The organism is Agrobacterium sp. Azo12 (genome assembly GCF_029193765.2).
In the GTDB taxonomy this organism is placed as follows: domain Bacteria; phylum Pseudomonadota; class Alphaproteobacteria; order Rhizobiales; family Rhizobiaceae; genus Agrobacterium.
In genome coordinates this window covers 57,672-173,014 of the sequence record NZ_JARFYO020000001.1, presented here as the reverse complement: position 1 = coordinate 173,014, position 115,343 = coordinate 57,672, and the positions used below count along the sequence as shown (strand labels likewise).

Annotated in this window: 105 protein-coding genes (1 of these 105 only partly in view); 61 read left to right on the top strand and 44 right to left on the bottom strand. The window is 55.0% G+C overall.

Annotation, left to right across the window (positions count from 1 at the left end; genetic code table 11):
• Positions 1-43 precede the first annotated feature (43 nt).
• Together PYL13_RS00745 and PYL13_RS00740 are read right to left on the bottom strand one after the other, a co-directional pair.
• Positions 44-1,363: an MFS transporter gene (locus PYL13_RS00745; RefSeq protein ID WP_275643467.1), complete on the bottom strand. Its 1,320-nt coding sequence runs from the start codon at positions 1,361-1,363 to the stop codon at positions 44-46.
• 158 nt (positions 1,364-1,521) lie between these two features.
• Positions 1,522-6,279 carry an NAD-glutamate dehydrogenase gene (locus PYL13_RS00740; RefSeq protein WP_275643368.1) on the bottom strand — a complete coding sequence of 1,586 codons (4,758 nt, stop codon included), beginning with the start codon at positions 6,277-6,279 and terminating at the stop codon, positions 1,522-1,524.
• Between the two features lie 546 nt (positions 6,280-6,825).
• Here PYL13_RS00740 and PYL13_RS00735 point away from each other — a divergent pair.
• A complete protein-coding gene (locus tag PYL13_RS00735; protein WP_192490477.1) occupies positions 6,826-7,410 on the top strand; it encodes a CarD family transcriptional regulator in 585 nt (194 codons plus the stop codon).
• Between the two features lie 71 nt (positions 7,411-7,481).
• On the opposite strand, the gene PYL13_RS00730 is transcribed toward PYL13_RS00735, so the two are convergent.
• Complete coding sequence (locus tag PYL13_RS00730) at positions 7,482-8,030, bottom strand: L,D-transpeptidase family protein (protein ID WP_275643367.1); 549 nt, start codon at positions 8,028-8,030, stop codon at positions 7,482-7,484.
• Positions 8,031-8,197: 167 nt separating this feature from the next.
• Between PYL13_RS00730 and PYL13_RS00725 the strand changes: the two genes are divergently transcribed.
• The 3 genes from PYL13_RS00725 (at position 8,198) to PYL13_RS00715 (ending at position 12,648) form a co-directional block, all read left to right on the top strand.
• Entirely contained in the window at positions 8,198-10,927 is a 2,730-nt protein-coding gene (locus PYL13_RS00725; RefSeq protein WP_250984235.1) for an FtsK/SpoIIIE family DNA translocase, read from the top strand.
• A 101-nt stretch (positions 10,928-11,028) separates the two neighbouring features.
• Positions 11,029-11,709 carry an outer membrane lipoprotein carrier protein LolA gene (locus PYL13_RS00720; protein ID WP_275643366.1) on the top strand — a complete coding sequence of 227 codons (681 nt, stop codon included), beginning with the start codon at positions 11,029-11,031 and terminating at the stop codon, positions 11,707-11,709.
• Positions 11,710-11,844: 135 nt separating this feature from the next.
• The gene (locus PYL13_RS00715; RefSeq protein WP_275643365.1) at positions 11,845-12,648 is read left to right on the top strand and encodes an exodeoxyribonuclease III; all 804 of its coding nucleotides are present in this window, start codon (positions 11,845-11,847) and stop codon (positions 12,646-12,648) included.
• An 18-nt stretch (positions 12,649-12,666) separates the two neighbouring features.
• On the opposite strand, the gene PYL13_RS00710 is transcribed toward PYL13_RS00715, so the two are convergent.
• The 3 genes from PYL13_RS00710 to rplS all read right to left on the bottom strand — a co-directional run bounded on the left by PYL13_RS00710 (position 12,667) and on the right by rplS (position 14,746).
• Entirely contained in the window at positions 12,667-13,122 is a 456-nt protein-coding gene (locus PYL13_RS00710; RefSeq protein ID WP_259149048.1) for a cyclic nucleotide-binding domain-containing protein, read from the bottom strand.
• Between the two features lie 167 nt (positions 13,123-13,289).
• Positions 13,290-13,973 (bottom strand): response regulator transcription factor, encoded by a 684-nt coding sequence (locus tag PYL13_RS00705; protein WP_192490472.1) that lies wholly within the window; start codon positions 13,971-13,973, stop codon positions 13,290-13,292.
• A 233-nt stretch (positions 13,974-14,206) separates the two neighbouring features.
• Positions 14,207-14,746 carry a 50S ribosomal protein L19 gene (gene rplS, locus PYL13_RS00700; RefSeq protein ID WP_259149051.1) on the bottom strand — a complete coding sequence of 180 codons (540 nt, stop codon included), beginning with the start codon at positions 14,744-14,746 and terminating at the stop codon, positions 14,207-14,209.
• 269 nt (positions 14,747-15,015) lie between these two features.
• On the opposite strand from rplS, the gene PYL13_RS00695 reads away from it, so the two are divergent.
• Entirely contained in the window at positions 15,016-15,762 is a 747-nt protein-coding gene (locus PYL13_RS00695) for a sulfite exporter TauE/SafE family protein (RefSeq protein ID WP_275643364.1), read from the top strand.
• Here PYL13_RS00695 and trmD read toward each other — a convergent pair.
• The 5 genes from trmD to ffh form a co-directional block, all read right to left on the bottom strand.
• Positions 15,744-16,445 (bottom strand): tRNA (guanosine(37)-N1)-methyltransferase TrmD, encoded by a 702-nt coding sequence (gene trmD / locus PYL13_RS00690; protein WP_275643363.1) that lies wholly within the window; start codon positions 16,443-16,445, stop codon positions 15,744-15,746. The two genes, PYL13_RS00695 and trmD, sit on opposite strands and share 19 nt — an antisense overlap.
• 1 nt (position 16,446) lies before the next feature.
• Positions 16,447-17,019, bottom strand: a complete 573-nt coding sequence (gene rimM / locus PYL13_RS00685) for a ribosome maturation factor RimM (protein ID WP_192490468.1) — start codon at positions 17,017-17,019, stop codon at positions 16,447-16,449.
• A 181-nt stretch (positions 17,020-17,200) separates the two neighbouring features.
• Positions 17,201-17,578: a 30S ribosomal protein S16 gene (rpsP, locus tag PYL13_RS00680; RefSeq protein ID WP_192490467.1), complete on the bottom strand. Its 378-nt coding sequence runs from the start codon at positions 17,576-17,578 to the stop codon at positions 17,201-17,203.
• A gap of 33 nt (positions 17,579-17,611) precedes the next feature.
• On the bottom strand, positions 17,612-17,929 hold the full coding sequence (locus PYL13_RS00675) for a chorismate mutase (protein ID WP_192490466.1): 318 nt from the start codon (positions 17,927-17,929) through the stop codon (positions 17,612-17,614).
• A gap of 8 nt (positions 17,930-17,937) precedes the next feature.
• Positions 17,938-19,512 carry a signal recognition particle protein gene (gene ffh / locus PYL13_RS00670; RefSeq protein WP_192490465.1) on the bottom strand — a complete coding sequence of 525 codons (1,575 nt, stop codon included), beginning with the start codon at positions 19,510-19,512 and terminating at the stop codon, positions 17,938-17,940.
• A 323-nt stretch (positions 19,513-19,835) separates the two neighbouring features.
• Between ffh and PYL13_RS00665 the strand changes: the two genes are divergently transcribed.
• The 7 genes from PYL13_RS00665 to PYL13_RS00635 all read left to right on the top strand — a co-directional run bounded on the left by PYL13_RS00665 (position 19,836) and on the right by PYL13_RS00635 (position 27,378).
• On the top strand, positions 19,836-20,903 hold the full coding sequence (locus PYL13_RS00665) for an MBL fold metallo-hydrolase (RefSeq protein ID WP_275643362.1): 1,068 nt from the start codon (positions 19,836-19,838) through the stop codon (positions 20,901-20,903).
• Between the two features lie 170 nt (positions 20,904-21,073).
• The gene (gene dapF, locus PYL13_RS00660) at positions 21,074-21,991 is read left to right on the top strand and encodes a diaminopimelate epimerase (protein WP_275643361.1); all 918 of its coding nucleotides are present in this window, start codon (positions 21,074-21,076) and stop codon (positions 21,989-21,991) included.
• Complete coding sequence (mtaB, locus tag PYL13_RS00655; RefSeq protein WP_275643360.1) at positions 21,988-23,262, top strand: tRNA (N(6)-L-threonylcarbamoyladenosine(37)-C(2))-methylthiotransferase MtaB; 1,275 nt, start codon at positions 21,988-21,990, stop codon at positions 23,260-23,262. Before dapF ends, mtaB begins: the two co-directional genes overlap by 4 nt.
• 20 nt (positions 23,263-23,282) lie before the next feature.
• Positions 23,283-24,740, top strand: a complete 1,458-nt coding sequence (gene ftsY / locus PYL13_RS00650; protein ID WP_275643359.1) for a signal recognition particle-docking protein FtsY — start codon at positions 23,283-23,285, stop codon at positions 24,738-24,740.
• A 2-nt stretch (positions 24,741-24,742) separates the two neighbouring features.
• Positions 24,743-25,393 carry a septation protein A gene (locus PYL13_RS00645; RefSeq protein WP_275643466.1) on the top strand — a complete coding sequence of 217 codons (651 nt, stop codon included), beginning with the start codon at positions 24,743-24,745 and terminating at the stop codon, positions 25,391-25,393.
• Complete coding sequence (locus PYL13_RS00640) at positions 25,390-25,980, top strand: DUF2585 domain-containing protein (RefSeq protein WP_250984247.1); 591 nt, start codon at positions 25,390-25,392, stop codon at positions 25,978-25,980. Before PYL13_RS00645 ends, PYL13_RS00640 begins: the two co-directional genes overlap by 4 nt.
• A gap of 207 nt (positions 25,981-26,187) precedes the next feature.
• Positions 26,188-27,378, top strand: a complete 1,191-nt coding sequence (locus tag PYL13_RS00635; protein ID WP_275643358.1) for a GGDEF domain-containing protein — start codon at positions 26,188-26,190, stop codon at positions 27,376-27,378.
• A gap of 26 nt (positions 27,379-27,404) precedes the next feature.
• Here PYL13_RS00635 and PYL13_RS00630 read toward each other — a convergent pair whose 3' ends face one another.
• From PYL13_RS00630 to ccmA, 5 genes are read right to left on the bottom strand one after another with little or no spacing between them, the layout of a single operon-like run.
• Complete coding sequence (locus PYL13_RS00630) at positions 27,405-28,007, bottom strand: DsbE family thiol:disulfide interchange protein (protein WP_275643357.1); 603 nt, start codon at positions 28,005-28,007, stop codon at positions 27,405-27,407.
• The gene (ccmD, locus tag PYL13_RS00625; RefSeq protein WP_275643356.1) at positions 28,004-28,180 is read right to left on the bottom strand and encodes a heme exporter protein CcmD; all 177 of its coding nucleotides are present in this window, start codon (positions 28,178-28,180) and stop codon (positions 28,004-28,006) included. Before ccmD ends, PYL13_RS00630 begins: the two co-directional genes overlap by 4 nt.
• 3 nt (positions 28,181-28,183) lie before the next feature.
• A complete protein-coding gene (locus tag PYL13_RS00620; RefSeq protein ID WP_250984251.1) occupies positions 28,184-28,945 on the bottom strand; it encodes a heme ABC transporter permease in 762 nt (253 codons plus the stop codon).
• A gap of 45 nt (positions 28,946-28,990) precedes the next feature.
• Positions 28,991-29,650, bottom strand: coding sequence for a heme exporter protein CcmB (ccmB, locus tag PYL13_RS00615; RefSeq protein WP_275643355.1), 660 nt, complete (start codon positions 29,648-29,650; stop codon positions 28,991-28,993).
• 43 nt (positions 29,651-29,693) lie between these two features.
• Positions 29,694-30,335: a heme ABC exporter ATP-binding protein CcmA gene (gene ccmA, locus PYL13_RS00610; RefSeq protein ID WP_192490454.1), complete on the bottom strand. Its 642-nt coding sequence runs from the start codon at positions 30,333-30,335 to the stop codon at positions 29,694-29,696.
• Between the two features lie 269 nt (positions 30,336-30,604).
• On the opposite strand from ccmA, the gene acnA reads away from it, so the two are divergent.
• The 3 genes from acnA to PYL13_RS00595 all read left to right on the top strand — a co-directional run bounded on the left by acnA (position 30,605) and on the right by PYL13_RS00595 (position 34,925).
• Complete coding sequence (gene acnA, locus PYL13_RS00605) at positions 30,605-33,298, top strand: aconitate hydratase AcnA (protein ID WP_303298594.1); 2,694 nt, start codon at positions 30,605-30,607, stop codon at positions 33,296-33,298.
• A gap of 237 nt (positions 33,299-33,535) precedes the next feature.
• Entirely contained in the window at positions 33,536-34,282 is a 747-nt protein-coding gene (locus tag PYL13_RS00600; protein ID WP_275643643.1) for a DUF1223 domain-containing protein, read from the top strand.
• 250 nt (positions 34,283-34,532) lie between these two features.
• On the top strand, positions 34,533-34,925 hold the full coding sequence (locus PYL13_RS00595; RefSeq protein ID WP_192490451.1) for a DUF2794 domain-containing protein: 393 nt from the start codon (positions 34,533-34,535) through the stop codon (positions 34,923-34,925).
• A gap of 208 nt (positions 34,926-35,133) precedes the next feature.
• On the opposite strand, the gene PYL13_RS00590 is transcribed toward PYL13_RS00595, so the two are convergent.
• The 3 genes from PYL13_RS00590 to PYL13_RS00580 all read right to left on the bottom strand — a co-directional run bounded on the left by PYL13_RS00590 (position 35,134) and on the right by PYL13_RS00580 (position 39,472).
• Positions 35,134-35,916 carry a Bax inhibitor-1/YccA family protein gene (locus PYL13_RS00590; RefSeq protein WP_250984256.1) on the bottom strand — a complete coding sequence of 261 codons (783 nt, stop codon included), beginning with the start codon at positions 35,914-35,916 and terminating at the stop codon, positions 35,134-35,136.
• Positions 35,917-36,212: 296 nt separating this feature from the next.
• Positions 36,213-38,762: an ABC transporter permease gene (locus tag PYL13_RS00585; RefSeq protein ID WP_275643644.1), complete on the bottom strand. Its 2,550-nt coding sequence runs from the start codon at positions 38,760-38,762 to the stop codon at positions 36,213-36,215.
• Positions 38,759-39,472: an ABC transporter ATP-binding protein gene (locus PYL13_RS00580; protein WP_275643645.1), complete on the bottom strand. Its 714-nt coding sequence runs from the start codon at positions 39,470-39,472 to the stop codon at positions 38,759-38,761. The genes PYL13_RS00585 and PYL13_RS00580 overlap by 4 nt, the downstream gene beginning before the upstream one ends.
• Positions 39,473-39,544: 72 nt before the next feature.
• Here PYL13_RS00580 and PYL13_RS00575 point away from each other — a divergent pair, with 72 nt between their 5' ends.
• Positions 39,545-40,189, top strand: coding sequence for an arylesterase (locus tag PYL13_RS00575; RefSeq protein WP_275643702.1), 645 nt, complete (start codon positions 39,545-39,547; stop codon positions 40,187-40,189).
• 72 nt (positions 40,190-40,261) lie between these two features.
• Positions 40,262-40,858, top strand: a complete 597-nt coding sequence (thpR, locus tag PYL13_RS00570; RefSeq protein ID WP_192490446.1) for an RNA 2',3'-cyclic phosphodiesterase — start codon at positions 40,262-40,264, stop codon at positions 40,856-40,858.
• Here the strand turns inward: thpR and PYL13_RS00565 are convergent.
• On the bottom strand, positions 40,789-41,271 hold the full coding sequence (locus tag PYL13_RS00565) for a low molecular weight protein-tyrosine-phosphatase (protein WP_275643646.1): 483 nt from the start codon (positions 41,269-41,271) through the stop codon (positions 40,789-40,791). The two genes, thpR and PYL13_RS00565, sit on opposite strands and share 70 nt — an antisense overlap.
• A 46-nt stretch (positions 41,272-41,317) precedes the next feature.
• Between PYL13_RS00565 and PYL13_RS00560 the strand changes: the two genes are divergently transcribed.
• From PYL13_RS00560 to PYL13_RS00530, 7 genes are all read left to right on the top strand, one after another.
• Positions 41,318-41,626: a 4a-hydroxytetrahydrobiopterin dehydratase gene (locus PYL13_RS00560; protein ID WP_250984261.1), complete on the top strand. Its 309-nt coding sequence runs from the start codon at positions 41,318-41,320 to the stop codon at positions 41,624-41,626.
• A 51-nt stretch (positions 41,627-41,677) separates the two neighbouring features.
• The gene (locus tag PYL13_RS00555; protein WP_259149526.1) at positions 41,678-42,055 is read left to right on the top strand and encodes a YkvA family protein; all 378 of its coding nucleotides are present in this window, start codon (positions 41,678-41,680) and stop codon (positions 42,053-42,055) included.
• 378 nt (positions 42,056-42,433) lie between these two features.
• Complete coding sequence (locus PYL13_RS00550; RefSeq protein WP_192490442.1) at positions 42,434-42,937, top strand: invasion associated locus B family protein; 504 nt, start codon at positions 42,434-42,436, stop codon at positions 42,935-42,937.
• A gap of 201 nt (positions 42,938-43,138) precedes the next feature.
• Positions 43,139-44,374, top strand: coding sequence for a 23S rRNA (adenine(2503)-C(2))-methyltransferase RlmN (gene rlmN, locus PYL13_RS00545; protein WP_192490441.1), 1,236 nt, complete (start codon positions 43,139-43,141; stop codon positions 44,372-44,374).
• A 171-nt stretch (positions 44,375-44,545) separates the two neighbouring features.
• Entirely contained in the window at positions 44,546-45,499 is a 954-nt protein-coding gene (locus PYL13_RS00540; protein ID WP_275643647.1) for an ABC transporter substrate-binding protein, read from the top strand.
• A 224-nt stretch (positions 45,500-45,723) separates the two neighbouring features.
• Positions 45,724-46,605 (top strand): ABC transporter permease, encoded by an 882-nt coding sequence (locus PYL13_RS00535; RefSeq protein WP_192490439.1) that lies wholly within the window; start codon positions 45,724-45,726, stop codon positions 46,603-46,605.
• Positions 46,602-47,396 carry an ABC transporter ATP-binding protein gene (locus tag PYL13_RS00530; RefSeq protein ID WP_275643648.1) on the top strand — a complete coding sequence of 265 codons (795 nt, stop codon included), beginning with the start codon at positions 46,602-46,604 and terminating at the stop codon, positions 47,394-47,396. Before PYL13_RS00535 ends, PYL13_RS00530 begins: the two co-directional genes overlap by 4 nt.
• A 142-nt stretch (positions 47,397-47,538) precedes the next feature.
• Here PYL13_RS00530 and PYL13_RS00525 read toward each other — a convergent pair whose 3' ends face one another.
• The 6 genes from PYL13_RS00525 to PYL13_RS00500 all read right to left on the bottom strand — a co-directional run bounded on the left by PYL13_RS00525 (position 47,539) and on the right by PYL13_RS00500 (position 52,669).
• Positions 47,539-48,096: a fasciclin domain-containing protein gene (locus PYL13_RS00525; RefSeq protein ID WP_275643649.1), complete on the bottom strand. Its 558-nt coding sequence runs from the start codon at positions 48,094-48,096 to the stop codon at positions 47,539-47,541.
• A gap of 137 nt (positions 48,097-48,233) precedes the next feature.
• The gene (locus PYL13_RS00520) at positions 48,234-48,956 is read right to left on the bottom strand and encodes an anti-sigma factor (RefSeq protein WP_303298592.1); all 723 of its coding nucleotides are present in this window, start codon (positions 48,954-48,956) and stop codon (positions 48,234-48,236) included.
• Positions 48,953-49,492: a sigma-70 family RNA polymerase sigma factor gene (locus PYL13_RS00515; RefSeq protein ID WP_275643651.1), complete on the bottom strand. Its 540-nt coding sequence runs from the start codon at positions 49,490-49,492 to the stop codon at positions 48,953-48,955. Before PYL13_RS00515 ends, PYL13_RS00520 begins: the two co-directional genes overlap by 4 nt.
• Before the next feature lie 122 nt (positions 49,493-49,614).
• On the bottom strand, positions 49,615-50,262 hold the full coding sequence (locus PYL13_RS00510; RefSeq protein WP_259149536.1) for a LysE family translocator: 648 nt from the start codon (positions 50,260-50,262) through the stop codon (positions 49,615-49,617).
• A gap of 71 nt (positions 50,263-50,333) precedes the next feature.
• A complete protein-coding gene (locus PYL13_RS00505; protein ID WP_275643652.1) occupies positions 50,334-51,410 on the bottom strand; it encodes a LacI family DNA-binding transcriptional regulator in 1,077 nt (358 codons plus the stop codon).
• A 398-nt stretch (positions 51,411-51,808) separates the two neighbouring features.
• On the bottom strand, positions 51,809-52,669 hold the full coding sequence (locus tag PYL13_RS00500) for an SDR family NAD(P)-dependent oxidoreductase (protein WP_192490432.1): 861 nt from the start codon (positions 52,667-52,669) through the stop codon (positions 51,809-51,811).
• A 208-nt stretch (positions 52,670-52,877) separates the two neighbouring features.
• On the opposite strand from PYL13_RS00500, the gene PYL13_RS00495 reads away from it, so the two are divergent.
• Entirely contained in the window at positions 52,878-54,101 is a 1,224-nt protein-coding gene (locus tag PYL13_RS00495; RefSeq protein WP_192490431.1) for an argininosuccinate synthase, read from the top strand.
• Positions 54,102-54,150: 49 nt separating this feature from the next.
• Here the strand turns inward: PYL13_RS00495 and PYL13_RS00490 are convergent, their stop codons facing one another.
• From PYL13_RS00490 to PYL13_RS00480, 3 genes are all read right to left on the bottom strand, one after another.
• Positions 54,151-55,329: a multidrug effflux MFS transporter gene (locus PYL13_RS00490; protein WP_275643703.1), complete on the bottom strand. Its 1,179-nt coding sequence runs from the start codon at positions 55,327-55,329 to the stop codon at positions 54,151-54,153.
• A gap of 60 nt (positions 55,330-55,389) precedes the next feature.
• Positions 55,390-55,842: a MarR family winged helix-turn-helix transcriptional regulator gene (locus tag PYL13_RS00485; protein ID WP_275643653.1), complete on the bottom strand. Its 453-nt coding sequence runs from the start codon at positions 55,840-55,842 to the stop codon at positions 55,390-55,392.
• A 100-nt stretch (positions 55,843-55,942) separates the two neighbouring features.
• Positions 55,943-56,374, bottom strand: coding sequence for a hypothetical protein (locus tag PYL13_RS00480; protein WP_275643654.1), 432 nt, complete (start codon positions 56,372-56,374; stop codon positions 55,943-55,945).
• 309 nt (positions 56,375-56,683) lie between these two features.
• Here PYL13_RS00480 and PYL13_RS00475 point away from each other — a divergent pair, with 309 nt between their 5' ends.
• The 4 genes from PYL13_RS00475 (at position 56,684) to ppa (ending at position 62,217) form a co-directional block, all read left to right on the top strand.
• Positions 56,684-58,744 carry a M3 family metallopeptidase gene (locus PYL13_RS00475; protein WP_275643655.1) on the top strand — a complete coding sequence of 687 codons (2,061 nt, stop codon included), beginning with the start codon at positions 56,684-56,686 and terminating at the stop codon, positions 58,742-58,744.
• Between the two features lie 245 nt (positions 58,745-58,989).
• Positions 58,990-60,810 carry a translational GTPase TypA gene (gene typA / locus PYL13_RS00470; RefSeq protein ID WP_192490427.1) on the top strand — a complete coding sequence of 607 codons (1,821 nt, stop codon included), beginning with the start codon at positions 58,990-58,992 and terminating at the stop codon, positions 60,808-60,810.
• Between the two features lie 200 nt (positions 60,811-61,010).
• Positions 61,011-61,517 carry a GNAT family N-acetyltransferase gene (locus tag PYL13_RS00465; protein WP_192490426.1) on the top strand — a complete coding sequence of 169 codons (507 nt, stop codon included), beginning with the start codon at positions 61,011-61,013 and terminating at the stop codon, positions 61,515-61,517.
• A 166-nt stretch (positions 61,518-61,683) separates the two neighbouring features.
• On the top strand, positions 61,684-62,217 hold the full coding sequence (gene ppa / locus PYL13_RS00460) for an inorganic diphosphatase (RefSeq protein ID WP_192490425.1): 534 nt from the start codon (positions 61,684-61,686) through the stop codon (positions 62,215-62,217).
• Here ppa and PYL13_RS00455 read toward each other — a convergent pair.
• Together PYL13_RS00455 and PYL13_RS00450 are read right to left on the bottom strand one after the other, a co-directional pair.
• A complete protein-coding gene (locus PYL13_RS00455) occupies positions 62,208-62,528 on the bottom strand; it encodes a DUF167 domain-containing protein (RefSeq protein WP_275643656.1) in 321 nt (106 codons plus the stop codon). The two genes, ppa and PYL13_RS00455, sit on opposite strands and share 10 nt — an antisense overlap.
• Positions 62,529-62,606: 78 nt before the next feature.
• On the bottom strand, positions 62,607-62,921 hold the full coding sequence (locus PYL13_RS00450; RefSeq protein ID WP_192490423.1) for a YggT family protein: 315 nt from the start codon (positions 62,919-62,921) through the stop codon (positions 62,607-62,609).
• A 185-nt stretch (positions 62,922-63,106) separates the two neighbouring features.
• Here PYL13_RS00450 and PYL13_RS00445 point away from each other — a divergent pair, with 185 nt between their 5' ends.
• On the top strand, positions 63,107-64,345 hold the full coding sequence (locus tag PYL13_RS00445; RefSeq protein ID WP_275643657.1) for an MFS transporter: 1,239 nt from the start codon (positions 63,107-63,109) through the stop codon (positions 64,343-64,345).
• Between the two features lie 43 nt (positions 64,346-64,388).
• Here PYL13_RS00445 and PYL13_RS00440 read toward each other — a convergent pair whose 3' ends face one another.
• From PYL13_RS00440 to hemC, 6 genes are all read right to left on the bottom strand, one after another.
• A complete protein-coding gene (locus PYL13_RS00440; RefSeq protein ID WP_275643704.1) occupies positions 64,389-65,132 on the bottom strand; it encodes a glutamine amidotransferase in 744 nt (247 codons plus the stop codon).
• Positions 65,122-65,613, bottom strand: coding sequence for a TerB family tellurite resistance protein (locus tag PYL13_RS00435; protein ID WP_250984276.1), 492 nt, complete (start codon positions 65,611-65,613; stop codon positions 65,122-65,124). Before PYL13_RS00435 ends, PYL13_RS00440 begins: the two co-directional genes overlap by 11 nt.
• 40 nt (positions 65,614-65,653) lie before the next feature.
• Positions 65,654-67,303, bottom strand: coding sequence for a heme biosynthesis protein HemY (locus tag PYL13_RS00430; protein WP_275643658.1), 1,650 nt, complete (start codon positions 67,301-67,303; stop codon positions 65,654-65,656).
• A 5-nt stretch (positions 67,304-67,308) separates the two neighbouring features.
• Positions 67,309-68,649 (bottom strand): COG4223 family protein, encoded by a 1,341-nt coding sequence (locus PYL13_RS00425; RefSeq protein WP_275643659.1) that lies wholly within the window; start codon positions 68,647-68,649, stop codon positions 67,309-67,311.
• Positions 68,650-68,730: 81 nt separating this feature from the next.
• Positions 68,731-69,465 carry a uroporphyrinogen-III synthase gene (locus tag PYL13_RS00420; RefSeq protein WP_275643660.1) on the bottom strand — a complete coding sequence of 245 codons (735 nt, stop codon included), beginning with the start codon at positions 69,463-69,465 and terminating at the stop codon, positions 68,731-68,733.
• Positions 69,466-69,467: 2 nt separating this feature from the next.
• Positions 69,468-70,397, bottom strand: a complete 930-nt coding sequence (gene hemC / locus PYL13_RS00415; protein WP_275643661.1) for a hydroxymethylbilane synthase — start codon at positions 70,395-70,397, stop codon at positions 69,468-69,470.
• 72 nt (positions 70,398-70,469) lie between these two features.
• Here hemC and tsaD point away from each other — a divergent pair, with 72 nt between their 5' ends.
• The 5 genes from tsaD to PYL13_RS00390 are packed head-to-tail and all read left to right on the top strand — an operon-like array spanning position 70,470 to position 73,974.
• Positions 70,470-71,567: a tRNA (adenosine(37)-N6)-threonylcarbamoyltransferase complex transferase subunit TsaD gene (gene tsaD / locus PYL13_RS00410; protein ID WP_275643662.1), complete on the top strand. Its 1,098-nt coding sequence runs from the start codon at positions 70,470-70,472 to the stop codon at positions 71,565-71,567.
• On the top strand, positions 71,564-72,553 hold the full coding sequence (locus tag PYL13_RS00405; protein ID WP_275643663.1) for an NAD(P)H-dependent glycerol-3-phosphate dehydrogenase: 990 nt from the start codon (positions 71,564-71,566) through the stop codon (positions 72,551-72,553). Before tsaD ends, PYL13_RS00405 begins: the two co-directional genes overlap by 4 nt.
• A 24-nt stretch (positions 72,554-72,577) precedes the next feature.
• On the top strand, positions 72,578-72,871 hold the full coding sequence (locus tag PYL13_RS00400) for a YciI-like protein (protein ID WP_192490414.1): 294 nt from the start codon (positions 72,578-72,580) through the stop codon (positions 72,869-72,871).
• 6 nt (positions 72,872-72,877) lie between these two features.
• Positions 72,878-73,321, top strand: a complete 444-nt coding sequence (locus tag PYL13_RS00395; protein WP_192490413.1) for an EVE domain-containing protein — start codon at positions 72,878-72,880, stop codon at positions 73,319-73,321.
• Positions 73,322-73,329: 8 nt separating this feature from the next.
• Entirely contained in the window at positions 73,330-73,974 is a 645-nt protein-coding gene (locus tag PYL13_RS00390; protein WP_275643664.1) for a class I SAM-dependent methyltransferase, read from the top strand.
• A 15-nt stretch (positions 73,975-73,989) separates the two neighbouring features.
• On the opposite strand, the gene PYL13_RS00385 is transcribed toward PYL13_RS00390, so the two are convergent.
• Positions 73,990-74,364 (bottom strand): hypothetical protein, encoded by a 375-nt coding sequence (locus PYL13_RS00385; protein WP_250984284.1) that lies wholly within the window; start codon positions 74,362-74,364, stop codon positions 73,990-73,992.
• A 305-nt stretch (positions 74,365-74,669) separates the two neighbouring features.
• On the opposite strand from PYL13_RS00385, the gene sdhC reads away from it, so the two are divergent.
• From sdhC to PYL13_RS00310, 15 genes are all read left to right on the top strand, one after another.
• The gene (sdhC, locus tag PYL13_RS00380; protein ID WP_250984285.1) at positions 74,670-75,062 is read left to right on the top strand and encodes a succinate dehydrogenase, cytochrome b556 subunit; all 393 of its coding nucleotides are present in this window, start codon (positions 74,670-74,672) and stop codon (positions 75,060-75,062) included.
• Between the two features lie 12 nt (positions 75,063-75,074).
• Complete coding sequence (gene sdhD, locus PYL13_RS00375) at positions 75,075-75,455, top strand: succinate dehydrogenase, hydrophobic membrane anchor protein (RefSeq protein WP_192490409.1); 381 nt, start codon at positions 75,075-75,077, stop codon at positions 75,453-75,455.
• Between the two features lie 7 nt (positions 75,456-75,462).
• Complete coding sequence (gene sdhA / locus PYL13_RS00370) at positions 75,463-77,307, top strand: succinate dehydrogenase flavoprotein subunit (protein ID WP_275643665.1); 1,845 nt, start codon at positions 75,463-75,465, stop codon at positions 77,305-77,307.
• Between the two features lie 15 nt (positions 77,308-77,322).
• Positions 77,323-78,102 carry a succinate dehydrogenase iron-sulfur subunit gene (locus PYL13_RS00365; protein WP_192490407.1) on the top strand — a complete coding sequence of 260 codons (780 nt, stop codon included), beginning with the start codon at positions 77,323-77,325 and terminating at the stop codon, positions 78,100-78,102.
• A 246-nt stretch (positions 78,103-78,348) separates the two neighbouring features.
• Positions 78,349-78,882 carry a protease inhibitor Inh/omp19 family protein gene (locus PYL13_RS00360; RefSeq protein WP_275643666.1) on the top strand — a complete coding sequence of 178 codons (534 nt, stop codon included), beginning with the start codon at positions 78,349-78,351 and terminating at the stop codon, positions 78,880-78,882.
• 65 nt (positions 78,883-78,947) lie between these two features.
• Positions 78,948-80,111, top strand: coding sequence for a cell division protein ZapE (zapE, locus tag PYL13_RS00355; protein ID WP_275643667.1), 1,164 nt, complete (start codon positions 78,948-78,950; stop codon positions 80,109-80,111).
• Positions 80,112-80,285: 174 nt separating this feature from the next.
• Positions 80,286-81,248 carry a malate dehydrogenase gene (gene mdh, locus PYL13_RS00350; RefSeq protein ID WP_192490404.1) on the top strand — a complete coding sequence of 321 codons (963 nt, stop codon included), beginning with the start codon at positions 80,286-80,288 and terminating at the stop codon, positions 81,246-81,248.
• A 131-nt stretch (positions 81,249-81,379) separates the two neighbouring features.
• Positions 81,380-82,573: an ADP-forming succinate--CoA ligase subunit beta gene (gene sucC, locus PYL13_RS00345; RefSeq protein WP_250984289.1), complete on the top strand. Its 1,194-nt coding sequence runs from the start codon at positions 81,380-81,382 to the stop codon at positions 82,571-82,573.
• Between the two features lie 18 nt (positions 82,574-82,591).
• Complete coding sequence (gene sucD / locus PYL13_RS00340) at positions 82,592-83,494, top strand: succinate--CoA ligase subunit alpha (RefSeq protein WP_192490402.1); 903 nt, start codon at positions 82,592-82,594, stop codon at positions 83,492-83,494.
• 171 nt (positions 83,495-83,665) lie between these two features.
• On the top strand, positions 83,666-86,662 hold the full coding sequence (locus PYL13_RS00335; protein WP_275643668.1) for a 2-oxoglutarate dehydrogenase E1 component: 2,997 nt from the start codon (positions 83,666-83,668) through the stop codon (positions 86,660-86,662).
• 54 nt (positions 86,663-86,716) lie between these two features.
• The gene (odhB, locus tag PYL13_RS00330) at positions 86,717-87,949 is read left to right on the top strand and encodes a 2-oxoglutarate dehydrogenase complex dihydrolipoyllysine-residue succinyltransferase (RefSeq protein WP_275643669.1); all 1,233 of its coding nucleotides are present in this window, start codon (positions 86,717-86,719) and stop codon (positions 87,947-87,949) included.
• Positions 87,950-87,967: 18 nt separating this feature from the next.
• Positions 87,968-88,378 (top strand): MAPEG family protein, encoded by a 411-nt coding sequence (locus PYL13_RS00325; RefSeq protein ID WP_275643670.1) that lies wholly within the window; start codon positions 87,968-87,970, stop codon positions 88,376-88,378.
• Between the two features lie 12 nt (positions 88,379-88,390).
• The gene (locus PYL13_RS00320) at positions 88,391-89,035 is read left to right on the top strand and encodes a LysE family translocator (protein WP_275643671.1); all 645 of its coding nucleotides are present in this window, start codon (positions 88,391-88,393) and stop codon (positions 89,033-89,035) included.
• A gap of 58 nt (positions 89,036-89,093) precedes the next feature.
• The gene (gene lpdA / locus PYL13_RS00315) at positions 89,094-90,500 is read left to right on the top strand and encodes a dihydrolipoyl dehydrogenase (RefSeq protein ID WP_275643672.1); all 1,407 of its coding nucleotides are present in this window, start codon (positions 89,094-89,096) and stop codon (positions 90,498-90,500) included.
• Between the two features lie 104 nt (positions 90,501-90,604).
• On the top strand, positions 90,605-91,075 hold the full coding sequence (locus PYL13_RS00310; RefSeq protein ID WP_275643673.1) for a DUF2867 domain-containing protein: 471 nt from the start codon (positions 90,605-90,607) through the stop codon (positions 91,073-91,075).
• A gap of 3 nt (positions 91,076-91,078) precedes the next feature.
• Here the strand turns inward: PYL13_RS00310 and PYL13_RS00305 are convergent, their stop codons facing one another.
• Together PYL13_RS00305 and PYL13_RS00300 are read right to left on the bottom strand one after the other, a co-directional pair.
• Positions 91,079-92,170, bottom strand: coding sequence for a TraB/GumN family protein (locus tag PYL13_RS00305; RefSeq protein ID WP_441296612.1), 1,092 nt, complete (start codon positions 92,168-92,170; stop codon positions 91,079-91,081).
• A 100-nt stretch (positions 92,171-92,270) separates the two neighbouring features.
• Positions 92,271-93,206 carry a tyrosine recombinase XerC gene (locus PYL13_RS00300; RefSeq protein ID WP_275643674.1) on the bottom strand — a complete coding sequence of 312 codons (936 nt, stop codon included), beginning with the start codon at positions 93,204-93,206 and terminating at the stop codon, positions 92,271-92,273.
• Between the two features lie 142 nt (positions 93,207-93,348).
• On the opposite strand from PYL13_RS00300, the gene PYL13_RS00295 reads away from it, so the two are divergent.
• The 11 genes from PYL13_RS00295 to PYL13_RS00245 all read left to right on the top strand — a co-directional run bounded on the left by PYL13_RS00295 (position 93,349) and on the right by PYL13_RS00245 (position 107,846).
• A complete protein-coding gene (locus PYL13_RS00295) occupies positions 93,349-95,577 on the top strand; it encodes a primosomal protein N' (protein WP_275643675.1) in 2,229 nt (742 codons plus the stop codon).
• A gap of 92 nt (positions 95,578-95,669) precedes the next feature.
• Entirely contained in the window at positions 95,670-96,056 is a 387-nt protein-coding gene (locus PYL13_RS00290; protein WP_275643676.1) for an AGROH133_08824 family phage infection protein, read from the top strand.
• A gap of 261 nt (positions 96,057-96,317) precedes the next feature.
• The gene (locus PYL13_RS00285; protein WP_192490391.1) at positions 96,318-96,884 is read left to right on the top strand and encodes a F0F1 ATP synthase subunit delta; all 567 of its coding nucleotides are present in this window, start codon (positions 96,318-96,320) and stop codon (positions 96,882-96,884) included.
• Positions 96,884-98,413, top strand: coding sequence for a F0F1 ATP synthase subunit alpha (gene atpA, locus PYL13_RS00280; protein WP_192490390.1), 1,530 nt, complete (start codon positions 96,884-96,886; stop codon positions 98,411-98,413). Before PYL13_RS00285 ends, atpA begins: the two co-directional genes overlap by 1 nt.
• Positions 98,414-98,441: 28 nt before the next feature.
• Positions 98,442-99,320, top strand: a complete 879-nt coding sequence (locus tag PYL13_RS00275; protein ID WP_192490389.1) for a F0F1 ATP synthase subunit gamma — start codon at positions 98,442-98,444, stop codon at positions 99,318-99,320.
• A 24-nt stretch (positions 99,321-99,344) separates the two neighbouring features.
• A complete protein-coding gene (gene atpD / locus PYL13_RS00270; RefSeq protein ID WP_192490388.1) occupies positions 99,345-100,802 on the top strand; it encodes a F0F1 ATP synthase subunit beta in 1,458 nt (485 codons plus the stop codon).
• 75 nt (positions 100,803-100,877) lie between these two features.
• Positions 100,878-101,288 carry a F0F1 ATP synthase subunit epsilon gene (locus PYL13_RS00265; protein WP_250984301.1) on the top strand — a complete coding sequence of 137 codons (411 nt, stop codon included), beginning with the start codon at positions 100,878-100,880 and terminating at the stop codon, positions 101,286-101,288.
• A gap of 254 nt (positions 101,289-101,542) precedes the next feature.
• Positions 101,543-102,367, top strand: coding sequence for a formate dehydrogenase accessory sulfurtransferase FdhD (gene fdhD, locus PYL13_RS00260; RefSeq protein ID WP_275643677.1), 825 nt, complete (start codon positions 101,543-101,545; stop codon positions 102,365-102,367).
• Positions 102,368-102,436: 69 nt separating this feature from the next.
• Positions 102,437-103,822 carry a sigma-54-dependent transcriptional regulator gene (locus PYL13_RS00255; protein ID WP_441296611.1) on the top strand — a complete coding sequence of 462 codons (1,386 nt, stop codon included), beginning with the start codon at positions 102,437-102,439 and terminating at the stop codon, positions 103,820-103,822.
• Positions 103,815-105,836: a sensor histidine kinase gene (locus PYL13_RS00250; protein ID WP_275643679.1), complete on the top strand. Its 2,022-nt coding sequence runs from the start codon at positions 103,815-103,817 to the stop codon at positions 105,834-105,836. Before PYL13_RS00255 ends, PYL13_RS00250 begins: the two co-directional genes overlap by 8 nt.
• Positions 105,837-106,190: 354 nt before the next feature.
• Positions 106,191-107,846 carry an OFA family MFS transporter gene (locus PYL13_RS00245; protein ID WP_275643680.1) on the top strand — a complete coding sequence of 552 codons (1,656 nt, stop codon included), beginning with the start codon at positions 106,191-106,193 and terminating at the stop codon, positions 107,844-107,846.
• 57 nt (positions 107,847-107,903) lie between these two features.
• Here PYL13_RS00245 and PYL13_RS00240 read toward each other — a convergent pair whose 3' ends face one another.
• The 4 genes from PYL13_RS00240 to PYL13_RS00225 form a co-directional block, all read right to left on the bottom strand.
• A complete protein-coding gene (locus PYL13_RS00240) occupies positions 107,904-109,697 on the bottom strand; it encodes a methyl-accepting chemotaxis protein (RefSeq protein ID WP_275643681.1) in 1,794 nt (597 codons plus the stop codon).
• Between the two features lie 304 nt (positions 109,698-110,001).
• Positions 110,002-110,478 carry a chemotaxis protein CheW gene (locus PYL13_RS00235; protein WP_192490381.1) on the bottom strand — a complete coding sequence of 159 codons (477 nt, stop codon included), beginning with the start codon at positions 110,476-110,478 and terminating at the stop codon, positions 110,002-110,004.
• Positions 110,478-112,265, bottom strand: coding sequence for a methyl-accepting chemotaxis protein (locus PYL13_RS00230; protein WP_259149573.1), 1,788 nt, complete (start codon positions 112,263-112,265; stop codon positions 110,478-110,480). Before PYL13_RS00230 ends, PYL13_RS00235 begins: the two co-directional genes overlap by 1 nt.
• A gap of 242 nt (positions 112,266-112,507) precedes the next feature.
• Positions 112,508-115,343: the 3' portion of a translocation/assembly module TamB domain-containing protein gene (locus PYL13_RS00225; RefSeq protein WP_275643682.1), read on the bottom strand. 1,322 nt of this gene lie beyond the right edge of the window; the window shows 2,836 of its 4,158 coding nt (coding positions 1,323-4,158); the start codon falls outside the window, past its right edge; the stop codon is at positions 112,508-112,510.

Below are 115,343 nucleotides of genomic sequence, written 5' to 3'. Positions count from 1 at the left end.
AGGCATTGGGAGGTGCCTCATATTCCTCGTTAGTAGTTTCGTCTTAGTTGGCTGTTTTGATTGTGTCGGGAACGCGCAACATCAGCAGCAGCCCCGCTACCAGAAAGATAAGCAACGTTGCCATGCCAAGGTGTGCAGAGCCCGTGGCATAGGTCACGATTGAGAAAAACAGTGTGGCCATGAAACTTGTGGCACGGCCGGTCAGCGCATAGATGCCGAAATATCGGCCAGCTTCCGACAGAGCGACATTCCTTGCCAGATAGGAACGTGACGAAGCTTGTACTGGACCAAAGGCAAAACCGATCAGAATGCCAAACAGCAGATACGCCTTTTCGGCCCCGGTGGCAAAAATCCCGCCATTGTCGTCCTGCGATAATTGCAGCAGTCCAAATAAGGTCGAACCTCTTTCCGTTGAAACGATGCCCAACGTCGCCACAAGCAGTAATATGAGGCTGATCAGGATGGTTGTTCGGGAGCCAATACGGCTATCGAGCGAGCTGGCAATCATGCATCCAAAAATCGCGACGACATTGAGGATGATGCCGTAAATGCCGATTTCCATGGTTGCCCAGCCGAACATGCCGGCCGCGAAAACCCCACCCAAGATCAGCAGTCCGTTTACGCCGTCCTGATAGATCATCCGTGCCATCAGAAAGCGGGTCAGGGAAGGTCTGTTGCGCAGTTCCTGCAAGGTGCCACGCAATTCGTGAATGCCTTGGCGGATCGCTGTTTTAAATGCCAGGCCTTTGGGAGCGTCTGGCGTAAACAGAAACATCGGTATCACGAAAATCAGATACCAGACGGCCGAGATGGGACCTGTTATCCGGGCGTCTTCGCCTTGTTGCGGATCAAGCCCGAAGAGTGGCTGCACACCAATGATCGTGGTGCCTTTTTGTGGGTCGGCGGCCAGCAAAGCCACCACGCCGATCAGAACGATCATGCCGCCGAGATAACCCAGCCCCCAGGCGATATTCGAAAGCCTGCCGATCTCGCGTGAGGGTACCAGCCTCGGCATCATCGAATCGTTAAAGACGATTGAAAACTCTGCGGCAATCGAGGCGAGAATCATAAACAGTACCGGCCACAGGATGGGCGATCCGGGGGCGGCAAACCACAGCATGAACAGGCTGGCGATCTTGATAGTCGCAAAAAAGGCGATCCACGGCTTTCGCGCGCCAGACTGGTCGGCAATTGAACCGAGAACCGGCGACAGGATGGCAATAATGATAGACGAGATGGTCGCCGTATTGCTCCACATGGCCTGCGCGGAAACCGGGTCGCTTGTCAGGCGCGATACGAAATAGGGTCCGAAGATGAAGGTGGTGACAACCGTAAAAAAGGGCTGGGCTGCCCAGTCAAACATAATCCATCCGCGAATGCCGCGTTTGCTGACGGCTGTCTCAATCGAAGTCTCGGTCAAAGGCAGCCCCGTTTTGGCAAGGGATCAGATAATAGTACGTCTCTTCAATAGTGAAAGATGCCCGGCTCCGCCATGGTGACGGAGCCGGGCATGGTTGTTTTTTAGACCTTGTCCTGCGCGATATCGGACAGCAGGCTGGCTGCTACCGTCAACCGTGCCAGATTAAGTTCACTGGTATCCGTCAGGCTGGAAAGCTCCGAGGCAATACGGTTCACGCGTACGCGGTCAGCCGCGTACCATGCCTGCACCGGATCTTTTTCCTTGGGATATGCAGTCAGCGCCGAGATGACGATGCGGCGGCGTGAGGAGGCAATCAGGTCCTGTCCACGTGACAGGGCGAGGCTCTCGTAGTGGTCGCCGGTGATGATACGGCTGCCTGCTTCCAACAGTCTGGTCACGCGGAAGGTGGTCGACACGGAAGCGTAGCTTTCTGCCGCACGCGTCAGCGTGGTGCCAGCACGTTCCGTGATCTGCATGATTTCCGGTGTGAAGACCAGATGTGCGAGGACGGAGAGTTCTTTCTCCAGTTCTGTTGGCACACCGTTTTCTTCCAGAACATCCGCCGATGGCAAACGCTTGACGAGCAGCGGCTGCAGGCTCTTGATCGCATCTTTGAGACGGGCAATGCCATCGCCCATCGAGCGGTCATCCATTGTTTGGGTCTGCAGGAACAGCCGTGTCGCATCCAGGAAAATCTGCGAGACACGAGCATAGAGACCGTTCTGGATGTCGCCCGGCAGAGCATTGTCGAGCTTGTCGATTGCGTCCCACAACCGGTCAAGACCAAAACCGTCCTGCACGATGATTGCGGCTTTCACCACGTCAGCAGCAAGCAAACCGCTGGCATCGCACAGTTTCTGCACAAAGCCCGGGCCGCCACGATTGACAACATCGTTGGCAAGCACCGTTGCGATGATTTCACGGCGCAGACGATGGGCTTCGATGTCGCCAGCATAGTTCTTCTGCATTTTTGCCGGGAAGTAGGAAACCAGCAGATGCTGCAGATAGGCGTCGTCAGGCAGATTGCTGGCCACCAGCGTATCGAACAGTGTCAACTTGGCATAGGACAGCAGGACGCCGATTTCCGGACGGGTCAGCAGTTTTCCGGCGGTGTAACGCTCGGTGAACTCCGCGTCATTCGGCAGGGTTTCCACCTTGCGGTTCAGTTTGCCGGCCGCTTCCAGTGCGCTCATCAGGCGCCCCAGTTCTTCACGGTTTTCCAGCCCCTTGCGCTCGGCAAGCGAGATGGCCAGTGATTGCAGGTAGTTGTTGCGCAGCACAAGTGAAGCCACTTCACTGGTCATCGAAGACAGCAGCTGGTTGCGCTTGTTGATCGGCAGTCTGCCGTCCTTGACCGCCGGTGACAGGGCGATCTTGATGTTCACCTCAACGTCAGAGGAGTTAACGCCAGCCGAGTTGTCGATGGCGTCAGAGTTGCATCGGCCACCGGTCAATGCATAGGCGATACGGCCCTTCTGGGTGACGCCAAGGTTGGCGCCTTCACCGATTACTTTGGCAAGAACCTCGCCGGCATTGATGCGGATGGCATCATTGCTGCGGTCACCGACTTCAGTATTGGTTTCCGCTGCCGCCTTGATGTAGGTGCCGATACCGCCAAACCACATCAGGTCCACAGGCGATTTCAAGATCGCGGTCATGATTTCAGCCGGTGTTGCCACGGCCTTGTCGATGCCGATTGCCGCGACAGCTTCGGGTGTCAGCGTTACAGATTTTTCCGCACGCGAGATAATCATCGCACCCTTGGACAACGTGGCGCGATTGTAATCCTGCCAGCTGGAGCGCGGCAGATCGAACAGGCGCTTTCTTTCGGCGAAGGAAACATCGGTGTCCGGATTCGGATCGATAATGATGTCACGATGGTCGAATGCCGCGATCAAGCGGATTTTCTCCGACAGCAGCATGCCGTTGCCGAACACGTCACCGGACATGTCACCCACACCGGCAACGGTGAATGGGGTTGTCTGGATATCGATATTCATTTCACGGAAGTGGCGTTTCACCGTTTCCCATGCGCCGCGTGCGGTAATACCCATTTTCTTATGGTCGTAACCGGCGGAACCACCCGAGGCAAAGGCGTCATCCAGCCAGAAACCGGCGTCCTGGGCCAGACCGTTTGCCGTATCGGAGAAGGTGGCAGTGCCCTTGTCGGCTGCCACCACAAAATACGGATCGTCACCATCAAGACGCAGCGTATCGGCCGGTGCAATAATGTCGTCGCCGACAATATTGTCGGTGATGGACAGAAGCGTGCGGATATAGGTCTTGTAAGCTTCACGACCAGCGTTGAAGATTTCATCACGGCTGCCACCAACTGGCAGGGTCTTCGGGAAGAAACCGCCCTTGGCACCAACCGGAACGATCACGGCATTCTTGACCTGCTGAGCCTTGACCAGACCGAGAACTTCGGTGCGGTAATCCTGGCCGCGATCCGACCAGCGCAGACCACCGCGTGCGACTTTACCGAACCGCAGGTGAACACCCTCGACTTCCGTGCCGTATACGAAGATTTCGCGGAACGGACGCGGGTCTGGCAGACCATCCAGCAATTGCGGATCGAACTTGAAGGCCAGCATTGCCTTTGGCGTGCCGTCTTCATTCTTCTGGAAATAGTTGGTGCGCAGTGTGGAATCGATGGCATTGACGTAGCGGCGCAATGTGCGGTCTTCATCAATGCTTGGCACCTGTGCCAAGCCGGTTTCGATGGCCTTGTGCAGTTCAGACAGTTTGCGCGGGCGGTTCTTTTCCGACAGCTTCGGATCGAAACCGTGGCGGAACAGTTCAAAGATATCGCGGGCGATATGGGGGTATTTGAACAGCGTCTCAGAAATGTGCTCCTGAGCGTAGACAATGCCGGTTTGGCGCAGGTAACGCGCATAGGCACGCAGTACAGACACTTCACGCACTGTCAGGCCGGTTGCCAGCACAAGGCGGTTGAAGTTGTCGTTGTCGACCTGGCCGCTGAAAGCAGCGAGAAATGCGTCTTCAAGCTGCTGGCCGTGCTTGGCGAGGTCAATCGTCATGCCGTTCTGAATGGAAAGCTCCATGTCATGCAGCACGATATGGCGGTTTTCGTCATCCTTGACGACGCCGATGTCGAATGTGCGTTCGCTGATGACGCTGAAGCCAAGGTTTTCCAGCAAAGGCACGCGGCGTGACAGCGGCAGGTGGCCGTCGCGATGGAAGATCTTGAGGGACAGATGTTCCTGCCGTTCACCGGCCGCACGATAGAACTCGATACGTATTGCATCACCGGCCGCGCAGGCGATGATATCGGTCATATCACCAAAGGCTTCCTCCGGTGTGAAGGCTTCCTTATAAGCCTGATCGACATCCAGTGTCGGTGCACCGGCTTCACCCAGCGCGTCGAAATGGTCGATCCAGCGGGCTGCGATATCGCTGACGGCCTCTTCCAGCTTGTCCTGGGCAATGCGTGGGGTCTTGCCGTCGGTGCGACCAATAATAAAGTGAACGCGTGCCACCGCACCTTCCGGGAAGGCCGGATAATAAGCGGAAACGTGGCCTTCATAGACCTGGCTGAGATAGGCGCCGATCTTTTCGCGAACCAGCGAGTTGTATTCCTCACGTGGTACGAACACGATGACCGATACAAAACGGTCGAAACGGTCAATACGCGGCAGGACACGCACGCGCGGTCTGTCGATGAGATCCATGATCTGTTCGCTGAAGCGAACCATCACATCATTTTCGATCTGGAACAGATCGTCACGTGGGTAGGATTCCAGCGTGTTCTGCAGAATGCGGCCCGAGTGGCTGTTCTGGTCGAAACCGAAATGCCGCTCGACCGCTGCCGCCTTGGCGCGCAGAAGCGGAATGTGTTTGACCTGACGGGTGTAGGCGGTTGCGGTAAACAGGCCGACGATGCGTAGTTCACCAATGACATTGCCGTCAACATCGAAACGCTTCACGCCGATATAGTCCATATAGGCGCGGCGGTGCACAACGGACTTCACGTTGGCTTTGGTGATGATCAGGAAATCAGGGCCATCAAGGAACGCCAGAATTTCTGGTGTCGTTGTAACGGCATCTTTGCCGAGGCGCAGTACGCGCACATCCGGATTGGTCAGAATGCCGAGCCCGGTTTCATCGCCGCGTTCAACCTTGGCATGTTTGCCCTTGCCGGAATAGCTATAGTCGCGCATGCCAAGGAAAGTGAAGTTGTTGTCACGCAGCCATTCGAGAAAAGCAACAGCCTCTGTGCGCTCGGCCTTGCGACGGTCCGAACCGCGCTCTGCCAACTCGCTGATGGCCGTGTCGAGTTTGGCCAGCATTGGCTTCCAGTCGTTGGAAGCGGAATGAACCTGTTCAAGGATGGTCTGCAGCCGTTCAATGAGATTGGCTGCCGCATGAGCGGCGATCGGTGCGATATGCAGTTGAATTAGACTGATACTGTCTGCAGGGTCGCTATCGCCTGCCGCCAGATGATAATTGTCGCTGGCCTTCTTGTCGGCCACGAGAATAGGGTGAACCGCCAGATAGAGATCGCGGTGGTTGCTGGTGACCTCCCCCATGATGGAATCATAAAGGAACGGCATGTTGCGATCGATCACCGTCAGAATGCAGACTGGAACGCCCTTTGGCGAAACGCCATCAATCTGGCTGATGTCGACATGCGGTTTCTTGCCGTTCCATTTGGCTAACTCATTATGGGTATGGGCTGCGGTTGCTGCCAGCATGGCGGCAGAATAGTTTTCAAGGTCGTCTGCACTTGCACGCCCATAAAGAAGCGCGGTGTCGAGGAATGGCTTTTTCAGTGATTTCGCAACCTCACTGGCCTGAGAGAGCTGTTTTTCTTTCTTGGGATTATTCCTGTAGACCATGTGTTCCCCCGTGCGGACGACGAATCCAATACAGTTTTGCGATTTTTTGGGCCTCTTGCCCTTCGAATCGCGATCATGGACGCTAAATATGAATAGTTTTGAGGCGGAATCTCGCAAAAATGTCCAAAAACTGAAAATTTGTTTGTAAGGGCGTCCGAATCTCTTTAGGCCGGAAAAATCATCACTGTGGACAGTGTGAAATTAACGGCCAAGCCACCTTATTGCCACCAAAAGCGTGGCCGCTTCGCCACGATTGAAGCAAATTATTGATTTCCACGTATTTTTGTGATACACCAAAAGAACTGATCCACTTAGTGGCATTTTGCGTGCCCGAAACCGCCACGAAAGCAAATATCATTTTGCACGTTGTCTCCGTGACATAGTCTAGTTTTATGTTATCGAATCTACGATTGCGATGGTGTTTTTTTATGCGTGCTGGATTGGATCAGTATGGAGTCACCTGACGGTTTCCCCCGTCTCATACGGGCCTGACCGACCCGAACCCGGAGAAAACTCCGGGTGTGTAACAGGGAGTTTTTAGAACGAATGACGACCCAGCAGAAGAAATCTCCGGCGCGCCACGGATTCAAGACCGGCGAAGCGATTGTATATCCCGCTCATGGAGTCGGCACCATTTCCGCTATTGAAGAGCAGGAAGTGGCTGGCATGAAGCTTGAGCTTTTTGTCATCGACTTCGAAAAGGATAAGATGCGCCTCAAGGTTCCTGTTGCCAAAGCGGTAAGCATTGGCATGCGCAAACTTTCCGAGACTGATTTCGTTGAGCGTGCGCTGAAGGTTGTTCAAGGCAAGGCGAAGGTAAAGCGGACCATGTGGTCCCGCCGTGCCCAGGAATACGATGCCAAGATCAACTCGGGCGATCTGATCGCTATCGCAGAAGTGGTTCGCGATCTGTACCGCGCTGAAAACCAGCCGGAACAGTCCTATTCCGAGCGCCAGCTTTATGAAGCCGCACTTGACCGCATGGCACGCGAAATCGCTGCCGTTAACAAGATGTCGGAAACAGAAGCTGTCCGTCTGGTTGAAACCAACCTCAACAAGGGACCAAAACGCGGCAAAGTCGTTGAAGAAGACGAAAGTGACGCGGATGATTCCCAGGAAGAAGCTGCATAATCCCAGCTTTTTCAGTCTTTAAAAAAAGCCCGTCAGTGATGGCGGGTTTTTTTTACGTCTATATTCCAGGCCTAGATAACCTTGAGCGTCATGCCTTTGCGCAGATGTGGCAACAACCGTTGCATGTCACGCAGGCTAAGCCCGACGCAACCAGCCGTCGGCTGATATCCGGGCCGGATCAGGTGGAAAAATATCGCCGATCCACGATTGCGACTGCGTGTCGAAATATTCCAGTCCAGAACGATGCAGATATCGTAGAGACCATCCTGTCGCATCAATTCTTCATGGCTGGCCTTGAAGGGCGCAGAAACCGGCCGGTTATAAGAGGCATGGTCGGGTGCGTCACACCACAGCATGGTTTTGTGGACCCGTTTCAGGTTCAAAGGCGAGCGCACATTTTTAAGACGGTCGCCGCGGATGAAGCCGTCCAGAATGCGCATGCTGGCAATAGGTGTTTTGCCGTCGCCTTCTTTTTTCAGGACTGTGCGACCGTTACGGCCAATGGCGGCCTGAAATGTCAGCCCACAATATTGCAAAAGTGCCCGGCTTTTTTGACCGGGAGCTGGTCGCACGACTAGACAGTTGGAGTAGTTGCGCATTTCGCCGCGTGGTTTTGCCATGGATTTCCTGATTTACCCCACTTCCAGAGATCGCTGTCATATCAAATATTCGATGGTTAATGCGACGTTAACCCTCCTTCGGATATTTTGACCTGTCATCTGGAATTGTGTCTATGGGCGTCCTTGCCTGTGGGACTGCGAATTTACGGGTTCAGGACATGGGAAAAATGAATTCTCCGGCTTGGGACGACGGTCCGCATCGCTTTGCGCTGAGCGCATTTCTGATGCGTCAGATCATTGCGCTTGCTGGTTTCACTGTTTTTATCGCGCTTGCGCTGGCTGTTGCCGCTCTGGCGACGTGGAACGTTTCTGATCCGAGCTTGTCATACGCAACATCGAATCAACCGACTAACATTCTCGGTTATAGCGGTGCGGCCTTTGCCGATCTTCTGATGCAGTTCTTCGGCCTGTCGGCAATCGTCAGTTTGCTGCCGATATTGGCGTGGTCATTCTGCATGATCTCGGGTCGACGGCTGCGGCGTATTCCGGCGCGGGTTGCCGCCTGGCTTGGTGGTGCATTCGTGTCTGCCGCTGCGATTGGCTGTTTTACCGCACCCGCCACCTGGCCGCTGCCGAATGGCATTGGCGGAGTGATCGGTGACATGATCCTGCGTTTTCCAGCCCTGTTCATCGGTGCGTATCCTACCGGTACCTTCGCCATGATCATCGGCTGCATTTTTGCTGTACCGGCGACCTGGATGCTGTTGTTTGCCTCTGGCATCATTACCGGTGCGCAGGCCGATGAAGATGAAGAAGACGACAAGCCTGCCGTAGTCTCGACCAGCAAGGCGCGCAGCTTGCGTGACATGGAAGAAGATGATGAGGATGATAGCGAAAGTTTCCTCTACCGTATTCTGCCAATCGGCGCTGCTGCCCACTACTGGTACATTACGCAGGCGCGGGCACGCCGCATTTTCGGCATCAAACCACGTGCGTCTTTCCGCAATGATTTCGAGCAGCCTTATGACTTCAACGACGAAGACGATGATTTTGTCGCGGATGAAGCACCCGCCCGTCATACCCCAGCGCAACCAGCCCGCATAACACAGCGCACCGAACCCTCGTTCGAGCAGCGTGCAGAAGCGCGTGCACAGTCCGAACGTCGCGTCGTTGCGCCGCCGCCAATCTCGATTGGTGATGAAGAGGATGACGAGCCACCATTTGATGTCGATGAACGCCGTCTTCCTGCAGGTATCCTGTCTGCGGATGACGATGATGATGATCTCGACATGCAGGCAGAGAACTTCGTGGCAGGCACACCACGCCCGGCCAATGGTCAGAAAAACCCGCTGCGTGTAACGCCGCAGGTTACGCGTCCGCAGCCAAGTGCGCGGGTCATGCGTGAGGCACAGGCATCCTTTATCGATCCTGATGGCTTCCAGCTTCCTTCGGTTCATCTTCTGGCAGAGCCAAAGGGTGTGGTGCGTGACCATACGCTGAGCGAAGAAATGCTCGAGCAGAATGCCCGCATGCTGGAAGGTGTTCTGGAAGACTTTGGCGTTAAGGGTGAAATCATTCATGTCCGCCCGGGTCCTGTTGTTACGCTTTATGAACTGGAGCCTGCGCCAGGTATCAAATCGTCGCGTGTTATCGGCCTTGCCGATGATATTGCCCGCTCAATGAGTGCGATTGCAGCGCGTGTTGCCGTGGTCCCCGGCCGTAATGCCATCGGTATCGAATTGCCGAACCACAGCCGTGAAACGGTTTATCTGCGCGAACTGATCGGCAGCCGTGATTTCGAGGGCAGCAAGGCAAAGCTCGCCATGTCGCTCGGCAAGACCATTGGCGGTGAACCTGTTATCGCCGACCTTGCCAAGATGCCTCACCTGCTGGTGGCTGGTACGACCGGTTCGGGTAAGTCTGTTGCCATCAACACGATGATCCTGTCCTTGCTCTACCGTTTGTCCCCAGAGCAGTGCCGCCTGATTATGATTGATCCGAAGATGTTGGAATTGTCTGTCTATGACGGTATTCCGCACCTGTTGTCGCCAGTGGTGACCGATCCGAAGAAGGCTGTTGTCGCGCTCAAGTGGACCGTGCGCGAGATGGAAGAACGTTACAAAAAGATGTCGAAGATCGGTGTGCGTAACATCGATGGGTTCAACTCGCGTGTTCAGCAGGCGCTGGACAAGGGTGAAGTGCTGACACGTACCGTTCAGACTGGCTTTGACCGCCAGACCGGCGAAGCAATCTATGAGACGGAGGAGTTCGATCTCAAGCCGATCCCCTATATCGTTGTGATCATCGACGAAATGGCCGACCTGATGATGGTCGCCGGCAAGGACATTGAAGGTGCCGTACAGCGTCTGGCACAGATGGCCCGTGCTGCCGGTATCCACGTTATCATGGCAACGCAGCGCCCATCGGTTGACGTTATTACCGGTACGATCAAGGCCAACTTCCCAACCCGTATCTCCTTCCAGGTAACGTCGAAGATCGACAGCCGCACGATCCTTGGAGAGCAGGGCGCCGAGCAGCTTCTTGGCATGGGTGACATGCTTTACATGGCGGGCGGCGGACGTATCCAGCGTGTTCACGGTCCTTTCGTATCGGATAATGAAGTCGAGGAAATCGTTGCCTATCTGAAGACACAGGGTGCACCGGAATATCTCGAAGCCATCACCATCGATGAAGATGAAGACGGTGGTGCCGGTGGTGGACCTGCCGGAACCAGCAACCTTGCGGATTCGGAAGATCCTTACGATCAGGCCGTTGCCGTGGTTCTGCGGGATGGCAAGGCATCGACGTCCTACATCCAGCGACGTCTTGGCATTGGTTACAACCGTGCCGCTTCACTGATCGAACGTATGGAAAAGGAAGGCGTCATCGGTCCGGCGAACCATGCCGGCAAGCGCGAAATTCTCGTGCCGACGGAAGCCGACATCATCGAGCGATAAATCTGCGCAACCCCTTGGGCAGCATGAACGTTTGTTAACCTGAAACGTCATGAAGCTGCCGCCTTTTCAAGGCATTTGGGTGAGCGATGAAGGAGAATAGTATGAACGAAATCACACCGGTCCGTGACACGAATGAAGGCTTGGAACAACCGGGCGTTACACGTCGCGGATTGTTGTCGGCCGTTTCCATGGCGGGTGTGTTTGCCGCAGTTGGGCTTTCGCCGGTTGCTGCTTTGGCGCAGGCCCCGGCCAACGCAACCGCCCAGAAGATTGCCAATCACTTTTCGTCCGTCAAAACCATGATGGGTGAATTTGTGCAGTTTGGCCCACGTGGCGAACAGACCGGTGGCAAGTTTTACATCGAGCGGCCCGGCAAATTGCGCTTCAATTATGAAGACCCATCGCCAATGCGTGTTATCTCTGATGGCAACAACGTCGTCATCGGCAATATGAAGCTGAAGACCTGGGATATTTACCCGCTGTCCAAGACACCACTCAGCCTACTTTTGTCCAACAAGATCGACCTGTCCAACGACAAGGTTAAGAACGTCAAGGAAGAGCCAGACCTCACCACCATCGTGCTTGGTGACAAGAGCATTTTTGGTGAAGCCACAATTACATTGATGTTTGACCCTAAAACCTTTGATCTGCGCCAGTGGACGACCACTGACACCCAGAACAAGGACACCACCGTGATGATCTTTAATGTTCAGACCGGTGTCGACTTTGACAAGCGTGTGTTCAATATCAATTATGATGAAGTGCGTCGCCGCGGCAAATAAGCTGCTGGCGGTTTTGCACTGTTCCACGGAAAGGCGGCTTTAGGCCGCCTTTTTTGTTCAGGTTTCCGGTTCGATAGTGTAAGCCTGCCGCAAGGGTTACCGGCCTTGCCGGTACATGGGAACGCGGAGCAATTCATGACATTTTCGATAACCACCTGGAACATCAATTCCGTGCGGTTGCGCATGCCGATCGTTGAACAGTTTCTTGTCCGTTACCAGCCCGACGTACTGTGCCTTCAGGAAACGAAATGTCCCAATGGTGAGTTTCCTCTGAAGCCGCTCAAGGCGCTGGGATATGAACATGTGATGATCCACGGCCAAAAGGGCTACCACGGCGTGGCGATTGCCTCCAAGCTGCCGCTGAGCGAAGATCACCGTCAGGACTATTGTGGCGTGGGTGATGCCCGTCATGTTTCGGCAATCGTGGAAGCCGGTTCACGTCGGATTCGCGTTCATAATTTTTATGTGCCGGCTGGTGGCGATGAGCCGGATCGCAGCATCAACCCGAAATTCGGTCACAAGCTGGATTTTATCGAGGAGATGAAGGTGCTGAAGTCCAATGCCGGTCCGGGGCTTTCCTCCATTCTGGTCGGTGATCTGAACATCGCGCCACTGGAGAATGACGTCTGGTCACACAAGCAGCTTTTGAAGATCGTCAGCCATACACCTGTCGAAACCGAAGGTTTGCTGGATGTGATGAAGAAAGGCGACTGGCTGGACCTGATGCGCCTTAACGTACCGGACAGCGAAAAGATTTACACGTGGTGGAGCTACCGCGCCAAGGAATGGGATGTGGCCAACCGTGGCCGTCGTCTGGACCATATCTGGTCATCGCCGGATCTTGGCCCATCGCTGGACAAGATCGAGATCCTGCGCGAAGCACGCGGCTGGAACCGGCCATCCGACCACGTTCCGGTGACTGCCCATTTCAAGTTTTGAACTCGGTTTCGGGAATTTTTAGTTGAAACGGTGCTGCATGGCCGCAGCCCCAGATGCCAGTGATGCGAGGTTATCGCGAATACGTGCGATAACCATGTCGGCCACATCAGGATATTCTTCGACCAGACGGTGGAAGAGGGTGCGGGTTATCCTGATAACCTCTGAATCTTCGGCTGCTACGGCCGTGAATTTACGTTCACACAGCGTAAAAAGTGCGAGTTCCGACAGAAGCGTGCCTTCACCCGACCGTGTGGCCAGAACAGGCTTTCCGCCACGCCCCATGTTGGACAGTTCAAACAATCCCTTGATCACCAGAAAAGCGCATTCGGCCGGTGAGTTTTCGCGAAACAGCAACTGACCCGTCGACACCCGGCGACGCTCGGCACCAAAGGCGATCAGACGCAACTGATCTTCGCTGAGGCCCGCAAACAGCGGAACCTGCGAAAGCAGCCGAATGTCGTCCATCAATGCCATAACATGCTCCGCAATGCGTTGCGTTTTTTAAAGAAATATTGCGCGCATCAAAACACCAAAACGCAGTGCATTTCCAGCCCGAGCAAGGTATGGAAACGCACTGTCATATCGTTTTCCTGCGCTTGTAGTGCGATCTGACGTGTCGGTCACACTTACGAACGCAAAATTCACGGAACGATCTTGTAGCCGCCGTTTTCAGTAATAAGGATTTCGGCGTTGGAAGGATCGCGTTCAATCTTCTGGCGCAGGCGGTAGACGTGTGTTTCCAAAGTATGAGTGGTTACACCAGAGTTATAGCCCCAGACCTCTTCCAGCAGAACGTCGCGGGTGACAACCGCATTTCCGGCTCTGTAAAGATAACGGATGATCGCTGCTTCTTTTTCCGTCAGGCGGATCTTCTTGTTGTCTTCCGTCGTCAGAAGCTTCTGGCTCGGCTTGAACTGGTACGGACCAACCGTAAAGACGGCGTCTTCACTCTGCTCGTACTGGCGCAACTGTGCGCGGATGCGCGCCAGCAGCACCGCAAAGCGGAACGGTTTGGTGACGTAGTCGTTAGCGCCAGCCTCGAGACCGAGGATTGTATCGGAATCGGTGTCATGGCCTGTCAGCATGATGATTGGTGCCTTGAAGCCGCCCTTGCGCATCAATTTGACCGCTTCACGCCCATCCATGTCAGGCAGGCCAACATCCATGATCAGCAAGTCAACCTGCGCGTCCTTGACCGTCTGGATGGCCTTGGCAGCGTTTGCGCCTGTCAGCAGCGAGAACTCCTCATAGGGCGACAACTGCTCGCTCAGCGTCTCACGCAGGTCATCATCGTCGTCAACAAGAAGGATTGTTCGAGCCGTCATGCGTTGCTTGCCTTTTGTTTCAATAACTTGTTTGCGGTTCGAACTCATATTTAGTGCTCAGAACGCAGGATAAAAGGCAAAAAAGCGTGATAATGGGCGATTAGTGCCTCCTGCCATGATTTTCGGGTTGTTTTTCGCGCTCAAAGCACCTCGTCAGCGCAAATAAAAAGGCCGCCCCGTTTCCGGTGCGGCCTTCCGATATCCAGAACGAGGCCGAGGCCTCATTCGAAATCTTATTCAGCAGCTGCTTCTGCTGCCTTTGCTGCTTCTTCAGCAGCCTTTGCTTCAGCGGCTTCTGCTGCTGCCTTTTCGGCGGCCAGAGCCTGTGCTGCTGCAACCTTTTCAGCTTCCAGACGTGCCTTTTCTTCGGCAATTGCCTGACGCTCAGCATCGTTCAGCTTGCGAGCGCGTGTACCAGTGTTTTCAATGATACGTGCAGACTTACCGCGACGGTCGCGCAGGTAGTACAGCTTCGCGCGACGAACCTTACCGCGACGAACAACTTCAACGCCTTCAACCAGCGGAGAGTACATCGGGAATACGCGCTCAACGCCTTCGCCGTAGGAGATTTTGCGAACTGTGAAGCTCTCGTTGATGCCGCCGCCGGAACGGGCGATAACGACACCTTCGTAAGCCTGTACGCGTGTACGGGTACCTTCCGTAACGCGTACGTTAACGCGAACGGTGTCACCTGGGGAGAACTCAGGCAGGGTGCGCTTGGCAGCAATCTTGGCGGCCTGTTCGGCTTCCAGCTGTTCGATAATGTTAGTCATATTAACCTCTGATTTCTTCTGAAACAGCCAGAGCGCTCAACATGGTCCTCTTGGATCAAAGCCTCGAGGGTTTGCCTTGCGGCAGGAGCGAATTCACCATTCTTTGCTTGCGGTTAAGGGATATTTCCCATTTCCACGGGCGCAAATACAGCAAAGTGGCGCATTTGTCATCCCATTAAACGCAATATTTATCACCAAAAGCCGGTTCAGCATGGATTGCGAGGCTCAAAAGCACGCTATATGGCATGCCCATTCCCGGGAGAGGTTCCATGTCGATCTTTATGGCAGTTCTTTTATTTGCGACAGGGCTTTTTGCCGGAGTAGCCAATGCCATTGCCGGTGGTGGCACGTTTTTGACATTTGGTGCCATGACACTGGCTGGCATCACACCGATCTCGGCCAATGCGACATCCGCGATCGTGCAGTTTCCGGGCTATGTAACCTCGGCCATCGCCTACCTACCGGAAATCAGGCGCCATTGGCGCGAGGCCGTTGTGTTATGCATCGTTTCAGTGATTGGCGCATTGATGGGTGCGCTTCTCTTGCTGTCGTTGGACAACAGTTCCTTCCGGCAACTGGTGCCTTGGCTGTTGCTTGCTGCAACCGTGCTTTTTGCCGCCGGTCCGTGGCTGAGGCCCAAATCCAGCACTGAAAGTTCGGCGGGTAACCTGTCCAGTGTGCTGTGCCAGGGATTGGTGTCCATCTACGGCGGCTTTTTCAGCGCCGGTCTTGGCATCATGATGTTGGCCGTCCTCGGCCTGACGACGGGTGGCAGCTATCACTACATGAACGCGTTGAAAAACCTGCTGTCGGTCGTCGTTGCCTTTATCGCCATTGTTGTTTTTGTCAGTGGAGGCGTTGTCTCATGGATGGCGGCGCTGGTGATGATCCCAGGTGCTGCGATCGGCGGATATGTTGGGGTTCATATCGCAAGACGTGTGCCGCAGTGGCTGGTGCGTCTGCTTGTCGTTGCCGTCGGAACCATGCTGACAGGGTATTATTTCTTCACGCTCTGACTGTCTTTTGGCAGAAGATCAGGCCGACGTTCGCGTGTCAGGGCGAGTGCCTGTTCGCGTCGCCATTTTTCAATGGCAGCGTGGTTTCCAGAGGTCAGAACAGCGGGAATATCGCGCTCTTCCCACACTTGAGGACGGGTATAGTGCGGGTGTTCCAACAGGCCGCCCTCGAAACTCTCATGCACGCCAGAGAGGTCGTTGCCCATCACGCCTGGCAGAATACGCACCACCGCATCCAGAAGCGTCAGCGCTGCCGGTTCACCGCCGGACAAAATGTAATCGCCAATGCAGACCTCTTCGAGATTGCGGGCATCAATCACCCGCTGGTCGATGCCTTCAAAGCGACCGCAAACGATAATGGCGCCTTCTGCCTCGGCCAGTTGGCGCACGCGCTCCTGTGTCAAAGGCTTTCCGCGTGGGCTCATCAACAGACGTGGTCTGTTATCACCCTGCGAAACGTGATCAATGGCCCGTGCCAGAACGTCCGGTTTCAACACCATTCCGGCACCACCGCCTGCGGGCGTGTCGTCTACGCTGCGATGTTTGTCTGTTGCAAATTCGCGGATCTGCACCGTTTCCAACGACCACTGTTCACGCTCAAGCGCCTTGCCAGCGAGTGAGTAGCCCAAATGTCCCGGAAACATTTCCGGGTATAGTGTGAGTACGGTGGCCTTGAAGGTCATGTTATTTCTTCTTGCCGAAAACCGGATGGTCAGGATCGTCCTTGCCATCATCGGGATTATCGATCAGTCCGGCGGCCATCGGGTCAATGAGGATCTTGCCAGCTTCGAGATCGATTTCCAGAACCGCCGCTTCCGAGAAAGGAATAAGGGCAGGACGTCTTCCCGCACCTTTCAGCTCCAACAGGTCGCCAGCGCCAAAGTCATGAACGGCGGTGACCGAACCATAGCTCTTGCCATCGGCGTCAACGGCTTCAAGCCCTTCCAGATCGGTGTAGAAAAACTCGTCATCATCAAGTTCGTCGTCGGGCAGATTTTCCCGATCGATGAAAAGCTCAAGACCGTTCAGGGCTTCTGCCGCATTGCGATCGTTGATGCCACGGAACCTGACGATCACCACCGTCTTGTTCTCGCGCATTTCGAGAATTTCGAAAACACGTCCGTCAGCCGCTACAAGGTTGCCGTAATCGCCGAGCGCCATAGCGTCGTCTGTATAGGAGCTGACGCGCACTTCACCGCGCAGGCCTTGCGCCGCGCCGATTTTGGCCATCAGAATCGGGTTTTCCAGCTTTGCCATGGGCTCGTCCGTTGGAGAATGTTGATGAAGATGCTTGTAAAAGCATGCATTCGAAATTGAAACAAAAAATGCCTGAAACCCGGCCAGTTGCGCTTTTAAAACGTCGATGGCTCAAGTGTTTCAAAACAAAAACGGGCAGCATGAACCATGCCACCCGCTTCTTGATGCATAAATGCCGGACTTATTCGGCAGCAGAAGCTTCTGCAGCAGCAGCAGCGGCGTCTTCAGCCTTCTGCTTCTTCTCAGCAATACGCTCCAGCGCCTTCTTGCCTGGCTTTGCCTTGTCTGGGTTGCTGCGTGTTGCACGCTCAGCAATACCAGCTTCGTTCAGGAAGCGCAGAACGCGGTCGGTTGGCTGTGCGCCCTTTTCAAGCCAGGTCTTCACCAGGTCAGCGTTCAGTTCGATGCGCAGTGGGTTGTCCTTGGCCAGCATTGGGTTCCAGGAACCAACCTTTTCGAGGAAACGGCCGTCGCGTGGCGAACGGGCGTCAGCAACTACGATCTGGTAGTAAGGGCGCTTCTTGGAACCACCGCGTGCGAGACGAATTTTAAGTGTCATGTCATTTACTCCTTGAGATGTCGTGTCCGCCTATCAGGCGGTCTTTTCGTTGCTGCCATGTTCGGCAGCGATTGCTTCATGATGCCGGATGACTTCCTTGATGATGAAGTTCAAGAACTTCTCGGCGAAATCCGGATCCAGATTGGCATCCTTTGCCAGACGGCGAAGGCGTTCGATCTGGTATTCTTCGCGCGCCGGATCTGCCGGCGGCAATTCGTACTTGGCTTTCAGGACACCGACTGCCTTGGTGCAGCGGAACCGTTCAGCCAGAACATGGACCAGTGCTGCATCGATGTTGTCGATGGACTGGCGGTATTCTGCGAGCTGGGCTTTCACTTCAGAATTGGTCATGATCGCACTCACTTCTTCTTCGGAAAGCCGGGTAGGCCGGGAATTCCACCAAGGCCGGGCAATCCGCCGCCGCCCAGACCGGGAAGTCCGCCTGGCAGGCCACCGAGGCCTGGCATTGCGCCTGGTTTGGTCAGTCCTGCGGCTTCGGCCTGCTTCTGCAAGGCTTCAAGCTGCTTGGGGTCCATGTTGGCGAGATCAGGCATGCCGCCCATTCCACCCATGCCGCCAAGGCCCATCTTACCTGCCAGGCCGCCCATCATCTGCTTCATGATGCCGCCCTTGCCTTTACCGCCCATGGCTTTCATCATATCGGCCATGCCGCGATGCATCTTGAGCAGCTTGTTGATTTCGGCGGCATCGGTGCCGGAACCGGCAGCGATACGCTTTTTGCGGCTATGCTTGAGCATATCAGGATTGGCACGCTCAGCCTTGGTCATCGACGAGATGATGGCGATCTGGCGGTCGAACATCTTGTCGTTCAGACCGGCCGAAGCCATCTTGTCCTTCATGCCTGCCATGCCGGGCATCAGACCCATGATGCCGCCCATGCCGCCCATCTTTTTCATCTGGGCAAGTTGGTCAGCAAGATCATTGAGGTCGAATTTGCCCTTGGCCATTTTTTCGGCCATGGCGCGGGCTTTTTCGGCGTCGATGTTTTCAGCGGCTTTTTCAACCAGCGAAACAATGTCGCCCATGCCGAGAATACGGTCTGCGATACGGCGTGGATGGAATTCATCCAGTTCGCCCATACGCTCGCCCGTACCAATCAGCTTGATCGGCTTGCCGGTAACAGCGCGCATCGAAAGGGCGGCACCGCCGCGGCCATCACCGTCCATACGGGTCAGGACAAGGCCGGTGATGCCAACGCGCTCATCGAAATTGCGGGCGAGATTGACGGCGTCCTGACCGGTCAAGCTGTCGGCAACCAGCAGGATTTCATGCGGGTTGGACTTCTTCTTGATATCGGCCATTTCCAGCATCAACGGTTCGTCGATGTGGGTACGGCCAGCCGTATCGAGGATGACGACGTCATGGCCGCCGAGTTTCGCAGCCTGAACGGCGCGTGCGGCGATATCTGTCGGGGACTGTCCGGCGATAACAGGCAGGGTGTCGATGCCGGTCTGTACGCCAAGCTGGCGCAGCTGTTCCTGGGCGGCTGGACGACGCGTGTCGAGAGATGCCATCAGCACCTTCTTCTTCTCGCGGTCGGTCAGGCGCTTGGCGATTTTGCCGGTGGTGGTTGTCTTACCAGAACCCTGCAGACCCACCATCATGATAACAACAGGGGCCGGTGCATGAAGGTCGATTGAAACGCCTTCAGAACCCAGCATTTCAACCAGCTCGTCGTGAACGATCTTCACAACCATCTGGCCAGGCTTGATGGACTTTAGAACGGAAGCGCCAACTGCCTTTTCACGCACCTTGTCCGTGAAGGAACGTACAACTTCCAGCGCCACGTCGGCTTCCAAAAGCGCGCGGCGAACCTCGCGCAGGGCTGCCGATACATCGGCTTCCGACAGCGCGCCACGGCCGGTCAGTCCATTTAGAATGGAACCAAGGCGGTCCTGGAGGTTTTCAAACATCGTTTCTTCCTTCTTCGTTCCGGGGTTTCCGAAACGTCGGTGCTTTTGCTGGCAAAAACAAGACGCAAAGCCAAAAAGCACCCGAGGGCGCGACGCGCTGTCGGGTGTTGACCTCCGGGATCTCTTTATACCTTTTCGGGTCCCGGTCGGTGGCTTGGAGTCTTGAAACTGCCAGCTAATCGGTGCGGATAAACAGGAAAGTGATGGGAAAGTCAAGGCTCTCAGGTGTTTTAGAGGCCTTGGGCAATAACTCCCGGCAATGTGATGGCAAAGCAAGGTCCTGTCACATTGAATATAGCCGGTGCCGTGGCTATATCATCGCGATGAAACGTCGCAACCTTTTTCGATTGTCAGCTCTGGCCGCGCTTGCTGCGGGTGGTGTTTTTGCCGCCACCAAGTCGAAGGCGGCTGGCTATTATCACGGCCCGGTTTCCGATCACTTTGACGGGACACGTTTTTTTAACCCCGGTGGTGAACCTCCGGGGAATTTTTTTGATCTTTTGAAATGGCGCACCAACGGTGCAAAGGCCACTTGGCCGCAGGATTATCCCAGTCCTTATCCGACCGCAAAACCGGACCAGCGGGTCAATGGCGCCGATTTGCGCATTACTTTTGTCGGTCACGCGTCTTTCCTGATCCAGACGGCCGGCCTGAACATCCTGGCTGATCCGGTTTGGTCGCAGCGGACGAGCCCTTTTTCCTTCGCCGGCCCGAAGCGGGTCAATCCGCCCGGTATCGTGTTCGAGGATCTTCCGCCAATCGACATCGTTCTGGTGACACATAATCATTACGACCATCTCGATATCGAGACCTTGAAGCGATTGCAGGCTGCCCATAAACCAACATTCATTACGCCACTGGGCAATGACAGCATTATCCTGTCCGATGTGCCTGATGCGAAGATAGAGGTCGGTGATTGGGGCGATGTGATCACCGCTGGTAACGGCGTGAAAATTCACGTGGAGCCCTGCCATCATTGGTCTGCGCGTGGTTTGAATGATCGGCGTATGGCGCTCTGGGCGGCGTTTGTCATCGAGACACCGGGTGGTAAAATATACCACATTGGCGATACCGGTTTCTTTCAGGGCAACAACTATCGGGCTGTGAAGGAAAAACATGGCGCGTTTCGCCTGGCAAACCTGCCGTTTGGTGCCTACGAACCACGCTGGTTTATGAAGGGGCAACACCAGAACCCGGCCGAGGCGGTGGAGGGCATGGTACTATGTGATGCGCGGCATGTCTGCGGTCATCACTGGGGTACCGTTCAGCTGACTGATGAGGCGATTGATGCACCGGTGTTTGCGCTTCAACTGGCGCTCAATGAAAAAGGGCTGGAGCACAGCCGTTTCCGACCGATGCGTCCCGGTGAGGTTTTTGACGTTCCTGTGTGAGTGGCCTTTTCAGGATTAGGGCCAACCACTGTTCGCAGCCATGGTCATACGCGGCTGACGCATGCCATGCATGTTGGCTCAAGGCTGGTAATTTGCTGCACTTTCCGCCATATAGGGCAAAATAAGCCTGCTCTCTGTGACGGGCATTTTCTCTATCAGGTACACGAGCTATGGCGAACACGGTCGAATTTGCGAAGATGAATGGACTTGGAAACAAGATCCTGGTTGTCGATATGCGCGGCCGCACTGACAATGTCACGCCGGAAGCTGCGATTGCGCTGAATGCGGATACAGCCACGCAGTTCGATCAGATCATGGCGATCCATGACCCCAAACTTGCCGGTACCGACGCTTATATCGATATTCTCAACTGTGATGGCACCAAGGCGCAGGCGTGTGGCAATGGTACGCGCTGTGTGGTGCAGGCGCTGTCGTCCGAAACAGGCAAAAAGACCTTCACCTTCCAGACTGTTGCCGGCATTCTGAATGCTGTCGAACACGAGGATGGCATGATTTCGGTCGACATGGGCAAGCCCCGGTTTGGCTGGCAGGAAATTCCTCTGTCTGAGGAGTTCCATGATACCAGCCGCATCGAATTGCAGATCGGGCCGATCGATAATCCCATTCTGCATTCGCCGGCTGTGATGTCGATGGGCAATCCACATGCGATCTTCTGGGTTAATCGTGATCCGATGGATTTTGATCTGGAACGTTTCGGCCCACTGCTTGAGAACCATCCGATGTTTCCGGAAAAGGCCAATATAACGTTGGCGCAGGTCACGTCAGACGCATCACTGCGCACCCGCACATGGGAGCGTGGTGCGGGTCTGACGCTTGCCTGCGGTTCTGCCGCCTGTGCAGCCGGCGTCAGCGCGGCGCGCACGGGAAAAACTGGGCGTACCGTGACCATCGATGTTGCCTCAAGCCCGATCCGTGTGCCGCTGACCATCGAATGGCGCGATGATGATCATGTCATCATGACTGGTCCTGCCGAATGGGAATGGTCCGGTGCCGTTGATCCTCAGAATGGCACTTGGCAGCGCGATGAAGCCGGTGAGACATCGTCCAGTGAGGCTTCAGTAAAATGAGCGGCGTCGAGGTCATTACCTTCGGCTGTCGTCTGAATACCTATGAATCGGAAGTGATGAAGGCCGAGGCGGAAAAAGCCGGGCTCAACAATGCTGTTCTGGTCAATACCTGTGCTGTGACGGGCGAGGCTGTGCGTCAGGCGCGCCAGGCCATTCGGCGTGCGCGCCGCGACAATCCGCACGCTCGCATCATTGTCACAGGTTGTGCTGCACAGACTGAGAAGCTGACCTTTGCTGACATGCCGGAGGTGGATGCCGTACTTGGTAATGAGGAGAAACTGAAAAGCGCTTCCTACCGCGCCCTTCCGGATTTTGGTGTGTCAGCGGAAGAAAAATTGCGCGTCAACGATATCATGAGCATCAAGGCGACAGCGCCGCAGATGGTCAAACATATTGACGGGCACGTTCGCGCGTTTATTCAGGTACAGAATGGCTGTGACCATCGTTGCACCTTTTGTATCATTCCCTATGGTCGCGGTAATTCTCGCTCGGTGCCGATGGGAGCGGTTGTCGAACAGGCCCGCAAGCTGACCGAAAGTGGTTACCGCGAAATCGTGCTGACCGGGGTGGATGCGACCAGTTATGGTGCTGATCTGCCGGGTGAACCTTCGCTTGGTTATCTCGCCAAGACCTTGCTGAAACAGGTGCCGGATATCCTGCGTCTGCGCCTGTCTTCTATCGACAGCATAGAAGCAGACAAACATTTGATGGATCTGATCGCCGATGAGCCACGGTTCATGCCGCATCTGCATCTCTCGCTGCAGCATGGCGACGACATGATCCTGAAACGTATGAAGCGCCGTCATCTGCGCGATGATGCCATTCGTTTCTGCAACGAGGTAAGGGCTCTGCGGCCTGATATTGCGTTTGGCGCTGACATGATCGTCGGTTTCCCCACGGAAACCGAAAACATGTTCGAAAATGCTGCCACACTTGCGGAAGAGTGCGGCATTTCCAATCTGCATGTTTTTCCCTACAGTCCGCGTGCTGGAACACCGGCAGCGCGCATGCCGCAGCTTGACCGTGGTCTGGTGAAAGAGCGTGCGGCAAGGCTGCGTGAGCGGGGTGAGGTGCTAAAACTTCGTCATCTGCAAAATATGGTTGGCAGCGAGCAGACTATTCTGGTTGAAAACAACGGTTTTTCGCATACCGATAATTTTACGCTGGTTGCAGCCCCATCGCTTGAGCCGCGCACTCTTGCGCGTGTTGCGATTACCGGTCACAACGGCAAGCACCTTACAATGGAACTTCTGGCTGCAAACGCGGCCTGAGAAAAAGATACGGAACTATCATGGCCCTTGGCTTCATCAAAAAGGTCTTTTCATTCGGCAAGGACAAAGCCGAAGACGACAAGGCTGAACCAAATGGCCTGAAGGAACAGTCCTCTGAAGCTGCCTTTGAACAGGCTTTGGCCGAAGCGCAGCAACATTCTCCTGTCGATGACCCGGTGCTTGAAGTCGAGGTCGAAACTGCTGGTGGCCCTGCTCCCGATGAAGTGATGCAGTCTGATGCGGTCGAGCCGCAGACGGAACCGGATGATGCGCCACTGCTTCCTGCTGCATTGGAAGCGAGCGATATTGGTGTCGTACCTCTTTCGCTGCTCGAGGTTGAAGCGGAAGCCGAAGCGGCAGAGGATGAAACGTCGTTTGCCATCGCTGATGAACCGGTCGTTGAAGACGAGCCGATAACAACGGCTGATAAGACCGAGGCCGTTGTTGAGGCCGAAGAACAAGTTATTTCATCTGCGATTGTGGAAACGGCTGCGACTGTGCTGCCGAAAGGATTTTCGACAGCCAGCGAGCTTGTTGTGCCGGTTGAAGAAACACCACAGCAGAAGCTGACATGGTTTCAACGTCTTCGTGCCGGGTTGGCGCGGACTTCTTCGCAACTGACTAGCCAGATCTCGGCGTTGTTCACCAAGCGCAAGCTGGACGAAGACACGCTGGACGAGCTGGAAGATTTGCTGATCCAGTCAGACCTTGGCGTCGAAACTGCAATGCGCATCACCGGTGCATTGTCGTCCGAGCGTTATGGCAAGGATGTCAGCGGCGAAGATGTGGCGCGCATCATGGCCGGTGAAATCACCAAGGTTTTAACCCCGGTCGCCAAACCGCTGCAGCTTGATCTCAATCACAAACCACATGTCATTCTGGTGGTGGGTGTCAATGGTACCGGCAAAACCACGACCATTGGCAAGCTTGCGGCCAAACTGTCCGGTTCCGGGCTCAAGGTTATGCTTGCAGCGGGCGACACGTTCCGTGCCGCGGCGATTGAACAGTTGAAAATCTGGGCGGATCGTACCGGTTCTGAGTTCATCGGGACGAAGCTGGGCGCTGATGCTGCTGGCCTTGCCTATGACGCCTATGAGCAGGCGCGGGCCAAAAAAAGCGACGTTCTGATTATCGATACGGCCGGCCGTTTGCAGAACAAGACAGAGTTGATGGCCGAGCTTGAAAAGATCGTGCGTGTGCTTGGCAAGCTTGATCCAGATGCGCCTCACACTGTCTTGCAAACACTTGATGCAACGACAGGCCAGAACGCCATGAACCAGGTGGAGATTTTCCGCAACGTGGCGGGTGTGAATGGCCTGATTATGACAAAATTGGATGGCACGGCTCGCGGCGGTATCCTCGTTGCCATTGCTGCGAAGCACAAGCTGCCGGTTTATTTCATCGGCGTGGGCGAAGGCGTGGACGATCTGGAACCGTTTGAGGCAGAAGATTTCGCGAAGGCGATTGCGGGAGTTTGATGATGGACGTGGAAAGCAATCAGCGCGAAAGCGAAAATATGGTCAAGGAGACCAGCCCTCTGTTGAAGATGGTGCTGGAACTTGGCCCGTTGATGGTTTTCTTCTTTGCCAATTCGCGTGGTGACTGGCTTGCTGAAAAGTTTCCGGTGCTGACCGAATTCGGTGGCCCGATCTTTATCGCGACTGGTCTGTTCATGATTGCCACCGCCGCTTCGCTGATCGTGTCGTGGATCATGACCCGAAAACTGCCGATGATGCCGCTGATCTCCGGCATCGTGGTGTTTGTGTTTGGCGCGCTGACATTGTGGCTGCAGAACGACACTTTCATCAAGATGAAGCCGACCATCGTCAACACTCTGTTTGGTGCGATCCTGCTGGTTGGTTTGCTGTTTGGACAGTCGTTGCTGGGTTACGTCTTCAATTCCGCTTTCAAACTGACTGACGAAGGCTGGCGCAAGCTGACCCTTCGCTGGGGCATTTTTTTCCTGTTTCTCGCGGTGTTGAATGAAGTCGTTTGGCGGAACTCCTCGACCGATTTCTGGGTCGCTTTCAAGGTCTGGGGCACCATGCCGGTCACCGTTTTGTTCACCATGGCACAGATGCCGCTGATCATGCGTCACTCGGTTGAACCGCTGGTGAAAGACGAAAAATGACCGTTGCGGATCTCACTGTCAGCCGTAGCTCATCGCTGAAATGGTTTGGCGTCGCCGCAGCACTTCTGCTGCTGCAGATCGTCATTCTTTATTTCATGGGCCGTATTCCGATCTGCGAATGCGGCTACGTCAAGCTGTTCGAGCCGGGCGTCAACACACCGGGCAACTCGCAGCATTTGTCCGACTGGTACACGCCGTCGCATATCATTCACGGCTTCCTGTTCTTCGGCCTTGCATGGCTGCTGTTTCGCAAACAACCGATTGCTATGCGCCTGTCATTTGCGGTGCTGATCGAGGCAGCCTGGGAACTGCTTGAAAACTCACCGCTGATTATCGACCGCTATCGCAGTGCCACAATGGCGCTTGGTTACTCCGGTGACAGTATTCTCAATTCGGCCATGGACACTGTTTTCATGGCGCTTGGTTTCTTCTTCGCCGCGCGCATGCCTGTCTGGGTGACGGTGGCGGTGGCTGTTGTCTTTGAGCTGTTCACCGGGTGGCTGATCCGAGACAATCTGACGCTCAATGTCATCATGCTGCTGTGGCCGATCGATGCCATCAAGGAATGGCAGAACGCGATTTCCTGATCCGTGTAATAGTCGTCAATCGTTATGAAACAATACATAACTGATGTCACATCGTGCTGACTTCACATGGATTCTTAACGGAAAGCATCTAGATGTCCATGCTCGCTGGGGATCACGCATTGAACCGGATGCACGGCCATGCCGTGACGCCGGTAGCACCAAGCATCGCATTCAACAAAAACTGTTTCTGATCAAGGCTTCGTCATCGTGCAGGATAATTTCGCCTATCTGCTTCCGTTTATCATGCTTACATTTGGCCTGGTATTTCTCGGTTTGCAGACCATGGGTTTCAAGCCTGCGCGTTTCTGGGGCATTGGTTACATCTGTGCGGCCCTGGGCTTTTCAAGCCCGATGTTTTTTGCCGATGATGCCTTTCTGGCGCATGCCCTGATTTCCAACATCCTGTTTTTTTCCGCGTTCTTTTTTTACGGCCATGCGTTGCTGGTGCAATTTGAGGTCAAGACGCTACTTGGTTGGCGCATCGGATTTCTGGCCGCAGCCTATGCGGTTGTGTCGTATTTTATTGTCTTCCAGATCGATTTGCGCGCTGAACTTGCGCTGAGTGATTTGATGTGCGCTGCGCTGCTTGCGCCGTGCATCCTGTTGGTCGCAAATAAGACCCGGCATGTAATGGACAAGGTGCTACTGGCGGCGACCTCGGCCGTGGTATTGGAAACTATTATTCGCGTGAGCGTGCTTCTGGTGATGACACCGGGCGGTTCGCCTCGTGACATTGATGCCTTCATGGCGTCGGACTATGCATTCCTGATGCAGATGACTGCCAGTATCTTCGGTTTCCTGATGGCGCTTGCCGTGCTGGCCAGTGTGGTTGCCAATGTTCTTTTGCAGCATCGCCATGCCGCTGATCATGATCCGCTCACTGGTCTGTTGAACCGACGTGGTTTTGATGACCGTTCTCCGGATTTCCGCGGACAGGAACAGCCGGAAGGCACCGTTTTGATGTGCGATATCGACCACTTCAAACATGTCAACGACCAGTTCGGACATGCGGCCGGTGATCGTGTTATCATCGGTTTTGCCGAATTGTTGAAGGAACGCCTGCCGCCACAAGCGCGTATCGCTCGCTTTGGCGGCGAGGAATTCGTGGTCTATCTGCCAGACACAAAGGCGACGGAAATTGCCGTGCTTGCCAATATGTTGCGCGTCAGTTTCGCGGCCCGTGAATGGACCGCCCTTGGAATTGACCGGCAGATCAGCGCGAGTTTCGGCATTTCATCAATTGCCAGAGGTGACCACTCCATTCACGACGCAATCGCCAGAGCCGACAGCTTTCTTTACAAAGCGAAATCCAATGGCCGCAATCAGGTGGTTCAGGAAGGCATGTCCGTGCTGACGACGCAGTCTGCGCCGCCGCTAAAGATCATTTCCATTCTTTGATTGGGCATACTACGGTCAAACCGTGCTCAGCTTCCGGATACAGCCTTTTCAATGGCTGGCAGCAGGCCCTTTTCCAGCGTTGCCGGATCGATAGGGCCAACCTTCTTGTAAACAATCGTGCCATTCTTATCGACGAGGTAGGTTTCCGGAATTCCGTAAACGCCCCAATCTATGGCCGCTTTGCCGTTGGGATCGACGCCGATTGCCTTGTAGGGATTACCCAGCTCGCCCAGGAAACGCAGCGCGTTGTCGTTCTTGTCCTTGTAGTTGATGCCAACCACATTGATGCGGCTGTCTTTCGACAGCTCTTTCAGCATCGGATGTTCCTGACGACAGGGTACACACCAAGACGCAAATACATTGACCAATGTCAGCTGGCCGGCAATGGCAGCATCGGTCAGCGCCGGTGTGGAAGAGCCTTCCAGCGGCGGCATGGCCAGTGTTGGCGCCTTGGTGCCGATAAGGGCAGATGGAATGGCGCTGACATCCAGTCCGTTGACGTCCTGTTCGTAAAGCATCTTGGCAGCAATGGCTGCAAAACCTGCAAAAGCAACCAGTGGCAGCAAGGCAAAGAGGTAACGTGCCTTGTTTTTGGGGGCCTGTTTCGGGGCGCTGATGTCGTCGCTCATGCGGTTTCCCCGGTTTTTGGTTTGGCTGAGGCGCGGCGGCGAATGCCAGAGGCTTCCAGCTCTTTCAATTCCCGACTTCGTGCGCGGCCGTCCAGCATTACCCAGCCGATCATAGCGATCACGATCAAGCCGGTCAGGCCATAGGACAGGCTGATGTAAAAGGCGTGGCTCATGTTTTACGCCTCCCTGTTGGCCATACGCGCGGCAAGGCGACGTTGGGCAGCAATACGTCGGCGCAGGATTTCATTGCGCATGGCGGCGATATGCAACGTGAAAAACAGCATGCTGAAACCTAATGCCATGATCAGCAGTGGCCAGAGGAATTCAGGGTCGATGGCCGGACCGTCCATACGGATAACGCTGGCGGGTTGATGCAGCGTGTTCCACCATTCCACCGAAAACTTGATGATCGGAATGTTGACGAACCCGACCAGAATGAGCACCGCGCTGACGCGAGCGGCGCGCGAGGGATCATCCATGGCCTTGTTGAAAGCAATCAGGCCAAGATACATCAGAAACAGGATGAAGACCGAGGTCAGTCGTGCGTCCCACACCCACCATGTTCCCCACATGGGTTTGCCCCACAACGAACCGGTGATCAGCGCTATCAGGGTAAAGGCGGCGCCGAGCGGTGCAGCAGCCTTGTGGCTGACATCGGCCAGTGGATGGCGCCAAACCAGCGTGCCGATCGCGGAAGCTGCCATGACAGTATAACACATCATCGCCAGCCAGGCGGCAGGCACATGCACATACATGATGCGCACAGTATTGCCCTGCTGATAATCGCCATCCGTCGTGAAGGATAAGTAGAGGCCAACCGCGATGAGCAGAGCTGTGATAACGCTCATCCATGGCAGCAGGCGCGAGGCCAACGCCAGAAACCGGGTTGGGTTGGCGAGGTCGCTGAATTTGGTAATGGCAAGGCTCGTGTCGTTCATGCCGTCTTTCTACCTTGTGTCATGGCCACCTGCAATTGATCCCTGTCAATCGCTGCTGTTGCGCAGCGCCAAAGCCGCAAAGAAAGGCCCGATAACCGATGAAAATAGCGTGATCGCCATCAGGATCAGGAACGGCGGCAGAAATGGAGCGGGATCCTGAACGGCTGCATAGGAGGCACTGACCCCGAAAATCAGCACGGGGATGGCAAGCGGCAGCACGAGGATGGACACCAGCAGACCACCCCGCGGTAATGCGACGGCGACTGCTGCGCCAACTGCACCAATAAAGGTCAAGGCCGGGGAGCCGACCAGCAGTGTTAGCATGACGGCACCAATTGCCACCTCGCTCAAGTTCATGAAAAGGCCAAGCAGCGGCGAGGCGATGACCAATGGCAGGCCGGTTGCCGTCCAGTGTGCCAGACATTTTACAAACACCGTCAGAACCAGAGGGTTTTCGTTCATCAGGATAAGATCGAGTGCACCGTCGTCTCTTTCGGCTTGAAACAACCGGTCGAGACCCAGCAGTGCAGCGAGCAGCGCACCAATCCAGACGATGGCAGGCCCGATGCGCGACAGAAGATTGAGATCAGGTCCCACGCCAAAAGGAATGACGGCAACCACAGTCATGAAAAACAGCACGCCGATCAGGGCACCGCCACCTGCGCGAATGGACAGTTTCAGGTCACGGAAAAACAGCGCGATCATGGCTGAGCACTTTTCTCGAGCGGGGTGAAGGAAAAATCTGACGTCACCAAACGGTCTCCACGCCTGCAAAACCCGTCATCTGCAATTCCTTCGCGTTCTTTAGCCCCAATGGCTGATGTGTAGCGGCAATAACGATGCCACCCTTTTGCAGATGCGCCTCAACCAGGCCGGTGAACATTTTATCGGCATTGGCATCAAGAGCGGCTGTCGGTTCATCCAGTATCCAGATTGGGCGCCATGCGACAAGCAGTTTGGCCATGGCGAATCGTCGCTGCTGGCCGGCGGACAGATAACCGAACGGCAGATGTGTGATACCTGAAAGACCGACGGCGTCTGCAGCGTCTTCCACGCTGATGGAGCAGCCACCAGTAAAGTCGCCGAGAAACTCTTTCCAGAATTGCAGATTTTCCGAAACAGTGAGTTCGGTTTTCATGGCGTTGCGGTGGCCGAGATAATGGCTGGCTTCGGCGGCGCGTGTGCCCGGCTCAACTCCTTCGCCGGCTATCTTTACGGTGCCGGTTTCCGGGTGGAGAAGGCCCGCAAGAACACGGAGCAAGGTGGATTTTCCCGACCCGTTGCGGCCGGTCAGAAGCAATGCTTCGCCATCAGTTAACATGAGGGAAACATTCATGAATATGAAATCTTCGCCTCTTTTGACCGATAGATGCTCCGCCGTCAGCAACATTGCTTCGCCTCATGTAAGATTTTGATCATTTCGAAAAAAAATTCGATTTGAATCGTCTTCTGATCTGGAACCTGTCTTAGAAATTATCTATATGAGTTTCAACCACGCCAGCGGTCGGCGTGATCATCATCTTCCGCCGGACCTGAGAATTGCAATTGCAAATTTCACGTGCGGACAGCGGAAATGGCCGTACCCGCATCCTGATGTGCATGAATAAGTGCATAGGTGTCTGCACGCGTGTGTTGGCTATCAGAGAGCGGGGTTTATCCGTGACAAAATCTCTTGACAGTTTCCAATGTCGTTCCGTTCTTACCGTCGATGGTAAGGACTATGTTTATTACAGCCTGCCCAAAGCTGAAGCCAATGGCTTGAAGGGCGTTTCCAAGCTGCCTTATTCCATGAAGGTTCTTCTGGAGAATCTGCTACGTTTCGAAGATGGTCGCTCGGTGACTAAGGCCGATATCGAAGCCGTTGCTGCATGGCTCGACAACAAGGGCGTCAAGGAAGCAGAAATTGCCTACCGCCCGGCCCGCGTGCTGATGCAGGACTTTACCGGTGTTCCAGCCGTGGTTGACCTTGCTGCAATGCGTGATGGTCTGAAGGCTCTGGGTGGTGATCCTGAAAAGATCAACCCTCTGGTTCCTGTCGACCTGGTTATCGATCACTCTGTTATTGTTGATGAATTCGGTACACCGCAGGCTTTCGCCCGCAACGTGGATCTGGAATACCAGCGTAACGGTGAGCGTTACCGCTTTCTCAAATGGGGCCAGCAGGCGTTCAAGAACTTCCGTGTCGTTCCTCCGGGCACCGGCATCTGTCACCAGGTGAACCTCGAATATCTCGGTCAGACAGTCTGGACGAAGGAAGAAGACGGCGAAACCATTGCCTATCCTGATACCTGCGTTGGTACCGACAGCCACACCACCATGATTAATGGTCTTGGTGTTCTGGGTTGGGGCGTCGGCGGCATTGAAGCTGAAGCTGCAATGCTCGGTCAGCCAGTGTCCATGCTGTTGCCTGAAGTTATCGGCTTCAAGCTGACCGGCAAGGTCAAGGAAGGCGTGACAGCCACCGACCTCGTGCTGACCGTTGTGCAGATGCTGCGCAAAAAGGGTGTTGTTTCCAAGTTCGTTGAGTTCTTCGGCCCCGGCCTTGACTCAATGACACTGGCAGACCGTGCGACGATTGGTAACATGGGTCCGGAGTATGGCGCGACCTGTGGTTTCTTCCCTGTCGATAGTGAAACCGTCAATTACCTCAACATGTCCGGCCGTACGAAGGATCGTATTGCACTGGTGGAAGCCTATTCCAAGGTGCAGGGCATGTGGCGCGACAATGATGGTTCGCAGCTTGTCTTCACCGACACGCTGGAACTGGATCTTGGTGACGTTGTGCCATCGATGGCTGGCCCAAAGCGTCCGGAAGGTCGTCTGCCGCTGGAAACCATTGCGCCGAACTTCGCGATGGCGCTGGAAAACGACTACAAGAAACCCGGCCAGCTCGACACACGTTATGCGGTGGAAGGCACAGATTTCGATCTGGGTCATGGTGATGTGGCCATTGCCGCCATCACATCCTGCACCAACACATCCAACCCATCGGTCCTGATTGCTGCCGGTCTTCTGGCCCGCAACGCCGTTGCCAAGGGCCTTAAGTCCAAGCCATGGGTCAAGACATCCCTGGCACCGGGATCGCAGGTGGTGGGTGAATATCTCGCCAAGTCCGGCTTGCAGAAGGAACTGGATGCGCTCGGCTTCAACCTGGTTGGTTTTGGTTGCACGACCTGCATCGGTAACTCTGGCCCTTTGCCAGCGCCGATCTCCAAGACCATCAACGACAAGGGGCTGATTACCGCCGGCGTTCTCTCGGGCAACCGTAACTTCGAAGGCCGTATTTCTCCTGACGTGCAGGCCAACTACCTGGCTTCGCCGCCACTGGTTGTCGCTTACGCGCTGGCCGGTACGGTTCAGAAGGACCTGACCAAGGAGCCACTTGGCGAAGATCAGGACGGCAAGCCGGTTTACCTCAAAGATATCTGGCCAACCTCGGCAGAGGTGCAGCAGTTCATCCATAAGTATGTGACCAGAGAACTGTACGAAACCAAATATGCTGACGTGTTCAAGGGTGACGAAAACTGGCAGGCCGTTCAGGTTCCTGAAGGTCAGACCTATGCCTGGGACGACAAGTCCACCTATGTTCAGAACCCGCCCTATTTCGTTGGTATGGGGAAAAAGGGCACGGGCGTCAAAAACATCAAGGGTGCTCGCGTTCTCGGCCTGTTCGGCGACAAGATCACCACCGACCATATTTCTCCGGCCGGTTCGATCAAGGCTGCTTCGCCAGCCGGTGCTTACCTGACTGACAATGGCGTCGGTGTTGCCGACTTCAACCAGTACGGCACGCGCCGTGGCAACCATGAAGTGATGATGCGCGGCACGTTTGCCAACATCCGCATTCGCAACCACATGCTCGGACCGAACGGCAAGGAAGGTGGTTACACCATTCACTATCCGTCCAAGGAAGAGATGTCGATTTACGATGCGGCCATGATGTACAAGGATGAAGGCGTTCCGCTGGTTATCTTTGCAGGCGTCGAATACGGCAACGGTTCGTCCCGTGACTGGGCTGCTAAGGGTACAAACCTTCTTGGTGTGAAGGCTGTGATCGCGCAGTCGTTCGAGCGTATTCACCGCTCCAATCTGGTTGGCATGGGCGTTGTTCCATTCACCTTCCAGGAAGGCACCACATGGGCAAGCCTTGGCCTCAAAGGTGATGAAATCGTCGAGATCGATGGTCTCGAAGGCGAGATCAAGCCACGTGAAACGAAGATCGCCAAGATCACTTACGGCGACGGCACGGTGAAGGAAATTCCTCTGCTTTGCCGCATCGATACGCTGGATGAAGTCACTTACATGGACAATGGCGGTATTCTCCAGACCGTTCTTCGCGATCTGGCTGCCTGATAATACTCAGGGCAACAAGAAACGCCGGGAGAAATCCCGGCGTTTTGTGCGTTGGGGGCAATTGTCAAATGTAGTTTGCTCACTTACAAATTTTGACAAGCATGAAATGTGATCGACCCTCACCCCTTCGTGACTTCCCTTTGAAGGTGTTTCGCGCTTATTTTCCAGCAACGCCCGATAGGTTTTATAGCAGATGAACATCCGGACGTTTGTGCGGATGAAAGGCCCAAGATCGCAATGCTTCTGAAATATGGTTTCCCCCTTCTTCTTATCAGTGTCGCAACCGCCAGTCCTGCTCTTGCACAAACATCGCCGGACCAGCCGAAGGGTGTGGTAGAACTGTTTACCTCGCAGGGTTGCGCTTCCTGTCCGCCAGCTGATGCGGCGTTGCAGAAGATGATCGAGAAGGGTGATGTCATCGGCCTGTCATTCCACGTCGATTACTGGAACTATCTCGGCTGGAATGATTCCCTTAGCTCCAAGGAAAATACCGAACGTCAGTATGGTTATGCCCGCGCGCTTGGCCGTAACGGCGTTTATACGCCACAAGCCGTTCTGAACGGTCGCGACCATGCAAAGGGTGCCGATAGCAAGGCGATTTACAGCAAACTTGAGGAATTTGCCTCGAGCGGCAAGGGACTGGTTGTCCCTGTTCAGTCCAGCCTGGTCAACGACGAGATCGAGATCAATATTGGTGCCGGCCAAGGCAAAGCGGATATCGTCGTAGCCTATTTCAACCAGCAGCAAATGGTTGATGTGACGCGCGGAGAAAACAAGGGCCGCAAGATTTCCTACTGGCACAGTGTTTATGACGTGCAGACAGTGGGGATGTGGAACGGCGAGGCAATGAAGGTCAATCTGCCTGCCAGCGTTCTTGGAAAAGCCAAGAAGGGCGGCTGTGCCGTGCTGCTGCAAACTGCCAATGAAACGGGTGATCCCTCAGCGATTATCGGTGCCAGCATTTTGATGAATGAGGCGAAATAGTCTTATCCGGTTCGGGCATTGGGGGCTGGGGGTAAAGGGTCAATGCACCGAACCGGGTCATTTGGTGCCTAGACATCAATTGACAGGCTTCACACTGACACCCAATTTAGGCACTGATTTGACCGAAATGCGGCGATTCTAATTTCACTGTTTCACGTGGTAACAGGCGCTTTTGTGTCGTTTTACTTGCAATTTTCTCTGGCTGGGGCAACACTGTCACCAACCTGTTATGATTTGCAGCGAGGCGCGCATGACCGATCAGCCGGATTTGTCGCAGGGCGGTAATTCGACGCGAGACGGTTCGACCGTCGTTGATCTTCGTGAATATCAAAGAAACAAGGATCCCTTGCCGGTGACCTTCCATCGTCGGGAACTCGACGCCATTTTGTGGATTTATGGCCGCATGGTGGGCGAGGGCGAATGGCGTGATTATGCCATCGACCACTTGAAAGACCGGGCGGTGTTTTCGGTTTTCAAACGATCAGGTGAGATGCCGCTTTACCGGATTGAAAAGAACCCAAAGCTTGCGGCGAAACAGGGCGCTTACAGCGTCATCAATGTGAATGGCACGATTTTGAAGCGTGGCCATGAGTTGCGGCAGGTGCTGAAGGTTTTCGACAAGACCCTTAAACTGGTCGAATAACTGATTGCCAATCCCTATTGTACGTTAGTGGCGGGCTTTCTCCGTCGCCTTCGCTATACGGTTTCCTGATCTACCGTTTTGCCGGAATGTCGTTGCGAGAGCGCTGCTACGCTGAGCGTCGGCACTCGCTGTTCCTGCGTGCTGTAAATCTGAGGCAACAAAAAAGGCGGCTCGAAAGCCGCCTTCTTCATGTGGGTTTCCACCCCTCTTAGTCGTTGCGGTTACCGAGGAACTGCAACAGGAAGGTGAAGAGGTTGATGAAGTCGAGATAGAGTGTCAGCGCACCCATGATGGCCTTGCGACCAGCAACGGCAACGTCGTCACCATCGAAATACATTTCCTTGATCTTCTGGGTGTCATAGGCGGTCAAACCAGCAAAGATCAGAACACCGATGGCCGAGATGGCAAAGCCCATAGCAGAAGACTGCAGGAAGATGTTGACGATCGACGCGATGATCAGACCGAACAGACCCATGATGAGGAACGAGCCCATACCGGACAGGTTCTTTTTCGTGGTGTAACCGTAAAGCGACAGCGCGCCGAACGAAGCGGCGGTGACGAAGAACGTCTGAACAATGCTCTGGCCAGTGTAGACCACGAAGATCGACGACAGGGACAGACCCATCATGGCAGCATAGACCCAGAAGGTGGTCTGCGCAGCGGCGACGCTCATCTTATGAACGCGGAAGCTGAGGAAGAACACCATGCCGAGCGGAGCAAGCATCACAACCCAACGCAGCGGCGAACCGTAAAGGGCCGCGCCAAGAGCCGTCAACATTGTTCCGTTGCCAAGCTGTGCAACAGCAGCTGATGGATCTGTTGTAGTTGCCATCGAGAATGTGAAGTAAGCAGCGATACCGGTGATCGCGAGGCCCACAGCCATAAGGTTATAAACCTTCACCATGTAGCTACGCAGACCTTCGTCGATCATCGCATCCGTCTGACCGCGGGTCTGGGCCATTCGGTTTTGGTAATTGTTGAAATCAGCCATTTGTTCCTCTTTCAAGCTCCGGAATTATTCACGGTGTCGGGATAAATCCCAGGCGCCGCTGCGGAGCTTCAGCAAGCCTGTCCAAAATATGATGGGAGAATGTGTTTGATACAAGACCTTTTGTATCCAAAAACACCAAATACGGGAAAATCGCGATCAATTTATCGAAGATTACCAAGAATTAATCGTTAAAGTTATGGTGCCAGAACGGGTGAGCGCAACCGATGCGGTAAAGGCCTTTGCTGTAGCGCATTAAGCGCTTGCTGTTCCATCACGCGCATGGGCCGTTTTGCCACTTATTCTCCAATCTGCCGCAGGACCGGCGCTGCCTTTTGACCAAGGATGCGCCAAGTGCCGAGCAGCCCGATACCCACTGTCATGACCAGCGCCACAACAACGGTTCCCACCGCCACATCGGTGAGAAATGCCGATGGCAGTTTCATGATGCGGGCAATCACGAACCATGCGGACACACCGCCAGCTGCCAGCGCAAAGACCGCTGTTGCCAGGCCGAGGATCATATACTCATAGGAAAACGCTTTGATGAGCGTGACGCGTGTTGCGCCAAGGGTTTTCAGGATGACTGCGTCATGAGTGCGAGCACGGTTTCCGGCCGCCAGCGCGCCTGCCAGTACCAGTACAGACGCGATCAGGGCTACGGCTGCAGCCGCACGGATGGCGGTGGCCAGTTGGCCGACCAGCCTGTCGACCACTTCCAGTGCGTCCTTTACCCGGACGCTTGTAATGGTCGGATAGGCATTTGTGACTGCACGCAGGATTTGTCCTTCATCGGCAGGGGTCGCTTCCGGATCGGCTAGAGTGGCCAGCCAGGCATGGGGTGCACCCCGGAAGGTGTTGGGAGAAAAGACCATCACGAAGTTGATCGACAGCGATTCCCACTCGACATTGCGCAGGTTGGCAATCTTCGCGGTAATGCTGCGGCCGAGCACATTAACGGTAACACTGTCGCCAATTTTCAGGCCGAGTTCGCCGGCCTCCTCTGCGGCAAAGGAAACCAGCGGTTCGCCAGTATAATCGGCGGCCCACCAGCTACCCTCTGTGAGCTTGGTATTTTCGGGCATGTCGCCAGCGTAGGTTATGCCACGATCTCCACGCAGCACCCAGCGACCGGATGATGGAACGTCAATCTTGGTCACATCCTGGCCGTTCAGCGCAAGAATGCGACCGCGCAACATTGGCACTTCAGTAATGGTGCCATTGGGTGCATTCTGCTTGACGACATTGCGGAAACCTTCCAGTTCGCTGCCCTGAATATCGACGAAGAAGAAATTCGGTGCACGTTCCGGCAGGGTAGACGTGAGTTCGCGGCGCAGATTGCCATCAATCAGCGACAGGGTAACCAGCAAAGTCAGACCAAGGCCAAGTGACAGAACCACCGAAGGTGTCAATGCGCCGGGGCGATGGATGTTGCCGATCGCAAGTCGCATCGCAGTCGAATTGACGTGCGGGCTTTTGCGGGCAATCAGCCGTACCAGGCTGGCAACCACTCGCAAAACAACAAAGGCAAAAGCGACAGCGGCAAGAAAGACCGATGCGATGAAACGGTCTTCGGCGGTCAGTACGGCAAGCCCTGCCAACAAAGCCAGCAACAGGCCGGTCGCCAGCAGATAGGGCCATGACGGCCAGCGGCCTTCATCGAAACCCTGTTCACGGAACAGTGCAGTGGCGGGAACCTCTTTCGCCTGGCCAAGCGGCAGGATGGTAAAGGCTAGTGTGGTGACCAGACCAAAAACCGTAGCGATCAGAAGGGCCGATGGATAAAGGGTGATTTCTTTCGGCACCGGCAAAACACCTGCCAGGAACTGCATGGCAATCAGCGGTACGATAGCGCCGACCACAAGTCCGATCAGGATGCCAATCAGCGCGATGAACAATATCTGGAACAGATAGGTCATCGTCACGATGATGGCCGGTGCACCCAGGCATTTGAACGAGGCAATGGTGGTGCGTTTGGCATCCAGAAATGCCCGCACGGCATTTGCCACACCAACGCCGCCAACGATAAGAGCGGTCAGACCGACAAGTGTCAGGAACTGCGAGAAACGATTGACATTTTCAGTCAGGGACGGTGCGGCGCGGTCACTGGTGCGGATCGACCAGCCAGCATCGGGATAGGCCTTGTTGGTGTCAGCGGTGATCGATGCGCGTTTGAGCGGATCCGTGAGCCTGATTTTGTAGGCATGTTCAACTAGGCTACCTGTCTGGATCAGCCCGGACGCTACCAGTGCATCACGACTGACCAAAAGACGTGGCGCAAAACCGAAGCCATCCGAAAGCGCATCGGGTTCGTTGACGATTGAGCCAGTGAGCTTCAACCGGGCGGAACCGAGCAATATCTCATCGCCGGGTTTCACGCCCAGTCGTTCAAACAAAAGCGGTGCGGCCAACGCTCCGTAGCTGTCCTGATCCTTGGCGAGCAGCTCATCCAGCGGACGGTTCGGTTCAGCTTCAAAGGCACCATAGAGCGGGTAGGCACCATCAACGGCCTTTACTTCCGCCAGTGTCTGCTCGGAGCCTGAAGGCGCGCGTGCCATGGACCGAAGACCGGTCGACACGGCAATGTCACCCAGCCCTTCAAGATAGCTGCGTTCTTCAGGGGTTGCTTCGCGGTTGCGCAGTTCGAAACGCACATCGCCTGCGAGAATAGCTTGGCCTTCGGACGCGATAGAGCTGGTGACGGCCTGCGACACCGAATTGACGGCGGCAATGGTGGCTGTTCCGAGCGCTATACAGGCGAGAAAAATATAAAAACCGCGAAAGCCGCCGCGAATTTCGCGTCTGGCCAAACGAAATGCGGTGCGGATCTGAAAGGAAGACGGCATCATGCGGATGCTGCCTCCTTGATCTTGGTTGTGCTGGCCGAATCTTCGACAATCTCGCCGGACCGTACCCTGATCTGGCGTGAGCAGCGGGCTGCCAGAGCGGGATCATGGGTCACAAGGATCATCGTCATGCGACGCTCAGCCTGTTTGGAAAACAGCAGGTCGGCAATTTGGCGCCCGGTTTCGGTGTCCAGATTACCAGTCGGCTCATCGGCGATCAGCACTGCTGGAGACGGTGCAAGTGCGCGGGCAATTGCCACACGCTGCTGTTCACCGCCGGAAAGCTGGCCGGGATAATGGGAAAGACGCTCACCCAGACCAACTGCCTGCAATTCCTTTCGAGCAATATCAAACGCGTTTTTCACATTGGCGAGCTCCAGCGGCACAGCCACATTTTCAAGCGCGGTCATGTTGGCGATCAGGTGAAATGACTGGAAGACGATACCGATGTTCTTGCCACGAAAATCGGCGAGCGCGTCCTCGTTCAGATTGTGCAGCGCCTTGTCAGCAATGTGAATTTCACCGCTATCCAGCCTTTCGAGACCTGCCAGCACCATCAGCAATGTCGATTTGCCGGAGCCGGATGGACCAACGATGCCGACCGCCTCACCTTCACCAATCTTAAGGTCAATTTTTTTCAGGACGTGAACGGAAGCAGCGGCGTTTCCAAGTGTCAGGTCGGCCTTGTTCAGCTCGATAATGGTTTTCGTCACAGAATAGGTTCCTATATAACAGGAGATAAGGCGATTTTTCGCGATGTTCTGAAACAACTTAGGAGAGGTATGATGGGATTTAAAGCCGCCGCGTTTCACTTCATCGTCATTTGTGCGGTCTCGATTTTCGCCTCTGGCGCGAATGCGCAGGACCGGACCTTGCAATTGGTCGGGCTGGGTGACAGCCTGATGGCCGGTTATCAACTGCCACCGACCGATAGCTTTACTGCTAAACTGGAAGAGGCTTTGAAGGCCAAGGGTGTCAACGTCACCGTAACCAATGCCGGTGTTTCCGGCGATACCAGCGCTGGCGGTCTGGCGCGTGCCGAATGGTCCGTTCCAGATGGAACTGACGGCGTGATTGTCGAACTTGGTGCCAATGACGCATTGCGGGGTATCTCGCCGGACGAGACCGAAAAAAACCTCGACGCCATCATCTCAGGTTTCAAGAAACGCAACATTCCGGTTCTGCTGGTCGGTATCATGGCGCCACCCAACATGGGTGACGACTATGCCGCGCGGTTTAACCCGATCTACAAGCGTCTGGCCGATAAATACGAGCTGATCCTGTATCCGTTTTTCCTTGAAGGCGTGGTGCTGGATGCATCCCTGAAACTGGAGGATGGCATGCATCCCAATACGGCGGGTGTGGACGTGATGGTCAAAAATGCCCTGCCTGTGGTGGAAGAGTTCATCAAGACAATTGGTGGGCAATAAAAATAAGCGCTTGCGTGCGAAGGCATTGCATGATTCGCTGCTGATATCTGCAAGAGATTCGGGGAGCTCGCCATGCCGAGACTATTTACCGCTCTCGAAATTCCACGCAACGCGGCGTTAAGCCTTTCTTTATTGCGTGGTGGTCTGCCGGGTGCCCGGTGGATTGATGTGGAGAATTATCACATAACCCTGCGCTTTATCGGCGATATAGACGGACGTACTGCCGATGAGGTGGTTGATCGTCTCGACCGGATAAATCGGCCAGAATTTCAGCTCAATCTGTCCGGAATCGGCTCCTTCGGGTCCAAAAAACCGCACTCGCTCTGGGCCGGTGTTTCACCCTCGCCCGAGATGAGTGCGCTTCAGGGGGAAATTGAACGCATCTGCCAGCGGATTGGTCTTCCGCCTGATCCGCGCAAATTCATGCCACATGTAACGTTGGCACGGTTGCGCAATTCCCGGCTGGACGATGTGGTGCATTATCTGTCGGGTCGGGGCGATTTCAGAACGGTTGACTTCACGGTCGGGCGCTTCGTGCTGATGTCGTCAAAGGAATCGGTCGGCGGCGGTCCTTACATCGTTGAGGAAGCATTCCCGCTCTACGAGACATCACCCTCGGCGTCGATCTTCTCCAGCAGGGACCTGCAGCCGGCAAAGAGCATGTTGTAGACGCTCAGAAAACCGTCTTCGCCGCCATAATAGGGGTCCGGCACATTATCATCGGTGCCAACAACATATTGGCTGAACAGATGCACCCTGTGCCGCAAGCTTTGCGGACAGGATTGTAGAACACGGCTGAGATTGTCGTCATCCATACACAGGATGAGATCGAAGTGCTCAAAGTCATCCCCTTTTATCTGCCGGGCACGCTGGCTGGAAATGTCAATGCCGTGCTGGGCCGCAATCGCCACCGAACGTGGATCGGGCGGGTTTCCGGCGTGCCAGCCACCGGTGCCGGCGGAATCCACATGGAACCGCTCTTGCTGTTGAGCTGTTTCAGTGATGTGTGTGAAAATGCCTTCAGCCAGTGGCGACCGGCAAATATTGCCCATGCAGACGAACAGTATCGAGACTGGTTTCATGCTGTGATCCATAAACTGAGCAACTTCAATTTGGGAGGTCTACGCAATGAACTACGACAGGCTGGAGACGGCTGCAATTGAGCAGGAACTAAAAAAACTGGGCGGTGGCTGGGTGATGCGTCCAGATGGTCTGGCAATAACAAGAACATTCAAGTTCGCGAACTTCTCGGAAGCATTTGGCTTTATGGCGCAGATCGCCCTGTCGGCTGAAAAGCTCAACCATCACCCCGAATTGCGCAATGTCTATTCCCGGGTGGAGGTGGTGTTGACGACCCATGATTCACAGGGTGTCAGCGAAAGGGATTTCCAGCTTGCTGCTTGCATCAACAAGGCAGCGGCGGGACGAGGCAATTGAACAGCGCTGAAAAACCACCATATTGGATGGTAGACGGAGGTTGCTGAGACAATGGACGATATCAAGATCGGTGAAATCTTGTTGCCGGGCGATCCTGATACCCAGGAGAAACGCGAGAAAGAGGTTCGGTCGAAGTTCTGGCCGAAGATGCGTCGTGCCATGAAACGCGTGCCTTTTGCCCGTGATGCCGCGGCCGCTTATTACTGTGCGATGGACCCGACGACGCCGATGCGTGCCAAGGGTATTCTCCTTGCAGCGCTCGGATATTTCATCATGCCGATCGACGTGATACCGGACATGTTTGCTGTGATTGGATTTACCGACGATATTGCTGTTTTGACAGCGGCGCTGGCGATGATCCGCGCCAATATCAAAATGGAACATTATGATGCTGCCGATGCCATGTTAGAGCGTCAGGAAGAAGAATGAGAACTTAACTTGCTCGCTGCCTTGCTGAGCGGGAAAAGAACAAATTCTCGCCTTAAAATTTGTGTCAATGCTGTAGGCAGAGACAGCATCCGACACCAAATTTCCCCTTATGGCTCACGCATGTCTCCCAAAAGTGGGAACCGGTTTTGGGACAGAGACATGCCTTAATACGGCGCGTAAAAACGTGTTGCATCACTGTGAAGAAGCAAGGTGCCTCAACGTCGCGGAATTGTAACAGGGCGATACATTTTCGTTATTTTATCGTTCTTGTTGACGGTTTGGTAACCCATGTTAAGCCAAACTAAAAATGAGAATAACTTCATGCGCCCGGCAGAGCCGTTCCGGGCATTTGGTGACAGTAAACCCGGCAGGAAATCAATGTTTGTAAGAAGTGTAGCAACCGCAGTGGCAATCCTGATGACAGGCGCGAGCCTGGCCTATGCACAGTCGCCCACGCGCATCCAGCAGTTCAACGCATGGGGTGCTTATTCGTACAAATCCGGTAACAGTACCGTGTGTTATGTGTTGTCCATTCCGACAACAAAAGAGCCAGCAAATGTAGACCACGGTGATATCTTCTTCATCGTATCGCAGCGTCCGGGCCAGAACATCTCCTATGAGCCGCAGGCCATGGTTGGTTATGCGTTGCGCGAAGGTTCTAAGGTCAATGTAACGATCGACAACAAGAACTTCGTCATGTTCACAAAGGACAAGGCTGCTTGGGTTGAAAATGCAGCTGAAGAGCCAGCATTGGTTGCCGCGATGAAGGGTGGCAAGAGCATGACCGTGAAGGCTACATCTGGCCGCGGAACTGCAACGTCCTACTCCTACTCACTATCGGGCATTTCTGCTGCCCTTAAGCAGATCGAAACCTGCAAGTAAGTCTTTTGCAGTGTATGTTTTGGAATGGCCGGTCATTGACCGGCCATTTGCGTTGAGGCTGGAATAATGCTAAAGGCGCGGCAACAAACCGCAAGCGGGCGCATTTTTGCTGCCTGCCGCTGATTTTCATGACATGCAGACGATGTTCCGGCCTTTTGAAGCGGCCGCTTTCGATGCTGTATTCGATGATGGGATATTGCGATGTCCGTAATGGAAACCGCTGGCCTGGCTATTAAGAAGCCGATTGTTGCCAATAACGATCTGATGTCTGGCAAGCCCAGCCTGATCGGGCTTACCCGTGAAGACATGGCCGAAGCGCTGGTCGATGCCGGCGTGCCGCAAAAGCAGGTCAAGATGCGCGTCAGCCAGTTGTGGAACTGGCTTTATGTGCGCGGTGTCTCTGATTTTGACAACATGACCAATGTTGCCAAGGATTTGCGTGAGACGCTGAAGGCTAAATTCACCATCGCCCGCCCAGAGATCGTTGAAGAGCAGATTTCCAATGATGGCACGCGCAAGTGGCTGATGCGTTTTCCGCCACGCGGTGCAGGCCGTCCGGTCGAGATCGAAACCGTTTATATTCCCGAAGAGGGACGTGGCACGCTGTGCATTTCCAGCCAGGTTGGCTGCTCGCTGACTTGTTCGTTCTGTCACACCGGGACGCAGCGTCTGGTTCGTAACCTGACGGCGGAAGAAATTCTCTCGCAATTGTTATTGGCGCGTGACCGGCTTGGTGACTTCCCAGATGGCTCGACGCCGGTTGGTGCCTATGTGCCAAGCGAAGGTCGCAAGGTGTCCAACATCGTGATGATGGGCATGGGCGAGCCGCTGTATAATTTCGAACATGTGAAGACAGCACTGCTGATCGCGACCGATGGAGACGGCCTGTCGCTTTCCAAGCGTCGTGTTACGTTGTCGACTTCAGGCGTTGTGCCGGAGATTTTCCGCACTGGTGATGAAATTGGCGTGATGTTGGCGATCTCGCTTCATGCGGTACGCGACGAACTGCGCGACATGCTGGTGCCGATCAACAAGAAGTATCCGCTAAAAGAACTGATCGAGGCCTGTCGCAAATATCCCGGCCTTTCCAATGCGCGCCGCATCACTTTCGAATATGTGATGCTGAAGGACGTCAACGACAGTTTGGAAGATGCCAAGATGTTGGTGCAACTTCTCAAGGGCGTTCCAGCCAAGATCAACCTCATTCCGTTCAACCCGTGGCCGGGCACCAACTACCAGTGTTCGGATTGGGCGCAGATCGAGAAATTTGCCGATTTCATCAATCAGGCAGGTTATGCATCGCCAATCCGTACACCACGCGGTCGTGATATTCTCGCAGCCTGTGGCCAGTTGAAATCGGAGTCTGAGCGCATGCGCAAGACCGAGCGTCTGGCGTTTGAAGCCATGATGATTGCCAACCACGGTGCAGATGATTGATCGTCTAGTACGCTGTCTCTTATTTCTTGAGGCGGCTGCCTGACCCTCAGTGTGGCCGTCGTGAAGTCAATATAGCCATAGGAATAAGCCTTTTCTGGCCGTTCTCTGATTGATTTCAAATCACCGCTTTCCTAAGAAGATATCCGAAACAAAAAACTCGGAGGATCATCCATGCGTTCACTCATTCTGGCACTTGCGGCAGCAACCGCACTTGTCCTGCCTGCCAAGGCTGAAACCGTTACCGTCGCCGTTACTGCAATTGTTGAGCATCCTGCTCTCGATGCAGCCCGTGATGGCGTCAAGGAAGCTCTGGCCGAGGCTGGTTACAAGGAGGGCGAAAACCTCAAATTTGTCTATGAGTCCGCGCAAGGTAACCCGGCAACTGCTGCCCAGATCGCACGCCAGTTCGTTGGTGATGCACCAAACGTCATCGTTCCGATCTCCACACCATCCGCACAGGCTGTTGTTGCTGCCACCCGCGATATTCCAGTTGTTTTCACTGCGGTTTCCGATCCGGTTGGCGCGCAGCTAATCAAGGAAATGGAAAAGCCAGGTCGTAACGTGACAGGCCTTTCCGATGCGCTTCCGGTCAACGAACATCTGGCGCTGATCAAGGAAATCTCTCCTGAGGCCAAGACTGTCGGCTACATATATAATTCCGCAGAAGCCAACTCGGTTTCCACGCTGGAGTTGCTGAAGGCTGAAGCTGAAAAGGCTGGTTTAACGGTCGTTGAATCCGTCGCAACCAAGTCTGCTGAAGTGCAGGGCGCCGCCCGCGCGCTGGTTGGCAAGGCTGACGTGATCTACGTTCCTACCGACAACACAATTGTATCGGCCTTCGAAGCTGCTGCTGGTGTTGCCGCTGAAGCGAAAATTCCACTGTTTGCTGCTGATACAGATTCCGTTGCCCGCGGTGCAGTTGCGGCACTCGGCTTCAACTATTTTGACGTTGGCAAGCAGACCGGTGCTGTTGTTGTGCGTATCCTCAAAGGTGAAAAGCCTGGTGATATCGCTGCAACTGTTGCTGTTGGTACCGATCTCGTTATCAACAAGACCGTTGCGGAAAAGGTTGGTGTGACGTTCCCGGAAAGCGTTGTGAAGCGCGCCACCAAGGTTATCGAATAAGCAGGACAGGGCTGCTTTCGGGCAGCCTCGTTATGTCTTGAGAAAACTGCCGCACGATATTCGTCATGCCCGGGCCTGTCCCGGGCATCGTCAAAGGTAGATGTGATCCAATCCTCCAGGCAGGATTGCGACGACGGGGTCAGCGAGCAGCTTTCATGGCAGTTTAGGAACTGCAGTAAATGCGCCCAGTGTGAGCATTGGGCGATAAACCAAGGATTTTTCTTGTGAGTCAAATCGCCTTCTGGGGTGCTGTAGAAATGGGGCTGGTTTTCGCCTTTGTTGCTATTGGCGTTTACCTCGCATTCCGTGTGTTGGATTTCCCGGATCTGACCGTAGACGGTTCTTTTCCACTTGGTGCAGCCGTTGCTGCGGTTCTGATCATCGCGGGTCTGAACCCTTGGCTCGCTTCTGCCTGTGCAATGGCGGCCGGTGCCGTTGCCGGTGTTGTGACCGCGACGCTGAATGTCCGCTTCAAGATCCTCAATCTACTCGCGTCAATTCTGACGATGATTGCGCTGTTTTCTGTCAACCTGCGTGTCATGGGCAAACCGAATGTGGCGCTGCTCAATCAGGAAACGATGATCGAACCATTTTATGGTCTTGGTCTGTCTGAATATCTGGTGCGTCCGTTGTTCGTTGGAGCCTTGGTGCTAATCGCTGTGATCGTGGTTTGGCGTTTCCTTGAGAGCGATGCGGGCCTTGCCATGCGCGCGACCGGTGCCAACGCCCGTATGGCGCGTGCGCAGGGTGTGAAGACCGGCAACCAGATTTATCTCGGTATGGCAATTTCCAACGCACTTGTGGCGCTTGGTGGGGCATTGTTTGCACAAACGAACGGTTTTGCCGATGTGACCTCCGGTGTCGGTACCATCGTTGTTGGTCTTGCTGCCGTTATCATCGGTGAAACGCTGTTTGGGGCTCGCGGTATTCTGATTGCTCTGATCGGCTGCGTGTTCGGTTCGATTGCCTATCGCCTTGCCATCCAGCTGGCGCTGTCCAGTGACAGTCTGGGATTGAAGGCATCCGACCTTAACTTCGTTACGGCTGTTCTGGTGGCGATTGCTCTCATCCTTCCAAGACTGCGTCGCGGAGGAGCATCATCATGATCGCGCTCGATGGTATTCAGGTTATCTTCGGTCGAGGCACGCCGCTGCAAAAGCAGGCGCTGTCGAAGGTCGATCTTAAAATTGAAGATGGGTCTTTTGTTACCGTTATCGGCTCCAACGGCGCCGGCAAGTCGACGCTGCTCGGCGTTCTGGCGGGTGATGTTCTGCCGACTGCTGGCAAGGTCAACATTGGCGGCAGTGATGTAACACGCAAACCAACGGCTAACCGTGCTGGCAAGGTCGCCCGCGTGTTTCAGGATCCACTGGCTGGCAGCTGCGGTGCGCTCAGCATCGAAGAAAACCTGGCGCTTGCGGCATCACGCGGCAAGTTCCGCGGTCTTCTGCCTGCCTTGGGTGGTGGTCGTCGTGACTTCTTCCGCGAACGCATCGCCTCGCTTAATCTCGGGCTTGAGAACCGCCTGAAAGACCGCATGGATCTGTTGTCGGGCGGTCAGCGTCAGGCTGTATCGCTGGTCATGGCAACGCTTGCCGATTCCGATGTGTTGCTGCTCGACGAACACACGGCGGCACTTGATCCCGGCATGGCGGAATTCGTCATGGAATTGACCCGTAAGGTGGTTGAGGAGCGCAAGTTGACCACATTGATGGTGACGCACTCCATGCGACAGGCGCTGGATTATGGTGACCGCACGATCATGCTGCATGGTGGTGAGATCGTTCTCGATGTGTCCGGTGAAAGCCGCAAGGGCCTGCAGGTCGAAGACCTTATCGAGATGTTCCGCAAGATACGCGGTCAGGCGCTTGATGATGACGAGTTGCTGATCGGCTGATCTTTTCTGCCGTTAGACCATTGTTGCCCAGCACCGGGCAAAAAGAGAGGCGCCGATATAAGGCGCCTCGAAATCTCAGTCGAGATTTTTTTATTCATCCGAAACCCAAGTGAAAGCGCTCCGGTTCCTGCGCCGATATCAATTACATTTTCGGCAGCAAGACCTTGTCGATGACGTGAATGACGCCATTCGATTGTTTGACGTCGGCAATGGTGACGTGGGCTTCATTGCCGGCTTCATCGGTTAGTGTGATCTTGCCCATGCTTTCCTTGGCTTTCAGGATGCAGCCGCCAACGGTTTTGACGTCATGGGTGCCGCCATCGTCCTTGATCATCTTTTCAATCGCGGTCGACATGGCATCTGCAGCAACGACATGGCAGGTGAGGATCTTGGTAAGCTGAGCCTTGTTTTCCGGTTTCAGCAGTGTATCCACGGTGCCTTTTGGCAAGGCGGCGAAAGCTTCATTGGTTGGGGCAAAAACCGTAAATGGTCCCTTTCCCTGCAGCGTTTCGACCAGGCCAGCAGCTTTGACAGCGGCAACCAGCGTGGTGTGGTCTTTGGAGTTCATGGCGTTTTCGACGATGTTTTTGTTCTCATACATCGCGGCGCCGCCAACCATCGGGTTTTTGGCCTGGGCTGCGAATGCAACCGTTGAAACTGCTGCGGCAAGCGCAACCATGCGTAGGGTGGATTTTATCATGGCGTATTCTCCTCTGGTTCCGCCAATCGCCACCAGCGTTGTTGCAAGCGGCATATCCGGGACATGAAGAGATACGGGTGATGTTCACACGAAGTTTCAGGACGGTGACATTTTTTTTAAATGAAGGAAAAGCAAACCTACAATTGGCGCGTTGTTCCACTTGCGAGAACAGGGCCTGTTGGTTTGCCAGTTGGGGACCCGCCGTATGGCTCGAGACTGACAGCCAGGGTCATTCCATCATGTAGCGCATCACGCATGTCGACCGGCACGATCATTTCCGCATCGGTATGCGGGTCAATCACGCCAAGCGACCGAGGGCTTCCGTCAGCATTTACCAGCCAAAGTTCGAGAGATTTTTGCTCCTTATCCCCCGCCGCCATTGGCGTCAGAACCATTTTCCCCGTCTCCGCGTCATAAGCCACCATGACGGCCATTGGTGTGTCGGGAGATGATAGTTCGGCCATGTATGACATACGTGTCGATGGCTGGGATGATGGTGACATAACCATCATGACCATGGCGAAGGCCGCAGCAGCGGAAGTCAGCGCTGTCATACTTCGCCAGAAACCGAGTGAACTCCAAATTCGGAACGGGGACTCGATTTGGTGTTGAGAGACGCCAAATAAGCGGTCTTCGACCCTGGCAAGCGTCGCCGCATCTGGTGCGATTGGTTCATAGGCATTATTGAGGCTAGAAAATTGCTCTTCCCAGTTTTTAACAAGGTCTGCAAAGGTCGTGTCGTTGAGAAGACGTTGTTCAACGTTTTTCCGGTCAGCAAACGACAAAACGCCCAGAACATACTCTGCGGCGATGATGTCATCTCGGGGATTGCTCCCTTTAGTTTGCTTCGGGCCTGTCATCTCTCCATGCACTCTTTGAGTTTGATGAGACTGCGTCTCAACCATGTCCGCATTGTATTCAATGGTACAGCGTACCGATCTGCAAGTTCCTGATAGGTCATTCCGTCCAGATAAGCGCGTTTTACGGCCTCCGCACGGGTTTCTTCCAGCTCATCGAGACACAAATCTATTGTGCGACCTGTATCCCTTTGCAATGTCGCCTGCTCCGGGTTTGGGGCCTGATCACTCAGATCAAAAACCTCATCCAACTCGCTGGCTATCGGTTTACGCGTACGAATCATATCTATTGACTGATTGCGTGCAATCGTTGCCAGCCAGCTTTCCGGAGTACCAGATATGGCCGAAAACAAATGGGAACGCTGCCAGATCTTGACGTAAACTTCCTGCAGCGCCTCGTCGGCATCTGTCCGATTTTTTAATATACGCAGGCAAATGGAGAAAAGTTTCGAGCTTGTCTGGTTGTAAAGCACAACAAAGGCCTTGCGATCTGATAGCGCAATATTGCTTATCAAGCGGGCAAGGTCTTCGTTTGGCATTTCTCCATCCCGATGTCACAAAGAACAAAACGTTCTTGCGTTCTATAAGGGTCGACGTATGAACGTATAGCTCGTGGCAAGTCGCAACAAACTCTCTTGCCGAAGGCCTGCGCGGTTTGCTTTTATTTGGTCTGGGTGAGGAAAATCTTCACTGCAAATAGCGAGAAGACCCCCGCGATCGTATAATCCAGCCCGCGCAGAACCTTGCGATTACGCTGCAGCCATGAAGACAGGGCATCCGCGGCAATGACAATGCCGATACCGATTGGCAGCGCGACGATAATTGACCAAATGCCCAGGAAGATCAGCTTGCCGGTGACGTGCGGATCCGATGCGCTGACGAACTGCGGCAAAAAGGTCATGAAGAAGATGATGACCTTCGGGTTCAGAAGATTGACCCACAGCCCATTCACCAGTGCGGAAACCCACGATCCTTGTGTCTTTTCTTCCGCCGGTTTTGCCATCACGAAGTCGGACCCCTTGCGGACAGCTTGAATGGCCAGCCAGACGAGGTAGGCAGCGCCACCAGTCTTCAAGATCAAAAAGGCGGTCGGTGAAGCGACGATGAGGGCAGCAACACCAAATGCCACCAGCATGGTGTGCACAGTGATGCCGAGATTGGTGCCGACCAGTGTCATGAAGCCAGCTGCACGTCCTTCACGTAGGGAGCGGCTGATCCACAGCGTCATGTCAGGACCGGGCGTGACAGCCAAAAGCAGAATAGCGATGGTGAATGCAATGAGAGTTGGCAGGCTTGGCACGAAATCCATGAGAATGGCACCCGGTTAATGTGTCCTTTGGCCAAGCTGTAGCGGTATTTTATAATTCTGCCAATCGTTGCTTATATTAGGCTTGCGGAAAATGATCGTGGTGGTGCCGTGCTGTTCCGCAAAACCAGCTTCACATCCAAGATTTGACTGCTTGCCAGTTCCTCGTCATTCAGGATGGCACTTACTGCCTTGGCAGCAATGTCTTCGAATGGCTGCTGCATCGTTGTCAGGGCTGGTGTGCTCAAGGCCGCTTCGGGAACACCGTCAAAACCAATGATCGAGACATCGTTGGGAACAGATATGCCACGTTCAGTTAGCCACTGTATGGCGTAAAGCGCGATGCGATCTGACATGGCAAGCAGTGCTGTTGGTGGTTCAGGTGCCGAAAACAGCGCTTCCACTGCGTTAACGACGCTCTTTTTGTCGTTGAGCGTGGCGTGGATCGCCACGTCCTGCGGATTGATGTCGAAGTCCCGCAGGGCATCGAAATAACCTTCGATGCGCAGTCTGGCGCTGGATGACATTGCGGAGGCTACCGTCTCTGGCTTCACTGTTCCCGGAACAGCCGAGCAGTGGGTGATCGCCAGGACGGCAAAGTTCTTGTGGCCAAGTTCTGCCAGGTGCCGGGCAGCGGCTTCTGCGCCCTTGCGATTATCAATTTCGATGATCGGAAAGCCGTCTTCGGCGTTTTCCAGCGCCAGCGCAACGCACGGTACCTGTCGTTGTCGGCTGAGATCGACCAGCCTGCCACCTTCCTTGACGCAGAGAAGAATAAAACCATCAACCAGAGCGCTGTTGATATTCCAGGCCAGTTTTTGCTGATTGCGGGCAGAAACCAGTGCAATGCCAGTGCCGGTTTCATCGCAAACGTCACTGACAGCCTTCATCATGGCGCGTGCCCATGGGTCATCAAAGAAATAGGAGAGCGGCTCCAATGACGCGACGCCGATGGCGTTGAACTTGCCAGCACGCAGCAGTCGGCCCTTCACGTCAGGTCCTTTATAGCCAAGATCCCGCGCGATACCGAGCACACGTTCGCGGACTTCTTCACGGACGATTTCCGGCCGGCTGAAAACATTCGATGCCGTACCTTGGGAAACCCCTGCCGCCTTGGCGATATCTGACAGTCTTATCGGGCCTTTTGTCAAAACCACTCCTTTTTTGTCTTCATAAAAAGTAGCAGCTTTTTGTATCGGTTCAAGAAACGTTTGACAGAGCGAATTTTTGCGTAATATTGAATCGGTTCAATTTGATTTCCATATTGTTATTGAATCGATTCAATTTTGAGGTGGCGAAATGCATCCCTTGTACGAGGATATGTTCCGCGAAAGGTGGGGCAGCCTGTCTTATTGCGACGAGAAAATTAGTGCGTGTGATCTCAAACCGGCGCAGAACCAATGCGGTGATCATGGTGGTCACAACGCGAGCAACAATTTTGGACCGGAACGGCAGAGGAAAAAAAAGACCATGCTGTCGAAAGCCTGGTCTTTCTGTTTGCCGATCGATGAACGGTATCGGTGAACGCGGATATCGCGACGCCAGCTATTTACTGCTGCGCCTTGAGAAAGGAATCAAAAGCGCCGGTGTAATCTCCATGCCAACGTGACAGAGGTGGCCTGTTTTCAACGATATCGCCTGCGGCCCAGAGAATACGCTTTTCGTCTGTCTTTCTGTCCACTTCGCCGTCCGGGCACAGTATATAGAAATCACCGTGACCAATGCTTTCCAGCATGAACTCAATGGTTTGTTCCGGTGTCCATGCCCCCTCAGGTTTTTCCGTGCGACCATTGGCCGTGAGGTTGGTAAAGACAAAACCGGGGATCAGCATATGGGCGGTGATCGCGCAATCGGCAACGTTGCGCAGTTCATGCTGCAGTGCCTCGGTAAAGGCTTTGACACCGGCTTTTGAAACATTATAGGCCGGATCGCCCGGAGGGGTGGTGATGCCTTGTTTGGAGCCGGTATTGATGATCAGGCCCGGCTCGCCATGGCCAATCATGCCTGGTCCAAACACTCGGCTGCCATTGATGACGCCGAGCAGGTTGACGCCAAACACATTTTCCCAATTGGTCTGCGGGCCAAAGATCGAGCTGCCCGGCTGAATTCCGGCATTGTTCATCAACACATGCACCCGACCGAAACGCTGGATGACGGCGCGTTCCAGTGCGCCGAGGTCATCGGGTTTTGAAACATCAGACGCAATCGACACGACCTGCGCTTCGCCTTCCTCGGCCTCTGCCAACACATCGGCGTAAGCATTGGCCAAGTTGTCGCCCTCCAGATCCGCCAGCACGACACTCATACCGAGACTTGCGAATTTTTTTGCTGCCGCCAGCCCTATCCCCGAAGCGGCCCCTGTGATGACCGCGACATTGCCTTGCGCGAATGCTGGATGCGGATTGCTCATCGGTCTCTCCTCAAATCTTCCCTTCAGAGCGAAGATGCCCGGATGGCTTAATTCACGAGGACGGATTTTGTTCCCGATGGAATTTCACTTGCTCTGACACTGCCTTTCACCGGTTTTCCTTGCGTGCGCCAATAAACTCGCTAAAAGTGCCGCATTCCCAAGGAAATGGCGAACTCATCGCTCGCCGGTACGCAGATGGACATCACTCATGGCACTTCCGAAAGACGTTAAGAAAGTCGTTCTCGCCTATTCTGGCGGTCTCGATACCTCGATCATCCTGAAATGGCTCCAGACCGAACTCGGTGCGGAAGTCGTAACCTTCACAGCTGACCTTGGTCAGGGCGAAGAGCTGGAACCAGCACGCAAGAAGGCCGAGATGCTGGGCATCAAGGAAATCTTCGTTGAGGACGTTCGCGAAGAATTCGTGCGTGATTTCGTATTCCCAATGTTCCGCGCCAACGCTGTTTATGAAGGCGTCTATCTGTTGGGCACGTCCATTGCGCGTCCGCTGATTTCCAAGCACCTCATCGATATCGCCAAGAAGACCGGCGCAGACGCGATTGCCCACGGCGCAACCGGCAAGGGCAACGACCAGGTTCGCTTCGAACTTTCCGCCTATGCGCTGAACCCTGATATCAAGATCATTGCTCCATGGCGCGACTGGGCCTTCAAGAGCCGTACTGATCTGCTGAAGTTCGCCGAAGAAAACCAGATCCCGGTTGCCAAGGACAAGAAGGGCGAGGCGCCATTCTCCGTCGACGCCAACCTGCTGCACTCCTCTTCCGAGGGTAAGGTTCTGGAAGACCCGGCTGTCGAGGCTCCGGAATATGTGCACATGCGCACGATCTCTCCGGAAGCCGCGCCGGATCAGGCAACAACCATCAAGATTGGTTTCCGCAAGGGTGATGCCTGCTCGATCAACGGTGTTGAAATGTCGCCGGCAACCTTGCTTGCTGCGCTGAACAATTACGGTCGTGACAATGGTATCGGTCGTCTCGACCTCGTTGAGAACCGTTTCGTTGGCATGAAGTCGCGTGGTGTTTACGAAACGCCTGGCGGTACAATCCTGTTGGCTGCTCACCGCGCCATCGAATCCATCACGCTTGACCGTGGTGCAGCCCATCTCAAGGATGAGCTGATGCCACGTTACGCCGAGTTGATCTATTACGGCTTCTGGTTCTCGCCAGAGCGCGAAATGCTGCAGGCACTGATCGACAAGAGCCAGGAGCATGTTGAAGGCGAAGTCACGTTGAAACTCTACAAGGGCAATGTGATGGTGACTGGCCGCGAAAGCGACAAGTCGCTGTACTCCGACAAGCTGGTGACGTTTGAAGACGACCAGGGTGCCTACGACCAGAAGGATGCAGCTGGCTTCATCAAGCTCAACGCACTTCGTCTGCGCACCCTCGCAAAGCGTAATCAGGGCAAGTAATCGACAGAGCTGTGATTTAAAGAACCGCGGTGGCGACGCCGCGGTTTTTTCATGCCGTTTTGCGGGTGAAGCTGGCAAAACCGATGTAGCCAGCGATGGCCATAAATTCCATAAAAGGAATAACGGTGCCGAAGGCGAGTAGTGGAGAGCCAATAAGGGAGGCCATAACACCGGCGATAAAACCGGAACTCATCTGGATAAAACCCATCATTGCCGATGCCGAGCCAGCAATATGCGGAAAGGGCGCCATCGCAGCCGTTACAATGTAAGGCGTGATCAATGCGATGCCGAAGGTGGCAACAGCCACCGGCCCCATAATGGTAATGAACGATGGCTCCAGAAGGAAAACCGACAGGATCATCAATGTTCCGCCGATGCCCGAACAGCATAGTCCGAGAATTGCGGAGTGGCGGTCACCTAAGATTTTGACCAGAAACCGCAGCGCGACAGAACCGGAGAAATAAGCGCCTGATTGCATCAGCATGCTCAGCCCAAATCCCGTTGGCGTCAGGCCGACCTCATTGATGAGGATAAAGGACAGCATCGTGGCTTGGGCATAAAGGGCGCCAACCGAACCGGCCATGATCATGGCTGCAAAGAGGAAACGTTTGTTTCTGAGCAATTCGGCGTAGGCTCGGACGAGGTTACTCGGCCTGATCAGCTTTCTGTCCGGCACGGTTGTCTCACGCAGGAAAAATACGACTGCGACCACCGATATGACGCCAAAACCAACCATCAGCCAAAAAACAGAATGCCAACCAAAGGCGGCAAGCGACAGTCCGCCCATTGTCGGGCCAATAGCAGGGCCGATTGCCAGCATGATGCCGATCAGGTTGAGGATACTGGATGCTTCAGATCCAATAAACTGGTCGCGGACAATGGCGCGCGCCACCGTCATGCCAACGGATACGCCGATACCCTGGATAAGTCGGGCGGCCAGGAGAAACTCGACCGATGGAGCAAACACTGCAATCAGCCCGCCTGCCAGATAGATCGACAGAAAAACAAGGCTGGCTGCCTTACGACCAAAAGCATCCGATGCCGGGCCGGATACAAGCTGCGCCAGCGCGAAACCTGCAAAATACAGGGCAAGGCTGATCTTGATTGCCGCTTCCGTTGTGTCGAATGCATTGACCAGTTCCGGCATGGCCGGCGTGTAGATCGCCATGGAAATTGGCCCGATCGCCATTAGCAGGGCACCAAGAATGGCGGTGCGCCGTGTAGTCATGATCGGAGTAGGAGCGGGTAGAGGAGGCGACATTCGTTCTGATATTCCGATTATCGCCGCTTAAGGCTGATCCTGCAGGTTTTGCAGATTGCTGTTCAGGAGGGTGAGTGACCGATGCATGGTATCAACCTCTGTCTTGGTCATGCCTTTGGTCGCCTGCGTGATCAGGGCATCGATCTCGATGCGAATTTCCTTGAGCATAACGGTCGAGGCCGGAGCGAGAAACACGCGCTTGGAGCGGCGATCCTTCTGATCCTGTTGGCGCTCGACAAGGCTCAAGCTCTCCAGCCGGTCAAGATAGGCGCAGAGGGTCATTGGCTCCACGCCGATACGGGCGGCAATTTCAGTTTGCCTGCTGCCATTGATAGCAGCGATTGTCAGCAAGGTTCGAGCTTCACCCGGCGTCAATTCCAACCCGGCAATGGAGACACGTTTTTCAAATGCGCTGTTGAACAGGCGCGCACCGGAAATGACCAGAAATGCAATCGATTGTGTTTCCTGATGCTGTGTCATGAGCCGCCTTCCATAAGGCAGACTTACTAGTTTTACCGTGGAAATCAAATCAACTTGCGAAGTATCGTGCCGCAAGGCCACAAATCAATGCGCTTTGGCTTCAAATGCTATCGATAAACGACACGACATCTTCTAGAACTTCCGCCTTGGCGGGATCACCGATGGATTGGGCAATGGTCAGTTGGTCCCGGAAATAGGAGCCAAAATCGAAATAGGTATCGTCGGTGATGTGGGTAAGATCGACCACTTCGCCCATTGCATTCAAGGCATGGGTGGGAAGTTCAGACGATAGCTCGCTATATATCGTCTGCTGTATTTGCCCGGCCTGATAATATTCAGTTGCCATGTCGCGTAATTCGCGCGGGCTCATGCTGGAGAAATTAACACGCTCATTTTGCTCTTGCGGGGCCGCAAAGGCTTCGCTGTTTGATTGTTCTTCGATACGAGGAATTTCAATTTCTGGCGTCGGATTTTTCTTGGCGCTATTGTTAAAAATGAAATTCGCGGATGTCCGTAAAGAATAAATCTCCATAATTTATATCTCCATCATGGGATATTATTGGAAAAATACATCACACGTTCAGGGTGTCGGTCAATATTCTGCACGCCTCAAAGGGCAGCGTGTCGGCTTTATGCACCGGATATTGTCGTGAGGTTTCAAAACGCCTGCAATCCCTGACTTCTTCTCTACCCTTATCCCCCTTTCTGATGCCAAATCGGGTAACATTTCCGCCTTGATGGTGGGCGCAAAAACCTCATTTTAAACCTGCGAAGCTGATTGGATTTTGACCAATGCCTGTACTATATGCGGTTTAAGGTAACAGTTCAGAGGTGAAGGCATATGACATCGCATTCCGCAGCAAATCAGGCGCTTTTTCAGTGGACCGGACCGAACGGATTGCCGCAGTTCGACGCGGTGAAAGACAGTGATTTCGCGCCAGCCTTTGATGTCGCATTGGCAAATCACGAAGCGGAAATCGAAGCGATCGCAGGTAATGCCGAGGCCGCAACCTTTGTAAACACCATCGTTGCGCTGGAAATTGCCGGCGACGAACTTTCACGTGTTTCGTCGATCTTCTGGAACAAGGCGGGCTCCAACACCAACGAGACCATTCAGGCGCTGGAGCGTGAAATCGCGCCGAAAATGTCGCGTCATTATTCGAAGATTGGTATGAATGCGCAGCTTTTTGCCCGCATCGATGCTCTCTGGGAAAAGCGTGAGACGCTTGGCCTGACGACTGAGGAAAAGCGGGTTCTGGAACGACATTGGAAGGGTTTTGTCCGCTCCGGCGCCAAGCTAGCCAAGGACCGTCAAGAACGGCTTGCTGCAATTAACGAGCAACTGGCTGGTCTTGGTGCCAAGTTTGGCCAAAACGTTCTGGCCGATGAAAAAAACTGGTCGCTGGCGTTGTCCAGTGACGAGGAGCTTGCTGGCATTCCTGCATTTTTGCGTGATGCAATGGCCTCAGCTGCCAAGGAAAAAGGTCTGGATGCGGCCTATGCGGTAACCCTGTCGCGTTCGATTATCGAACCGTTCCTGACATTTTCCGAACGTCGTGATCTGCGTGAGCAGGCGTTCAAGGCTTGGGTGGCGCGCGGTGCGAATGGTGGAGAAACCGACAATATCGACATTGTCAAACAGACGCTGGCGCTGCGTGAGGAAAAGGCCGGTCTGCTCGGTTACGAAAGCTTTGCTGCATACAAGCTGGACGACACCATGGCGAAAACGCCACAGGCGGTAAATGGCCTGTTGACCACGGTATGGGAAAAGGCTGTTGCTCGGGCCTGTGAGGAAGAAGCCGAGCTTGCCGACCTCATCCGCGAAGAAGGCCGTAATCACGAGGTTTCTCCATGGGATTGGCGTCACTACGCCGAAAAGCTGCGTGCACAGAAGTTCAATTTTTCTGAAGCCGAACTGAAGCCATATCTTCAGCTCGAAAAGATCATTGATGCCTGCTTCGACGTGGCAACACGACTATTTGGCGTTCGTGCCTCCGAGATGAAAGGCGTGACAGGTTACCATCCGGATGTGCGGGTTTTCGAAATTCGTGACGACAAGGGTGCGCTGAAAGCAATGTTCCTTGGTGATTATTTCGCGCGTCCGTCCAAGCGTTCCGGTGCGTGGATGAGCTCGTTCCAATCGCAGCACAAACTGACCCTGAAAAACGGTGTTCAGGGCGAACTGCCGATCATCTACAATGTTTGCAATTTCGCCAAGCCAGCGGAAGGCAAGCCGGCGCTGCTGTCGCTGGACGACGCCCGTACCCTGTTCCATGAATTCGGCCATGCGCTGCACGGCATGTTGTCCGACGTGACCTATCCTTCCGTTTCGGGAACCGGTGTGTCACGTGACTTCGTGGAACTGCCGTCGCAGCTTTACGAACACTGGCTGACAGTGCCGGAAATTCTCAGCACCTATGCGCTGCATTTCGAAACCGGTCAGCCAATGCCGAAAGCGTTGCTCGACAAGGTTCTGGCAGCGCAAACCTTCAATGCCGGTTTCAACACGGTGGAATATACCTCGTCGGCGTTGGTCGACATGGCGTTCCACAACCGCAGCAAGGTGAATGATCCCATGGCGGTGCAGGCTGAAGTGCTGTCTTCGCTTTCCATGCCGCAGTCTTTGGTCATGCGTCACGCCACCCCGCACTTCCAGCACGTCTTCTCCGGTGACGGATATTCTGCCGGTTATTACTCCTACATGTGGTCCGAGGTTCTGGATGCCGATGCGTTTGCGGCATTTGAGGAAAGTGGCAACCCGTTCAACGCGGAGCTTGCCCGCAAGTTGAAGGAGAATGTCTACTCGTCTGGCGGTTCCGTTGACCCTGAGGCGGCCTATCTGGCATTTCGTGGAAAAATGCCAAGCCCGGATGCGATGCTGAAAAAGCGTGGTTTAATCTAACAATATGAGGCGGGGTCATTCCCCGCCTTTTTGTTGAAAACTATGCGGAAATCGAAAGCGTTTCAGAAAACGCCAACCGCTTTGGGTTGCGCGCTTTGGCTGTCATATTTTTATGTTATTGCGTATACGCAAGGGTCATATGACATGGCCCCCCCTTTCGCAAAACCAAAAAAAAGGTTATGAGCGCGCCAAATGAACTGGCGCACCCTCCCGAATTGAGCGCCCAACCTCAGAGATTTTGAACAATGGCAATTCGCAACATCGCGATCATCGCGCACGTTGACCATGGGAAAACAACCCTCGTTGACGAACTTCTGAAGCAGTCCGGCTCGTTCCGTGACAACCAGCGCGTTGCTGAGCGCGTTATGGACTCCAACGACCTCGAAAAAGAGCGCGGCATCACCATTCTCGCCAAGGCAACTTCGGTTGAGTGGAAGGGTGTTCGCATCAACATCGTCGACACCCCCGGCCACGCCGACTTCGGTGGCGAAGTTGAGCGTATCCTTTCGATGGTGGATGGCGCGATCGTTCTGGTCGACTCGTCTGAAGGCCCAATGCCGCAGACCAAGTTCGTTGTTTCCAAGGCGCTCAAGGTTGGTCTTCGCCCAATCGTCGCGATCAACAAGATCGACCGTCCAGACGGCCGTCATGAAGAAGTTATCAACGAAGTTTTCGACCTGTTCGCAAACCTCGATGCGACTGATGAACAGCTCGACTTCCCGATCCTGTACGGTTCGGGCCGCGATGGCTGGATGAACGTCAACCCGGAAGGTCCTAAGGATGAGGGTCTTGCACCACTTTTGGATCTGGTTCTGAAGCACGTTCCTGAGCCAACAATTGAAGAAGGTCCTTTCCGCCTGATCGGTACCATTCTGGAAGCCAACCCCTTCCTCGGCCGTATCATCACTGGTCGTATCGCATCTGGTTCGATCAAGCCTAACCAGGCCGTCAAGGTCTTGGGTCAGGATGGAAAGACCATCGAAACCGGTCGTATTTCCAAGATTCTCGCGTTCCGCGGTATTGAGCGCACAGCTATTGACGAAGCGCATGCAGGCGACATCGTTGCTATTGCCGGTCTCTCCAAGGGTACCGTTGCTGATACATTCTGTGATCCTTCGGTCACGGAAGCGATGAAGGCTCAGCCGATCGATCCGCCAACCGTTACGATGTCCTTCATCGTTAACGACAGCCCGCTTGCCGGCACAGAAGGCGACAAGGTAACGTCTCGCGTTATCCGCGACCGTCTGTTCAAGGAAGCTGAAGGCAACGTCGCTCTCAAGATCGAAGAAGCTGAAGGCAAGGATTCGTTCTTCGTTTCCGGTCGTGGCGAATTGCAGCTTGCAGTTCTGATCGAAACCATGCGTCGCGAAGGTTTCGAACTTGCAGTTTCGCGTCCTCGCGTTGTGATGCAGAAGGACGAGAACGGCCAGACCATCGAGCCGATTGAAGAAGTCGTTATCGACGTTGATGAAGAGCATTCCGGTGTCGTCGTTCAGAAAATGTCTGAACGTAAGGCTGAAATGACTGAACTGCGTCCTTCCGGTGGTAACCGCGTTCGCCTGAAGTTCCTTGCTCCGACCCGCGGTCTGATCGGCTACCAGTCCGAACTGCTGACGGATACGCGCGGTACGGCAATCATGAACCGTTTGTTCCATGACTACCAGCCATTCAAGGGTGCTATTGCCGGTCGCGTCAACGGTGTTCTCCTGTCCAACGGTTCGGGTGAAGCGGTTGCTTACGCGATGTTTAACCTTGAAGATCGCGGCCCGATGATCATCGAGCCAGGTGAAAAGGTTTACGCCGGTATGATCATTGGTATTCATACCCGTGACAACGATCTCGAAGTGAACGTTCTGAAGGGCAAGCAGCTCACCAACATCCGCGCTGCCGGCAAGGATGAAGCTGTGAAGCTGACACCGCCAATCCGCATGACCCTTGACCGCGCATTGTCGTGGATTCAGGACGATGAGCTGATGGAAGTCACGCCAAAGTCGATCCGCCTGCGCAAGATGTTCCTTGACGCGAACGACCGCAAGCGTTTTGAAAAGTCCAAGCTTGCTGTTTGATTGACTTGAAGATTTTGATTTTAGAAAACCCGGCCATGTGCCGGGTTTTTTATTTGTGGCTTTCCATGAAAGGCGCTTGCTGCTTCGGTTAAAAAAGCGTTAACGTTGGTGCGTCGTCCACATGATAAGGTTGTGGGTAAGCTTCAGGTCGTTAACCTTTACGGCTGGCAAGTTTGCCTCGCCGGGGCCAGAAGCGCGTTATGAAAACGTTATCGATAGAGATTCGCCGAGCAGAACCGCAGGACGCGGGTGCCATTTCCCAGGCACACCGTATGTCGTGGGAACAGACCTATTCGGGTCTCATTCCACACAAGCCCCTGACGCAGATGCTGGAACGCCGTGGCGAAAGCTGGTGGCGCAAGGCGACACGCGGCTCCGCGACCATGCTGGTGGTCGAAGTGGCTGGTGTTATTGCCGGTTATGCGACGCTGGGCCTTAGCCGCGCCCGCGGCCTGCCACATGATGGCGAAGTCTACGAATTGTATCTGCGTCCTGAATATCAGGGTATCGGCCTTGGCTCGGTACTGTTTACCGAAGCTCGCCGGCTGCTGAAATCGCTTGGCTGTGATGGCATCGTCGTCTGGTGCCTTGAAGACAGCGAACTGGCAAACCGGTTCTTCCGTTCGCATGGCGGCCGCGATGTTGCAGAAGGCATGGAAGACTTTGCTGGCAAGCAACTTAAAAAAGTTGGTTACGCCTGGAAGTAAAAGGCAATATGGCAGGACACGTATTGCTTGAAACCCTCGGTCACTATTACCGTTTTTCTTGAAATTCGGCTTCGTACCAAAGCCTGTGTTGCATTGCAGGTTGTTTCCCAGTATCGAACGATCCACCATTACACTTGGCCACCACACCTGGATTAAGGGATCACGAATGCGTATTGATGCAATTTCTATTGGTAAGAACCCGCCTGATGACGTGAACGTCATCGTGGAAGTGCCGGTTGGCGGCCACCCAATCAAATACGAGATGGACAAAGAAGCTGGCGCTCTGATCGTGGACCGCTTCCTTTATACCCCGATGACCTATCCGGGTAACTACGGTTTCGTGCCGCATACCCTGTCTGATGATGGCGATCCTATCGACGTTCTGATCTGCAACACCCGTCCGCTGGTGCCAGGTTGCGTTATCAACGTTCGTCCTATTGGCGTCATGGTCATGGAAGATGACGGCGGTCAGGACGAGAAGATCATTGCGGTTCCGGCTCCAAAGCTGACGCGCCGCTACGACAAGATCGAAAACTACACAGACCTGCCGGAAATCACGCTCAAGCAGATCGAACACTTCTTTGAGCACTACAAGGATCTTGAGCCGGGTAAGTGGGTTAAGATTGGCGGCTGGCAGAACGTAGACGTTGCCAAGAAGCTGATCGTTGAAGCCATCGAGCGCTACAAGGCTCAGGGCTGATCCAGCAGCTTTTCAAGCTTGATTATCAAGTCCTCCGGGTCGGCATCGATCCGGAGGATTTTTTTACGGGCTGTTTCGCCCGATATAAATGAAATTGTGCTCTTGGGTACGCGCAGAGATTTTGCGAGCAAAGCAATAAGGGCTTTGTTGGCCTTGCCATTCTCCGGTACGGCGCTGACACGTGCTTTCAGCACCACATCATCATCAGCACTTGTTTCCTGCTTCTCCAGCACGTCGCGCCCACCATTTGGTGTCAGGCGCACAGACAGACGCAGATGGTCGTTGAACGCTGTCCACGGTCTGTCGGTCATAACAGCGCATCCTGTCGGTGAAGACATCTGCCGGCCCATAAGTTTACACCGGCAGTCTTATGGGCAGTCTGTGATGCCTTATTGGAACAGCGACAACAGAAACGGTCGGATCGGATTTTGGATGATCATCTGCAGGAAAACGATGCCAAGCAGAACGATGATCGGTGAAATGTCGATACCGCCGAGATTTGGCAGAACACGCCGGATGGGACGCAGGACTGGCTCGGTAACGTTGTATAAAAAGGCGCCAATCGAGCTGACGAACTGGTTTCTTGAATTGATGACGTTGAACGCATAGAGCCAGGAAAAAATGGCGCTTGCGATCAATATCCACCAATACAGATTCAGTGCTAGAATGATAACACTAAGCAGCGCGTCTATAATGCCTGGCATCAATATCTCCATGAGTTGCAGACAGACATTTAGACATTGCAGCTTGAACCGGCAAGACCCGCCGCAACAGGGCTGGTGATTCATGCTTAATAGCTTTATGGAAGCGCGACATAATCACGCGCCTCATCCATCTATTGCCGTGGTCCTGCCTCATATCGATTGGCCACCAGCCGAAAGTCAAACCAATGTCTCTGCCTTCCGCTGAAAATCGCTTCGGCGCTTTCCGGCATCCCTCTTACCGCCGTTTCTTCACGGCGCGTTTCTTTTCAGCTTTTGCCGTACAGATCGTCAGCGTATCCGTCGGTTGGCAGATGTATGAGGTAACGGGTAACAGTTTCTACCTTGGCTTGATCGGCCTGTTTCAGTTTCTGCCATCGCTTCTGCTTATTCTGGTTACGGGCACCGTGGCCGACAGGCATAATCGTCGCATGATCATGGCAAGCTGCCTGCTGGTTGCCTGTCTATGCGCTGCAATGCTGCTGGGATTGACACTGACGCATAATTTCGTGCCGTGGCTGGTGTTTCTTATCCTCGTCATCTTTGGCATTGAGCGGGCGTTTATGGGCCCTGCCGTGCAATCGCTTGCCCCCAACCTTGTCCCGGCAGAAGACCTGCCCAATGCGATTGCCTGGAACTCATCGTCCTGGCAGATGGCCTCGATCATGGGCCCGGTTGCCGGTGGCCTGCTGTATGGCGCCGGCGCATGGATTGCCTATTCAGTGGCGCTCGCGGCGTTTGCCCTTTCCGCTGTATTGGCCTTCTCCATCAAGAAGCCGGAACAACGCAGCCCGGCCCGTGCCGTATCTCTGGAAAGCATGCTGGCAGGCTTTCGCTTCATCTCGCAGGAAAAAATCGTTCTCGGTGCGATCTCGCTTGATCTGTTTGCCGTGCTGCTTGGCGGTGCTGTGGCGCTGATGCCGATTTTTGCCAAGGAAGTGTTGACACTTGGTCCTTGGGGCCTTGGTCTTCTGCGTGCGGCACCCGGAATTGGTGCAATCGTGGTTGCGGCTTTTCTGGCCTTCAATCCCATTCGTCATCATGCCGGCATGCTGATGTTTGTCGGCGTGGCGCTGTTTGGTGTGGCGACTATTGTATTTGGCCTGTCCCAGACCGCATGGGTTTCCATTGGTGCGCTGATGGCGATGGGTGCTGCTGACATGGTGTCGGTTTATGTGCGTGAAACGCTGATTGCGCTCTGGACGCCGGACGAGGTGCGTGGTCGCGTCAATGCCGTCAACATGGTGTTTGTCGGCGCATCCAATGAACTGGGCGAGTTTCGCGCTGGTACCATGGCGCACGTGATCGGCGCTGTCCCGGCCGTGGTGATTGGCGGTTTTGGAACACTGGCTGTGGCGGTCGTCTGGGCGTTGAGCTTCCCGAAGCTGCGCAGAGTCGACAGTCTGGATATGCCGAAACATCTCTAGACGTTCTTCCATCGTCAAATTCGGGGGAGGTGTTCGGCAAGACTTACAGCGCTTTCTGGCGCTGTGGTCTTCCTTCAAAAACCATTTCCAGAAAATTCGACAACCAGGCCCGAAGCGGCGTGTCGAACATCATCCGTCCCTCGAGGTGCTTGCTGCCGACCTGAGCATTCGGCATCGTGAAACGTTCAGCACCGTGTACGACCCAGCGCTGCATCATGGCGCGGGTCAATTCCGCGTGGAACTGCAGCCCCCAGGCGTTCTTCCCGTAACGAAAAGCCTGGTTGGGATAGGCATCACCGGTTGCCAGAAGATCAGCACTCCGTGGCAGTTCGAACCCTTCACGATGGAAATGGTAGACCATCTTTGGCCAGTGTGGCATCAGCAACCGGCCCTTCTCGGTGCTGTGCAGTGGGTACCAGCCGATTTCGACCTGACCATCATTGGCGGCATGAACCTTGCCGCCAAGATGTTTCGACAACATTTGCGCACCAAGACAGATGCCGAGAAACGGCTTGTCCTCCTTGAGTGGCACTTTCAGCCAGTCGATTTCCGTCTTGACGTAATCATGCGGATCGTTGGCGCTCATCGGGCCACCGAAAATAACTGCACCAGCGTGGTTCACTAGAGTGTCGGGCAGGGGATCACCCAGCGCTGGTCGACGGACATCCAGCGAATATCCTTTTTCCTCCAGCATCTGGCCAACTCTGCCGGGTGTTGACCGCTCTTGATGCAGAACGACCAGTATTGCAGGCTTCCGGCTCTGTTGACGGGAGGGGTCAAACAGCATTTTCGTCGTTTTCATTTTCCCTGACATTTGTGGTGCGCGTTGCAGCCTGTTGCCGTTGCAAAACCCGATCGCGGACCGAAACACCGAGCAGATCGGCGATACGCCAGATCACGTGGTCTTCCATTTCGCTGCGATCGCCATCTGCGTAAACGATATCCCAGAGGATACCGATCAACGCGACGCGCTGGGCTTCATCAAGGTGACGGCGAATATCGGTGGTAAAACGGTAATAATCGACCGCTTCGGTGCCTGCCTCGCGTCCGGCCTCGAGAAGAGCTTCCAGCGTGCTGCCACTCAACGAATAATACTGCGAAAGTATTTCCCGCAATTTCTGGCGTTCGCTTTTGGAAATGGTGCCATCGGCTTCCATCACCTGGAAACATAGCGCCGCAACAGCGACACGCAGATCATCCGGTGCAAAGTCTTTTCCGGAATGACCACCCGTAAGTTCCTGAAAAAAGGATTGAATACGATTAAGCATGCCTATCCTGTTCAAATTGGCGCTTCATGAGACTTGCAGATCAAAACAGCTTGAGCCGAGTTTTGGGTTCCTGTTCAGAGCCGGCCTTTTTAACGCCCGGGTCATCCGGCAAACCGCCAAAGAACGGAACTGGTTCCTCTTCCTTTGCCGTTTCTGCCAATGGCGGTGCAGCAATTGTTTCTTTGGATTTGGGGGCAGGCGTCGATGTTTGAGCTGGTGCTGGTGTTGAGATCGGCTTTGCCGGCTTTTCTGCTTTCTCGGCAACTGTCACGACAGGCGGAATGTCGATCGGCTTTACTGCTGCAGGCTTAGGCTCAGGTGCTTTTGGCGTCGCTGGCTTGGCAACCGGTGGCAGTGAGGCGAATGCCTCTTTGACATCGGCATTTTCCAACGGGCCTTCGATTTGTCCAAACGGCGCCTTCCACTCAAAGGCATCCAGTCGACCGGTGACCGGTGAGATGGGCAACCATTTTTCAGAGGCAATGCCATCAGCCACCCATGAAGGATCACGGGGCGCACGCAGCGCCTGCGCCATCCAGTGACGCACTCGGCCCTGATCACCGTTTTCAGAATCTTCAATATCCGCCATCAGCAGGAAAATGCTTTCACGCGGTTCAATTCTGGCGGCTGCTTCAGCTTTGCTGCGGGCCTTGGCAAATTCCTTGGCATCCAGTGCAGCATGCGCCACGGTAAACAGCGATTCAACGTTGTTGGGTCGCAGGGCTTCCAGCTTCTCTGCCCGCTTTAGACGATCGATTGCCGTATCGCCGCTGCGTGCACGCACGTAAACGGCCGCGACTTCAGGGTGCGGGGCGATTTTCCACACACTTTCCAGCACCGAGGCTGCCTTGCGCAGATTATCTTCGCGAATATAGGCCTTGGCGGCAATGAGAGCGGCCGGGACAAGGCTCTTGGCAAGCTTGAGTGCCTGCAGCGCATCATCACGCGCGCCCTTCGGGTCGCCTTCCAGCTTATCATTGGCTTTGGCGGTCAACAGCACGGCTTTCAGGCGCTCTGCCTCGCCGCGATCCATAACATGAGCAGCCTTTTGCTGATCGAGCAGGCGAATGGCATCATCCCACTGGCCGGTGCGGCTGCGGAATTCCAATGCAGCCTGAGCTGCCCATGGAAGGTAGGGGGCTTTTTCAGCGGCATCTTCGGCATATTGCATGGCGGCTTCGTGCGCGCCCTGACGTCGTGCCTCGATATAGAGGCCTCGCAAACCCAGTTCGCGTGTCTCGGGATCCTGTGCCATCGCCTCGAACTTGCGGCGGGCTTCGTCATATTTGCCTTCAATGAGGGCTGCCTGTGCTTCGAGCAAATGGATCAACGGTTCCTGATCGGCGCTGATCAGTCCTTGAGCACGGGCCGTCATCTTGCGTGCCATCAGCGCATTACCGGCACCAGCGGCAATCAAGCCGGTTGAAAGCGCCTGATAACCACGGTCACGCTTGCGGGCGCGGAAATAACGGCGGGCTGCATAAGGTGAGGTCCAGATGGCGGCAAACAGCCACCACAACAGCATGACAGCGGCAACCAGCACCGCGATCATGGAGGCCGCGACCATCAGGCTCATTTCAATGAGCTGTCCTTGCCAGACGACTGAAAGCACGCCCGGCCTGTCAGCAAGCCATGAAAAACCAAAACCGATGGCCAGAACAAGGACGATAAAGGTCAGAATTTTTGCCATGCCGCTTATCCCTTCTGCCCGGAGCTGTTGATGGCGCGCGACAGGCTGTCGCCGACCAGTTTTTCAACCTCTATCCGTGCATCAAGCGATTGTTTGTAGGCGGTTGATACGGTTTTGGCCGCATCGGGAAGAGCATTCCATTCCAGAGCGGCACCTTGCAGGTCGCCATTGCGCATCTTGTCTTCCATGCGCGCTATGACGGCTTCAGGCGTCTCACCTTCAATGTTGCCGACCGGCCTTACCTTGACCAGCGAATAGGCGCTTTCGGTCAAGCGCTCGACGATCGACTGGTTGGGGTCGGGCTGGTTCAACGTGGCCAGCATAGAGTTTGCAACGTCCGGGAATGTTCGCAGTAATTCGGCACGCGATGGGACGCCGGTGGTGGCAAAAGGTTTCAAGGCCGCCACGGACGGATCGTCGGTTGCAACACCGGCAAGGGTGTCCAGTTCTGTCAGGAATGGCCCGCCACGATCGACGGCTGCCTTCAGGCCTGCGGATGCAATGGCACGGGCGACTTCGATGTCGTCCCGCGGTTCATTGAGTTTGGCTTCAGCATCGTTCAACCGGCGCGTCAGATCAGCAGTGGCCGTTTCCTGTGCAGAGCGTTCGGATTGAAGGCTGGATACCGTTCCTTCAAGGCTTGCGATTTTATCGGCAAGGCCAGAGACATCGGCACTTTCGCCTCCTGCTGCAGGTACGGAATTTTCAAGTGCGGCCAAGCGGGTCTCAAGGGCGGATGCGTCTGCGGCTGGCGCTGATTGTGCTTGTTGCTGGAGAGCGGAAAGTTGCGTTTTGAGGCTGGCTATTTCTGCCGGCAGTGCATTTTCCGCATCCTGATTGGCTGCTGACGAGAAGGGTGGAAGGTAGCCCGCATATTGCATGCTGCCAGCGGCAAGCAGTGCGATCAGGCCACCAAAAATGCCAGCGGCGATGAAGCTTGATGATCCATGCCGGGCCTCTGTCGAGGCGGGCTGTTGAGGCGGTGGTGGCGAGAAGACTGGCTCTTCTTGCTGCGCCGCTTCCTTCACCTCATTTTCCTGAGTTTCACGTTCCAGAGTTTTGGGGGCATCCGGTTTGTCAGAGACCTCTGAAAGTTGCTCCTCAAATGAGGGCTTTTCATTTATCTGTTCGTCTTTCGGCTCGTCGCCAATATCCACATTCGGCTGCGGTTCAATTGGCGATGAGGCAGGAATGTCCTGTGAAGGTTGATCAGCCGCGATGACCGGCTCTTGTTTGTCCGGCTCCATTGCGCCGGGCGCAAGCGTTTTCACGTCCTTTGCATCAAGGTCGATCGTGACCGGTTCGGCTTTTGTCCTGGAGTGGCGTGGCGGTTTTCCCGAGACCATGTCTACCTCTTTGTGCCTTCAACAATTCAAAACTAGTCAGTGATGACCGCAAAGGAAAGAGCAAAGGCACGAATTAGGTTCCTAATGCGACTTTAGAAGGTCAAGCAGGCCCGCCTGCGACGGCAGGGAACTGACATGAACATTGCTGGAAAAAGCCTCGGGAACTGCGGCTGCCACATTGTCACTTAGACAGAAGAAATGGCTGTGCCGAAGCTCGTTCTCGTAGCGGTCAGAAATAATATTTTTAAAAAAAAGCCGTGCGGTTTCAGTCGAGAACAACAGCACGGCGTCAACCGGTTTTGCCACTAGCAAGGCGTCGAGATCGTCATTCGACCAATCAATCGGCAACATGCGATAACATTCCGTCGTCGTATAGGTAATTCCCAAACCATCCAGCGCGGTTTCAAGCGCTGGTGATCGGGGGGATCCTGCCAGGTAAAGCAGGGGCGCGATGGTGCCGTCGGACCCATTGATTTGCTCGCCAATCAGTCGGGCAAGGCTTTCACCATAACCGTCCGCGGTCTGGATATTCTCAAAACCCGCATGTCTGGCGGCAGTCGCCGTTGCCTGACCTACGGCAAAAACCGGCTTTTTCGCAAAAGGCCGTAAATCAATTTTGGCATCCGCCAACACGGCAAGAGCCTGAGCACTGGTAAAGGTCAGTGAAGCCCATGGGCTCGCCACCGCAAGTCTGGCGGCTTCGATATCGTGGCGGGCTTCCACCAATGGCAGAAGCACCGCGTCATGTCCCATGTCATGCAAAAGTGCTGCCGTCTTTTTTCCGGTGTTTTCCGGGCGTGTGACGACAATGCGCATGCTTAATCCCAGCTCTCGAAGAAACCTGCGCCAGCTGCGGCACGAACCTGTTCACCAGCCTTTCGGCCGAGATCAGCAGCATCAGCACGTTTGCCGCTTACTTCTATGCCGTGTTCGGTCTGTCCGTCTGGCGTCAGAATGAGGCCACGGAAATGCAGGTCGTCGCCGTCACAAAGGGCATAACCGGCAATCGGTGTGCGACAGGAACCGTCGAGCGCGCCCAGAAATGCCCGTTCGCACGTCACGGCATCATAGGTCGGCTGATCATTGATTGCGGCCAGCATGTCATTGGCCCGGGCGTCATTGATGCGGCTTTCGACGCAGATTGCGCCCTGCGCTGGAGCAGGCGGAAATTCTTTCGGATCAAGCAGCGCGGTTGGCACGTCCTGCTTTCCAAGACGTTTCAGGCCAGCATAGGCGAGAAGGGTGGCATCGGCCTGTCCTTCTTCCAGCTTGCGCAGGCGGGTATCGACCAGACCACGGAAAATGATGGTGCTGATATCGGGACGCAGACGACGAATGAGCGCCTGGCGACGCAAAGACGACGAACCAACAACCGCTGCATGCGGCAATTCCATCAGCGTTTTTGCCGTACGGCCGATAAAGGCATCTCTGAAATCTTCACGCGGAAGGAAAGCGGAAAGGAACAGGCCTTCGGGCAATACGGTCGGCATGTCCTTTGAAGAATGTACCGCGAAGTCGAGATCGCCAGAAGAAAGCTGGGCTTCCAGTTCTTCCGTGAACAGGCCTTTGCCACCGATTTCCGATAGGGCACGGTCGGTAATGCGATCCCCCATGGTGGACAGCACAACAACCTCAAACATTTCCTGCGGCAGGTTGTGCGCTTTCATCAACCGGTCGCGTGTTTCATAAGCCTGCGCAAGTGCCAGAGGGCTGCCGCGTGTGCCGATTCGGAAAGGTTTTGTTTGCATCCGCTTCTATCCATTGTTACCGGAGGTGTTCGTACCTAAGTTTCCCAAGCATCGCAATGAACGAACAGGTTAATGGCCTCCTTTCTACGTATCCTCGGCATAGAGACAAGTTGTGACGAAACCGCTGCTGCCGTTGTAATCCGGCATCCTGACGGTCGTGGCGAGATCGTGTCCGACGTCGTTTTGTCGCAGCTCGATGAGCATAGCGCTTATGGCGGTGTCGTCCCCGAAATCGCAGCCCGCGCCCATGTCGAGGCACTCGATACGCTGGTTGAGGAAGCATTGAACAGTGCTGGCGTTACACTTGCTGATATCGATGCGGTGGCCGCAACCTCCGGCCCCGGCCTGATTGGTGGTCTGATCGTTGGTTTGATGACTGGCAAAGCCATTGCGCGTGCTGCCGATAAGCCGCTTTATGCAGTCAACCATCTGGAAGGTCATGCGCTAACGGCGCGGCTGACGGACGGGCTGTCGTTCCCCTATCTGATGCTTCTGGTGTCCGGCGGCCACACGCAGCTCATTCTGGTGCGCGGCGTCGGTCAATATGAGCGTTGGGGAACGACGATCGACGATGCGCTGGGTGAGGCGTTCGATAAAACTGCCAAGCTGCTTGGACTTCCCTATCCCGGGGGACCAGCCGTTGAGCGGGCGGCTGCGAGCGGTAATCCTGATCGCTTTGCCTTGCCGCGGCCGATGGTGGGGGAGACACGGCTTGATTTTTCTTTTTCAGGTTTGAAAACTGCAGTTCGTCAGGCGGCGACTGCTATCGTGCCGCTGTCAGACCAGGATATTTCCGATATCTGCGCATCATTCCAGAAGGCGGTTTCGCGCACGTTGAAGGACCGCATCGGCCGTGGCTTGCAGCGGTTCCGCGAAGAATTCCCTGATGTCGATGGAATGCCTGCGCTAGTGGTTGCCGGTGGCGTGGCGGCCAATCAGGAGATCCGGCGGACGTTGCAGGAGCTGTGTGACAAGCACAAATTCCGCTTTGTCGCTCCGCCGCTTAATCTTTGCACCGATAATGCCGTGATGATTGCATGGGCAGGACTTGAGCGTATGGCGCAAGACATGCCATCGGATGGTCTGGATACGCAACCACGTTCGCGCTGGCCACTGGATGCCTCGGCGCAAACATTGATTGGCTTTGGCAAGCGCGGAGCAAAGGCATGAACGAGCGCGAAAAGGTCGTCGTTATTGGTGCCGGTGCTTTCGGCACAGCGCTTGCCGTGGTCATGGCGCTGGAAAACCGCCACGACGTCATCCTGCTAGGGCGCGATCCGTCCCTGATGGCAGATTTGAAAACCGATGGCGTGCACGAAGCGGCGCTGCCTGGCATCAGCCTGCCAGATGCACTGCAGTTTTCAGCTGACGCCAACGTGCTTACCGATGCCGGTATCGTGCTGTTTGCCATGCCATCGCAGGCGCAAGCCGATGCAGCGCGCCACTACGGTCCTTACCTGGCTAATGATGCAATCATCGTAACTTGCGCCAAGGGCATCGATCGCTCGTCGGGACGGTTGCTGACCGATGTTCTGGAACACGAACTGCCGCGTCACCCGATTGCTGTGTTGTCTGGGCCCGGTTTTGCCGCAGATATCGCCAAGGGATTGCCGACAGCCATGGCGATCGCGGCAGCTGAGGCTGGCGATGCCGAGAGACTGGCGCAAACCATTTCCGGCCGCACATTTAGGCTCTATTCCTCGAGCGATCGCACTGGTGTACAGCTGGGTGGCGCGTTGAAAAATGTGCTGGCGATTGCCTGCGGTATTGTCGAAGGCGCTGGGCTTGGCGATTCGGCGCGGGCGGCGCTGATTTCACGCGGTCTTGCGGAAATGTCGCGGCTTGTGGTGGCCATGGGCGGCAAGGCAGATACCGTGCGTGGTCTTTCGGGACTTGGCGATCTGGTATTGACGGCCACAAGCCACCAATCGCGCAACCTGCGTTTTGGTATTGCACTTGGGCAGGGGCTGGATGCTGGCGCATTCGGCGGTGGTCTGGTCGAAGGCGCATTCGCTGCCTCGGTTGCTGCCCGGCTGGCTGAGGGACTTGCGATAGATATGCCTGTGACGGATGCCGTGGCTGCCATTATAGAAGGCAGCCTTGATGTGCGCACTGCCATGCAACAATTGATGACACGGCCTATCACCACTGAATGAGTGATGGCCCTTAAGGAGATGAAAATGCTGTTTGCCTTTATCTGCAAAGACAAGCCCGGTCACCTGAATCTGCGCATGGAAACCCGTCCTGTGCATCTTGAGCACCTCAACAAACTGAATGCCGAAGGCACCTTGAAGATAGCCGGACCATTTCTCGATGCCGAAGGAAAGCCAAATGGCAGCCTGGTGATCGTTGAAGCTGCTGACATCGATGCTGCCAAGGCACTTGCCGATGCTGATCCTTATGCAAAGGCCGGCCTGTTCGAAAGCGTCGAAGTGAAGCCCTACAATTGGGTCTTCAACAATCCGGGAGCGTAATTGGCCATGGCAAATTACTGGCTCTTCAAGTCCGAACCGGACACATGGTCCTGGACACAGCAAAAGGCCAAGGGCGACGTTGGTGAAGAATGGGGCGGTGTCCGCAATTATCAGGCACGCAACAACATGCGCGCCATGAAGATTGGCGACAAGGGCTTCTTCTACCATTCCAACGAGGGTCTGGAAGTGGTTGGTATTGCCGAGGTTTGCGCGTTGTCTCATCCGGATTCGACGGCGGAAGGCGATCCCAAATGGGATTGTGTGGATATTCGCGCCGTTTGCGATATGCCAAAGTCCGTTACCCTGAAGGATGTGAAGGCTAATCCGAAGTTGGAGAAAATGTCGCTGGTCACCTCCATGCGGCTTTCTGTGCAGCCGGTGACCGAAGAGGAATACCTCGAGGTTTGCCGGATGGGTAACCTCGATAAGCCACCGCGCTCGCCGGACTGATAATCCACGTGAAGACCGATCCCAGCCAGTTCATCCGTGCCAACACGGATGTCATGACCCCGCCGCATGTGCCGGAGGTGCGTTTGCATCTGGCCAGTGAGGCGCATGATCTATGGCTGAAAACCGAAGAAGAACTGGATGAGATCGGCCTGCCGCCACCGTTCTGGGCATTTGCCTGGGCCGGTGGGCAGGGTCTTGCACGCTATGTGCTTGATCACCCGGCGACCGTTGCTGGCAAGAAGGTACTTGATTTTGCCAGTGGCTCCGGTTTGGTTGCCATCGCCGCCTCAAAGGCCGGGGCTGCCAGTGTCATGGCTGCCGACATCGATCCCTGGGCAGAGACTGCTATCGCACTCAACGCTGCGGAGAACGTTGCTGAAATCGGCTTTACCGGCGACAACCTCGTCGGTACCGATCTCCGTACCGATGTTCTTCTGGCAGGTGATGTATTTTACGACCGCGCCTTTGCCGAGATGCTGGTGCCGTGGTTTGTAGCGCTCTGTGAAAAGGGTGTCACTGTGATGGTCGGTGATCCCGGTCGCGCCTATCTGCCCAAGGAAAGGCTTGAGCTGCTGGCAACCTATCAGGTGCCGGTGACGCGCGCACTCGAAGACAGTGACGTGAAAAAAACCACTGTCTGGCGGTTTATCTGAACCTTTTTTTGTCCGTTATGGACGGATCACGCAAACGCCGGCCTCGTAGGAGCATTCGGCGCCTGCCGTTCTGGCGTTGACGTGAATGATCTTCGCCTTGGGTGCGAGTGTTTGCGAGGTGCTGTTTGCCTGAGAAAAGGCGGGGCGGCCCTGCTTGTAGAAATAGATGCCATTTCCTTTGAAGCGCACGCCGGAAATCGAGCCTGCATAGGTGCCAACTCGTGGGATATAAGATGGCAATCCGTTGCCACCAACGACCTCTTGGCGTGTGTCGCGGTCGGGATTATGATGGCGGTAACTATTGTAATTTTCTGCCGCCATAACAGGCAGAGCCAAGGCAATCATGCTTGACAGGGTGGTCAGTCGCAATGCGATTCGTTTGTCGAACATGAGCTTTTTTCTCCGGTTTTTCACCTTAACAAACTATTAAATATCGCATTTTTGATTTACGTAAAAGTCAAAATTTTTGGCGTTGTGATCTTGGAAATGCTGTACTTTTTATTTTGCCGAGCAAAAATTTCGCAGGAATCTCAAAACACAATCGATTAAATTCGAATCAGCCATGAATTGTGCTTGTCGTGATGCCATCGTGCGATTAAAGGTCGCGGTTGGTGCAATGCACATTCTTTCGTCATGTGCGTTGTTGTAGGACGCCCGAAAATTCGGAGCGCAAAGGAAAACGCCGCGAGGTTCTGATGGCGAACGGTACTAATAATCGGCCTCTGTCGCCGCATCTTCAAATTTACTCCATGATTCCGACGATGTTTGCATCGATCGTCCATCGCATCACGGGCGGAGCGCTGTATTTCGGCACGTTGCTGGTTGCCTGGTGGCTTATCGCAACGGCGTCAGGTGTTGATGCCTATGCCTGGGTTCAATGGGCCATGGGCACGATCATCGGCAAGATCATCTTGATCGGCTACACATGGGCACTGGTTCACCACATGCTGGGCGGTCTGCGTCACTTCATGTGGGATCTTGGACACGGTTTTGAAAAACACTTCAACACCAAGCTGGCCAAGGCAATGTTCGCGGCTTCGATCTGTCTGACCGCGCTGATCTGGGTCATCGCCCTCATCGTGCGCTAAGGAGATACATATATGGATATGCGTACACCCCTCGGCAAAGTTCGTGGCCTCGGCTCCGCAAAGGAAGGCACCGAGCACTTCTGGCGCCAGCGCCTGACGGCCGTTGCCAACGTGCCGCTTCTCATCTTTTTCGTCGTCTTCCTCGTCATGTATGGCGGCGCGCCTTACGAGGAAGTGAAGGCTGCGCTTTCTCACCCGCTCGTTGCGGTGGTGATGGGCCTCGTGATCATCTCTGGCCTCATTCACATGAAGCTTGGCATGCAGGTTATCATCGAGGACTACGTGCACGGCGAAGTATCCAAGCTAGTGCTTGTGATGCTCAACACCTTCTTTGCAGTCGCTGTTGGCGGTCTCTGTCTGTTCGCCATTCTGAAAATCGCATTCGCAGGATAAACCGGTCATGGCATCTCCAAGCTCACCTTCACAGAATGGCAAGGCCTATACCTATGTCGACCACTCCTACGACGTGATCGTCGTGGGTGCAGGCGGCGCCGGTCTTCGCGCGACGCTCGGCATGGCCGAACAGGGTTTCCGCACGGCTTGCATCACCAAGGTTTTCCCGACCCGCTCGCACACGGTTGCGGCGCAGGGCGGTATTGCCGCTTCGCTGACCAACATGACACCTGACTGTTGGCAATGGCACCTTTACGATACCGTGAAGGGCTCCGACTGGTTGGGCGACGTTGACGCCATGCAGTATCTCGCCATGGAAGCGCCAAAGGCGGTTTATGAGCTTGAGCATTACGGCGTGCCGTTCTCACGTAACGCTGAAGGCAAAATCTATCAGCGCCCGTTCGGCGGTCACATGCAGAACTACGGTGAAGGCCCGCCGGTACAGCGTACCTGCGCTGCTGCCGACCGTACCGGCCACGCCATTTTGCACACGCTCTATGGCCAGTCGCTGCGCAACAACGCCGAATTCTTCATCGAATACTTCGCACTTGATCTGATCATGTCTGACGACGGCAGCCGTTGCACCGGCGTTGTCGCCTGGAACCTTGATGACGGCACGATCCATCGCTTCTCTGCCAAGATGGTGGTGTTGGCGACTGGCGGTTACGGCCGCGCCTACTTCTCTGCCACGTCCGCACACACCTGCACGGGTGATGGCGGCGGCATGATCGCACGCGCTGGCCTGCCGCTGCAGGACATGGAATTTGTTCAGTTCCACCCGACCGGCATTTACGGCGCAGGCTGCCTGATTACTGAAGGTGCGCGCGGTGAGGGCGGTTATCTCGTCAACTCCGAAGGCGAACGCTTCATGGAGCGTTACGCACCTTCCGCCAAGGACCTTGCCTCGCGTGACGTTGTCTCGCGCTGCATGACCATGGAAATCCGTGAAGGCCGTGGCGTTGGCAAGAACAAGGACCACATCTTCCTGCATCTGGACCACCTTGATCCGGACATTTTGCATGAGCGTCTGCCGGGTATTTCCGAAAGCGCCAAGATTTTCGCAGGTGTTGACGTGACGCGCGAACCGATCCCGGTTCTGCCGACCGTTCACTACAACATGGGCGGCATTCCGACCAACTATTGGGGCGAAGTGCTGAACGCTGACAGCAACAATCCGGAGCGGGTTATCCCGGGCCTGATGGCGGTTGGTGAAGCCGGTTGTGCATCCGTGCACGGTGCAAACCGTCTTGGCTCCAACTCGCTGATCGACCTTGTGGTATTTGGTCGCGCTGCGGCTATCCGCGCTGCCGAGGTTATCAACCGCGAAGAACCGATCCCGGCGCTCAACGTTGCGGCCTGCGAGAAGATCATGGATCGTTTTGACAGTCTGCGTTACGCCAATGGCGGCACGCCGACGGCTGTTCTTCGTGACAAGATGCAGCGCGCCATGCAGGACGACGCTGCCGTGTTCCGTACGCAGGAATCGCTGGAAAGCGGTTGCAAGCGTCTTTCCGCCATCTGGAAGGAATTGCCGGACGTCAAGGTTACCGACCGTTCGATGGTCTGGAACTCCGATCTCGTCGAAACGCTCGAGCTGCACAACCTGATGGCCAACGCCATCACCACGGTTTACGGTGCGGAAGCCCGCAAGGAAAGCCGCGGCAGCCATGCACGCGAAGACTTCGTTGATGGTCCGTTTGCCGGTCGCGATGACGTTAACTGGCGCAAGCACACGCTGGCGTGGGTCAACGAGCAGGGTGACGTTAAACTCGACTATCGTCCGGTCCATACCGACCTGATCGCCGACGGCATTGATCCCAAGAAGATCGCGCCGAAGGCCCGCGTCTACTGATTTGAGGAACTGGACATGGTTGAACTTTCTCTCCCCAAGAATTCCCAGATCAACGAAGGCAAGGTCTGGCCGAAGCCTCAAGGCGCCCAGAACGTTCGCGAATATCGCGTTTATCGCTGGAACCCTGATGACGGCCAGAACCCGCGTATCGATACCTATTATATCGATATCGATGATTGTGGCCCGATGGTTCTTGATGCACTTTTGTACATCAAGAACAATATCGACCCGACGCTGACGCTGCGCCGTTCCTGTCGTGAAGGCATCTGCGGCTCGTGCGCCATGAACATCGACGGCACGAATACGCTGGCCTGCACCAAGGGCATGGACGAGATCAAGGGTACCGTTAAGGTTTACCCGCTGCCGCATATGCCTGTGGTGAAGGATCTGATTCCTGACCTCAGCAACTTCTACGCCCAGCACCGTTCGATCGAGCCATGGTTGAAGACAGTGTCTCCGGCTCCGGCCAAGGAATGGAAGCAGAGCCATGAAGACCGCCAGAAGCTGGATGGTCTTTATGAGTGCATTCTGTGCGCATGCTGCTCGACGTCCTGTCCCAGCTACTGGTGGAATGGCGACCGTTACCTCGGTCCAGCGGTTCTGCTGCAGGCTTACCGTTGGCTCATCGACAGCCGTGATGAGGCAACCGGCGAACGTCTCGATAACCTCGAAGATCCGTTCCGTCTTTACCGTTGCCACACTATCATGAACTGCGCACAGGCATGCCCGAAGGGTCTGAACCCGGCCAAGGCTATTGCGGAAATCAAGAAGATGATGGTCGAGCGCCGCGTCTGATTTATAAAACCCGCCTGAGAAACCGGTGTGTTTCGTATCAGGCGGGAGATTTTGGAAGCCGTGGCCGCATTCCGGTCACGGCTTTTGTTTATGCCGTGACGGGATTTGCTCGTCTCGGACAAGGCTTGAAACGCTGGTAACGGTTATTTAAGCCTGTGCTGACTTGATTAACCAAACTGAAATACGCTAATTCCGATATGCAACGGCAGTTCATGTGTTACGGCGAGCAGCGAACGGGAGCTTGATATGCAATTGAGATATGTGGCAACGGGCATTGCAGTCGTAATGACTCTGGCGGGTTGCCAACGTACGTCTTACGACTACAACAATAACAGCGGCAATTCTGGCTATACGCCTCCGCTACAGGCCCAACCGGTGCCTTCGGTGCAGTCCGGAGCATTGCCTCCACCCGGTGGCAGTTCACAGTTTCCAACCGCACCAGCCACAGCACCCACCCAGGGCGGTGTTGACATGGCTGCTGCGGCGCCTGCGACGGCTATGGATATCCGCAAGGAAACCATGGTTGGTAACTGGCGTGTGGCCAATGGCGGCGCAAATTGCGACATGTTCCTGACCTTAACCAATCTCGGTAGCGGTTCGCGCGGCGGCACACGTGGTTGCGCAGGCGAGTTGACCGCCATGGGTTCATGGGAAGTGTCCGGCAAGATGGTTCTGTTCAAGGATCGTGCTGGCAACACGCTTGGTCGCGTCTACAAGAGCGGCGATACACGTTACGACGGCACGACAAACAGCGGTCAGCCGATCAGCCTTAGCCGCTAAGTCGGCTTTTCACATTACACACCCCATTTCGGGTGCGCGGCGCCCATATTTCAGGGCGCCGTTCGATGCAGCCACTTCCCGACTATAATCTAAGCGTTGTCGAACGGCTGAAAAGCCTGACCGCATCAGGCGAGTTGAAAGCCGATCCGGCGCAGATCGAGGTGGCCACGCAGCTTGACCGTATCCTGCACGACCTGAAGACCCTGAAACCTGCCAAAAAATCCAGCGCCCTTGGCTGGATGTTTGCCCGCAAGGCAAAGCAGAACAATGCGGTTAAAGGGCTTTATGTCTATGGCAGTGTCGGCCGTGGCAAAACCATGCTGATGGACATGTTCTATGAGATGGCGCCGGTTGAATCCAAGCGCCGTTGCCATTTTCACGAGTTTATGGCCGACGTTCATAACCGGGTTCACGCTCATCGGCAAAAGCTGAAGAATGGCGAAACCAAACAGGCAGACCCTATTCCGCCGGTCGCTGCGGCATTGCTGGCAGAAGCAAAGTTGCTGTGCTTCGACGAATTTACGGTCACCGATATTGCCGACGCGATGATCTTGGCGCGGTTGTTTACCGAGTTGTTTGCCAACGGTTGTACACTGGTCACCACCTCCAACGTCGTGCCAGATAATCTCTACAGGGACGGTCTTAACCGCGGGCTGTTCCTGCCATTCGTCAACCTTCTCAAAAAGTATGTCGACGTGGTGACGTTGGATAGCCCTACCGATTACCGTATGGAAAAGTTGAACAGCTTGCCGGTTTATATTTCGCCGCTCGATGGTGCTGCGGATCAGGCAATGGATATGGCTTGGCATCACGTTACCGCTGGCCACATTATAGCGCCGACGGAAATTCCAATGAAGGGCCGCTCCATCCACGTTCCTCACGCGCAGGGACGTGTCGCGCGATTTACTTTCTCGGACCTCTGCGAAAAGCCGTTGGGCGCCAGCGATTTTCTGGCAATTGCCGATCGTTTCGACACGGTTTTCGTTGATCATATACCGTTTCTGGACGCGGATAAGCGCAACGAAACGAAACGTTTTATTATCCTTATTGACACATTGTACGACCACAAAGTGCGGCTGTTTGCATCGGCTGCAGCGATGCCTGAAGACCTCCTGGGCAAGCGCAAGGGCACCGAAGGTTTCGAGTTTGATCGAACCGCATCTCGGCTTTTCGAGATGAGAAGTGCGGAATATCTCACGCAACACAACGAGAAACGCGCCGAAATTTGACAATTCTGTGACGTATTTTCTTACGTTTACGTAAGTTATTTAATATCTAAACGATTGAAAAACCTCACGTTGAAAGAATCTATTGCCAATTTGAGCTAATGACGCTAAGTCGAGTGCGACAATTTAGCTGCCCCTATGGCAGCGATTGAGTTGAAGCTCGAGAGGAAGCATTCGATGGCTCGCAAGAAGATTGCACTTATTGGTTCTGGCATGATCGGTGGTACGCTGGCGCATCTCGCCAGTCTGAAAGAACTGGGCGACATCGTCCTGTTCGATATTGCTGATGGCATTCCGCAGGGCAAAGGTCTTGATATTGCACAGTCCGGCCCGGTTGAAGGTTTTAATGCCAAGCTTACCGGTGCAAGCGACTATGCAGCTATCGAAGGCGCAGATGTCTGCATCGTCACAGCTGGTGTTGCTCGCAAGCCGGGCATGAGCCGCGATGATCTTCTCGGCATCAACCTCAAGGTCATGGAGCAGGTTGGTGCCGGCATCAAGAAATATGCACCAAACGCTTTCGTAATCTGCATCACCAACCCACTCGACGCGATGGTCTGGGCGCTGCAGAAGTTCTCCGGTCTGCCGAAGAACAAGGTAGTTGGCATGGCTGGCGTTCTCGATAGCGCACGTTTCCGTCTGTTCCTCTCGGAAGAGTTCAACGTTTCCGTTCAGGACGTCACTGCATTCGTATTGGGTGGTCACGGTGACACCATGGTGCCGCTTGCTCGCTATTCTACAGTTGGTGGGATTCCGCTGACCGACCTCGTGAAGATGGGCTGGCTGACTGCCGAACGTCTCGAGCAGATCATTCAGCGCACCCGTGACGGCGGTGCTGAAATCGTAGGCCTGCTGAAGACCGGTTCTGCCTATTATGCACCTGCTGCTTCGGCAATCGAAATGGCTGAGTCCTACCTCAAGGACAAGAAGCGCGTTCTGCCTGCTGCTGCTCACCTCTCCGGTCAGTACGGCGTCAACGACATGTATGTTGGCGTTCCGACCATTATCGGTGCTGGCGGTATCGAGCGCATCATCGAAATCGAACTCAACAAGGATGAGGAAGCTGCCTTCCAGAAGTCCGTCGGCGCGGTTGCTGGTCTTTGCGAAGCCTGCATCAACATTGCTCCGTCGCTGAAGTAATTGCCCGACGCATCGGTGCAAGGGCAGTTCAGGCCTCTGCGCACCACGATGCGGAGACTCAACAGTTGAGAGCGTCCCTGAGTTCATCAGGATCTGGGACGCTCCAGACGGCTACAAACAGGGATTAATCCATGAATATTCATGAGTATCAGGCCAAGGCTCTTTTGAAGGGCTATGGTGCACCGGTCGCCGAAGGGGTTGCAATCCTCAAGGTTGAAGAAGCTGAAGCCGCTGCAAAGCAGCTTCCTGGCCCGCTTTACGTGGTCAAGAGCCAGATTCATGCTGGTGGCCGTGGCAAGGGCAAATTCAAGGAGCTTGGTCCAGATGCAAAGGGTGGCGTTCGTCTTGCGAAGTCCATTGAAGAAGTTGTCTCCCATGCCAAGGATATGCTCGGCAACACGCTGGTAACAGCGCAGACGGGCGATGCTGGCAAGCAGGTTAACCGCCTCTACATCGAAGACGGCGCAGACATCGCTCGCGAACTGTACTGCTCGCTGCTGGTTGACCGCTCGGTTGGTCAGGTTGCTTTCGTGGTTTCCACCGAAGGCGGCATGGACATCGAGGCTGTTGCTCACGACACGCCTGAGAAGATTCACACGATTGCGATCAATCCGGAAGTCGGCGTGACCGACGCCGACGTTGCTGCGATCTCCAAGGCTCTGGAACTGACAGACGCTGCTGCTGAAGATGCCAAGGCACTGTTCCCTGCGCTCTACAAGGCATTCAACGAGAAGGACATGGCTCTTCTCGAAGTGAACCCGCTGATCGTCATGCAAGATGGCCACCTGCGCGTTCTCGACGCCAAGATGTCTTTCGATGGCAATGCGCTCTTCCGTCACGACGACGTAAAGCTGCTGCGCGACGAAACCGAGGAAGACGCCAAGGAAATCGAAGCCTCCAAGTGGGACCTCGCTTATGTTGCTCTCGATGGTAACATCGGCTGCATGGTCAATGGCGCTGGTCTTGCCATGGCAACGATGGACATCATCAAGCTGTACGGCAAAGAGCCTGCAAACTTCTGCGACGTCGGCGGTGGCGCTGGCAAGGAAAAGGTTGCGGCTGCATTCAAGATCATCACGGCTGACCCGAAGGTTGAAGGCATTCTGGTCAACATCTTCGGTGGTATCATGAAGTGCGACGTCATCGCTGAGGGCGTTATCGCCGCAGTGAAGGAAGTCGGTCTGCAGGTTCCGCTCGTTGTGCGTCTCGAAGGCACCAACGTTGAGCTGGGCAAAAAGCTCCTGAACGAATCGGGTCTTGCAATTACGGCTGCTGACGACCTCGACGATGCAGCCAAGAAGATCGTTGCGGCGATCAACGGCTAATTTGAAGGACCGGAAATAATGTCTATTCTCGTAAATAAAGACACAAAGATCCTCGTTCAGGGTCTGACCGGCAAGACCGGTACCTTCCACACCGAGCAGGCCCTTGCCTACTACGGCACGCAGATGGTTGGTGGTATCCACCCTAAAAAGGGCGGCGAAACCTGGACCGGTTCGAAGGGCGAAAGCCTGCCGATCTTTGCTTCTGTTGCTGAAGCCAAGGACAAGACCGGTGCTGATGCATCCGTTATCTACGTTCCGCCAGCAGGCGCCGCAGATGCGATCATCGAAGCCATCGATGCTGAAATTCCTTTCATCACCTGCATCACCGAAGGTATCCCGGTCATGGACATGGTTCGCGTCAAGGCTCGCCTCGACCGCTCCACGTCGCGTCTGCTTGGCCCTAACTGCCCAGGCATCATGACACCGGAAGAGTGCAAGATCGGCATCATGCCGGGCTCGATCTTCCGCAAGGGTTCGGTTGGTATCGTTTCGCGCTCCGGCACTCTGACCTATGAAGCCGTGTTCCAGACATCCAACGAAGGCCTCGGCCAGACGACGGCTGTTGGTATCGGTGGCGACCCGGTCAAGGGCACCGAGTTCATCGACGTGCTGGAAATGTTCCTCGCTGACGAAGCCACCACCTCGATCATCATGATCGGTGAAATCGGCGGTTCGGCTGAAGAAGATGCAGCACAGTTCCTGATCGACGAAGCCAAGAAGGGTCGCAAGAAGCCAATGGCTGGCTTCATCGCTGGCCGTACTGCTCCGAAGGGCCGCACCATGGGCCACGCCGGTGCTGTGGTTTCCGGCGGCAAGGGTGATGCAGAATCCAAGATCGCTGCCATGGAAGCAGCTGGTATCAAGGTTTCGCCTTCCCCGGCACGCCTCGGCAAGACGCTGGTTGAAGTCCTCAAGGGCTAAGACCACATACTGAGACTAAAACCGGGCAGGCGGATCGTGAAGAGCCGGCTGTCCGGATGCGCTTACAGAGCGCGGGATGAAGGCCGCTGCGGCGGCATATATGACCAAAGCGGCAGGCCATCAGCGGCCATCAACAAATCGAGGAGGCGGGGTACTTCCCCCGCAGGACAAATGGCAAGGCAAGAAGCCAACGAGCAGTTTCAGATCACGTCGTTTCTCGACGGTGCGAACGCAGCTTACATCGAGCAGCTCTATGCACGGTATGAAGAAGATCCTTCTTCCGTATCGCCGGAATGGCAGAGCTTCTTCAAGGGCCTGTCCGACAATCCCGAAGATGTAAAAAAAGCCGCTAAGGGCGCTTCCTGGAAGCGTGCCAACTGGCCGATCGCTGCTGGTGGCGATCTCGTCTCCGCGCTGGACGGCAATTGGGCGACGGTCGAAAAGGCCATCGAAAAGAAGGTGCAGGCCAAGGCAGAAGCCAAGGTCGTAGAGACCGGCAAGCCGGTCAGCGAAGCAGAGGTTCTTCAGGCGACACGCGACAGCGTACGCGCCATCATGATGATCCGTGCGTACCGCATGCGTGGCCACCTGCACGCCAAGCTCGATCCGCTCGGCATTGCCAGCGCGGTTGAGGACTACAACGAGTTGTCGCCGAAGTCCTATGGCTTTGAAGAAAGCGACTACGACCGCAAGATTTTCATCGATAACGTGCTGGGCCTTGAATATGCGTCCGTGCGCGAAATGCTCGAAATTCTCGAGCGCACCTATTGCTCGACGCTCGGCGTTGAGTTCATGCATATGTCCAGCCCGGAAGAAAAGGCCTGGATCCAGGAACGTATCGAAGGTCCGGATAAGGGCGTCGATTTCACACCTGAAGGCAAGAAAGCCATCCTTTCAAAGCTGGTTGAAGCGGAAGGTTACGAGCAGTTCCTCGACGTTCGTTTCAAGGGCACCAAGCGTTTCGGTCTTGATGGCGGTGAATCGCTGATCCCTGCTCTTGAGCAGATCATCAAGCGTGGCGGCCAGGAAGGTCTGGAAGAAGTCATCGTCGGCATGGCTCACCGTGGTCGTCTGAACGTTTTGACCAACGTTATGGGCAAACCACACCGCGCCGTGTTCCACGAGTTCAAGGGCGGCTCGTTCAAACCTGACGAAGTCGAAGGCTCCGGCGACGTGAAGTACCACCTGGGTGCTTCTTCCGACCGCGAATTCGATGGCAACAAGGTTCACCTGTCGCTGACAGCCAACCCTTCGCACCTTGAAATCGTCAACCCTGTTGTCATGGGCAAGGCCCGCGCCAAGCAGGACCAGTTAGCGAAGGTTTGGGATGGCGACACCATTCCATTGTCAGAACGTGCAAAGGTTCTTCCTTTGCTGCTTCATGGTGATGCTGCTTTTGCAGGTCAGGGTGTGGTTGCTGAGATTCTCGGTCTTTCCGGTCTTCGCGGCCACCGCGTTGCCGGCACCATGCACGTCATCATCAACAACCAGATCGGCTTTACGACGAACCCGGGTTTCTCGCGTTCTTCGCCTTACCCGTCTGACGTTGCCAAGATGATCGAAGCGCCGATCTTCCACGTGAATGGCGATGATCCGGAAGCTGTTGTGTATGCAGCCAAGGTTGCAACCGAATACCGCATGAAGTTCCACAAGCCTGTTGTTGTGGACATGTTCTGCTACCGTCGCTTTGGTCATAACGAAGGCGATGAGCCAGCGTTCACGCAGCCAAAGATGTACAAGGTCATTCGTGGGCACAAGACTGTCGCACGTATCTATGCCGACCGTCTGATCGCCGAAGGCCTGATCAACGAAGGCGAATTCGAGAAGCTGAAGGCCGACTGGCGTGCGCATCTCGAACAGGAATTCGAAGCAGGTCAGTCCTACAAGCCTAACAAGGCTGACTGGCTCGATGGTCAGTGGTCGGGTCTGCGTGTTGCAGACAATGCCGATGAGCAGCGTCGTGGCAAGACCGGCGTTGCAATGAAGACCCTCAAGGAAATCGGCAAGAAACTGTCGACCATTCCTGAAGGCTTCAATGCGCACCGCACAATCCAGCGCTTCATGGACAACCGCGCACAGATGGTTGAAACCGGTGAAGGTATCGACTGGGCAATGGCTGAAGCCTTTGCATTCGGTACACTTGCTGTCGAAGGTCACAAGATCCGTCTGTCCGGTCAGGACTGCGAGCGCGGCACCTTCTCGCAGCGCCACTCTGTTCTCTACGATCAGGACACGGAAGAGCGTTACATTCCGCTTGCCAACCTGGCTCCGACACAGGCTCGTTACGAAGTCATCAACTCGATGCTGTCAGAAGAAGCCGTACTTGGTTTCGAATATGGCTACTCGTTGGCCCGTCCGAATGCACTGACACTGTGGGAAGCACAGTTCGGCGACTTCGCAAACGGTGCGCAGGTGGTGTTCGATCAGTTCATCTCGTCGGGTGAACGCAAGTGGCTACGCATGTCCGGTCTCGTCTGCCTTCTGCCGCATGGTTATGAAGGTCAGGGTCCGGAGCACTCTTCCGCTCGTCTGGAACGTTTCCTCCAGCTTTGCGCCGAAGACAACATGCAGGTTGCCAACGTCACCACACCGGCAAACTACTATCACATCCTGCGCCGTCAGGTTCGTCGCGACTTCCGCAAGCCGCTCGTTCTGATGACGCCAAAGTCCCTGCTGCGCCACAAGCGTGCAACGTCTTCGCTTGCTGAACTAGCTGGCGAATCCTCGTTCCACCGTCTGCTGTGGGACGATGCAGAAGTGATCAAGGATGGTCCGATCAAGCTGCAGAAGGATTCCAAGATTCGTCGCGTCGTGCTTTGCACGGGTAAGGTCTATTACGATCTGCTCGAAGAGCGCGAAAAGCGTGGCATCGACGATATCTACCTGCTGCGTGTCGAACAGCTTTATCCGTTCCCGGCCAAGGCGCTCATCAACGAGCTGTCGCGCTTCCGTAACGCGGAGATGGTCTGGTGCCAGGAAGAGCCTAAGAACATGGGTGCATGGTCGTTCATCGACCCGTACCTGGAATGGGTGCTGGCACATATCGACGCCAAGTACCAGAAGGTACGCTACACGGGCCGTCCGGCTGCAGCTTCGCCTGCAACGGGTTTGATGTCCAAGCATCTCGCACAGCTTGCTGCATTCCTAGAAGACGCGCTGGGAGAGTGAAAACTCTCCCTCCATCATCCATCCAAAACAGACACCTATAAACGGAACAAGATTATGGCCACTGAAATCCGCGTACCAACTCTGGGAGAGTCCGTCAGCGAAGCGACTGTCGGGACCTGGTTCAAGAAAGTTGGCGACTTCGTCAAGGCTGACGAGCCTCTGGTTGAACTCGAAACCGACAAGGTAACTGTTGAAGTGCCTTCGCCGACCTCTGGCGTTCTGACGGAAATCGTTGCGCAGAACGGCGAAACGGTCGGCCTCGACGCATTGCTCGGCCAGATCGCTGAAGGTGCTGCTGGCGCTGCAACGACCGCACCTGCGGCTGCTGCTTCCGCACCAGCTGCTGCTGTTTCGGCGCCTGCACCTGCTGCCGCTGCTGCACCTGCAACCGGCTCCATGCCTGCTGCTCCGGCTGCTGCAAAGGTTGCTGCCGACAACAACATCTCGACTGCGGATATCGACGGTTCTGGCAAGCGTGGCCAGGTTCTCAAGGGCGATGTTCTGGCTGCTGTTGCCAAGGGCGGTTCGGCTCCTGTTGCCGCTGCTCCCGTCTCTGCACCACGTCCAGTGTCTTCGGCTGAAGACGGTGTACGTGAAGAGCGCGTAAAGATGACCCGACTGCGTCAGACGATTGCAAAGCGTCTGAAGGATGCACAGAACACCGCAGCCATGCTGACCACCTACAACGAGGTGGACATGTCGGCCGTTATGGATCTGCGTAACCGCTACAAGGACGTGTTTGAAAAGAAGCACGGCGTGAAGCTTGGCTTCATGGGCTTCTTCACCAAGGCTGTTACTCACGCGTTGAAGGAACTGCCTGCAGTTAACGCCGAGATCGATGGCACCGACATCATCTACAAGAACTATTGTCACGTTGGCATGGCCGTCGGCACCGACAAGGGTCTGGTTGTTCCGGTTATCCGTGACGCTGACCAGCGTTCTATTGCTGGCGTTGAAAAGGAACTCGGTCGTCTTGCAAAGGCAGCCCGTGACGGTTCGCTCAGCATGGCTGACATGCAGGGCGGCACCTTCACCATCACCAATGGTGGTGTTTACGGTTCGCTGATGTCTTCGCCGATCCTCAACGCTCCGCAGTCCGGTATTCTCGGCATGCACAAGATCCAGGAGCGTCCGGTTGCTATCGGCGGTCAGGTTGTCATCCGCCCGATGATGTATCTCGCACTGTCTTACGATCACCGTATCGTTGACGGCAAGGAAGCCGTGACCTTCCTCGTTCGCGTCAAGGAAAGCCTGGAAGATCCAGAACGTCTGGTTCTCGATCTCTAAGAAAAAAGGAGGAGCAGAATGGAAACGCTGGCAAGCGAAAACGGGCCATACATGGTGCTGTTGGCTCTCAGTGTCATTCTTCTCTTCTTGCATATCGGGTTGCAGGGCATGCTTGCGACCAAGGAACTCGGGTCTGCATGGAATGCAGGCCCGCGTGACGAAGGTAAAAAGCCGACAGGCGTGCTCGCTGGTAGGGCCGAACGCGCCTTGGAAAATTACAAAGAAACCTACCCAGCCTTTATGGGGCTGATCCTTGGTGTTGCTTTTGTGGGTGACGCTTCAGGTTGGGGCCTGGTAGGCGGGTGGATATGGTTTGCGGCGCGTATCGCCTATATTCCGCTCTATCTCCTCGGAGTTCCCTATATCCGTTCGTTGACATGGCTCGTTTCGGCTGGCGGATTGCTCATCATGCTGCTGTCCTTGATCTGAGGAATATTCGTCATGCACGCTTACCTCATTGAATTGCTCTCGCTGATGGCGATTTTTGCCTTTGCCATCGTATCACCGGGCGCCGATCTGGCGATGGTGATGCGCCAGGCCATCGTGCACGGCCGCGGTCAGGCAATCATTACCAGTTTTGGCATTGGCGCTGCGTTGATGGTCCATGTCAGCTACACGATCCTTGGTCTAGGCCTCGTCATTTCCCAGTCGATCTACCTGTTCAATCTCGTCAAATGGCTGGGCGTTGCCTACCTGCTCTATATCGGCATCAAGGCGTTGCGCGCCAGCAAGACCGATGTAACGGCAGCCACAGGCGATGTGACGACTGCACCCCGTCAGCAGCAATCGGCGCTCAAGGCTTTTACGTTGGGTTTTGCAGCCAATGCACTCAATCCCAAAGCGGTGTTTTTCTTCCTGTCGATTTTTTCAACGGTCGTCAGCGCGCATACACCGATTGCCATCAAATTTTCTTACGGGCTGGTCATGGCTAGCTTCCTGATCCTGTGGTTTATCGGGGTCAGCCTGTTCATGACAACGCCACGCATGCGTGCGGCATTCTCGCGTGCAAGCCAGTGGATCGATCGCACCAGTGGTGTGGTTTTCATTGTGCTTGGAATTAAACTTGCCACTGAAAAAGCGGCCTGAAGGCCAAAACCGAATGGTCACGGTTTAGCCGTTGCCATCATCAATCAGGAATTAGAACATGGCTTATGATGTAGTTGTTATCGGCACCGGACCTGGTGGTTATGTTTGCGCGGTCAAGGCGGCCCAGCTCGGCCTGAAGGTTGCCGTTATTGAAAAGCGCTCGACCTACGGCGGCACCTGCCTGAACGTCGGCTGCATTCCTTCCAAGGCGCTGCTGCATGCATCCGAAACCTTCGCGCATGTCGCACACGGTCTGGATTCGCTGGGCGTTGAAGTCGCCGCACCAAAGCTCAACATTGAAAAGATGATGGCGCACAAGGACGGTGTGGTGAAAGCCAACGTCGATGGCGTTTCCTTCCTGTTCAAGAAGAACAAGATCGATGCTTTCCAGGGCACCGGCAAGGTTGTGGCTGCCAGCAAGGTTTCCGTGACCAACGACAAGGGCGAAGTTCAGGAAATCGAAGCCAAGAACATCGTTATTGCGACCGGTTCTGACGTTGCTGGCATTCCTGGCGTCAATGTTGAAATCGATGAGCAGACCATCGTGTCCTCGACCGGCGCCATTGCGCTCACCAAGGTTCCTGAAAAGCTGATCGTTGTCGGCGGCGGTGTTATCGGTCTCGAGCTCGGTTCCGTTTGGTCGCGTCTCGGAGCCAAGGTGACCGTTGTTGAATATCTCGACAACATTCTCGGCGGCATGGACGGCGAAGTGTCCAAGCAGGCTCAGCGTCTGCTGGCCAAGCAGGGCTTGGACTTCAAGCTCGGCGCCAAGGTTACTGCCGTTGAAAAAACGGCTGACGGCGCAAAGGTTGTCTTCGAGCCTGTAAAGGGTGGCGAAGCCGAAACTCTCGATGCCAATGTTGTGCTGATCTCCACCGGCCGCAAGCCTTACACGGAAGGTCTCGGCCTTGCCGAAGCTGGCGTTGTTCTGGACAGCCGTGGCCGCGTTGAAATCGATGCTCACTACAAGACCAACGTTGCTGGCATTTACGCAATCGGCGACGTTGTGAAGGGCCCGATGCTGGCGCACAAGGCTGAAGATGAAGGCGTTGCTCTTGCCGAAATCCTGGCTGGCCAGCATGGCCACGTCAATTACGACGTCATTCCAGGCGTTGTTTACACGCAGCCGGAAATCGCATCGGTTGGTAAGACAGAAGAAGAACTCAAGGCCGCCGGCGTTGCTTACAAGGTTGGCAAGTTCCCGTTCACGGCCAATGGTCGCGCCCGCGCCATGCAGGTTACCGACGGCTTCGTGAAGATCCTGGCGGACAAGGAAACCGATCGCGTTCTCGGCGGTCACATCGTTGGCTTCGGCGCTGGCGAAATGATCCACGAGATTGCGGTTATCATGGAATTTGGCGGTTCTTCCGAAGACCTCGGCCGTACCTGCCACGCTCACCCGACCATGTCGGAAGCTGTGAAGGAAGCGGCTCTCGCCACGTTCTTCAAGCCAATCCACATGTAATCATTGTTGATTTCACAGTTTATGAAAGGCGGCGACAATTCGCCGCCTTTTGTTTTTGTGCGTATCGGTAAATGTTTGGCCTCAGTTAACATCAGAGGTCGAGAATGAAGCTCTTGTCAGAACCGTTGCCGTTTTCGTTTAACTGGGCGGATCGTTTCGAAGGTACCCTTCAAGAAAAGGGGCTGACATCGCTTACGGCAGCGCGCCTTATTTTGGAAAATCCACCGGCCTGGGTTTCGTTTCTCATGAGACTGCGCAATGGCGTTGTGCGCTGGTTCGGTCTGAAGACAGTACAGCTTTCAGCGGGCGAAAGCGCTGGGGGATTTCCGATTATCACCTCTACGGCAGACAGGACGGTGATGGGGTTTGATGACCATCATCTCAATTTCCGCATTGTGATAGACGTTGAAGCACACGACAGTGATCCGACAATCAGCGTCACGACGCTTGTGAACCGTAAGAATTGGCTGGGCTGGGTCTATATGATGTTTGTTGCACCCGTTCACCGGCGCATTGTACCGGCCACCCTGAAAAAGGTCAGCCGCGGCATTCACAAGGTTGCCGTCAACGGCTGATGATCAGTTGACGCGGGTCAGTGTATAACCCTGTTTGCGCAGGAGTTCGACGACCCCTTCCTCGTCAGGCAGGTGGAGTGCGCCCACCGCCATGAAAACGGAGCCCTGAGCAAGCAACGGGGCTGCTCTTTCTGCCATCACATGGTTACGGTCGGTGATAATCCGCTTTTCGAAGCTCGCATAACCGTCCTCATCCACGCCAGAGTTTTGCGGTGTGGCGGCCGTGATCATCGGCATGATCGCGCCGATATCTTCCTGAAGATAAAGATCGGTCATTGTCCAGATGATGTCCTGCATGCGATCACCAAGGCCCAACGTTTCGACCAATGCCTTCATGTGGAAATCCATTGGCAGATCAGCCATGGCCTGTATCTGTTCGACAAATGTCTCCAGTCCTTTGACGGACTTGCCAGCCGCGACGCCGTCTTCGGCAATCTTCTTGTCAAGGAACGATGCTCCTTGCGCCTTGCGTTTCAACTCACAGGCCGGCAAAGCCACAAAGCTTGCCAATATCCATGGCTTCATCTTCAGCACGGATGCCAGCGGAATGCCGCGCTGTTTCAGGCCGTCCTCCAGTCGCTGTTTGTCTTGCGTCGACAGCATGTCGGTAATGGATTTTCCATCGATGAACATCGACAGATCGGGTCTGGCGAATATCGCTGCCGCTGCTTTTTTCTCGTCGAGAATTTCGTCTGACTCGACCACGACAGTGCTGGCCGATGCAAAGGCTTCCTTTGCGCCATTTGGCATTTTCAGAACACGTGGATCGGTCAGGTGCATGGTGCCGAGCAGATAGGACGGAACAAGCCCGTCCTTTTCAATGCGCCAGAATGTGCCTTTTCCATTCAGAACTTTACCGGCCTCTTCCTGCAAGTTCTGGTATTTCTGCGGTTCATCGCGCTGCATGATCTCGACGAGATCCTGGCCGACACAGCTCAGATCCTCCTGTGCATGTGCCGGTTTGATACCGAGCAATGTCACAAGCAGGATGGCGAGAAGGGTGATGTTAAACAGCGCGCACAGGCCAAGCATGGTGGTGCCCGGACGTGGCAATCTCCAACCAAGAAGACGTTCAGTGTTCAATCCGCCAGCCATGGTCATGCAATCCCGTAATTTCGCTAAAGGTTTTTTATGACGGCGACGTCGCGATTGTATTAAAGAAATTGGTTAATGCGTGACAGCACGACCGTTCCGTTCACGCCCGCGGGTGGGCGTTATCGTAGATTTCCAACAGGCGTGCCGTATCGACCCCGGTATAGATTTGTGTGGTTGATAGGCTGGCATGGCCAAGCAATTCCTGGATGGTGCGCAGATCACCGCCGCCAGCCAGCAGGTGGGTGGCGAAGGAATGTCGTAAAGCATGCGGTGTCGCCGTATCCGGCAAACCAAACGCGCTGCGCAATTTCTGCATGCCGCGCTGGATGATGGCTGCGTGCAGTTTGCCGCCGCGTGCGCCGACAAACATGGGTTCGTCATTCGTAAGATGGTACGGGCAAAGCTTGCGATATGTTGCGATTGCTTCGGCGACGACCGGCAACAATGGCACCAGACGCGTTTTTCCGCCTTTACCGGTGATGCGAAGTGCGCTTGTGGCGCTTGGAATATCCACTGCACGCAGGCTTAGTGCCTCGGAGATACGCAGACCACAGCCATAAAGAAGAGACAGTACCGCTGCATCGCGGGCGGCGATCCACGGTTCTTCCTGCATCTGGGTGTCGGTCTGTGTCAGGTTCAGTGCCTGCCTGTCGGTAAGCGGCTTTGGCAGAGACTTTGGCTGTTTGGGCGTGCGAATGGCATTCGCGCCCGCTGTCTTCACCAGACCTTTGCGTTCCAGATAGCGCAGAAAGGATCGTAAGCCCGCCAGATGGCGGCCAAGCGAACGGGCGCCTGCGCCATCACGACGGCGGGATGCCAGAAAACTACGCAAGTCAGCAGGGCGTAGGTCGGCAATATCCTTGATGCCTGCCGGTGCGGCGAGATGACCGGTCAGGAACATCAGGAACTGTCTTGTGTCCCGCTCATAAGCCTCAACGGTGTTTCCGGAAAGACGGCGCTCACCCTGCAACGTGGCAAGCCATGTCTGCCGCTCATCAAGAAGAGCCTGATCGGCAAAGGTCAGAATCTCGGACAACTCATTACGCTCCGGTGGTTCAATTGATGACAAGGATAGAGCCTGCGGATCAGCATTTGGTTAAAATTGACGATATTGAAGGCATCGCGCATCGCTGTTTGCAGTTTCCTTTTTGTTCATGAAAAGGCATGGTCGCCGCACAATGGCAAAAGATTCGACTGACCTGTTTGGCGCATTATTCGATCCTGCACCTGTGGCGCGCAATAGCGTGCCGGTTCTTGTGCCGCTGCCTGCGCCGGGTCCTTACAGTTACGCTGTCCCAGACGATATGGTGGTGGAACCGGGTACTGTGGTGCAGGTTCCGCTCGGGCCTCGACAGGTCATTGGAGTGGTTTGGGACAGGGAGCAGGATGACGGCAAGACCGTTGATCCGAAGAAGCTGCGCCCGATCACCAAGGCTTTTGACTGCCCGCCACTTAAAGCTGAAATGCGCCGTTTTATCGATTGGGTTGCCTCCTACACGCTGTCTCCACCGGGGCTGGTGGCCCGCATGGCGCTGCGCGCTCCCGCCGCATTTGACCCCGAGCCGATGATTGAAGGCCTGCGTCTGGGCGAAGGCCGGCCCGAACGCATGACGCCTGCACGCCAGCGGGTGATCGAGCTAGCGGTTGAGGGCCATACCTGGACAAAGAGCGGACTTGCGCATGCTGCCGGTGTTTCCACCAGCGTTATTGATGGTTTGGCAAAACAGGGCGTGTTCGAAACCGTGTTTCTACCTGCCCCGCCCGTGGTTGCCGAACCTGACCCTGATTATGTCGAGGCGCGTATTGAAGGTCCGCAAAAGCAGGCAGCGTCTGAAATTCTTGAGGATCAGCGCAAGGGCGGATTTTCTGTCTCGCTGATCGATGGCGTCACCGGCTCCGGCAAGACAGAAGTCTATTTCGAGGCGGTTGCCGAAACGCTGCGGCAAGGCAAACAGGTGTTGATCCTGTTGCCTGAAATTGCGCTGACCGCTGCATTTCTAGAGCGATTTCAGAACCGGTTTGGCGCAAAACCGGCCGAATGGCACTCCGAGCTTGCCCCGAAAACCCGCGAAAAGGTATGGCGGCAGACCTCGACCGGCGAGGTGCGGGTGGTGGCAGGTGCGCGTTCCGCCCTGTTTCTACCCTTCGACAATCTTGGTCTGATCATTGTCGATGAAGAACATGACCCTGCTTACAAACAGGAAGATCGCGTGTTTTATAATGCACGCGACATGGCAGTGGTGCGGGCGCGAATAGCTGATTTTCCTGTCGTACTGGTCTCTGCGACCCCATCGGTGGAAAGCCAGGTCAACGGCAATTCCGGGCGTTATAATCTCATTCATCTGCACACGCGTTTTGGCGATGCGGCGATGCCCGATCTGCACCTTGTCGATATGCGACGCCACCCGCCAGAACGGGGCGGCTTTCTGTCGTCGGTGTTGCTGCGCGGCATTGGCAAGACCATTGAACGCGGTGAGCAGGCGCTGCTGTTCCTCAACCGACGTGGTTATGCCCCATTGACGCTCTGCCGCGTATGCGGCCATCGCTTTCAGTGCCCGCAATGTGCCAGTTGGTTGGTGGAGCACCGTTTCCGTGAGCAGATACAGTGCCACCAGTGCGGTTACGCCGAAAAGACACCGGACCATTGCCCGGAATGCGGCACATTTGACCATTTGGCTGCCTGTGGTCCTGGTGTGGAACGTATCGCCGAAGAGGTCGAGAAACACTTTCCCGATGCGCGAACCATCCTTCTGTCATCGGATATGCCCGGTGGCGTAAAACGTTTGCGGTTGGAACTGGAAGCGATTGCCAATGGCGAGGTCGATATCGTCATTGGCACGCAGCTGGTGGCGAAGGGCCATAACTTCCCGCTGATGACGCTGGTTGGCATTGTTGATGCCGATCTGGGATTGGCAAATGGCGATCCGCGTGCGGCGGAGCGCACCTTCCAACTTCTGTCACAGGTGACGGGGCGTGCCGGTCGTACCGGTCTGAAAAGTCATGGTCTTCTGCAAACCTATCAACCGCAGCACCCGGTCATGCAGGCCATCGTCTCCGGTGATGCCGGGGCGTTTTATGATCGTGAAATCATTGAACGTGAAAAAGCGATGTTGCCGCCGTTCGGGCGTTTAGCCTCGATTATCGTGTCGGCGGAAACCCGCGCTGATGCAGAAACCCATGCCCGTGCTCTGAGAGTTGCAGCGCCGCAGGCTGCTGGCATCGCCTTGCTGGGGCCGGCGGAGGCACCGCTCGCACTTATTCGCGGACGGTATCGTTTCCGGCTGCTGGTTCACGGAAAACGCAATTCGGACATGCAGGGGTTTATGCGCGCTATGCTGGCCAATGGCCCCAAGGAACGTGGCTCTATCCATGTCCAGGTGGACATCGACCCGCAGAGTTTTCTGTGAAGCTGAAGTAGCGCTGAAATAACGATTCCGATTTTCAGGTCAATATTGTAAGTCGGCAAGTGAAACTGATTTGAGGCGAGGGGCTGGCAATCATGGAATTTTACTTTCCAACCGAGTTTGGAGAACAATTGGCGTTTTTGGCTGCATCGGTCTCAGCCCTGATCGGGTTATTGATGTTGTTTGCGCCTGGTGTGATCTTGCGCCTCTTTGCATTGCAATCCAGCCGTGAGCGCAATGACGGGTTTGTGCTGATCCGCTCCTCGCTGGCTGGCTTTTACCTGGGACTTGGCGCTGCTGCTTTGCTGCTCGCGCAGCCTATGGTCTATCTCGCGTTTGGTGCCGCATTCGGTCTTTCAGTGTTCGGTGCAGTGCTTTCCATCCTGTCTGACGGTGGCACGACATGGCGAAATTGCCTACTTATGGTTGTAAATTTTGTACTTGCTGCCTTGCCGTTACTCTATGTTTTTGGAATAGTGTGAGGCTGGCTGAAACGCCCAAGGTGTGGCGCTTTTGGCAAAGGAATGGGGATTTCGTATTTTTTTCCGCTTTCCTGCTGCCCTAAAGCCTTATTCCGTTATTACCCGTGTTGCGAGTCCCGGCATCCTATGCTAGACGGACCGCGAAATTCGAAAAGGTGAGGGGGATCACTTTAGCCTTTTTCGGGGAAATTGAAACGATTTCAAGAATTTGGCAAAGTTGCTGACGCGACTTGTCTTTCTTGGATGATAAGCAGGGAAAAAGTGCCAGTGGCAGACACCTCCCATGGAACATCCGGTGTAGCGGAAAGGTATGCGTCGTCGCTTTTCGAGCTTGCTCTTGAGGCGGGTGTTGTAGAGGCGGTTGGGGCCGATCTCGATGCATTCCAGTCGCTTCTCGACGAGAGTGACGATTTGAAGCGTCTGGTAGAAAGCCCGGTATTTTCGTCTGAAGATCAGGGCAAGGCCATCGCAGCTATCTGCGAAAGGGCCGGCCTGAAGACGCTTGCTGCGAACTTCCTCAAAGTTGTCGCCAAGAATCGCCGTCTGTTTGCTGTTCCTGGCATGGTACGCGCTTATCGCGAAATCGCTGCCGCACACCGTGGCGAAATTACTGCCGAAGTTACTTCGGCACATGCGCTCGATGCAGCGCAGGAAACTGAACTGAAGGCGGCGCTGAAGAGCGTTACTGGTAAGGATGTAACGGTTTCAGTAACCGTTGATCCGTCAATCCTCGGTGGCCTTATCGTCAAGGTTGGCTCCCGTCAGATCGACACGTCTCTTCGCACCAAACTTTCCACCCTTAAGCTTGCACTGAAAGAGGTTGGCTGATGGATATCCGCGCCGCGGAAATTTCCGCAATTCTGAAAGATCAAATCAAAAATTTCGGCAACGAGGCTGAGGTCTCGGAAGTCGGCCAGGTTCTGTCCGTTGGTGACGGTATCGCTCGCGTTTACGGCCTTGACAATGTTCAGGCTGGTGAGATGGTCGAGTTCCCAGGCGGCATCCGTGGTATGGCGCTGAACCTCGAATCCGACAATGTCGGTGTGGTTATTTTCGGTTCTGACCGTGACATTAAGGAAGGCGACACCGTTAAGCGGACCGGCGCCATCGTTGACGTTCCTGTCGGTCCTGAGCTGCTTGGCCGCGTGGTCGATGCTCTCGGTAACCCGATTGACGGCAAAGGCCCGATCAATGCCACGAAGCGCGCTCGCGTTGACGTAAAGGCTCCTGGCATTATTCCACGCAAGTCGGTTCATGAGCCGATGTCCACAGGTCTCAAGGCTATCGATGCCCTGATCCCAGTTGGTCGTGGCCAGCGCGAACTCGTGATCGGCGACCGCCAGACCGGCAAGACCGCGATCATTCTCGACACGATCCTCAACCAGAAGGCCATTCACGACAATGGTCCTGACGGTGACAAGCTTTATTGCGTATACGTTGCTATTGGTCAGAAGCGTTCGACAGTTGCCCAGTTCGTTAAGGTTCTGGAAGAGCGTGGCGCACTGCAGTACTCGATCATCGTTGCCGCTACGGCCTCCGATCCTGCTCCTATGCAGTATCTGGCTCCGTTCGCTGGTTGCGCAATGGGCGAATACTTCCGTGACAACGGTCAGCATGCGCTGATCGGTTACGACGACCTTTCCAAGCAGGCTGTCGCCTACCGTCAGATGTCGCTTCTTCTGCGTCGTCCTCCGGGCCGCGAAGCTTATCCTGGCGACGTTTTCTACCTTCACTCCCGTCTTCTCGAGCGGGCTGCAAAGCTCTCCGACGAAATGGGCGCTGGTTCGTTGACCGCTCTGCCGGTTATCGAAACCCAGGGTAACGACGTTTCCGCGTTTATTCCAACCAACGTGATCTCGATCACCGACGGCCAGATCTTCCTTGAAACCGACCTGTTCTATCAGGGTATCCGCCCGGCTGTTAACGTCGGTCTGTCGGTTTCGCGCGTTGGTTCTGCTGCTCAGATCAAGGCCATGAAGCAGGTTGCTGGTTCGATCAAGGGTGAGCTCGCTCAGTACCGCGAAATGGCTGCATTTGCTCAGTTCGGTTCGGACCTCGATGCCTCCACACAGCGTTTGCTGAACCGTGGCGCACGTCTGACGGAACTCCTGAAGCAGCCACAGTTCTCGCCGCTCAAGACGGAAGAACAGGTTGCCGTGATCTTTGCTGGCGTGAACGGTTACCTCGATAAGGTTGCTGTGAACCAGGTTGGCAAGTTCGAGCAGGGTCTGCTGTCCTACCTCCGTTCGGAAGGCAAGGGCATTCTCGACACCATTCGCACGGAAAAGGCTGTTAGCGATGACACCAAGAGCAAGCTCAAGGCTGCTCTGGATAGCTTCGCAAAGTCTTTCGCCTGATTAGGGTTCACACTGGGACGGATAACGGATGCCTTCACTAAAGGATCTGAAAAACCGCATTGCCTCGGTCAAGGCGACACAGAAGATTACCAAGGCGATGAAAATGGTCGCCGCGGCGAAGCTTCGTCGTGCGCAGGAGGCTGCTGAGGCTGCCCGGCCATATTCACAGCGCATGAGCGCCGTTCTGTCCAATATCGCTCAGGCGGTTGAGGCAGACGTAGCTCCTGCACTGATGACCGGTACCGGCAAGGACGACGTGCATCTGCTCGTCGTCTGCACAGCCGAGCGTGGTCTTTGCGGTGGTTTCAACTCACAGATTTCCCGTTTTGCTCGTGATCGTGCGCGTAAGCTGATCGCCGAAGGCAAGACGGTCAAAATCATGACCGTTGGTAAAAAGGGCTACGACAGCCTGCGTCGCGAATTCGCATCGAACATCATTGAGCGCGTTGAACTGCGCGAAGTGAAGAAGATCGCTTTCGAAAATGCCGACCAGATTGCCAAGAAGATCATTGCGCGTTTCAACGCCGGTGAATTCGATGTCTGCACGCTGATCTACTCCGAGTTCAAATCGGTTATCAGCCAGGTGCCGACAGGCTTGCAGCTTATTCCTGCTGCTGCGCCGGCCGCTGAAGTCGAGCAGACGGCAACGACTGCAATTTATGAATACGAGCCGGATGCGGCTTCCATTCTGGAAGACCTTATTCCGCGCAACATTTCGGTTCAGGTTTTCCGGGCATTGCTCGAGAACGTTGCTGGCGAAATGGGTGCCAAAATGAGCGCGATGGATAACGCAACGCGCAACGCCGGTGAAATGATCCACAAGCTGACATTGTCTTACAACCGTCAGCGTCAGGCTCAGATCACCAAGGAACTGATTGAAATCATTTCGGGCGCTGAAGCGCTCTGAGGTTAAGGAAAGAGGGTAAGGATAATGGCTAAGGCAGCTACCCCCAAGAAAACCGCAGCGAGCACAACCGCGACTGGCAAAGTTACGCAGGTTATCGGCGCTGTTGTCGACGTGGCGTTCGAAGGCGACCTGCCTGCGATCCTCAACGCGCTTGAAGCTGACAACATGGGCAACCGTCTGGTTCTCGAAGTTGCACAGCACCTCGGCGAAAACGTCGTTCGCACGATCGCCATGGACTCGACCGAAGGTCTGGTTCGCGGTCAGGCCGTTCGTGACACCGGTTCTCCGATCACCGTTCCGGTTGGTCCTGAGACGCTTGGTCGTATCATGAATGTTATCGGCGAGCCTGTTGACGAAGCTGGCCCGCTGGTCACTTCCGGCAAGCGCGCTATCCACCAGGAAGCTCCGTCTTACGTCGACCAGTCGACTGAAGGCCAGATCCTGGTTACCGGCATCAAGGTTGTTGACCTTCTCGCTCCTTACGCAAAGGGCGGTAAGATCGGCCTGTTCGGCGGCGCTGGCGTTGGCAAGACCGTTCTCATCATGGAACTGATCAACAACGTGGCCAAGGCGCACGGTGGTTACTCGGTATTTGCCGGTGTGGGTGAACGTACTCGCGAAGGTAACGACCTTTACCACGAAATGATCGAGTCGGGCGTTAACAAGCACGGCGGTGGCGAAGGCTCCAAGGCTGCTCTCGTTTACGGCCAGATGAACGAACCACCAGGCGCACGTGCACGTGTTGCTCTGACCGGTCTGACGATCGCTGAAGACTTCCGTGACAAGGGCCAGGACGTTCTGTTCTTCGTAGACAATATCTTCCGCTTTACGCAGGCTGGTTCCGAAGTGTCCGCTCTGCTCGGCCGTATCCCTTCTGCTGTGGGTTACCAGCCGACGCTTGCGACCGACATGGGCCAGATGCAGGAACGCATCACGACAACGACGAAGGGTTCGATCACTTCGGTTCAGGCTATTTACGTACCTGCCGACGACTTGACCGACCCGGCACCAGCAACCTCGTTCGCCCACTTGGACGCAACGACCGTTCTGTCGCGTTCGATCGCTGAAAAGGGTATTTACCCGGCTGTTGACCCGCTCGACTCCACATCGCGTATGCTTGACCCAATGATCGTTGGCGAAGAGCACTACGAAGTGGCTCGTAAGGTTCAGTCGACACTGCAGCGCTACAAGGCTCTTCAGGACATCATCGCCATCCTTGGCATGGATGAACTGTCTGAAGAAGACCGTCTGGCTGTTGCCCGCGCTCGTAAGATCGAACGCTTCCTGTCGCAGCCGTTCTTCGTGGCTGAAGTCTTCACCGGTTCGCCGGGCAAGCTGGTTGCTCTCGAAGACACCATCAAGGGTTTCAAGGGCCTGGTAAATGGTGACTACGATCACCTGCCAGAAGCAGCATTCTACATGGTCGGTTCGATGGAAGAAGCTATCGAAAAGGCAAAGAAGCTGGCTGCTGAAGCTGCCTGATAATGCTTTAAGAAGGGCGCGTGGCTTTTCCACGCGCCTTTGTCTGTCGCGCAACAAAACAAGAAGTGAATAGCCATGGCCGACACTTTCAAATTCGAACTTGTTTCTCCGGAGCGCCTGCTCGTTTCCGAAACGGTTACTGAAGTCGTCATTCCAGCCACTCTGGGCGAAATGACGGTGTTGGCAAACCATGCGCCGGTAATGACGACGATCAAGCCTGGTCTCGTTTCGGTGAAATTTGCCTCTGGTGAGACACACAAATACGTGGTGTTCGGCGGTTTTGCCGACATTCTGCCAACAGGTTGCACATTGCTTGCTGAATCTGCTGTTTCGGCTGATGAAATCAGCCCTGACACATTGCAGAAGCGTATTGATGCAGCGAAGGCAGAAATCGAAGGTGGTAGCCACCACCACGAGCACCTGACCAAGCTTGAAAAGCACCTCTACGAACTGACGAACCTGCATGAGGTTCTCGTCGCTGCTTGAAAGCACCGGGCGGGTTCGAAAGAATGACTGCCCACAAAAAATGAGAAAAAAGCGGCCGTTTCGGTCGCTTTTTTGTTTTTAGACTATCCATGTTCAGCTGCTACTATCGTCGCCGTTGCGAATTTGCGCTTTGATGCGCCATTGCTCTTGGGTAGAACTAGGCTCCAATTTTGATGAAAGCCAATGGCAAGTGCGCGTGATGCTGCCAATTGTTCCGGCTTTTGTCGCATGCAGGCGAATAGGGCTGTTACTTGATGGAAACGTCGCGGAAAGTCATACGCATATCACGGCACGGAGGTGTTTTGGTGCAAGCCACACGTGCTGTTCCCGAGGAGGTGCCAATCGCCTTTTCCTATGGCGGTTCTACCCATGCCGTCATGATGGGCACACCGGCCGACTTGGAAGACTTTGCCATTGGTTTCAGCCTGACAGAGGGTATAATCCGTGATGTCTCGGAGATCATCGATATCGAAATCCTTGCGGCCGATCAGGGTTACGATGTGCAGGTAATGCTTGGAGATAATCAGGCTGATGCACTGCGTGCGCGACGTCGTCATATGGCAGGGCCAGTCGGCTGCGGCCTCTGTGGAATTGAATCGATCGAACAGGCACTTCGTCCGGTTCCCGACGTTTCGGCTGCCACGCTCAAAGCGACGTTTGATGACATTGTGTCTGCGATCACGCTGTTGTCGGATGGGCAGTCACTTAATCGGGAAACGCGCGCCGTGCACGGCGCCGGCTTCTACCTGCCAGGTGAGGGATTGCTGGCTGTTCGCGAGGATGTAGGGCGGCATAATGGCCTCGACAAGCTGATTGGCGCTGTCCTTCGTGCTGGCCGCCGTGGCCGCGACGGTATGATTGCGGTTACAAGCCGTGTTTCCGTCGAGATGGTGCAGAAGACTGCTATTCTTGGCAGTCCCATCCTCCTGGCGATCTCGGCGCCCACTGCACTTGCCATCGAGACGGCGGAAAAGGCCGGTGTGACACTGGTGGCATTGGTGAGGGGTGAGGACTTCGAAATTTTCACCCATGCTCACAGAATTGTTGAGATCGCAGCGGGTGCGGATATCGGGTCCTGATTTTGCTTTTAGGCGCCGCTCTGCTATTCGTCATTTTTAAGCTGATAGCGGATGTCGCAGGAGAGTGATGTGCAACACGAAGTGGTTTCAAAGCCGCAGGCCGCGGCTCAAGAATCCGATTTCGGACCGTGGCTCGCCAAGGCATCTATTCTTGTGGTGGACGATGAGCCAGGCATGCGCAATTTCCTTGTGCGCACGCTGGAAAGCCGCTGCAAATTTATCGACGAAGCATCAGATACGGTTGAGGCCAGCCGCAAGCTGGATGAGCGTCATTTCGACATTGTCATTCTCGACAATATCATGCCGAAGAAAACCGGTCTTGAATGGCTGGCAGAGCAGCGCTCCATCGGCCTTTATGCCGAAACGATCCTGATGACGGCATATGCCGATCTGGATACGGCGATACAGGCGATCCGCGCCGGTGCGGCGGATTTTGTGCTGAAACCGTTTCGGTCAAACCAGATCCTCAATGCCATAACTCGCGCGCTGGACCGCATCCAGTTGCAGCGGGAGAACTTTGCGCTCAAATATGAGCTGAGGGCCGCGTCCGATCACATCTATCTGCGTGATCGGATTTTCGGTAGCTCTGCGACCATTCAGCAGACACGTGAAATGATCAGTCGCGTTGCACCCTTGCCAACGTCGGTGTTGCTGACAGGTGAGTCCGGGACCGGCAAGGAAGTGCTGGCGCGTTCCCTTCACGAACTGTCCGACCGGGCTGGTAAACCCTTCGTGCCGCTCAATTGTGCGGCTATTCCCGCTGACATGCTGGAAACAGAATTGTTTGGCCATTTGAAGGGCGCTTTCACGGGAGCGGATTCCCGGCGCGAGGGTCTTTTCCTGCATGCGCAGGGTGGCACGCTGTTCCTTGATGAAATCGGTGAAATGCCGGTGGCGCTACAAAGCAAGCTGCTGCGCGTCATTGAAGATCGCAAGGTTCGGCCGGTTGGTTCCGAGCGCGAAGTGCCGATCGATATTCGCTTTGTGTTTGCCACCAATGCCGACCTTGCCAAGGACGTTGAAAAAGGCCGTTTCCGCGCTGACCTTTATTACCGCATCAACGTCATGCAGGTGCATCTCGCGCCGTTGCGTGAACGTGAAAAGGATGTTCTTGAACTGACCGATCTGTTCATGAACAAGCTGTCGCGGCAACTCGGCATGCCACCCGTGCAGGTCGATGATGCGATCAAGGCGGCTTTGCTCGCCTATAACTGGCCCGGTAATGTTCGTGAGCTGCGTAATCTGATCGAACGTACCCTCATTCTGGGCCGCTTTCCTGCGGACCTACGTGGCGGTATTTCTGCGCCTGCCAGCAATGCCACGCTGGAAGAGGTTGAGCGCCGGCACATATTGAGTGTGCTCGACGAGGTTGCTGGCAACCGTGATGAGGCGGCAAAACGGCTTGGCATTTCCCGCAAGACCATTGATCGCAAGCTGACCTCCTGGCATGGCTGATCTGCAACATCAGCCAAAAGTCGTCAGCCCGGTTCGCTCCGTCCGCGTTAAACTGCTGGCGATTGCCCTGTTACCAACCCTGGTGATTTTGCCGCTACTGCTGGGCGTGACGATGGTGCGTTGGGGCGCCAAGTTCGATTCACTTCTGATCTCCAAAGTGCATGGCGATCTGACCATCGCGCATCAATATCTGTCGACCATTCTCGAAAACACCGGCGAACGTATTGAATCCATTGCGACTTCTGCGCGGCTTCAGGATGTCTTGCAGGATGATACAGCGACACAATTGGGTGGTTATCTGGAAGAAAGCCGCGAAAAGCTGGGGCTCGACTTCCTGTTTATCATTGACCCTGAGGGGCGGGTTACCGCCAGTGCCGGAACGGAAGTGTCGCGTGTGCGGGTCAATTGGCCCGTGCGGGCCAAGGCGCTGCAGGGAAAAGCCGCTTACGCATTCGACATTTTTTCCAATGACGAGTTGGGAGAGATTTCCGCTGCGCTGGCGCAACGCGCCCGCCTGGAGCTTGTAAAGACGCCAAATTCTGGGCAATCGGAACAGCTTTGGGAAACACGCGGTCTCGCCATTCACGCCGCCAGTCCGATTGATGTTTCGCCTGGCCGGCGTCTGGCTCTTGTCGGTGGCAAACTTCTCAACCAGAATCTCGATTTCATCGATACGATCAATGATCTGGTCTACAAGGAAGCCAGTCTGCCGGAGGGCAGTCAGGGTACGGCAACGCTGTTTCTGGATGATGTCCGCATCAGCACCAATGTCCGTCTTTTCGAAGGGAAGCGGGCATTGGGAACGCAGGTATCCAACGCCGTGCGGACTGCGGTGCTGGGTGAAGGGCGCGTGTGGCTCGACAGCGCCTTTGTCGTAAACGACTGGTATGTCTCCGCCTATGAACCGCTGGTCGACAGTTACGGCAATCGTGCGGGCATGCTCTACGTCGGATTTCTGGAAGCGCCATTCGCCCGCGCCAAATATGAAACGGTCGCCGCGGTGATTATTGCGTTTCTTGCGATAACCTTGATGAGCATTCCGGTGTTCTTGCGGTGGGCGCGCAGCATCTTCAAACCACTGGAGAGAATGACCGAGACCATCGCCCGTGTGGATGAGGGTGATCTTGGTGCGCGAACCGGGCTGCCTGCCACGCATGATGAAATCGGGCAGGTGGCTGTTCATCTGGATGATTTGCTGCAGCGCCTGCAGGAGCGTGAAGGTGAACTGCGCGCTTGGAATGAAGAGCTGAATGTGCGTGTTGACGAACGGACGCGGGAATTGCAGCTTGCCAACCATCAGCTGGAAGCCACCACGAAACAGCTGGTGATTTCTGAAAAGCTGGCCACGGTAGGAGAGATCACTGCCGGCGTTGCCCATGAGATCAACAATCCGATTGCCGTCATTCAGGGCAATCTCGAGGTGGCGCGTTATCTGATCGGTGAAAACGCCGATCTGGCCAAAACCGAGTTTCGACTGATTGATGAGCAGGTCGAGCGCATAAGCCGTATTGTCACCAAGCTGCTGCAATTTGCGCGACCAGAAGAATTCGCCGGTTATGTTGAACGGCATGACCCGGCCCATATCATGACCGATACTATGCCACTGGTTCAGCACGTGCTGAACCGCAGCGGTATCAATGTCGTGCGTGATGACAATGTCAGGCGGTTGGTGTTGATGAACCGCACCGAGTTGCAGCAGGTGCTGGTCAATCTGATCGTCAATGCCGCTCACGCAATGCCGCATGGCGGCACGTTAGGTCTTGGCTGCCATGATGCAGAGCGTGACGAGCGAGCTGGTGTTGTGCTGACAGTGTCCGACACCGGAATCGGCATGGATCAGGATGTTCTCGCTCGAATTTTTGAACCGTTTTTCACCACCAAACGGCAGGAAGGTACAGGGCTTGGTCTATCGGTCAGCCAGATGCTGGTGATCCGTCAAGGCGGTATCATTACCGCTGAAAGCACGCCCGGAACAGGAACGACCTTCACGGTCTGGCTACCTGAAGCGCAATAAATCTCCCATATCAGACCTGCTGTCCGGGCGCGATTTTGTCGCACCACCTGGACACTTTGTCGCATTGCCACGGACATTTTGTCCGAAATGCGGCGGAATTTTATTCTAATTCATTGAAATTCCGTGGTTTTATTTTTGGCACGATCTTTGCAGTTGTCAAAACGCAATTCGGAACAAGCGAAATGGGCGGGTTTTAGGAGAGGCCGCTCAAGCCGCGTCAGGGTCGGGGTCCATGACACGCAAGCCTGATCAAATGTCCCATGCCGGTGTGTGCTCACCGCCGGTCGGAACAGCCGAATAAATGACAATAACCGTATTCGCGTGGCGTCCAGCCGGGTCGAATGGAGGAAACACATGACTGCTACGAACGAGACGTTCACTGGCAACGCAGCCGGTATCGGCTTCCTTGACCGTGAGCGCATTATCGCCAAGCCTGGCTTTAACCGCTGGATGGTGCCGCCTGCTGCGCTGGCCATTCATCTCTGCATCGGTATGGCCTACGGCTTTTCCGTGTTCTGGCTGCCTTTGACCAAGGCAATCGGCATCAACCAGTCCGTCGTTTGCTCGGACATGGGCCTTGCGACTGCCCTGTTCACCACCAGCTGCGACTGGCGCGTCAGTGATCTTGGCTGGATCTACACGCTGTTCTTCGTTCTGCTGGGCTGCTCGGCTGCGATTTGGGGCGGTTGGCTTGAGCGCGCTGGCCCACGCAAGGCCGGTTTCGTATCGGCTGTGTGCTGGTGTGGTGGCATGACCATTGCTGCCATTGGTATCATGACCCACCAGCTGTGGCTGATGTGGTTCGGCGCCGGTGTCATCGGTGGTATTGGCCTTGGCCTCGGTTACATCTCTCCGGTTTCGACCCTGATCAAGTGGTTCCCTGACCGTCGTGGTATGGCGACCGGCATGGCGATCATGGGCTTCGGCGGTGGTGCAATGATCGGTGCGCCGCTTGCGGATGCGCTGATGCGCCATTTCCGTACCGATGCATCGATCGGTGTTTGGGAAACCTTCCTGGTCATGGCTGCGATCTACTTCGTGTTCATGATGGCTGGTGCATTTGGATACCGCATTCCGCCTGCCGGCTGGAAGCCTGAAGGCTGGACAGCGCCTGCTGCCAAGAGCTCAATGATCACGACCCGCCACGTTCACCTGAAGAACGCGCACAAGACAAAGCAGTTCTGGATGATCTGGCTGGTACTGTGCCTTAACGTTTCGGCTGGTATCGGCGTACTCGGCATGGCTTCACCGATGCTGCAGGAAATTTTCGCCGGTTCGCTGATTGGTCTTCCCGATGTCAAGTTTGCTGATCTGAACACTGAACAACTGGCGTCGATTGCAGCGATTGCTGCCGGTTTCACCGGTTTGCTTTCGGTATTCAACATTGGTGGCCGTTTTGTATGGGCCTCCATGTCTGACCGTATCGGCCGCAAGGCAACCTACTTCACCTTCTTCGCACTCGGTATCGTACTCTACGCATCTGCCCCTTGGGCTGCCGGTCTCGGCAACAAGGCGCTGTTCGTGGGCATGTTCTGCATCATCGTGTCGATGTATGGCGGTGGTTTTGCGACTGTTCCAGCCTATCTGGCCGATATCTTCGGTACGCAGTTCGTTGGTGCTATCCATGGTCGTCTGCTGACGGCATGGGCAACAGCCGGCATCATTGGCCCTGTTGTCGTGAACTACATCCGTGAAGCACAGATCGCAGCGGGCATTCCACGCGCGCAGGTCTACGATTTCACCATGTATATTCTGGCGGGCATGCTGGCTGTTGGCCTCATCGCCAACCTGCTGGTGAAGCCGCTGGATGCCAAGTGGTACATGTCTGACGAAGAAGTTGCAGCCTTACAGGCCAAGACCAAGGCCGTGGACACTGGTCCTTCCGGTTCTTTCGGTATTGGCAAGGGTGGTCTCGACGCCAAGGCGCTGATTGCCTGGGCTGTTGTCGGTATTCCGATTGTCTGGGGTATCTGGATTACCCTGCAGAAGACTTTTGTGCTCTTCGTGTAAAAAGAAAAGGCGGCTTTCGGGCCGCCTTTTTTGTTTCTGGATGTACGCGCTACAGCGTCAGAATTCTGTCCATTGATCGGCGCGCTCTGCAGGCATGGCTGATGTGGCGTGCCGCAGACTGGCAACCATCTTATGTACCGGTGATGCGACCTGCTGGTGTCTGCTGACAACGGCATGTGGGGTCGGTGCTTCATAGGCCTGTGCCTGAGCATTGCCGATACGGAACTGGGTCAACAGCTCCCGCAATATTTCCGATTCGCGCGCCAGACCGTGGCTGGCGGCAGTCGTTTCCTCAACCATTGCCGCATTCTTCTGCGTTGCCTGGTCCATCATGTTGACGGCCTGGTTGATTTCCGCAAGGCCGTTGGCCTGCTCGCGGGCCGCTTCGACAATCGCCGAGACATTGACGTGGATCTGGTCGACCTGATTGGCGATTTCTCGCAGCACGCCACCTGTCTGACCAACAAGTTCGACACCATTGGCGACATGGTCGCCTGAGGTATTGATCAGGTTCTTGATTTCCTTGGCAGCACTGGCAGACCGTTGTGCCAGTTCGCGTACTTCCTGCGCGACGACGGCAAATCCTTTGCCTGCCTCGCCAGCACGTGCCGCCTCAACACCGGCATTCAACGCCAGGAGGTTCGTCTGAAACGCAATGTCGTCAATCACGCCGATGATGTTGGTGATCTCCTTGGAGGAGCGAGATATCTCGTCCATGGCGCCAATTGCCTTGTCGACAATGGCACCGGAGCGTTCGGCATTGTTTTTGGTGGAAGTTACCAGCCTTCCGGCATCGTCGGCGCGCAGACTGGAATCCTTGACTGTTGTGGTGATTTCTTCGAGTGCTGCGGCGGTCTGTTCGAGTGAGGCAGCCTGCTGCTCGGTTCTTTGCGCCAGCTGGTCCGCAGCCGTGCGAATTTCAGAAGAACCTGCGGCAATTGTTGTCGCGTTGTGGGCCACCGTCTGCATGGTGTTGCGCAGTTTGGCGATGACTTCATTAAAGTCGTGCCGAACTCTTTCCATGCTGGGCACAAAGGCAGTATCGAGATTTTGCGACAGTTCTCCATCGGCCAGGGCTCTGAGGCCGTCGCCAAGTGCAGTAATTGCGCTCATGCGTGGGGTGACGTCGGTTGCAAACTTGACGACTTTGACGACAGTGCCCTTGTCGTTGAAAATTGGGTTGTAGGCTGCCTGTATCCAGACTTCCTTGCCACCTTTGCCAAAGCGAACAAATTCATCGGCAATAAATTCGCCCTGTGAAAGGCGCTGCCAGAATTGGGCATAATCGGATGTCGCAGCATAGTTCGGCTCGCAAAACAGGCGATGGTGTTTTCCCACGATCTCCGAGAGGTCGTAACCCAGTGTTTTGCAGAAGTTTTCATTGGCGGTGAGAATTTCACCAGTTGAGGTGAACTCGATCACCGCCTGTGATTTGGAGAGGGCATTCAGCTTGCTGGCATCTTCGACCGCTTTTTGTTTGACGGCGGTGATGTCGGTCGCCAGCTTGATGACCTTGTAAACTTTGCCGGAGCGGAAAACTGGATTGTAAGAAGCCTGTATCCAGATCTCGCGTCCGTCCTTGCGGATGCGCTTGTATTCTTTGGTGTCGTGTTTTCCCGCCGACAGGTTTTGCCAGAACTGGGTGTATTCGGCAGATGCGCTGTAATCTGGCTCACAGAACATGCGGTGATGTTTGCCAACAATCTCGCTCAGGTCGTAACCGAGGGCTTTGCAAAAGTTTTCATTGGCATTGAGGATTACGCCGTTTGGGGTGAATTCAATCACGGCCTGCGATTTAGATATGGCATCAACGATATTTCTGGCATCACTGACTTTATGCAGGCCGAACATTGTACCCTCCCGGAAACAGCGAAAGTGAGAGCGTTTACTTTCGCTTGGCAGCGTTATCGCGATTCATTCGCTGACAGGGAGAAAAATCATCAATCTCCAATATAGTGATTAGAACATTAGAATATTAAAATGTAATTGATGCATTGTTGCTTGAAGCTCTTTTTAATACAGAAAGAAACAGGGGGATTTTAGCTGTTTAACACAAACAAAAACCGCCACGAATGGATCGTAGCGGTTTAAAATCATAGGACGTTTGGAAAGATGATCTCGCTCGCGATGTGTGGCGTAGCGTGATGCATGTTTCTTATGCTGCCAGATCTTCGATCTCGTTGCCCTTGAACATCTTTGCGAGGTTCAGGAAGCAGATCATGCCATGTTCGTTGGCGATGATGCCTTCGGAGAAGGACTTGTCGAAAGAAGCTGATACTTCCGGCACAGGCTGAACCTGATTGGCAGGAATTGTCAGAATGTCGGATACGCGGTCAACCAGCATGCCGATGACCATGTTGTGAACTTCGGCAACCACGATGGCGCTACGCTCATTGGCAACGGTGCTTTTCATGCCGAGTTTGTAGGCGAGGTCAATGATCGGAATAACAGATCCGCGCAGGTTCATCACGCCAATCACGTCAGCTGGGGCGTGCGGGATCGGGGTGCATGGCGCCCAGCCGCGAATTTCGCGGATTGTGGTCGTCTTCACGCAGAATTCCTGATCGTGCAGGCGGAATGCAATAATTTCCAAAGTGTCGCTGCCGAAGTTTGTAGAATTAATCGTCGCCATCAGAATTCTTCCCAATCTTGCTGTACTTGCGCCAAAGCAAGAGAACCATGTGTTCTGGCTGCTGGTGTGGCAACCGTACCGCGTGCTCTTGATGCCAAGGGCTGCACATCCCCTTTCACATCATTCCTTTTAACGTGAGAGTCTTGCGTAAATCTAAATTGTCTTAGCAAATTACGTAAAGATTCTGCTTCTTTTGCCAAACCGTGGCTGGCGGCGCTGGTTTCTTCCACCACGGCCGCGTTCTGCTGCGTATTGGCATCTATGGAATTGACCGCAGAATTGATTTCTTTCAATCCAGTCGCCTGCTCGCGGGTCGTTTCAATCATGGCTGCGACATTCTGATTGATTTCGGCCACCTGACGGACGATCAATTCCAGTGATTTGCCTGTCTCATCAACAAGCGAAACACCATTGGCAACCTGCTCGGTTGATTTGGTAATCAGCGCCTTGATTTCCTTGGCGGCATTGGCGGAACGTTGCGCCAGTTCACGCACTTCTTGTGCGACCACGGCAAAGCCCTTGCCAGCCTCACCGGCGCGAGCTGCTTCCACGCCAGCGTTCAGCGCAAGCAAATTGGTTTGGAAGGCGATCTCATCGATGACGCCGATAATGTTGCTTATGCCCTTGGACGATTGCTCAATCTCGTCCATGGCCGCAATGGCGTTGTTGACGACAGTCCCGGAAAGCTCGGCGCCGCTCTTGGCCTTCGCTACCAGTTGCCCTGCCTCTTCCGCTCTGCGGCTGTTGTCAGTAACCGTTTGGGTCATTTCTTCCAGTGCGGCTGCGGTTTGCTCGACAGCGGCTGCCTGTTTCTCCGTCCGTTCGGCTAGAGAGCTTGAGGCAATGCTGACTTCATGTGAAGCACCAGCAATGCCCGTCGCATTGTCTGAGACAACTTTCATGGCGTCGCGCAGTCTGGCGATCGATCCGTTAAAGTCTGTGCGCAGTTTGTCGAGGGCAGGGATGAAAGGTGTGTTGAGCTGCGTCGTCAAATCGCCATTGGCGAGGCCGGTCAAACCATCAGCGATTTCATTGACGGCGCGGACGCGTTCCGTCACGTCGGTGGCAAACTTCACGATCTTGAAGACATTGCCTTCCTCATCAAGAATTGGATTGTAGGATGCCTGAATCCAGACGGGTTTTCCGCCTTTACCTATGCGCTTGAATTCCTGGGCAATAAATTCTCCAGCTGCCAATTTTTTCCAGAAGGTCGCATAGTCGGCACTGTCCCGGAACGCAGCTTCGCAGAACATGCTATGATGTTTGCCCTTTATTTCTTCAAGCCTATAACCGAGACAGTTCAGAAAGTTGCTGTTGGCCGTAATGATCTGGCCAGTGGTGGTAAATTCGATAATAGCCTGAGCGCGTGAGATGGCATTTATCTTACCCGCATCCTCGGCTGATTTGAGCTTTGCTTCGGTAATTACAGTGGCAATCTTGATAACGCTCTGGACCTTGCCGCCAATGATCACAGGGTTGTAGGAGGCCTGTATCCAGACTTCGGTGCCACCCTTGCCGATGCGCTTGTATTGTCTTGCATCCGCCTTGCCGTTCGCCAAATCCTGCCAGAACTTCCTGTAATCCTGACTGCCACTATATTTGGGGTCACAGAATATACTGTGATGTTTGCCGATGATTTCGGCGGCTGAATAACCAAGTGCGCGGCAGAAATTGTCATTTGCAGACAGTATCTTCCCGGATGGATCAAACTCAATCATCGCTTGAGTGCCGCCAAGGGCAGTCAAAACAGCTTTTGCATGTGATCCCGGAAAAAATGACAAGCTCATGGGTGGCTCCCGTCTCCGCGAGGCGTTGTAAAATTGAAAGTCCGGAAGCGTTTCCACTGATTGAAACGTCAGGACTCAATGTTATGTTTGGGGTGTTTCCTGAATATGCGAAATCAACTGACGATTTTTTATACAAAATCATCATTAAAAAATTATAAATAATAACAATAGGGTATTTTTGATATATTTATATTTGCAATATTATGAAACTATAAACTTATACATAAGCAGTACATAAGAGATCAATATTCTTTTTCGTAGAATATACCTGCTGCGCCACCGCCATCTGCGCCTGCTTCACCCCGTAGTTTGACGCCTCTGCCAACATCCAGATTGATCACAGCCTTTGCGCCTGAACTGCCACTCTGTTCCAGTTCAAGATAGGTGCGGTCATTGATGTATTTCCCGGCAGATACTTTCGCGTCACCCTTTTCGTCGGTGGAGATATCAAGATCATCGACGCCAAGATTGCTGCGCAGACTGTTGAACAGCGACGTGGAACGTCCACCGGCAAGCTGGCTTGCAGCATCTGCCAGACGGGCAATCTGAAGGGCAGACAGTTTCGACATGGACTGACCGAAAATAAGCTGTGCCAGCACTTCATCTTGCGGCAGTGCCGGAGACGAGGAGAAGGTAATTGCCGGATCATTGGCCAGGCCTGAAACAGAGACAGTAATAGTTGTCGACCCGGAGGCGGAATCGGCTGCCATATCCAGAACCGGTACCAAGCCCCCACCGAAAGTGATGTTGCCGGTGGTGAAGTCCAGTCGTTTGGTCAGGACTTCGAGCCTGCCACGCTTCATGGTAAAGCCACCGGATACCACGGGATCGGCAGCGGTGCCGCGTACCACCAGATTGCCGGTCAGTTCGGCATCGACGCCGCGACCGCGCACGAAAATGCCGTTGGGCGCATTAATGTTGAGGTCGAGACCAATGGTGGAGCTGCTGCCATTGGACTCATCCGCCTGCATGTTGCTGACCTGTTTTTTCACCGCAGGTGGCGCATTGCGATGTTTGATATCGATAGCGGTGAGCGAGGCTGGCAAGCGTTCAGGAATGGTAATGGCGCTCTTGTCCAGCGTCAGTGTTCCCGCAAGCACGGGGTTGGCGAGCAATGCGCCCTTCATGGTCAATGTGCCGCTGACAATAGTGGTGACCAGTGTGCCGTCATTATAAGCGGCGCGGTCCAGCACGATCGATAGGTCGGCCGGGAAATTGGACGCTGGCGTGATGCCGACTGAACCGGAGGCTGAGATCGTACCACCGGCCGCAAGCCTCCCGGACAAGCGCGAAATGACGGCGCGGTCACGATCAAAGGTGATCGTGGCACCAAGATTGTTGACGGTCAGATTTCTACGTACATCGGTCAGCTGGGTGCCATCGGTTGAAACCGTGCCGGTTATCGACGGGGCTGCAGCGGTGCCGGATATATTGAGATCAATATTGGCACTGCCGGTCACCGACAAACCCTGTTCGGCTGTTTGTGCTGCAACGGCTGCAAAGGGCAGATTACCCTTGAAGGCCAATGACAATGGCTGGTTGCCGGAGATACCAACTGAGCCGCCGCCGGACAATGACAGTCCGCCCTGACCGGTTAGTCCGGTTGTGATGTTCAGCAGATTGTCGGCAAATGTACCATCGGCCTTGATGCTGAGTGGTGCAAGGCCCGCCGCACGTGTCTGGCTTACAACGGCGTTGTTCCAGCTAAGGTCATAACCGACAGATGGATTTGCCGCGGCACCTTTGGCGGTGACCGTGCCGGAGATATCGCCGGATGCGTCAAGACCACTGGCGAAGGCATTGGCAAGGCTGGCCGGCAAAGAACGGATAACAGCGTTGATATCAAGGTTTGAGCCTGCCGAGCCATTTACTTCAATGCGGCCATTGCCTGTCTGAATGGTGAGGCCGTTGATGCGCGCCGTACCATTGTCGACAGTGATATTGGTCGGTTGTGCCAGCTTGACCGGGATACCACGCGGAGCGGCGGAAAAGTCCCTGATAGCGACAGTCAGCGGTTGTTTGCCGGTATCGACGCTGCCGGATGCCAGAAGTGGCGCATTGTCGTATCGGGCATTGAGGTTGAAGCCTGTTGCGGACCCGGCATGGGTAATATCCAGCTTCAGTCCGCTGATGGTGTTTGCGCCGGCATTTATCGCCTGTGCAGTCAACGTTCCCTGTGCCGCCAAGGCCTTCAGGTCGCTGACAGCGATATCGGCTGCGAGGTTTGAAATTCCATTCGTACCTTGGCTCAGCGATTTGCTGTTGGCCTTCAGAGTGATTGCCGTCGTTGTCGCATTGCTGTTGAAGACAGCAGTACCTTTCAAATCACCTGCGGCCTGCTGGGCTGCCAATGCGGCGAGCAACGAGACGTCAGGAAAGTCGAACGCTAGAGTACCGTTGGGCTGGAAGGTCGGCGTAAAACGCAGATCACCTGTCAGGCTGTTGGGTCCGATGTCGACGCGCAATGACGGCAGAGCCGTTCCATTCTGGTCCTGAACCAGAGCGGCCTTAGCTTCGATTGGCTGGCCATCCAGCGTGCCGCTCGCCGCAATGTCTGCTTGCGGTGCTGCGGGGTCGGCCTTACCGCTGGCGGTCAGTGCAAATGCTTCGAGCGAACGCCCGGCCATCGTGGCACGGGCCGAGTTCAGGCTGGCTTTGAAATCCGGTGTAGCAAGCGGGCCTGTCGCTTCCACGGCAAAACCGGCTGCCCCCTGTGCGTTGGCCAGCAGTTTTTCGAGAGCAAGGAAACGTCCGCCGATCTTGGCCTGCACTATGCCGTTGTCGAGCAGCAGATTACCATTCGCTTCGACCAGATCCGAGCGAACGACAAGGTTTTCGAGGCTTGTTTTGCCGCCGATGACAGCGTTGACATATCCCTCGACCGCAATGGTTTTTTCGATCTTTTGTGCCAGTGCCTCAGGAAGGATCTGCGGCACTGCGAACAGGCGCAGATTTGCGGAAACGGTTTTGCTGTCCAGCGTATAGGTGCCGCTGGTGGTGCCGCCGATGCTGGCGCTTTCCAGTGTCGCGGCTTCAAAACCGATAGCCGTTGGAGACAGGCGCAACGGTGCCTTCAAC

Bases quoted from the DNA above. Each gene is read 5' to 3' on its own strand.
- rlmN (WP_192490441.1), top strand. From the start codon at position 43,139: ATGTCCGTAATGGAAACCGCTGGCCTGGCTATTAAGAAGCCGATTGTT.
- PYL13_RS00720 (WP_275643366.1), top strand. From the start codon at position 11,029: ATGAACGAAATCACACCGGTCCGTGACACGAATGAAGGCTTGGAACAA.
- lpdA (WP_275643672.1), top strand. From the start codon at position 89,094: ATGGCTTATGATGTAGTTGTTATCGGCACCGGACCTGGTGGTTATGTT.
- PYL13_RS00305 (WP_441296612.1), bottom strand. From the start codon at position 92,170: ATGGCTGGCGGATTGAACACTGAACGTCTTCTTGGTTGGAGATTGCCA.
- PYL13_RS00695 (WP_275643364.1), top strand. From the start codon at position 15,016: ATGTCGATCTTTATGGCAGTTCTTTTATTTGCGACAGGGCTTTTTGCC.
- PYL13_RS00555 (WP_259149526.1), top strand. From the start codon at position 41,678: ATGGACGATATCAAGATCGGTGAAATCTTGTTGCCGGGCGATCCTGAT.
- PYL13_RS00480 (WP_275643654.1), bottom strand. From the start codon at position 56,374: ATGGAGATTTATTCTTTACGGACATCCGCGAATTTCATTTTTAACAAT.
- sucC (WP_250984289.1), top strand. From the start codon at position 81,380: ATGAATATTCATGAGTATCAGGCCAAGGCTCTTTTGAAGGGCTATGGT.
- ffh (WP_192490465.1), bottom strand. From the start codon at position 19,512: ATGTTTGAAAACCTCCAGGACCGCCTTGGTTCCATTCTAAATGGACTG.
- fdhD (WP_275643677.1), top strand. From the start codon at position 101,543: ATGGAAACGTCGCGGAAAGTCATACGCATATCACGGCACGGAGGTGTT.
- PYL13_RS00290 (WP_275643676.1), top strand. From the start codon at position 95,670: ATGGAATTTTACTTTCCAACCGAGTTTGGAGAACAATTGGCGTTTTTG.
- mtaB (WP_275643360.1), top strand. From the start codon at position 21,988: ATGAGCGGCGTCGAGGTCATTACCTTCGGCTGTCGTCTGAATACCTAT.
- PYL13_RS00565 (WP_275643646.1), bottom strand. From the start codon at position 41,271: ATGAAACCAGTCTCGATACTGTTCGTCTGCATGGGCAATATTTGCCGG.
- PYL13_RS00465 (WP_192490426.1), top strand. From the start codon at position 61,011: ATGAAAACGTTATCGATAGAGATTCGCCGAGCAGAACCGCAGGACGCG.
- PYL13_RS00575 (WP_275643702.1), top strand. From the start codon at position 39,545: ATGGGATTTAAAGCCGCCGCGTTTCACTTCATCGTCATTTGTGCGGTC.
- PYL13_RS00525 (WP_275643649.1), bottom strand. From the start codon at position 48,096: ATGATAAAATCCACCCTACGCATGGTTGCGCTTGCCGCAGCAGTTTCA.
- atpA (WP_192490390.1), top strand. From the start codon at position 96,884: ATGGATATCCGCGCCGCGGAAATTTCCGCAATTCTGAAAGATCAAATC.
- ccmB (WP_275643355.1), bottom strand. From the start codon at position 29,650: ATGATCGCGCTGTTTTTCCGTGACCTGAAACTGTCCATTCGCGCAGGT.
- PYL13_RS00295 (WP_275643675.1), top strand. From the start codon at position 93,349: ATGGCAAAAGATTCGACTGACCTGTTTGGCGCATTATTCGATCCTGCA.
- PYL13_RS00665 (WP_275643362.1), top strand. From the start codon at position 19,836: ATGAAACGTCGCAACCTTTTTCGATTGTCAGCTCTGGCCGCGCTTGCT.
- ftsY (WP_275643359.1), top strand. From the start codon at position 23,283: ATGGCCCTTGGCTTCATCAAAAAGGTCTTTTCATTCGGCAAGGACAAA.
- ccmD (WP_275643356.1), bottom strand. From the start codon at position 28,180: ATGAGCCACGCCTTTTACATCAGCCTGTCCTATGGCCTGACCGGCTTG.
- PYL13_RS00490 (WP_275643703.1), bottom strand. From the start codon at position 55,329: ATGACTACACGGCGCACCGCCATTCTTGGTGCCCTGCTAATGGCGATC.
- PYL13_RS00385 (WP_250984284.1), bottom strand. From the start codon at position 74,364: ATGTTCGACAAACGAATCGCATTGCGACTGACCACCCTGTCAAGCATG.
- PYL13_RS00245 (WP_275643680.1), top strand. From the start codon at position 106,191: ATGACTGCTACGAACGAGACGTTCACTGGCAACGCAGCCGGTATCGGC.
- PYL13_RS00740 (WP_275643368.1), bottom strand. From the start codon at position 6,279: ATGGTCTACAGGAATAATCCCAAGAAAGAAAAACAGCTCTCTCAGGCC.
- PYL13_RS00325 (WP_275643670.1), top strand. From the start codon at position 87,968: ATGGAAACGCTGGCAAGCGAAAACGGGCCATACATGGTGCTGTTGGCT.
- sucD (WP_192490402.1), top strand. From the start codon at position 82,592: ATGTCTATTCTCGTAAATAAAGACACAAAGATCCTCGTTCAGGGTCTG.
- ppa (WP_192490425.1), top strand. From the start codon at position 61,684: ATGCGTATTGATGCAATTTCTATTGGTAAGAACCCGCCTGATGACGTG.
- typA (WP_192490427.1), top strand. From the start codon at position 58,990: ATGGCAATTCGCAACATCGCGATCATCGCGCACGTTGACCATGGGAAA.
- PYL13_RS00335 (WP_275643668.1), top strand. From the start codon at position 83,666: ATGGCAAGGCAAGAAGCCAACGAGCAGTTTCAGATCACGTCGTTTCTC.
- PYL13_RS00430 (WP_275643658.1), bottom strand. From the start codon at position 67,303: ATGGCAAAAATTCTGACCTTTATCGTCCTTGTTCTGGCCATCGGTTTT.
- PYL13_RS00275 (WP_192490389.1), top strand. From the start codon at position 98,442: ATGCCTTCACTAAAGGATCTGAAAAACCGCATTGCCTCGGTCAAGGCG.
- PYL13_RS00240 (WP_275643681.1), bottom strand. From the start codon at position 109,697: ATGTTCGGCCTGCATAAAGTCAGTGATGCCAGAAATATCGTTGATGCC.
- PYL13_RS00585 (WP_275643644.1), bottom strand. From the start codon at position 38,762: ATGATGCCGTCTTCCTTTCAGATCCGCACCGCATTTCGTTTGGCCAGA.
- PYL13_RS00715 (WP_275643365.1), top strand. From the start codon at position 11,845: ATGACATTTTCGATAACCACCTGGAACATCAATTCCGTGCGGTTGCGC.
- PYL13_RS00310 (WP_275643673.1), top strand. From the start codon at position 90,605: ATGAAGCTCTTGTCAGAACCGTTGCCGTTTTCGTTTAACTGGGCGGAT.
- sdhC (WP_250984285.1), top strand. From the start codon at position 74,670: ATGGCGAACGGTACTAATAATCGGCCTCTGTCGCCGCATCTTCAAATT.
- PYL13_RS00705 (WP_192490472.1), bottom strand. From the start codon at position 13,973: ATGACGGCTCGAACAATCCTTCTTGTTGACGACGATGATGACCTGCGT.
- PYL13_RS00360 (WP_275643666.1), top strand. From the start codon at position 78,349: ATGCAATTGAGATATGTGGCAACGGGCATTGCAGTCGTAATGACTCTG.
- atpD (WP_192490388.1), top strand. From the start codon at position 99,345: ATGGCTAAGGCAGCTACCCCCAAGAAAACCGCAGCGAGCACAACCGCG.
- PYL13_RS00735 (WP_192490477.1), top strand. From the start codon at position 6,826: ATGACGACCCAGCAGAAGAAATCTCCGGCGCGCCACGGATTCAAGACC.
- rplS (WP_259149051.1), bottom strand. From the start codon at position 14,746: ATGACTAACATTATCGAACAGCTGGAAGCCGAACAGGCCGCCAAGATT.
- PYL13_RS00365 (WP_192490407.1), top strand. From the start codon at position 77,323: ATGGTTGAACTTTCTCTCCCCAAGAATTCCCAGATCAACGAAGGCAAG.
- PYL13_RS00500 (WP_192490432.1), bottom strand. From the start codon at position 52,669: ATGAGCAATCCGCATCCAGCATTCGCGCAAGGCAATGTCGCGGTCATC.
- PYL13_RS00595 (WP_192490451.1), top strand. From the start codon at position 34,533: ATGACCGATCAGCCGGATTTGTCGCAGGGCGGTAATTCGACGCGAGAC.
- trmD (WP_275643363.1), bottom strand. From the start codon at position 16,445: ATGACCTTCAAGGCCACCGTACTCACACTATACCCGGAAATGTTTCCG.
- PYL13_RS00450 (WP_192490423.1), bottom strand. From the start codon at position 62,921: ATGCCAGGCATTATAGACGCGCTGCTTAGTGTTATCATTCTAGCACTG.
- PYL13_RS00405 (WP_275643663.1), top strand. From the start codon at position 71,564: ATGAACGAGCGCGAAAAGGTCGTCGTTATTGGTGCCGGTGCTTTCGGC.
- PYL13_RS00230 (WP_259149573.1), bottom strand. From the start codon at position 112,265: ATGAGCTTGTCATTTTTTCCGGGATCACATGCAAAAGCTGTTTTGACT.
- PYL13_RS00495 (WP_192490431.1), top strand. From the start codon at position 52,878: ATGGCACTTCCGAAAGACGTTAAGAAAGTCGTTCTCGCCTATTCTGGC.
- rimM (WP_192490468.1), bottom strand. From the start codon at position 17,019: ATGGCAAAGCTGGAAAACCCGATTCTGATGGCCAAAATCGGCGCGGCG.
- PYL13_RS00600 (WP_275643643.1), top strand. From the start codon at position 33,536: ATGCTTCTGAAATATGGTTTCCCCCTTCTTCTTATCAGTGTCGCAACC.
- odhB (WP_275643669.1), top strand. From the start codon at position 86,717: ATGGCCACTGAAATCCGCGTACCAACTCTGGGAGAGTCCGTCAGCGAA.
- PYL13_RS00520 (WP_303298592.1), bottom strand. From the start codon at position 48,956: ATGACAGGCCCGAAGCAAACTAAAGGGAGCAATCCCCGAGATGACATC.
- PYL13_RS00630 (WP_275643357.1), bottom strand. From the start codon at position 28,007: ATGAGCGACGACATCAGCGCCCCGAAACAGGCCCCCAAAAACAAGGCA.
- PYL13_RS00440 (WP_275643704.1), bottom strand. From the start codon at position 65,132: ATGCTGTTTGACCCCTCCCGTCAACAGAGCCGGAAGCCTGCAATACTG.
- sdhA (WP_275643665.1), top strand. From the start codon at position 75,463: ATGGCATCTCCAAGCTCACCTTCACAGAATGGCAAGGCCTATACCTAT.
- PYL13_RS00435 (WP_250984276.1), bottom strand. From the start codon at position 65,613: ATGCTTAATCGTATTCAATCCTTTTTTCAGGAACTTACGGGTGGTCAT.
- PYL13_RS00235 (WP_192490381.1), bottom strand. From the start codon at position 110,478: ATGGCGACGATTAATTCTACAAACTTCGGCAGCGACACTTTGGAAATT.
- dapF (WP_275643361.1), top strand. From the start codon at position 21,074: ATGGCGAACACGGTCGAATTTGCGAAGATGAATGGACTTGGAAACAAG.
- PYL13_RS00550 (WP_192490442.1), top strand. From the start codon at position 42,434: ATGTTTGTAAGAAGTGTAGCAACCGCAGTGGCAATCCTGATGACAGGC.
- PYL13_RS00455 (WP_275643656.1), bottom strand. From the start codon at position 62,528: ATGACCGACAGACCGTGGACAGCGTTCAACGACCATCTGCGTCTGTCT.
- PYL13_RS00675 (WP_192490466.1), bottom strand. From the start codon at position 17,929: ATGACCAATTCTGAAGTGAAAGCCCAGCTCGCAGAATACCGCCAGTCC.
- PYL13_RS00400 (WP_192490414.1), top strand. From the start codon at position 72,578: ATGCTGTTTGCCTTTATCTGCAAAGACAAGCCCGGTCACCTGAATCTG.
- PYL13_RS00510 (WP_259149536.1), bottom strand. From the start codon at position 50,262: ATGGATTTCGTGCCAAGCCTGCCAACTCTCATTGCATTCACCATCGCT.
- PYL13_RS00445 (WP_275643657.1), top strand. From the start codon at position 63,107: ATGTCTCTGCCTTCCGCTGAAAATCGCTTCGGCGCTTTCCGGCATCCC.
- PYL13_RS00425 (WP_275643659.1), bottom strand. From the start codon at position 68,649: ATGGTCTCGGGAAAACCGCCACGCCACTCCAGGACAAAAGCCGAACCG.
- PYL13_RS00530 (WP_275643648.1), top strand. From the start codon at position 46,602: ATGATCGCGCTCGATGGTATTCAGGTTATCTTCGGTCGAGGCACGCCG.
- PYL13_RS00515 (WP_275643651.1), bottom strand. From the start codon at position 49,492: ATGCCAAACGAAGACCTTGCCCGCTTGATAAGCAATATTGCGCTATCA.
- PYL13_RS00265 (WP_250984301.1), top strand. From the start codon at position 100,878: ATGGCCGACACTTTCAAATTCGAACTTGTTTCTCCGGAGCGCCTGCTC.
- PYL13_RS00250 (WP_275643679.1), top strand. From the start codon at position 103,815: ATGGCTGATCTGCAACATCAGCCAAAAGTCGTCAGCCCGGTTCGCTCC.
- PYL13_RS00320 (WP_275643671.1), top strand. From the start codon at position 88,391: ATGCACGCTTACCTCATTGAATTGCTCTCGCTGATGGCGATTTTTGCC.
- PYL13_RS00645 (WP_275643466.1), top strand. From the start codon at position 24,743: ATGGACGTGGAAAGCAATCAGCGCGAAAGCGAAAATATGGTCAAGGAG.
- zapE (WP_275643667.1), top strand. From the start codon at position 78,948: ATGCAGCCACTTCCCGACTATAATCTAAGCGTTGTCGAACGGCTGAAA.
- PYL13_RS00475 (WP_275643655.1), top strand. From the start codon at position 56,684: ATGACATCGCATTCCGCAGCAAATCAGGCGCTTTTTCAGTGGACCGGA.
- PYL13_RS00710 (WP_259149048.1), bottom strand. From the start codon at position 13,122: ATGGCATTGATGGACGACATTCGGCTGCTTTCGCAGGTTCCGCTGTTT.
- ccmA (WP_192490454.1), bottom strand. From the start codon at position 30,335: ATGTTGCTGACGGCGGAGCATCTATCGGTCAAAAGAGGCGAAGATTTC.
- PYL13_RS00745 (WP_275643467.1), bottom strand. From the start codon at position 1,363: ATGTTTGACTGGGCAGCCCAGCCCTTTTTTACGGTTGTCACCACCTTC.
- thpR (WP_192490446.1), top strand. From the start codon at position 40,262: ATGCCGAGACTATTTACCGCTCTCGAAATTCCACGCAACGCGGCGTTA.
- rpsP (WP_192490467.1), bottom strand. From the start codon at position 17,578: ATGACACTTAAAATTCGTCTCGCACGCGGTGGTTCCAAGAAGCGCCCT.
- PYL13_RS00395 (WP_192490413.1), top strand. From the start codon at position 72,878: ATGGCAAATTACTGGCTCTTCAAGTCCGAACCGGACACATGGTCCTGG.
- mdh (WP_192490404.1), top strand. From the start codon at position 80,286: ATGGCTCGCAAGAAGATTGCACTTATTGGTTCTGGCATGATCGGTGGT.
- PYL13_RS00725 (WP_250984235.1), top strand. From the start codon at position 8,198: ATGAATTCTCCGGCTTGGGACGACGGTCCGCATCGCTTTGCGCTGAGC.
- PYL13_RS00640 (WP_250984247.1), top strand. From the start codon at position 25,390: ATGACCGTTGCGGATCTCACTGTCAGCCGTAGCTCATCGCTGAAATGG.
- sdhD (WP_192490409.1), top strand. From the start codon at position 75,075: ATGGATATGCGTACACCCCTCGGCAAAGTTCGTGGCCTCGGCTCCGCA.
- PYL13_RS00420 (WP_275643660.1), bottom strand. From the start codon at position 69,465: ATGCGCATTGTCGTCACACGCCCGGAAAACACCGGAAAAAAGACGGCA.
- PYL13_RS00730 (WP_275643367.1), bottom strand. From the start codon at position 8,030: ATGGCAAAACCACGCGGCGAAATGCGCAACTACTCCAACTGTCTAGTC.
- hemC (WP_275643661.1), bottom strand. From the start codon at position 70,397: ATGCAAACAAAACCTTTCCGAATCGGCACACGCGGCAGCCCTCTGGCA.
- PYL13_RS00540 (WP_275643647.1), top strand. From the start codon at position 44,546: ATGCGTTCACTCATTCTGGCACTTGCGGCAGCAACCGCACTTGTCCTG.
- PYL13_RS00590 (WP_250984256.1), bottom strand. From the start codon at position 35,916: ATGGCTGATTTCAACAATTACCAAAACCGAATGGCCCAGACCCGCGGT.
- tsaD (WP_275643662.1), top strand. From the start codon at position 70,470: ATGGCCTCCTTTCTACGTATCCTCGGCATAGAGACAAGTTGTGACGAA.
- PYL13_RS00620 (WP_250984251.1), bottom strand. From the start codon at position 28,945: ATGAACGACACGAGCCTTGCCATTACCAAATTCAGCGACCTCGCCAAC.
- PYL13_RS00485 (WP_275643653.1), bottom strand. From the start codon at position 55,842: ATGACACAGCATCAGGAAACACAATCGATTGCATTTCTGGTCATTTCC.
- PYL13_RS00560 (WP_250984261.1), top strand. From the start codon at position 41,318: ATGAACTACGACAGGCTGGAGACGGCTGCAATTGAGCAGGAACTAAAA.